Source organism: Pseudomonas sp. RIT409 (assembly GCF_003052515.2).
In the GTDB taxonomy this organism is placed as follows: Bacteria; Pseudomonadota; Gammaproteobacteria; order Pseudomonadales; family Pseudomonadaceae; genus Aquipseudomonas.
The window spans coordinates 341117-431649 of record NZ_QARE02000002.1 but is presented as its reverse complement, the minus strand read 5'-3'; the positions used below and the strand labels follow the sequence as shown (position 1 = coordinate 431649).

General features: G+C 59.6%; 85 protein-coding genes, 1 other RNA gene and 1 pseudogene (1 of these 87 cut by a window edge). 48 read left to right on the top strand and 39 right to left on the bottom strand.

Features of this window, described 5'->3' with window-relative positions; genetic code table 11:
• Positions 1-614: 614 nt before the first annotated feature.
• The 4 genes from DBP26_RS04550 (at position 615) to DBP26_RS04535 (ending at position 3319) form a co-directional block, all read left to right on the top strand.
• Positions 615-896, top strand: coding sequence for a phage antirepressor N-terminal domain-containing protein (locus DBP26_RS04550; protein WP_108576119.1), 282 nt, complete (start codon positions 615-617; stop codon positions 894-896).
• Positions 897-1376: 480 nt separating this feature from the next.
• The gene (locus DBP26_RS04545) at positions 1377-1904 is read left to right on the top strand and encodes an ATP-binding protein (protein WP_108236050.1); all 528 of its coding nucleotides are present in this window, start codon (positions 1377-1379) and stop codon (positions 1902-1904) included.
• 1 nt (position 1905) lies between these two features.
• Positions 1906-2949, top strand: a complete 1044-nt coding sequence (locus tag DBP26_RS04540) for an N-acetyltransferase (protein WP_108236051.1) — start codon at positions 1906-1908, stop codon at positions 2947-2949.
• The gene (locus tag DBP26_RS04535; protein ID WP_108236052.1) at positions 2927-3319 is read left to right on the top strand and encodes an ASCH domain-containing protein; all 393 of its coding nucleotides are present in this window, start codon (positions 2927-2929) and stop codon (positions 3317-3319) included. Before DBP26_RS04540 ends, DBP26_RS04535 begins: the two co-directional genes overlap by 23 nt.
• 255 nt (positions 3320-3574) lie before the next feature.
• On the opposite strand, the pseudogene DBP26_RS04530 reads toward DBP26_RS04535, so the two are convergent.
• Positions 3575-4463: pseudogene (locus tag DBP26_RS04530) on the bottom strand (IS66 family transposase); the annotation flags it as partial.
• A 492-nt stretch (positions 4464-4955) separates the two neighbouring features.
• Here DBP26_RS04530 and DBP26_RS04525 point away from each other — a divergent pair.
• The 4 genes from DBP26_RS04525 (at position 4956) to DBP26_RS04510 (ending at position 8080) form a co-directional block, all read left to right on the top strand.
• Positions 4956-5309: a hypothetical protein gene (locus tag DBP26_RS04525; protein WP_108236053.1), complete on the top strand. Its 354-nt coding sequence runs from the start codon at positions 4956-4958 to the stop codon at positions 5307-5309.
• 120 nt (positions 5310-5429) lie between these two features.
• Positions 5430-6761, top strand: a complete 1332-nt coding sequence (locus tag DBP26_RS04520; protein ID WP_108236054.1) for an SPFH domain-containing protein — start codon at positions 5430-5432, stop codon at positions 6759-6761.
• A 433-nt stretch (positions 6762-7194) separates the two neighbouring features.
• Complete coding sequence (locus DBP26_RS04515; RefSeq protein WP_108236055.1) at positions 7195-7593, top strand: DUF3597 domain-containing protein; 399 nt, start codon at positions 7195-7197, stop codon at positions 7591-7593.
• Between the two features lie 226 nt (positions 7594-7819).
• Positions 7820-8080 (top strand): DUF2790 domain-containing protein, encoded by a 261-nt coding sequence (locus tag DBP26_RS04510; RefSeq protein ID WP_108236056.1) that lies wholly within the window; start codon positions 7820-7822, stop codon positions 8078-8080.
• 189 nt (positions 8081-8269) lie between these two features.
• On the opposite strand, the gene DBP26_RS04505 is transcribed toward DBP26_RS04510, so the two are convergent.
• The 4 genes from DBP26_RS04505 to DBP26_RS04490 all read right to left on the bottom strand — a co-directional run bounded on the left by DBP26_RS04505 (position 8270) and on the right by DBP26_RS04490 (position 12876).
• Positions 8270-9604, bottom strand: a complete 1335-nt coding sequence (locus tag DBP26_RS04505) for an MFS transporter (RefSeq protein WP_108236057.1) — start codon at positions 9602-9604, stop codon at positions 8270-8272.
• A 132-nt stretch (positions 9605-9736) separates the two neighbouring features.
• Positions 9737-10672: a hydroxymethylglutaryl-CoA lyase gene (locus tag DBP26_RS04500; RefSeq protein WP_108236058.1), complete on the bottom strand. Its 936-nt coding sequence runs from the start codon at positions 10670-10672 to the stop codon at positions 9737-9739.
• Positions 10669-11862 carry a CaiB/BaiF CoA-transferase family protein gene (locus DBP26_RS04495; RefSeq protein WP_108236059.1) on the bottom strand — a complete coding sequence of 398 codons (1194 nt, stop codon included), beginning with the start codon at positions 11860-11862 and terminating at the stop codon, positions 10669-10671. The genes DBP26_RS04500 and DBP26_RS04495 overlap by 4 nt, the downstream gene beginning before the upstream one ends.
• Before the next feature lie 105 nt (positions 11863-11967).
• The gene (locus DBP26_RS04490) at positions 11968-12876 is read right to left on the bottom strand and encodes a LysR family transcriptional regulator (RefSeq protein ID WP_108236060.1); all 909 of its coding nucleotides are present in this window, start codon (positions 12874-12876) and stop codon (positions 11968-11970) included.
• Positions 12877-13148: 272 nt separating this feature from the next.
• Here DBP26_RS04490 and DBP26_RS04485 point away from each other — a divergent pair, with 272 nt between their 5' ends.
• Positions 13149-13469: a hypothetical protein gene (locus tag DBP26_RS04485; RefSeq protein WP_108236061.1), complete on the top strand. Its 321-nt coding sequence runs from the start codon at positions 13149-13151 to the stop codon at positions 13467-13469.
• A gap of 136 nt (positions 13470-13605) precedes the next feature.
• Positions 13606-14355 carry a transporter substrate-binding domain-containing protein gene (locus DBP26_RS04480; protein WP_108236062.1) on the top strand — a complete coding sequence of 250 codons (750 nt, stop codon included), beginning with the start codon at positions 13606-13608 and terminating at the stop codon, positions 14353-14355.
• Positions 14356-14408: 53 nt separating this feature from the next.
• Here DBP26_RS04480 and DBP26_RS04475 read toward each other — a convergent pair whose 3' ends face one another.
• The 7 genes from DBP26_RS04475 to DBP26_RS04445 form a co-directional block, all read right to left on the bottom strand.
• Complete coding sequence (locus DBP26_RS04475) at positions 14409-15368, bottom strand: zinc-binding alcohol dehydrogenase family protein (RefSeq protein WP_108236063.1); 960 nt, start codon at positions 15366-15368, stop codon at positions 14409-14411.
• A 38-nt stretch (positions 15369-15406) separates the two neighbouring features.
• Positions 15407-15580, bottom strand: a complete 174-nt coding sequence (locus DBP26_RS04470) for a DUF1427 family protein (RefSeq protein ID WP_108236064.1) — start codon at positions 15578-15580, stop codon at positions 15407-15409.
• 171 nt (positions 15581-15751) lie between these two features.
• Positions 15752-16528, bottom strand: coding sequence for a helix-turn-helix transcriptional regulator (locus DBP26_RS04465; RefSeq protein WP_108236065.1), 777 nt, complete (start codon positions 16526-16528; stop codon positions 15752-15754).
• Positions 16529-16714: 186 nt separating this feature from the next.
• On the bottom strand, positions 16715-17983 hold the full coding sequence (locus DBP26_RS04460) for an OprD family porin (RefSeq protein WP_108236066.1): 1269 nt from the start codon (positions 17981-17983) through the stop codon (positions 16715-16717).
• 254 nt (positions 17984-18237) lie between these two features.
• Positions 18238-18417: a hypothetical protein gene (locus DBP26_RS04455; protein WP_256601057.1), complete on the bottom strand. Its 180-nt coding sequence runs from the start codon at positions 18415-18417 to the stop codon at positions 18238-18240.
• A gap of 200 nt (positions 18418-18617) precedes the next feature.
• On the bottom strand, positions 18618-19724 hold the full coding sequence (gene aguA / locus DBP26_RS04450; RefSeq protein ID WP_108236068.1) for an agmatine deiminase: 1107 nt from the start codon (positions 19722-19724) through the stop codon (positions 18618-18620).
• Between the two features lie 208 nt (positions 19725-19932).
• A complete protein-coding gene (locus tag DBP26_RS04445) occupies positions 19933-22851 on the bottom strand; it encodes an aminotransferase (RefSeq protein WP_108236416.1) in 2919 nt (972 codons plus the stop codon).
• A gap of 278 nt (positions 22852-23129) precedes the next feature.
• On the opposite strand from DBP26_RS04445, the gene rfbB reads away from it, so the two are divergent.
• The 7 genes from rfbB (at position 23130) to DBP26_RS04410 (ending at position 30316) form a co-directional block, all read left to right on the top strand.
• The gene (gene rfbB, locus DBP26_RS04440; RefSeq protein ID WP_108236069.1) at positions 23130-24209 is read left to right on the top strand and encodes a dTDP-glucose 4,6-dehydratase; all 1080 of its coding nucleotides are present in this window, start codon (positions 23130-23132) and stop codon (positions 24207-24209) included.
• A complete protein-coding gene (gene rfbA / locus DBP26_RS04435; protein WP_108236070.1) occupies positions 24206-25081 on the top strand; it encodes a glucose-1-phosphate thymidylyltransferase RfbA in 876 nt (291 codons plus the stop codon). The genes rfbB and rfbA overlap by 4 nt, the downstream gene beginning before the upstream one ends.
• On the top strand, positions 25078-25623 hold the full coding sequence (gene rfbC, locus DBP26_RS04430) for a dTDP-4-dehydrorhamnose 3,5-epimerase (protein ID WP_108236071.1): 546 nt from the start codon (positions 25078-25080) through the stop codon (positions 25621-25623). The genes rfbA and rfbC overlap by 4 nt, the downstream gene beginning before the upstream one ends.
• Entirely contained in the window at positions 25620-26507 is an 888-nt protein-coding gene (rfbD, locus tag DBP26_RS04425; RefSeq protein WP_108236072.1) for a dTDP-4-dehydrorhamnose reductase, read from the top strand. The genes rfbC and rfbD overlap by 4 nt, the downstream gene beginning before the upstream one ends.
• Before the next feature lie 164 nt (positions 26508-26671).
• Complete coding sequence (locus DBP26_RS04420; protein ID WP_108236073.1) at positions 26672-28483, top strand: ATP-binding protein; 1812 nt, start codon at positions 26672-26674, stop codon at positions 28481-28483.
• Complete coding sequence (locus DBP26_RS04415; protein WP_108236074.1) at positions 28480-29859, top strand: sigma-54 dependent transcriptional regulator; 1380 nt, start codon at positions 28480-28482, stop codon at positions 29857-29859. Before DBP26_RS04420 ends, DBP26_RS04415 begins: the two co-directional genes overlap by 4 nt.
• Positions 29846-30316, top strand: a complete 471-nt coding sequence (locus DBP26_RS04410) for a thioesterase domain-containing protein (protein WP_108236075.1) — start codon at positions 29846-29848, stop codon at positions 30314-30316. Before DBP26_RS04415 ends, DBP26_RS04410 begins: the two co-directional genes overlap by 14 nt.
• A 69-nt stretch (positions 30317-30385) precedes the next feature.
• On the opposite strand, the gene cysQ is transcribed toward DBP26_RS04410, so the two are convergent.
• Both cysQ and nudE read right to left on the bottom strand, forming a co-directional pair.
• Entirely contained in the window at positions 30386-31228 is an 843-nt protein-coding gene (cysQ, locus tag DBP26_RS04405; RefSeq protein WP_108236076.1) for a 3'(2'),5'-bisphosphate nucleotidase CysQ, read from the bottom strand.
• Complete coding sequence (gene nudE, locus DBP26_RS04400) at positions 31225-31791, bottom strand: ADP compounds hydrolase NudE (protein ID WP_108236077.1); 567 nt, start codon at positions 31789-31791, stop codon at positions 31225-31227. Before nudE ends, cysQ begins: the two co-directional genes overlap by 4 nt.
• Before the next feature lie 97 nt (positions 31792-31888).
• Here nudE and yrfG point away from each other — a divergent pair, with 97 nt between their 5' ends.
• From yrfG to DBP26_RS04375, 5 genes are all read left to right on the top strand, one after another.
• Positions 31889-32551, top strand: a complete 663-nt coding sequence (yrfG, locus tag DBP26_RS04395; RefSeq protein ID WP_108236078.1) for a GMP/IMP nucleotidase — start codon at positions 31889-31891, stop codon at positions 32549-32551.
• A 151-nt stretch (positions 32552-32702) separates the two neighbouring features.
• Positions 32703-33590, top strand: a complete 888-nt coding sequence (locus DBP26_RS04390; protein WP_108236079.1) for a LysR family transcriptional regulator — start codon at positions 32703-32705, stop codon at positions 33588-33590.
• 95 nt (positions 33591-33685) lie between these two features.
• Positions 33686-34519 carry a formate dehydrogenase accessory sulfurtransferase FdhD gene (gene fdhD / locus DBP26_RS04385; RefSeq protein ID WP_108236080.1) on the top strand — a complete coding sequence of 278 codons (834 nt, stop codon included), beginning with the start codon at positions 33686-33688 and terminating at the stop codon, positions 34517-34519.
• A gap of 8 nt (positions 34520-34527) precedes the next feature.
• Entirely contained in the window at positions 34528-36858 is a 2331-nt protein-coding gene (locus DBP26_RS04380) for an FdhF/YdeP family oxidoreductase (RefSeq protein ID WP_177411005.1), read from the top strand.
• A gap of 257 nt (positions 36859-37115) precedes the next feature.
• Positions 37116-37586: a glycine zipper domain-containing protein gene (locus DBP26_RS04375; RefSeq protein ID WP_108236082.1), complete on the top strand. Its 471-nt coding sequence runs from the start codon at positions 37116-37118 to the stop codon at positions 37584-37586.
• A gap of 49 nt (positions 37587-37635) precedes the next feature.
• On the opposite strand, the gene DBP26_RS04370 is transcribed toward DBP26_RS04375, so the two are convergent.
• Positions 37636-38061 (bottom strand): thioesterase family protein, encoded by a 426-nt coding sequence (locus DBP26_RS04370; protein ID WP_108236083.1) that lies wholly within the window; start codon positions 38059-38061, stop codon positions 37636-37638.
• A 223-nt stretch (positions 38062-38284) separates the two neighbouring features.
• Between DBP26_RS04370 and DBP26_RS04365 the strand changes: the two genes are divergently transcribed.
• The gene (locus DBP26_RS04365; protein WP_108236084.1) at positions 38285-39094 is read left to right on the top strand and encodes a hypothetical protein; all 810 of its coding nucleotides are present in this window, start codon (positions 38285-38287) and stop codon (positions 39092-39094) included.
• Between the two features lie 168 nt (positions 39095-39262).
• On the opposite strand, the gene DBP26_RS04360 is transcribed toward DBP26_RS04365, so the two are convergent.
• Together DBP26_RS04360 and hslO are read right to left on the bottom strand one after the other, a co-directional pair.
• On the bottom strand, positions 39263-40804 hold the full coding sequence (locus tag DBP26_RS04360; protein ID WP_108236085.1) for a phosphoenolpyruvate carboxykinase: 1542 nt from the start codon (positions 40802-40804) through the stop codon (positions 39263-39265).
• Positions 40805-40995: 191 nt separating this feature from the next.
• Complete coding sequence (gene hslO / locus DBP26_RS04355; RefSeq protein ID WP_108236086.1) at positions 40996-41898, bottom strand: Hsp33 family molecular chaperone HslO; 903 nt, start codon at positions 41896-41898, stop codon at positions 40996-40998.
• Positions 41899-41998: 100 nt separating this feature from the next.
• Here hslO and DBP26_RS04350 point away from each other — a divergent pair, with 100 nt between their 5' ends.
• The gene (locus DBP26_RS04350; RefSeq protein WP_108236087.1) at positions 41999-42808 is read left to right on the top strand and encodes a phosphatase PAP2 family protein; all 810 of its coding nucleotides are present in this window, start codon (positions 41999-42001) and stop codon (positions 42806-42808) included.
• 73 nt (positions 42809-42881) lie between these two features.
• On the opposite strand, the gene DBP26_RS04345 is transcribed toward DBP26_RS04350, so the two are convergent.
• Positions 42882-43283 (bottom strand): S4 domain-containing protein, encoded by a 402-nt coding sequence (locus tag DBP26_RS04345; protein ID WP_108236088.1) that lies wholly within the window; start codon positions 43281-43283, stop codon positions 42882-42884.
• A gap of 187 nt (positions 43284-43470) precedes the next feature.
• Between DBP26_RS04345 and DBP26_RS04340 the strand changes: the two genes are divergently transcribed.
• Positions 43471-43926, top strand: a complete 456-nt coding sequence (locus DBP26_RS04340) for an ATP-dependent zinc protease (protein ID WP_177411004.1) — start codon at positions 43471-43473, stop codon at positions 43924-43926.
• Complete coding sequence (gene rimK / locus DBP26_RS04335) at positions 43923-44828, top strand: 30S ribosomal protein S6--L-glutamate ligase (RefSeq protein WP_108236090.1); 906 nt, start codon at positions 43923-43925, stop codon at positions 44826-44828. Before DBP26_RS04340 ends, rimK begins: the two co-directional genes overlap by 4 nt.
• A 69-nt stretch (positions 44829-44897) precedes the next feature.
• Here rimK and DBP26_RS04330 read toward each other — a convergent pair whose 3' ends face one another.
• Together DBP26_RS04330 and ompR are read right to left on the bottom strand one after the other, a co-directional pair.
• Entirely contained in the window at positions 44898-46211 is a 1314-nt protein-coding gene (locus DBP26_RS04330) for an ATP-binding protein (RefSeq protein WP_108236091.1), read from the bottom strand.
• A gap of 163 nt (positions 46212-46374) precedes the next feature.
• Positions 46375-47115: a two-component system response regulator OmpR gene (gene ompR / locus DBP26_RS04325; RefSeq protein ID WP_108236092.1), complete on the bottom strand. Its 741-nt coding sequence runs from the start codon at positions 47113-47115 to the stop codon at positions 46375-46377.
• A gap of 277 nt (positions 47116-47392) precedes the next feature.
• On the opposite strand from ompR, the gene DBP26_RS04320 reads away from it, so the two are divergent.
• The 3 genes from DBP26_RS04320 to gshA all read left to right on the top strand — a co-directional run bounded on the left by DBP26_RS04320 (position 47393) and on the right by gshA (position 51908).
• Positions 47393-49714, top strand: a complete 2322-nt coding sequence (locus DBP26_RS04320; RefSeq protein ID WP_108236093.1) for a Tex family protein — start codon at positions 47393-47395, stop codon at positions 49712-49714.
• Positions 49714-50097, top strand: coding sequence for a PaaI family thioesterase (locus DBP26_RS04315; RefSeq protein WP_108236094.1), 384 nt, complete (start codon positions 49714-49716; stop codon positions 50095-50097). Before DBP26_RS04320 ends, DBP26_RS04315 begins: the two co-directional genes overlap by 1 nt.
• Positions 50098-50321: 224 nt before the next feature.
• Positions 50322-51908 (top strand): glutamate--cysteine ligase, encoded by a 1587-nt coding sequence (gshA, locus tag DBP26_RS04310; protein WP_108236095.1) that lies wholly within the window; start codon positions 50322-50324, stop codon positions 51906-51908.
• 69 nt (positions 51909-51977) lie between these two features.
• Here the strand turns inward: gshA and argA are convergent, their stop codons facing one another.
• Positions 51978-53276, bottom strand: a complete 1299-nt coding sequence (gene argA / locus DBP26_RS04305) for an amino-acid N-acetyltransferase (RefSeq protein WP_108236096.1) — start codon at positions 53274-53276, stop codon at positions 51978-51980.
• A 142-nt stretch (positions 53277-53418) separates the two neighbouring features.
• Complete coding sequence (argE, locus tag DBP26_RS04300; RefSeq protein WP_108236097.1) at positions 53419-54567, bottom strand: acetylornithine deacetylase; 1149 nt, start codon at positions 54565-54567, stop codon at positions 53419-53421.
• Between the two features lie 153 nt (positions 54568-54720).
• Here argE and DBP26_RS04295 point away from each other — a divergent pair, with 153 nt between their 5' ends.
• Entirely contained in the window at positions 54721-56088 is a 1368-nt protein-coding gene (locus DBP26_RS04295) for a CYTH domain-containing protein (RefSeq protein WP_108236098.1), read from the top strand.
• A gap of 113 nt (positions 56089-56201) precedes the next feature.
• Here DBP26_RS04295 and DBP26_RS04290 read toward each other — a convergent pair whose 3' ends face one another.
• Positions 56202-56672 carry an Lrp/AsnC family transcriptional regulator gene (locus tag DBP26_RS04290; protein WP_108236099.1) on the bottom strand — a complete coding sequence of 157 codons (471 nt, stop codon included), beginning with the start codon at positions 56670-56672 and terminating at the stop codon, positions 56202-56204.
• 163 nt (positions 56673-56835) lie between these two features.
• On the opposite strand from DBP26_RS04290, the gene DBP26_RS04285 reads away from it, so the two are divergent.
• The 5 genes from DBP26_RS04285 to DBP26_RS04265 all read left to right on the top strand — a co-directional run bounded on the left by DBP26_RS04285 (position 56836) and on the right by DBP26_RS04265 (position 60968).
• A complete protein-coding gene (locus DBP26_RS04285; RefSeq protein ID WP_108236100.1) occupies positions 56836-57183 on the top strand; it encodes a hypothetical protein in 348 nt (115 codons plus the stop codon).
• 112 nt (positions 57184-57295) lie between these two features.
• The gene (locus DBP26_RS04280; protein ID WP_108236101.1) at positions 57296-59080 is read left to right on the top strand and encodes a GspE/PulE family protein; all 1785 of its coding nucleotides are present in this window, start codon (positions 57296-57298) and stop codon (positions 59078-59080) included.
• Positions 59081-59180: 100 nt separating this feature from the next.
• On the top strand, positions 59181-60119 hold the full coding sequence (locus DBP26_RS04275) for an SPFH domain-containing protein (RefSeq protein WP_108236102.1): 939 nt from the start codon (positions 59181-59183) through the stop codon (positions 60117-60119).
• 3 nt (positions 60120-60122) lie between these two features.
• A complete protein-coding gene (locus DBP26_RS04270; protein WP_108236103.1) occupies positions 60123-60569 on the top strand; it encodes an NfeD family protein in 447 nt (148 codons plus the stop codon).
• Positions 60570-60650: 81 nt separating this feature from the next.
• The gene (locus DBP26_RS04265) at positions 60651-60968 is read left to right on the top strand and encodes a DUF2388 domain-containing protein (protein WP_108236104.1); all 318 of its coding nucleotides are present in this window, start codon (positions 60651-60653) and stop codon (positions 60966-60968) included.
• A 110-nt stretch (positions 60969-61078) separates the two neighbouring features.
• Here the strand turns inward: DBP26_RS04265 and gcvH are convergent, their stop codons facing one another.
• The 5 genes from gcvH to DBP26_RS04240 form a co-directional block, all read right to left on the bottom strand.
• On the bottom strand, positions 61079-61462 hold the full coding sequence (gcvH, locus tag DBP26_RS04260; protein ID WP_108236105.1) for a glycine cleavage system protein GcvH: 384 nt from the start codon (positions 61460-61462) through the stop codon (positions 61079-61081).
• A gap of 66 nt (positions 61463-61528) precedes the next feature.
• Positions 61529-62611: a glycine cleavage system aminomethyltransferase GcvT gene (gene gcvT, locus DBP26_RS04255; protein WP_108236106.1), complete on the bottom strand. Its 1083-nt coding sequence runs from the start codon at positions 62609-62611 to the stop codon at positions 61529-61531.
• 195 nt (positions 62612-62806) lie between these two features.
• Entirely contained in the window at positions 62807-64423 is a 1617-nt protein-coding gene (locus DBP26_RS04250) for an iron ABC transporter permease (protein ID WP_108236417.1), read from the bottom strand.
• Positions 64424-64568: 145 nt separating this feature from the next.
• Positions 64569-65570: an extracellular solute-binding protein gene (locus tag DBP26_RS04245; RefSeq protein ID WP_108236107.1), complete on the bottom strand. Its 1002-nt coding sequence runs from the start codon at positions 65568-65570 to the stop codon at positions 64569-64571.
• Positions 65571-65677: 107 nt separating this feature from the next.
• Positions 65678-66352, bottom strand: coding sequence for a dual specificity protein phosphatase family protein (locus DBP26_RS04240; RefSeq protein WP_256601071.1), 675 nt, complete (start codon positions 66350-66352; stop codon positions 65678-65680).
• A 193-nt stretch (positions 66353-66545) separates the two neighbouring features.
• Between DBP26_RS04240 and DBP26_RS04235 the strand changes: the two genes are divergently transcribed.
• The 3 genes from DBP26_RS04235 (at position 66546) to DBP26_RS04225 (ending at position 70336) form a co-directional block, all read left to right on the top strand.
• Positions 66546-67604, top strand: a complete 1059-nt coding sequence (locus DBP26_RS04235; protein ID WP_108236419.1) for a PA0069 family radical SAM protein — start codon at positions 66546-66548, stop codon at positions 67602-67604.
• A gap of 330 nt (positions 67605-67934) precedes the next feature.
• Entirely contained in the window at positions 67935-68669 is a 735-nt protein-coding gene (locus DBP26_RS04230; protein ID WP_108236108.1) for a carbonic anhydrase, read from the top strand.
• 137 nt (positions 68670-68806) lie between these two features.
• Positions 68807-70336 (top strand): SulP family inorganic anion transporter, encoded by a 1530-nt coding sequence (locus DBP26_RS04225; RefSeq protein ID WP_108236109.1) that lies wholly within the window; start codon positions 68807-68809, stop codon positions 70334-70336.
• Positions 70337-70416: 80 nt separating this feature from the next.
• On the opposite strand, the gene DBP26_RS04220 is transcribed toward DBP26_RS04225, so the two are convergent.
• The 4 genes from DBP26_RS04220 to DBP26_RS04205 form a co-directional block, all read right to left on the bottom strand.
• Entirely contained in the window at positions 70417-71637 is a 1221-nt protein-coding gene (locus tag DBP26_RS04220) for a 2-octaprenyl-3-methyl-6-methoxy-1,4-benzoquinol hydroxylase (protein WP_108236110.1), read from the bottom strand.
• A gap of 49 nt (positions 71638-71686) precedes the next feature.
• Complete coding sequence (gene ubiH, locus DBP26_RS04215) at positions 71687-72874, bottom strand: 2-octaprenyl-6-methoxyphenyl hydroxylase (RefSeq protein ID WP_108236111.1); 1188 nt, start codon at positions 72872-72874, stop codon at positions 71687-71689.
• Positions 72871-74205 (bottom strand): Xaa-Pro aminopeptidase, encoded by a 1335-nt coding sequence (pepP, locus tag DBP26_RS04210; RefSeq protein ID WP_108236112.1) that lies wholly within the window; start codon positions 74203-74205, stop codon positions 72871-72873. Before pepP ends, ubiH begins: the two co-directional genes overlap by 4 nt.
• A 78-nt stretch (positions 74206-74283) precedes the next feature.
• On the bottom strand, positions 74284-74835 hold the full coding sequence (locus tag DBP26_RS04205) for a YecA family protein (RefSeq protein ID WP_108236113.1): 552 nt from the start codon (positions 74833-74835) through the stop codon (positions 74284-74286).
• A 150-nt stretch (positions 74836-74985) separates the two neighbouring features.
• On the opposite strand from DBP26_RS04205, the gene DBP26_RS04200 reads away from it, so the two are divergent.
• The 4 genes from DBP26_RS04200 to DBP26_RS04185 all read left to right on the top strand — a co-directional run bounded on the left by DBP26_RS04200 (position 74986) and on the right by DBP26_RS04185 (position 76435).
• Positions 74986-75195 (top strand): TIGR02449 family protein, encoded by a 210-nt coding sequence (locus DBP26_RS04200; protein ID WP_108236114.1) that lies wholly within the window; start codon positions 74986-74988, stop codon positions 75193-75195.
• Positions 75192-75509 (top strand): cell division protein ZapA, encoded by a 318-nt coding sequence (locus tag DBP26_RS04195; protein ID WP_108236115.1) that lies wholly within the window; start codon positions 75192-75194, stop codon positions 75507-75509. The genes DBP26_RS04200 and DBP26_RS04195 overlap by 4 nt, the downstream gene beginning before the upstream one ends.
• A gap of 31 nt (positions 75510-75540) precedes the next feature.
• A non-coding RNA gene (ssrS, locus tag DBP26_RS04190) (6S RNA) lies at positions 75541-75719 on the top strand.
• Between the two features lie 113 nt (positions 75720-75832).
• Entirely contained in the window at positions 75833-76435 is a 603-nt protein-coding gene (locus DBP26_RS04185; RefSeq protein WP_108236420.1) for a 5-formyltetrahydrofolate cyclo-ligase, read from the top strand.
• 157 nt (positions 76436-76592) lie between these two features.
• On the opposite strand, the gene DBP26_RS04180 is transcribed toward DBP26_RS04185, so the two are convergent.
• On the bottom strand, positions 76593-76742 hold the full coding sequence (locus tag DBP26_RS04180; RefSeq protein ID WP_108236116.1) for a hypothetical protein: 150 nt from the start codon (positions 76740-76742) through the stop codon (positions 76593-76595).
• 196 nt (positions 76743-76938) lie between these two features.
• On the opposite strand from DBP26_RS04180, the gene DBP26_RS04175 reads away from it, so the two are divergent.
• Entirely contained in the window at positions 76939-77388 is a 450-nt protein-coding gene (locus DBP26_RS04175; RefSeq protein WP_108236117.1) for an EVE domain-containing protein, read from the top strand.
• Between the two features lie 78 nt (positions 77389-77466).
• Here the strand turns inward: DBP26_RS04175 and DBP26_RS04170 are convergent, their stop codons facing one another.
• Entirely contained in the window at positions 77467-77880 is a 414-nt protein-coding gene (locus DBP26_RS04170) for a flagellar basal body-associated protein FliL (RefSeq protein ID WP_108236118.1), read from the bottom strand.
• Positions 77881-78014: 134 nt separating this feature from the next.
• On the opposite strand from DBP26_RS04170, the gene DBP26_RS04165 reads away from it, so the two are divergent.
• The 4 genes from DBP26_RS04165 to DBP26_RS04150 all read left to right on the top strand — a co-directional run bounded on the left by DBP26_RS04165 (position 78015) and on the right by DBP26_RS04150 (position 82387).
• Entirely contained in the window at positions 78015-78992 is a 978-nt protein-coding gene (locus tag DBP26_RS04165) for an NADPH:quinone oxidoreductase family protein (protein WP_108236119.1), read from the top strand.
• Positions 78993-79185: 193 nt separating this feature from the next.
• Positions 79186-81198: an S-type pyocin domain-containing protein gene (locus DBP26_RS04160; protein WP_108236120.1), complete on the top strand. Its 2013-nt coding sequence runs from the start codon at positions 79186-79188 to the stop codon at positions 81196-81198.
• Positions 81191-81451, top strand: coding sequence for a bacteriocin immunity protein (locus tag DBP26_RS04155; RefSeq protein ID WP_108236121.1), 261 nt, complete (start codon positions 81191-81193; stop codon positions 81449-81451). Before DBP26_RS04160 ends, DBP26_RS04155 begins: the two co-directional genes overlap by 8 nt.
• A gap of 48 nt (positions 81452-81499) precedes the next feature.
• Positions 81500-82387 carry a hypothetical protein gene (locus DBP26_RS04150; RefSeq protein ID WP_108236122.1) on the top strand — a complete coding sequence of 296 codons (888 nt, stop codon included), beginning with the start codon at positions 81500-81502 and terminating at the stop codon, positions 82385-82387.
• Between the two features lie 311 nt (positions 82388-82698).
• On the opposite strand, the gene DBP26_RS04145 is transcribed toward DBP26_RS04150, so the two are convergent.
• Positions 82699-83235, bottom strand: a complete 537-nt coding sequence (locus tag DBP26_RS04145; protein ID WP_108236123.1) for a CbrC family protein — start codon at positions 83233-83235, stop codon at positions 82699-82701.
• 660 nt (positions 83236-83895) lie between these two features.
• Here DBP26_RS04145 and glpT point away from each other — a divergent pair.
• Positions 83896-85245 (top strand): glycerol-3-phosphate transporter, encoded by a 1350-nt coding sequence (gene glpT / locus DBP26_RS04140; RefSeq protein ID WP_108236124.1) that lies wholly within the window; start codon positions 83896-83898, stop codon positions 85243-85245.
• A gap of 69 nt (positions 85246-85314) precedes the next feature.
• On the opposite strand, the gene DBP26_RS04135 is transcribed toward glpT, so the two are convergent.
• The 4 genes from DBP26_RS04135 to DBP26_RS04120 form a co-directional block, all read right to left on the bottom strand.
• A complete protein-coding gene (locus tag DBP26_RS04135) occupies positions 85315-85989 on the bottom strand; it encodes a gamma-glutamylcyclotransferase (protein ID WP_108236125.1) in 675 nt (224 codons plus the stop codon).
• 184 nt (positions 85990-86173) lie between these two features.
• Positions 86174-87142 carry a CDP-6-deoxy-delta-3,4-glucoseen reductase gene (locus tag DBP26_RS04130; protein WP_108236126.1) on the bottom strand — a complete coding sequence of 323 codons (969 nt, stop codon included), beginning with the start codon at positions 87140-87142 and terminating at the stop codon, positions 86174-86176.
• Positions 87142-88608, bottom strand: coding sequence for a 4-hydroxy-3-polyprenylbenzoate decarboxylase (gene ubiD / locus DBP26_RS04125; protein ID WP_108236127.1), 1467 nt, complete (start codon positions 88606-88608; stop codon positions 87142-87144). Before ubiD ends, DBP26_RS04130 begins: the two co-directional genes overlap by 1 nt.
• 73 nt (positions 88609-88681) lie before the next feature.
• Positions 88682-90533, bottom strand: partial view of an acyltransferase family protein gene (locus DBP26_RS04120; RefSeq protein WP_108236128.1) — the 3' portion only. Its footprint extends 113 nt past the window's final position; the window shows 1852 of its 1965 coding nt (coding positions 114-1965); its start codon lies beyond the right edge, outside the window; it ends in the stop codon at positions 88682-88684.

Here is a 90533-nt window from a genome sequence, read left to right as displayed (position 1 = left end):
GAAGGAGCGATAATGTGTCCACCATGTCTCCGCACATGTGTCCACCATGTCTCCGGTCTATACACCCCCAGACGTGGCAGGGGGGGACGGCGCGCGCCAAGTGAAGCAGTGGCACGTCCCCCCACCCATACTTCGCACCGCTTTGGCGCATTGCCGCCGCCCCGCTCCCGGCTTACTTGCAATGCCACTCAGGCAGCGCAGAAATGCACTCGCTAGGAGGTTGGAGCTCCCGGTTTATATGGGGCACAGCCCACTCAGTCGTTGATGGAGATGCTGGGAAAGGTAGGATTAATTGGGTCTTTTCATGCTGACAGGCGAAAAACTTTCAACCTGTCCAGCGGCAGTTTTGCCGCGTAGTCAGACTGGTTTGATTCGCCCAATTCAGCAAATCAAGCTCTGGATCAGTAAGGAATGTTCAATAAATGCGCAGTTGACGCTCGTGCGGCTTGGTGGCGAAACCGTTGTGCGGGTTTACCGGGACAACGAGCCCTAGGTGGCAATGCGACCGATCGTTGAGATATGGGCTTTGGCTAGTCTGCCCAGCGGATCAAAATAGTTGAACGCTTCGGTTTAGCTGTGTCGGAAATCGACATAACTGGTTCAGATGGAAAGCAATGCAGCATGACCTGCCTCCCGCTTCGCAAGCTTGCGGGCTGGCTTTATTCAGCAATGCGAACAAAGTCGTGCGTGAGCTGCGCGATAAGATCATCCAGTATCAAGAAGAGTGCGACGAGTTTCTGTGGCGCCACCGGACGAAGGACCGGAGCCAGTACATCGCGCATCTGGAAGATGCGCGCCGCAAGGGTTCGACCCCCGTAGGGCGTCAAGCGCAAAGCACGGGAGGGCATCAACTTCAAACAATTGCTCATCCAGCAGGAACAAGCGCACAGCATTGAAAAGCTGCTTGATGCAGCCACCGGCGCCTTTGAATGCCAAGGCCTACACAATCGGCTGCGCCAAGTGAACGACGCGCTGAGCGTACCAATGCCACCACCGGCACCTCGTCTGTAGGTGATTCGACAAACCGAGGCATAAAGATAATGGTTATGCCTCTGCGCTGCTTCAACACCCTCAGAGCCGAGCCAGTTGTTACCATAATAGTGACAACTGCCTTTCTATCCCTGAGATTCGGTCCCATTCTCAGCCAACCCCGCAAGCCCCCCCTTCTTTCAGAGTTAGGCGCACGACTTTCACAATCTGATTTGCGGCATATCGGACGAGTTAGAGCGCGACGACTCATCCTAGGGCATTAGGTAACAGATCAACTATTCTGTAGCTGTATCCCCGCACTCCTCACCAGCCCGCTGTCAAAGCTCTAGCCAATTGAATTCCGGCTGTGGTATTAATCGGATCAAATCAGTGAGCAGGGAGGCTTTATGACGGTGTTCGTAGCTGGAATTCATGGCGTTGGAAAAACATATCTATGCGAATCATTTTCCAAAAGCACAGGGGTGAAGCACCGCAGTGCAAGTTCGCTAATACGCGCAGAGCGAGAACATGCGGACTGGGGTGTCAACAAATTTACCCGCGGGATTGATGAAAACCAGAGCGCGCTAATTGCCGCTGTCCGTAGATGCTTGAGCGACTCCCCATACCTACTACTTGACGGACATTTTGTACTAAAAGACTCGCAAGGCAATCTCGTAAGATTGGCAACCGACATATTCGAATCCCTTTCAATAACTGCGGTGATACTTGTAGAAAACTCCCACGAAACTATCGCCGCGAGATTGGCCGCGCGCGACGGAACTTTGCATCCGGGAGACATAAATGCCTCCATGCTCGCAGAGCGTCAACAGGCCAATATCATTTGTGGGATCCTTGGTATTCCACTTATTCAACTCACCGCACCAACCCTCGAAGAATTCAACCACATTGCTGCACCTTTATTTAGGGAGTATTGAGATGGAACTTGAGCAGAAAAAATTTAAAACCATTAATTTGTCTGATAGCTTTTTCGACTCTTTGAAAGCAGCCTACTCAGAGTTTACCGATTGGTTTGTTAGCAAGTCAGAGCAGTCAGCATATGTGTTCGAAAACGAAGAAGGAATTCAGGGTTTTCTTTACCTGAAAACAGAAGACGGCATAATCGATGATGTAACTCCACCTCTGCCTCCCAAAACCAGAATCAAAGTGGGCACAATGAAAATCAATGCACACGGCACGAAGATGGGCGAGAGGTTCGTGAAGAAAATTCTTGACCACGCCGTACATTCTTCAGCCGCTGAAATCTATGTGACCGTTTTCGAGGAGCACCAAGGGCTTATCCGACTTTTAAATCGATATGGGTTTAATTCTATCGGACACAAGCACACAAAGAACGGAACCGAGCAAGTGATGTTAAAATCTCTAGAGCTGCCTTTTGATAATTTTTATTTGAGCTATCCAAAGGTAAACCTGCGAAACGCAAACTGCTATGTGCTCTCGCTTTGGCCAATGTGGCACACAAGATTACTACCTGACTCGATGCTGAGAAATGAACGAAGTGACATAGTCGAAGATGTTTCAAGCGCGAATAGCATTCATAAAGTCTATCTTTGCGCGATGAAAGGAGTGGAAGTTCTGAAACCAGGTGACGTGATAGTGATTTACCGTACATCGGATGATCAAGGTCCCGCACATTACCGATCAGTCGCCACATCTATTGGGGTTATTGAAGACTATAAAAATATTCATGAATTTTCTACCAAAGAAGAATTCTTTAGATATTGTCGTGCCCATAGCGTATTCAATCACGCCGAGCTTGAAATGTTCTGGAAATCAAAAAAATACTTCCATGTTTTCAAGTTTACGTATAATATCGCCTTCAAAAGGCGTGTTAACCGCGCTACCCTCATTGAAGAGTTGGGCCTATCATCTCCTTACTGGGGATTTTTTAAGATATCCGATAAACAGCTGCAATCCATTGCAGCCAAAGGAGAAGTGAATGAAGGTCTTATTGTCAATTAAACCAGAGTATGCCGAAAAAATTTTGGCAGGGACCAAAAGATTTGAGTTTCGCAAAGCTATTTTTAAAAATCCTAGTGTAAAGACAGTTGTCATCTATGCCACCTTGCCAATCGGCAAGGTGATAGGAGAATTCGATTTCGATGTAGTCTTATCTGATAAGCCAGAAAAAATCTGGCAGGAAACCAAGAAGCACTCGGGCATTAGCAAAAAATTCTTTAGCAACTACTTCGATGGCCGCTCAACCGCACATGCCATTGCAGTCCGTGAAGTGCGTCGATATGACATGCCCCTAGATCTCATTGACATCATACCGAGTGGATGTGCGCCTCAGTCCTTTTGCTATTTGAATGAGTCGACGGGCATTCGGTAAAACGTTGATTCAGCTCACTTCAATGAGAGTGATTCGCCCAAGGCTAAGGCGCCGAGTCCAAACAGTTTGGAAGCCACTACCTGCATAGTCGTGTATCGCTTGCTTCGACGCCCCCGCAAAAAAATATCTGTCGCTGTCGTGCCGCACCAAATCTGCCGCCACTCTCTGTCGAATCCCCGGACATTCGGACCCAATCTCAGCCAGATCCGTGTACGCGATCCATAAACCCCACCTGCCCAACAGCGAGTTAACCGTTTACCGTGGCATCTCTGGCGAGCAGTTCCATAGTAGCAGCGCTTCGTAGTCTGCTACCGACGACGCTTGCGGCAGACGCTCAAGTACGTGGCGCCGCCACGTGTGAGGCTCCTGACCGGTGACCTTCTCGGTCTCGACCAGACTATAGGTCTTCATGCTAGCTCTGGCGCCGTTGACAGTATCGCTGAACAGCCAGGCCTTGTGCCCTATGACAGACGGCTTAATCGCTCTTTAGGCCGCATTGTTGTCGATGGGCAAGTAACCCGCTTCGACATAGCGCTCCAGCCGACTCCGGTTGTTCGCCAGATAATACACCGCTTTGCCCAGCGGACTTTGTGCCGTTACCTGCGACTGGGTTTTATCCAGCCAGCTTTTCAGTTGCGTCAGGGCCAACAGGCTTTTCTCCTACCGACCGATAAACTGCTATTCATCGCTGACGTCCTCGAACTCGCGTTCGATGCCATAAAGCTTGTTGATTATTGCCAGAGCGATATCGGCCCGCCCGGCTTTACCCTTGGGCTGCACCTTTTGCGCGTCCAGTAACTTGGGTCGCGCATGGGCCAGGCATGCAAGTCGCTCGATGCTTAGCCGCAGCGCAAACGCGTCATAGCCGACATAATCATCGGTCATGACATAGCCACGATTACTTTCCAGCAATCGCAACGGCACGTCCTGCGCACGCTGGAAGTGGAGTCAAACAGCACGACTTTCGATCTAGGGGGCCGCTGGCTTGCACCCACATCCAGGATTGACTGGTCGGTCTCGATCCGGCTCTTTCAACAGCTGGACACGAGGCTGCCTCACAGCCACGGCAACCGTAGACCTTACGGCTTTGTTTGATGACACAGATCTGCATCGGCACAATGTCCAGTTGCTCGCTGGTCTCTTCGCCGTCGGAAGTCGACAGGTTTGGGGGGTGGATAGACTTTTTCGACTTTGGCGTCGGGGCGCATCATGGCGGCTAGCTCCAGAGAGAAATTGAGAGCACAGCATTGGCGATCAGCTTCGCGCTTTGAATGTGGGGCTCACGGGGCGTTTACACACAACCGACACATCCCCCCACAAAACAAACCAGATCCTGTAAGACGCTTCTGATTTTTGCCGCTATCCTCCCCGCGCGTTGCGGTTCTTGGGATCACGGCATACCCTCCTCGCGTCGCTGGTTCAGCGGCCGGTTTTGACAGACCGAATCCACCGAGAAGCAACATTCGTTATACGTCCTGCGAGCCGTCGGATCGCGTGGACCGCTATGGCGGCTGTATGTGGGGCACTTTCATGTGCGCCAGGTTCTTTGGTGACTGGTCTGTCAACCCGCGTACAGCTGCCACCCATTCTGTTTGACAGCGGAGGGTGTCGGCTTCACTCACCAAGGAATGTAGCCATGATCCAATCCACCCCCCACCCACCCGAAACGCCGGTCACTCAATCAACCCCGTTCGGCGTCAATCTCGGTAGCCACAGCCTCTTCAACGTCCAATCCGGCATCCGGGTCGATGACGCGTTGGTGCTGGTCTCGGAATTTCTCAGTTGTGCTGCCGCGACCGCCTATGAGTCGGCCGACAATTGCACTGCGGAGTTTCGCCCGTTGGCTCGGTCTGTCGTGCATCAGATCGAGGCGGCCAAGGCGCTGGTTGAGGCGTCGCTGGCGGGGTTGGCGGTCAGGCCGACTGACCCGTTAAGTCGCAACGCCAGTGAGTCGTGGTCGTCGTTGCCATCTGTGCACAGGAACGTTTGACCCGTTGTAGCGCGCCTCTTGTAGCAAAGAGGCATGCCCCACGCGTCGTTCAGATTCTTCCGACAGACTCGCTGAGCCAACGCTGAAAAGATGCGCCCCTCGTTCGCAAGGGGCCTGACGATGCTGAAGCTCGATAAGAATCTGCTGAAATACCTGCTGCCGCCTTTGGCGGCATTGATCGCCATTCCGTTGTTGTTCACCAGCGTCTTTTTTTACAACGAAGCGGGTTACATGACCCATGTGCGAACGATCTTCGGTGACGAGAAGATCGTCGACGACGTGGGTTATTCCACCAAATGGTTCGGGCGCGCCACGCCGTGGAAGAAGGCGGTCAGCGTGCAGTCGGTGCTGGTTATCGACAAGGATGACAGGAACCCGGAGAACGACGCGTTGGGGGCAACGATCGAGGCATTTCCGATCGTGTTTTTGGGCAACGTGGATGCGAAGGTCGAGTCGTCTGCACGGTTTCGGCTGCCCAGCGGCGCTGCGTTCCTGACCATCGCGCAGGAATATCGCAACCCTGACAACTTCATTCGCACGGCCTTGCTGCCTGCCATCAAGGAAACGCTGCAAGCCACGGCCTCGCTAATGACGGCCGATGACTACTACGCCGGTGCACGGAGTGAGTTCGCCGCGGAGTTCGAGAACCAGCTCAATGAAGGCCTTTATCTGATCAAGCGTCGAGAGGTTCGCGGGCCGAGGGGTGATCTGCCCAAGCAGACGGCGATTCTTCAGGCCGGTACCGATCAAGGCAACTACGGCAGCAACACCGCCAGCCAGTACGTCACCGAGAAGGTGGTGGACAGCAAGAACATCCCGATTCGCAAGCAACAGCAATTCCGCAAGTTTGGGGTGGAAGTGGTCGAAGCACGGATTACCAATACCGACCCGAACCCTCAGTACAAGCAGCGTATGGTCAAAGTGCAGCAGGCGCTTGCAGAGCTTGCCGTTGCGCGGCAGAACCGTTTGAAGGAGGAGGAAGAAAAGCGTCTGGTGACCGCACGCGGAGAGAAGGAGGTCGAAGCCAAACGGCAGGAGACCTTGCGCGATCAGATCGAGCGCACTACGCAGGCTGAAACCGAGAAGCAATTGGCGGTCATCAATGCCGAACGCGAGCGCAGTCGGGCGGAGATCGAGAAGCAGACTGCCGAGTTGCTACGGGATAAGGCAACGACGATGGCACAGGCGACCACCATCACCGCGGATGCCGAAGCCCATGCCCGCGAGGCAACCATCAAGGCCGACGGGGCTTTGCAGTCCAAGCTCGATGCCCTCGTAGAGATCAATAAAGCCTGGGCACACGCTGCGGCTCAGGCGCCCGTGCCGAGTGTCACCATGGGTGCCGGGCAAGGGGGCGCAACGGGGCGTCAGGATGAGTTGAATCAGTTCATGAGTGTCTTGGCCACCAAGGCGGCGCGGGATCTGGCGATCGACTTGAAGGTCGTCAAATGACATTTGGATGTGGGCGTTAGAGGTTTCGCGCCGAAGCGACCGCTGTCCTGTTCTTCACGGATGGGACGGCACCACTCATCTGATAGCGCCCACGTCGCTCCGTTAACCGGAACTGATGCCTGCGCCGATGACTCAAGTGAATAGCGGCCGTGCTCGACGTTGACTGCGCTGCCCCGATTATTGAACTGCTGACGCACCTGGCAGTGACGATCCCATTTCCAGCGATGGAAGCCGTTTTGACCGTCCTCTCATTGCATCGCCCATGCGCTGTACCGCGTGGTGCCGAGGCATTTCCAGCGTTTGCAGGCTTCGGTACTCGGTGTCGGTTCAACCACGTCAGTCGTCGCGAACAGGGGATGACGCGCTTGTAATCACTGGCGGTTTGCCTGTGGTCATCACCCGGACTGAACGATCACTCACGAAAGGAATTGTCATGAGCTTTTTCAATAAGATTCTGGATGCCTTGGGAATCAAACATGCCGAAGCCAGCACACCGACCCCATCTGATCCGACCGTCGCGCCGCCCTCTGGAACGGTGCCTCCTGCTCCGGGCACCGTGACCCCAGCCACCGGAGCGCCGGTGGATGTCACCGCCAAGCTCGAGGCGCTTTCCGCGCAGCATCCGGGCTTGAACTGGCGGACCTCCATCGTCGATCTTCTGAAGTTGCTGAACATCGACAGCAGCCTGGCCAATCGAAAAGAGTTGGCCCAAGAGCTCGGGTATACCGGTTCCACGGAAGACTCCGCCGCAATGAATATCTGGCTGCACAAAGCCGTGCTGGCCAAAATCTCGCAAAACGGCGGGGAGGTTCCTGCTGAATTGCTGCACTGATTGAGGAAATACGGCGCACGGATGCTTCGCCATCCGTGCGCCGTATTTTTTTGGGGGGATGACGAGCAGGTTTGTATCGCTGTGTATCTGAGCGCCACATTGATACGCGCGGTTGCGTTCATCCCCGTTCAACGACACATCCGGTATACGTGCGGGGCGTTAAATGAACCCAACGAGACGGCACAGAGCCTCTCGAACACACTCATTCAACGCAAGGAGACACCCCATGAACTGGAAAAACCTGACTCTCGCTTCCCTGTTCGCTGTTTTCAGTCTGGCCGCTGTCGGCGCCAATGCAGCCGACGCCGTGAAACCCCATCAGTACATGTACGGCGATCATCTGGACATTGCCAAGGTGTTGTCGGTGAACGAAGGCAGTGCTTCGTGCGGCGTGGTCAATGCTCAACTGACTTATCTGGACTCGATGGGTCAGAAGCAGGCGGTCGGCTACCGGACCATCGCGCAGAACTGTGCCCAGGACAACTGATGGCAACGTGTGAAGCGATTTCGGCGTGGGTGGCGATCGCCATGACGTCACCGCCGGAATGCGAAGCGTCGCCTGTTTTTGCCCGAGCAGCGTTCAACGCGCACGCCGATCAACGTCTACAAATCCTGCAAACACCGCCTCCTTGATGAATGCGTGGCTTCATCGGGGAGTTGGTGTTTGCAGGAAAACTCAATGCTCGCTCTTATCCAGCGTGCGCAATTTCTCTGGCAGCGCCCACAGCAACAACCCAGCCGCGATCACACTGGTGACACCAATCACGTACAGCGCAGGCGTGGTGCTGCCGGTCATGTCTTTGATGCTGCCGACCATGATGGGGCTGACGATGCCGCCGAACTGCCCCAGCGTGTTGATCAATGCGATGCCGCCCGCCGCGCCCGCGCCAGCCCCTGCCAAGAGTTTGGGCGGAAGGGTCCAGAAGGCCGGGATGGACGCTACGATACCGCCGCCCAGCATGGCCAGCGAGAGGATCAGCAGGCTGGTGTGCTGAGCGAAGATGCCGGCACTGAAGAAGCCGATGGCGCCGAGCACGACGAGGCCACAGACGAATTTGCGTCGCTCGCCACTGGCATCGGACAGGCGACCGACGACGACCATGCTGATGGCCCCGCAAATATAGGGAATCGAAGTCAGCAGGCCGATCACGACCGGGCTGTCGACGCCTGCGCTACGAATCAGCTGCGGTGCCCAGAAGTTAAGGCCGTAGGACGCCACCTGAATCAGGAAATAGATCAGGCCGAGCATCAGGAAGCCGGGCATTTTCAAGGCCGTCAGCAGCGAGCCGTGCTTGTTGGGTTCGTGCTGGGCAATACGGCTGGAGAGGTAGGTTTTTTCCGAGTCGGTCAGCCACGGGGCGTCCTCGACACGGTCCTTGAGGACCTTCAGTACCGCCAGACCGAGCAACACGCAGGGGACACCGCCCAGCAGGAACAGCCAGTGCCAGCCGCGCATGTGCATCACGCCATCCATTTGCCCCAGCACCAGGCCGGAGATCGGCGCGCCGAGCAGGCCTGCGAAAGCAGAGGCCAGGAACAGCGTCGAGGTGATGCGTCCGCGGTAGGTTTGCGGGAACCAGAGCGTCAGATAGAACAACACGCCCGGCGCGAAACCGGCCTCCATGGCGCCGATGATGAAGCGCAGCACATAGAACTGCCAGTCGGCATTGACGAACACCATCAGTGCCGTGGCGACACCCCAGGAAATCATGATGCGGGCGATCCAACGGCGGGCGCCGACCTTGTACAGCATGATGTTGCTCGGCACCTCGAACAGCACGTAGCCAATGACGAACAGGCTCGCACCCAGGCCGTAGGCGGTGTCGCTCAAGCTCAGGTCGGTCTGTAGCTGGAATTTCGCGAAGCTGATGTTGATGCGGTCGAAGAAGGCGAACAGGTAACAGACCATGATCAATGGCATCAAGCGCCATGCCACCTTGCGGATCAGCGCCTTTTCGGCATTCACAACCTCGGCGAGGCTGCTGTTCGGGTTCAGAACAGAGATTGTCATTGCGGTGAACTCCAGTTGGACTGCCCAAGGGGCGCCCTATTGTTTTTGTTGTCTGGACGAGCACGCGGCGAGGCGTGTTCGTTCGGGTAGATCTCATCTCCTGTAGGAGCGCGCTTGCTCTGGGGGGTTGTGTTAACTCAACCCGACCGGTGCAGGATGCAGATCGCAGTTGCGCCCGGCCTTGGCAACCTGGCCCGGCATCTCATGACCGAGCAGTGCAGGGAGACGGCGAGACAGGGTCAGCAGATGAGGCAAGTCAATGCCAGTCTCGATGCCCATTTCGTCACACAGATTCACCAGGTCCTCGGTGCAGATGTTCCCCGACGCACCTGGCGCGAATGGACAGCCGCCCAACCCTCCGAGGGAGGCATCGAAGCGTCGCGCACCGGCTTCATAGGCCGCCAGCACGTTGCTCAAGCCCAGGCCGCGCGTGTTGTGGAAGTGCAGGGTCAGCGCGGAGGCAGGAAGACGGGTCAACACCCGCTGCACCAGACGATGCACCTGCCGCGGGTTGGCCATTCCAGTGGTGTCGGCGAGGGAAACGCCTTGCATCCCCAACTCCAGGTAGGCGTCGACGAACTGCAGCACACGGTCTTCATCGATCTTGCCTTCGAAGGGGCAACCAAAGGTCGTGGCGATGGAGCCGTTGAGCGTGACCTCGCTGCCTGCCGTGAATGAGACGATGTCGCCAAATGCGCTGAGTGACTGCTCGCAACGCATGCGCATGTTCGCCAGGTTGTGAGTCTGGCTGGCGGACATGACCAGGTTCAGCTCATCGGCGCCTGCGGCCATCGCGCGCTCCGCGCCTTTGAGATTGGGGATCAACGCCACATAGATCACGCCGGGCTGGCGCTGAATGCCACGGAACACCTCGTCCCCATCGCGCAGCGCCGGGATGGCTTTCGGCGAAACAAAAGAACCGGCTTCGATGCGGCTGAAGCCGGCCAGAGAAAGTTGGTTGATCAGGTCGATTTTGTCAGCGGTTTCGACCCAGGTCGGCTCGATCTGCAGGCCATCGCGGGGCGAGACCTCCTGGACGATCAGACGCTCTGAAAAGTCGGTAATCATTGCACCACCCCATCGGTCTTGAGTTGCGCGATCTCGGCAGCCGTCAGCCCCAGGGCATCGAGCACGCTGTCGGTGTGTTGGCCCAGCGCCGGGCCCTGCCAGTTCACCGCGCCAGGTGTCTCAGACAGCTTGGGTACGATCCCTGGCATCTTGACGCTCGCGCCGCCCGGCAAATGGGCGTCGAGGATCATTTCACGCGCTTGATAGTGCGGGTCGGCGACGATATCGGCGACGTTGTAAATGCGGCCCGCCGGGACTTCGGCACGCTCAAGCACCTGTAGCACCTCATCGATGGGCAGGCTGGATGACCAGGCGCTGATCGCGTCGTCGAGCAGCTCGCTCTGTGCCGCACGGCCGTCGTTGTGAGCGAATTCGGGCGCTTCAGCCAGGTCCGGGCGACCCATGGCGTGCATCAAGCGCTTGAAGATCGGGTCGCTGTTTCCGGCAATCACCACGAACGCACCTTCGGCGGTCGGGTAGGTGTTGGAAGGCGCAATACCCGGCAAGGCGCCACCGGTACGTTCACGCACGTGGCCCAGCATGTCGTACTCGGGGACCAGGCTTTCCATCACGTTGAACACGCTTTCGACCAGCGACACATCGACGATCTGGCCATCGCCCTGTCCGGTTTTCACGCGCAGCAGAGACATCAGTGCGCCCATGACCGCGTGCATGGAGGCCAGGGAATCCCCCAGGCTGACGCCAACGCGTGCGGGCGGCGAACCCGGTGTGCCAGTGGTGTAGCGAATGCCCCCCATGGCTTCGCCGATGGCACCAAAGCCCGGGCGGTCACGGTAGGGGCCGGACTGGCCATAGCCGGAAATACGCACCAACGTGAGCTTGGGGTTCAGGGCATGCAGGACATCCCAACCCAGGCCGAGCTTTTCCAGCGCGCCAGGGCGCAGGTTTTCGATCAGCACATCAGCGCCCTCGGCCAGGCGCTTGACGATGTCGATGCCTTCGGAGGATTTCAGGTTCAGCGAAAGGGATTTTTTGTTGCGTGATTGGAGGTACCACCACAGCGAAGTGCCTTCGTGCAGCTTTCGCCATTTGCGAAGTGGATCGCCTTGGCCCATGGATTCGATCTTGATGACCTCAGCACCGAATTCGCCCATCAGACGGGCGGCGAAGGGCGCTGCGATAAGTGTGCCGATTTCGATGACGCGCACACCGCTCAGTGGGCCAGACATAACGCATACCTCTGTGTTTCTTGGAATTTGAGCCAAGACTAGAGGACCGGCGTTCGATAAATCCAACCGTTTGTGGGCAAGGGCCGTTCGCGAAACGCGAACGCTTCATCGGTGTTGCTGAAGGTGCTCGAACAGCAACTGGCTGACCGGCGAGAGTGCCGCCGTGTCGCGCACCACCAGAATCAACGTGCGCTGTGCCCAGGCGTCGCTCAATGCCACCGCTGTCAAACCCAGCGGCGTCCCGAGCAATTCGAACGCCTTGCGCGGCAACACGCCGATGCCCATGTTGGCCTGAACCATGCGACACATGGCGTCGAATCCCGGTACATGAATGCGCACCCGCAGCGGCACGCCATGGGAACGTGCCGCCGTGTGGGTGCGCATGTTGATCGAACTGGCCGCGTGCAAGCCGATGTGATCGCTGCCCAGGGTTTCTTCGAATGCCACGCGCTTACGCCGCGCCAGCGCATGGTCCGGGCGCATGACCACCACCAGTTCGTCTTGGCGATAAGGCACGCTGTGCAGCCCTTGAACGTCGGTGTCTTCCGAACAAATGCCGATATCCGCCACGCCGTCGATCAGCCCCTGTACGACACCGTTGCTGGGGCGCTCCTCCAGGTCGATTTTCACCAGCGTGTGATGCGCGGTGAAATCGTGCAGGTCCTCGGGCAGGAACTGAATGATCCCCGAAAGGTTGGCCAGCATGCGTACATAGCCGCGCATGCCTTGCAAGTGCTCGTCGAGCTCCAGCCCCATCTTCTCGAGGTCGGAAAGCATGCGGCGGGCATGGTGCAGCAGCGTTTCGCCCGCGGCCGTCAACAGCATGCCCTTGGCGTTGCGCACGAACAGGCCAATGCCCAGGACCTCTTCCAGCTCCATCAGACGCTTGCTCGCCGCCGACGTGGCAATCGCTTCGCGCGCCGCCGCCCGGGTCAGGGTGCCTTCTTCGTAGACGGCCACGAACAGTTTGAGGGTAATCAGGTCGAGGCGACGGATGAGGTTCTTGTGCAACATGCCGAGGTCCCATTGGCCAGGCGAGGCCCCGAAATATACACATCCGCTGGCCGCTGCGCCGCAAACCGACGAATGAACTCCCAACCACAGGGGTGTCTGAGTCCCGTATTGCCCGCGCTCACGCCAGTGACGGCCCGCACCCAAGGATTGATACACGGCCTCCCCCTCCCCGATCACGCTGCCTTCGAGTAACGTATAGCGATGCCCAGCGGGCCATCGCCTCATTCAATCAGGCCAGGGCCCGTCACCTGAAACACGAGAGAAGACTTACCGTGCACAAAGTCCGATTGATCAAATACGTCTGGACCCATCAGACCCCTGAAATCTCTTCTGAATGGTCCAAGCTGTTGTACGAAGTCGAATTGCCGTTCGTGCCCTTTCATGGTTTGAGCATTCAGTTGCCCGACCAGCGCGCCTGGCGAATCCGGGACGTGGAGTGGAACGTCGAAGAGCAGACCTTTCGTTGCCACATCGAGGACCAGTTCATGAATCTGCTCGATGTCGACGACTCGTACGAGGACTGGATCGACATGTTGCTCGAATGTGGATGGGAACTGAGCGGCCGTTACACCAACGAGCACAACAAGACCTGACCTGGGATGAAAGCAGTTGCGCGACTGAATGCTGCACCTTGACCGGCAAAACTGTTCAACTGCTGCCAGACTGATGCGTGAGCCAGGCAGACCGCCTGCCTAGACGGGTCTGATCATTACCTTGAGCACTGCTGCCATGAAATGGATGTCCAGCATTCCCCGTTTCGCGTTCGCCGTGTTTCTGGGAGGGTCGTCGATTGCCTCTGCTACGCCCGGGGTCGATGTTTACGTTGCCGAAGCGCCGCCCCTGACGATGGCCGATCACGACGGCCAACACGGTATCGTCGGTGACATCGCGCTCAAGGCCATGGCGCTGGCCGGTTATTCGCCGAAACTGCTGTCTCCACCCTGGCCGCGCGCCCAGCGAGAGGTCAGCGCCGGGCGCGACCTGCTGATCGCCCCGTTGACCCGCATCCAGAGCCGTGAAGACCGCTTCACGTGGATCGCGCCGGTCCTGACCATGGACCGCAGTTTTTTCAGCCTCACCCAACGGGTGAACAGCTTCGAAGACGCAAAACGGACGTTCAAGCTGATCGCCGTCGGGCTGGGCAGCGCTCAGGAAACCCGACTGCGCGATGAGGGTTTCCTCCCCTCACAAATCTACCCCCTCAAGATCGGCGAAAACCCGGCGCAGATGCTGCTCAAAGGCCGGGTCGACGCGTGGTTCAACGGTGTGCCGGAAACACGCTACATCTGGAAACAGGTGAGCGATCGGCCGCTGGTCATGAGCCCGGTGATGATGACGGCCGACTTGTACCTGGCCTGTTCGAAAAACTGCGACCCGGTGATGGTGGAAAAGTTGAGGGCAGCCCTCAAAACCCTGCATGCCAACGGCAGCAGTGAGCGGATCGAGGCCGGGTATATGAAGGGTTTGCCGGTGTGGTGAGCAAGGCTGGCGACAATGGCTTCGAGGGCCCCGCGCCAGCACGCTGAGAACGGTCAGGGGATCAGGATGACCTTGTCGGCGCCGCCTTGATTGACTTCGGCGTACCGGGCCAACCCTTCCTCGATAGGCGTTTCCACCAAGCCCTCGGGCAGCGGCAGCTTTCCTTCATCGAATAACCGGCCGAATTGCTCCAGCATCCGCGCACAGGCCTCGACGCCGTACAGCAACGAGTTGATGCCCACCACCGAACCGCCTTTTCGGTACAGCGCCAGCGCGGGCAGTTGGACGTGACCGTCGACCGGTGCCGCAATGATGGCGATCCGGCCGAACGGCGCCAGCGCCTGAACGGCTGCGGGCAACCAGAAGCCGGTGGTGTCGAAGATGACGTCCGCGCCGCCTTCGAACACCTCCGCCACTTGCGCAGCCAATTCTTCAGGCTTGCCTAACGCAATGGCCTTGAAACCTTGCGCGTTGAGTGTCTGCACCTGTTCCGGACGGCGCACGGCCGCCAGTACTTGAGCGCCGCGCACTTTAGCCAGCGCGATGGCTGCGCTGCCAACGGCGCCATTGGCCCCGATCACCAACACGCGAGTCTGGCCGTCTACCCGGCTTCGCTCCAATGCATCCCACGCGGTGGTGTACGGCACGCCGAGGCTGGCGGCCTGAGCGAAACTCAGGGACGAGGGCTTGAGCGCCACGCCGCTCGCAGGCAGCGTGATGTAACCGGCGTGCGAGCCGTCGCGGGAAAAGCCGATCTTGTTGCCGGTGCCCCACACTTCCTTGCCCATCAGGTCATCAGGGCCCTGAATTACCACACCCGCAAAATCGCGCCCTGGCACGCGAGGCAGTGTGGTGTAGGGGAATCGCCCGAGCACGTTCTTTACGTCGCTCGGATTGAGGCCGGCCGCCTTGACCTGCACCAGTACCTCGCCTTCGGCGGGGACCGGTGTCGGCAGTTCCACGACCTCTAGAGCAGCCAGGTCGCCGGTTCGGGAAAATTGCAGTGCTTTCATGGTGTTTACATCCTGAGAAGAGACAGAAATCGTTCGAATCACGAAATCAGAGTGGCGACCCATTGGCGCCCCATGGGCCAGAGCTTTTCGCCCGCCTGCATGCCCAGCAGGCCGACCAGCGCCACCAGCGGTGGCGCGGGCGAGCGGAAGTCGAGGGCGCCGTAAAGCAGGCCGACGGCGATGCCGATTGCGAGAGAAATGATGTAGCTCATGACGAACTCCGGTGCAGTGCGGCGTGCGGCGATGCGTGGCACGACGGCGTTTAGCGATGACCAGAGTGTAAGAAAAGGCCGGATGCGCTACCGGCCAAGTACTTCTGAATTTCGGACAGGCTCAAGCGCAAGGCAGGCCCGGTAGACAGGGCTGACCTCACACGCAAGGCGTCAATCTGATTGTTCACCGAGCGGGTACTGGGAAGGCGATACCCCCAGTTCACGACGGAACATGTCGCTGAAGCTGCTGGGCGAATACCCCATGGCGCGGGCGATGGTGCTGACCGGGACCCCCTGGATGATCTCGGCTACCGCCGTGGCCAGTTGCACTTGCCGGCGCCACTCGGCGAAGCCCATGCCCAGCACGCTCTGGAACAGACGAGACAGCGTCCTGACGCTGGCCCCGGCATTCTCCGCGTGCTGCTCGAAGGGCACATCGATCGAAGGCTCGACCATCACGGCATGGCAGACATTCATCAACCGGCGATCGCTCTCATCCGGCATCGGCACCTTCAACAACGAACGCTTGGCGCGCTTGAGTTCCAGCAAGGCGAGCCGCACTAACGCATCGTAATATTCCGAATCCTTGCCCTGCTCGGCCACCAGGCTGACGATCAGCTCACGCAGCAGCTTTGCGACTTCGAAGACCTGAACCGTGTTCTCCAGGGTCTGCGCCAGCGCCGGGCGCAGGTAGATGTTGCGCATTTCCAGATCGGAAACCACGCGGATGCCATGAGGCACGCCGGGCGGCAGCCAGACGGCACGCTGGGGCGGCACCACCAGCGCCTCGTTTGGCGTTTCGACCCACATCACACCCGACATGGCATACAGCACCTGGCCCCAGTCATGCTCATGGGGTTCGATATAGAGCCCACGCGGATACGTGCGCGACACCCGTTGCACGGGAACGGCGGTGTCAGTGAGGTCAGGCGGTGCGGCGAGGGCCATGGGGTGACCAGTCAGCGGTGGAATGACGCCATGTTAGCGATGTAACGCCTCGGATGACAAAGGCCTCAGGGTAAAGCCTCGATCACCCGCTTCATGGCGTGCAGCTTTCATAGGCGCACAAAACAAAACGCCCTGATCTCTCGATCAGGGCGCTAACTGCAGCTTCAGCTCAACTGCCGTTCAACATCAGAACACGTTGATCGGGTAATCGATGAAGATACGGGTTTCGTTACCGCCAACGTTGTAGTTGGAAGCATTGTCCGAAACGCGCAGCCAGGAGTTGCGCAGGCGCAGCGACAAATCTTTGGCCGGGCCGCTTTGAACGACGTAGCTCAACTGGCTGAACAGCTCGTGCTCGTCGCCATCGCCACGGTTGGTGCCGTCATCGATGTTGTCGCCACGCACGTAAGCGACCTTGTAGCTCAGGCCTGGGGTCACGACGCTCGACAGGTTGACGCCGTAGCCCAGCTGCCAGGAACGCTCGTCCTTGCCGTTGAAGTCCGACCAGTAGGAGTTGCTCAGGTAGATGGTGTTGCCGCCATCGCTGAAGCCGCCCGCGTTACGGTAGCCGCCGTAGTTGTAGCCGGTTTCACCCGTGCTGCGCTGGTGCGCGATGGTGAAGGAGTGGATACCGGTTGCCCACGTGGCTGCCAGGCTCCAGATCTTGTTGTCGCGGGCATCGTCGACAGCGATGTCGCGGTCCAGCTTGGTCTTGTACCCGTTGAAGTCGAAGGTCAGCGACTGATCCTGCGGCAGCACGAAAACGTAGTTCAGGTTCACGTACTGCTTCTTGAGGGTGTCTTCGTCATCGGAGGCGTAGAACGCCGCACTGAAGGCGTCGGTGAATTTGTAGCTGGCGCCGTAGACGTTGATGCTTTTCAGGTCACCGCTGTCGCGGCCTTCGGCACTCTTGCGGGTCTGCGCGGTGAAGCGGCCCGCGACCAGCGTCAGGTCTTTGATCTCCTTGGAGGTGATCATGGTACCGGTGTAGGTTTCCGGCAGCAGGCGGGAGTTGTCGTAACTCAGGACCGGCAGTTCCGGCATCATGTCGCCGTATTTCAGCTCGGTGTTGGAAACTCGGAACTTGACCGCACCGCCGAAGCGCGCCAGGTCGTCGGCCGCGTTACCGCTGTCGCCCTGTTTGAAGAAGTCGATACCGCCCGCGCCGCTTTTGCCTTTACCACCGTCCAGGCGAACAGCGTACAACCCGAACGCGTCGACGCCGACGCCGACAGTGCCCTGCGTGAAGCCGGACGAATAGTTGGCCATGAACGCCTGGCCCCATTCAGCACGGTCTTGAGGGCCGCCTTTGTAATCGCGATTGATGTAGACGTTACGCAGATTGACCTTCAGGCTGCTGTCTTCGACGAACCCTTTGGCGTCTGCCTGGCCGTCCGCCATAGCGTGGCTGGCGGCGAAGATGCTCAGGGCGAGCAAGCCGATGCGCTGTTTCATGTTGTTGTCCTTATGTGCAGATTGATCGCGCGCTGTGGCAAAAACCCGGGCAGGTCATTGCGTCTCCCCAGACTGCTGACAGTCCCGGAAGCCCGCACGAAATCATCGCAGTGGACTACTGATGCACGTACATGGCGCTAGGCCACAGGCGGTGGAGGCGCGAATGCTATCCGCGGCATGCAATGCTGTCAATTTGATGAACGCCGAACCGACAGACGAAAAAGCCTCCCCAGACCTGGGAGAGGCCAATCGCGTCAGTTCTTTAGAATGCCCAGTAATGCTTCCAGCTCGGCTTCATTGAGCAGCCCGGAGGGGTAGCGCTGGGTCAACATGGCCCGGTAGTCCGGTAATTGTGATTTTTGTGCCTGGGTTATCCGTAACCAGTCCGCCATCATCTGCCGTGCTTCATTGCTCGCAGACAAACCTCGAGTCACACGCGACTCCTGACCTGCGTTCATAGGGATAACCTCTTACGTCTAGGACTGCGAAATCTAATCAGCTTTTGTTACAGACGGACGAATGCGGTAACCCTTTGGCGACCCGCTTCGGCGTTCAGGCAGGCAAACGAGAAATCGCTACCCACAAAAAAGCCCGTCGTCCGACAGGCTTTGATGACAGCAAGAAGCGAACCAACTCAACCGTGGCGAGGCGCCGGTTGCTGTTGGGTCAGGCAATGGATATTCCCGCCGCCCAGCAGCAGTTCCCGGCCGGGCACCATCACCACTTCGTGTTCGGGGAACAGGCGCTGCAGGATCTGGCGAGCGGCGTCATCCAGCGGGTCGTCGAAGCTCGGCGCAATAATGCCGCCATTCACGATCAGGAAGTTCACATAGGAGCCGGCGAGGCGCACCGAAGGGTTGCGTTCCTGGCTGCCGTGCACCTGATCAACGCCTGCGCACTCCTCTTCCGTGGCGAACAGCGGGCCGGGAATGGGCATTTTGTGGACGACGAACGGTCGACCCTTGGCGTCGCGGGCATTCTCCAGCACCGCCATCGCGGCCTGACACCGTGGGTAGTTGGGGTCTTTCGGATCATCGGTCCAGGCCAGCAGCACTTCACCTGGGCGCACGTAACAGCAGAAGTTGTCCACATGGCCGTCGGTTTCATCGTTGTACAGGCCATCCGGCAGCCAGATGATCTTCTCGACCGACAGATGATCGCGCAGCACCGTCTCGATCGCTTCGCGAGACAGATGAGGGTTGCGGTTGCGGTTGAGCAGGCACTCTTCGGTGGTGATCAACGTGCCCTCGCCATCGACGTGGATCGAGCCACCTTCGAGCACGAACCCTTCGGTGACGTAACGTGGGCAACGTTCGATTTCGAGGACTTTGCTGGCCAGTGCCGCGTCCAGATTCCAGGGCGAATACAAGCCTCCATCAAAGCCGCCCCAGGCGTTGAAACCCCAGTCCACACCGCGCACTTCACCTTGGTCGTTGATGACGAAGGTCGGTCCGGTATCACGCACCCAAGCGTCATCGTTGCTGATTTCCACAACACGAATGTTCGGCACATCCAGGCGCGCCCGGGCGTTGTCGTATTGCGCTGCGGACACCGCGACGGTTACCGGCTCGAAGCGGGCAATGGCCTTGGCGACGGCGACATGGGCCGTCTGGACCGGTTTCCCACCAAGCCGCCAGTTGTCCGGACGCTCCGGCCAGACCATCCAGGTCTGCGTCTGCGGCGCCCACTCGGCGGGCATGTAGAAGCCATCGGCGCGGGGGGTGCTGTTGAGTGTAGTCATCGGTCAGGACTCCAGTGAACCGTCAGGGTGAGAGGCCGTACGGGTGCGAGATGGCGCTCGCGGAACCGGCCGGGGGCCTTTATAGCCGTTAAATATCGAACTTGAAAGGCCTGGGCGGCCAAAATCTCTCTAAGATCGTCACAAATTTCCGATAATCATCGAACTCAAAGAACATTGGACCGAGAACGATGCTACCGATTCCTGGGTATCAGTCTTCCAGCTCGCTTAGCACTTTCGATACGCTGTCGACAAAGAAATCCACGCTGCGACGCGTGGTGACCATGGGCGGTTTGATCTTCAGGATGTTGAGATAATCGCCGGTCGGCTGCATGAAAATACCCAGCTCGCGGAGGCGATCGCACAAGTAGGCGGTTTCCTCGGTGGCAGGCTCCAGTGTGTCGCGGTTGCGCACCAGTTCCAGGCCGAGGTAGAACCCTGAACCGTGGGCCGCACCGACCAGCCGGTGTTTATCGATCAAGGCTAATAGGCGTTCCTTGAAATAACCGCCGACAACGCGAGCGTTTTCCCACAGTTGCTCATCCTCCATCACATCCAGCACTGCCATGCCGATCTGACAACTGACAGGACTGCCTCCCGACGACGAGAAGAAATACCCCTCAGCCTCCAGCGCCTCGGCGATTTCACGCCGGGTGATGACGGCGCCCAACGGGTGGCCGTTGCCCATGCCTTTGGCCATCGTGATGATGTCCGGCACAACGCCTTGCTCTTCGAACCCCCAGAAATACTGACCCAGTCGGCCATACCCGACCTGGACCTCGTCGGCGATGCACACGCCGCCCTGAGCGCGGACCTTGCGATAAACCTCCTGCAGATACCCCGACGGCAAGGAAATCCCGCCAGCGTTGCCGTATACCGGCTCGCAGATGAACCCTGCCAGTTGGCGGCCCTGTTCGCGCAGCCGGGCCAGGTGCGCGTCGACGCTCTTCAAGTAGAACGGCGTGCTGTCATTGCCACGGGCCTCGCCGCGATAGGTGTTCGGTGCGACCACTGGGTGAACCCAGTCGGGGCGGGTGCTGAGCGCTTGCGGGTTATCGGCAATGGAGGTCGAGATCGCATCCGTCGCCACCGACCACCCGTGATACGCCTCCAATACGCTCAGCACATCTCGCCCACCGCTGTAGGCCCAGGCCAGGCGAATGGCCAAGTCGTTCGCCTCGGTGCCGCTGTTGACCAGAAACACCCGGTCCATGCCTTCGGGCGCAAGCCCCAGCAGGCGCTCGGAGAACTCGGCAATCGCCGCATAATGAAAACGCGAATTGGTGTTGAGCAACGACCATTGCCGCGCCGCAACCTGGGCCATCCGCGGGTGTCCGTGGCCCAACACCGCGACGTTGTTGAGCATGTCCAGATAGGACCGCCCTTGCATGTCGATCAGGTGGTTGCGCCAGCCTCGCTCGATCTGCGGCGGGGCTTCGTAGTAGTGCTTCTGGGAGCGGGCAAAACTGGCGTCCCGACGAGCCAGCAGTTGCGCAGCACTCACCGGCTCCGGCGCGTCACACTCGAACCCCAGCAGCCCCTTCGGCGATGGGCACAAGGCCCGCCACGCGGCGGCGCGCGAAGGGGTCGCGAACAGCGGTGGGCTGACGTCCCGCTCAGTGCACAACTGCACGACGAGCGAACCGCCGCCTTGCCCGATCACATCACCCGCTGCGAATTCCACGCCTGTGTCGAAGTCCGTTCGCACGCCCCACACACGCAGCGTCAGTTCAGCACCCACCAGCGCCAGCGCGCCGTCCGCCGTGTGCCTGAGTGAACCGTGGAAAGGTGCGTGCACCGCGGTGCCGTGAGGAATTTGCACTTCGACATGCAGCGCATAGGTGTCGGGCTCGCGGGGGCTGTCAGGCAGCGTCCGGGACAGCCGGTATTCGCCGTAGCGGCTGGTCGCCAGCCCATGATGCTCCGCAGCCTCCTTGAGCAGACGCTCATCGATGCCGCTTTGCTCCCAGTTGCCCGCAGTGAACAGGGTGCTGAGCACGCCGAGGTCGACGGTCTCGAACGTCCGGCCTTTCAAGTTCGGCAGTAAGGACGAAAAGGTGTGATCGAAAGGCCGTGGTTGAGTCAGGCCCACCGAATCGAGGATCGCGGCTTCCATCAGTGCCATGGGCACCGAGGTCGCGACATCGAAAATATTCCATTCGCTGGCGAGGTTGGCCTGAATGTAGGCGTTATCAGGCTCGATACTCGCCTGCTGTTCACTGCTGAGCACCAGCACCGCTGCGCGCGCGACGATGAGCGGCCACAAGGCCTTCAACTCCTCGGGCAGCAGCGGATTGATTGCGTGGTAAGCCCAAATGGCCTGCAGGATGTAGAACGGGTCGCCGTCGGCGTGATGCAGCAAGGCAGCGCACGTCACGGACAAATCGGCAATGCGCCAAGTGCTGACCAGATCACCGAAATCGATCAATCCTTGAAGTTGCCACATCGAGTGAGCGTCCCGCGCCCAGACCACGTTGTATTCGGTGATGTCCATGTGGATCGCCTGCACGGGAAGTGATGCGATCAATGGCAGCAGTCGGGTGCGGGCTTCTTCTGCCGCGTTGGCAATACAGGCACGCTCGTCCTCGCTATCGATGACCGGCAGCAAGTGCTTGATCAATGCGCTGGCGTGTCGCGGGTCCCACTGCAAGACGCGCTCAAGGCCCGGGTGCGAGAATGTGGCCAGCGCGATATCTACCTGAGCGCAGAGTTGCGCCAGCCCAGCCACCACGGAATGGCTCAAGTGCTCGACGTGCGCGATGGATTGCCCTTCGATGAACTCCAGCAGGCGGGCATGGACGCTCAGGCCATCCACCTGCACGGATAGCAGGTCTTCACCGTTGGTTGCGGGCCGGATCGCCGGCACACGTACCCCTGAATGGGCGGCCAAGTGTCTCAGCGCCGCGTGCTGGGCCTTGAGCTCGACAGCGGAGTAATCGCCATGACAAATCTTCAGCACGAAACGTGGCCGCTCCCCAGTGTCGAGCAGGAAGTTACGGTCTTGATGACTGCCCAGCTCCTTCAACGCACCGCTCAACCCGTAATGCGTCGACAACAGTTCGGCGGCCTGGGCAAGGTTGATTTCCGGGCATGGCAGGCTTGAGCGACGAATCAGGGTGGCAAGCGGCATGGGCAGGGCCTCGACGGTGAAGATGGCCAGCAATATCGCCAGTTGCCGGGGGCAGAAGCAACCCCGCAGGGCCTGACTTAAAGAAAAGCCATGGGTAATCGATAGATAGAACAGGCGTTACGCTGATGAAACAGTTGCGGCGGTTTTATGACGCAGCACCGTTACGGTCATCAATTAATTTCATGGCTTTCGGGCGGTTTGTACCTTGCGCCGGACACCATGCACACACAAGCTATGCTTCGTTATCTAAAAGTCCAGCCAGGGAATAAGGTCTCTCCATGCGAATACTTGTTACCGGTGGCGCCGGTTTTATCGGCTCTGCATTGATCCGCCATCTGATCAACAACACCGATCACGACGTACTGAACCTCGACAAGCTGACGTACGCGGGCAACCTCGAATCGTTGCAGAGCATCGTGACCAATACCCGGTACGAGTTCGTGCAGCAGGACATCGTCGATCAGGCCGCGGTCAGCAAAGTGCTCGCTCGCTTCAGACCCGACGCGATCATGCACCTGGCGGCCGAATCACACGTTGATCGCTCCATCGATGGCCCGTCAGCCTTCATCCAGACGAACATCGTCGGCACGTACAGCCTGCTCGAAGCCACCCGCGGCTACTGGCAAGGGTTACCGGAGGCCGAGCGTGCAGCGTTCCGCTTTCACCACATTTCCACCGACGAGGTGTATGGCGACCTGCACGGCGTTGACGACCTGTTCACGGAAACCACGCCCTACGCGCCCAGCTCCCCGTATTCAGCCAGCAAAGCGGCGTCTGACCACCTGGTTCGCGCCTGGCAGCGCACCTATGGCTTGCCGGTCGTGGTCACCAACTGTTCGAACAACTACGGCCCCTTCCACTTCCCGGAAAAGCTGATTCCCCTGGTGATTCTGAACGCGCTCGCGGGCAAGCCGCTGCCTGTGTATGGCAATGGCTTGCAGGTGCGCGACTGGCTGTACGTCGAGGACCACGCCCGGGCCCTGCTTAAAGTCGTCACCGAAGGCAAGGTCGGTGAAACCTATAACATCGGTGGCCATAACGAGCAGAAGAACATCGATGTGGTGCGGGGCATCTGCGCCTTGCTCGAGGAACTGGCTCCCGAGCAGCGCAAGGGTGTGGCGAATTACGCGGACCTCATCACCTACGTGACCGACCGCCCCGGCCATGACATGCGCTACGCCATCGACGCCAGCAAGATCGAGCGCGAATTGGGCTGGAAGCCGGAAGAAACCTTCGAATCCGGGCTGCGCAAAACCGTGCAGTGGTATTTGGATAACCTGGAATGGTGCCGCAACGTACAGGACGGCAGCTATCAAGGGGAACGTTTGGGCACTCACGTCAAGGATCTGATCGCATGACCAAAGGAATCGTACTGGCCGGTGGCTCCGGCACACGCCTGCACCCCATTACCCTTGGCGTTTCGAAACAGCTGCTCCCCATCTACGACAAACCGATGATCTATTACCCGATTTCGGTACTGATGCTGGCGGGCATCAAGGAAATACTGATCATCTCCACGCCGTTGGATTTGCCTCAGTACCGCGCCCTGTTAGGGGACGGCAGCCAGTTCGGCGTGCGATTCAGTTACGCCGAGCAACCCAAACCCGACGGGCTCGCACAAGCATTCCTGATCGGCGAATCCTTCATCGGCAGTGACTCGGTGTGCCTGATTCTGGGCGACAACATTTTTCACGGCCAGCATTTCAGCGACCAGCTCAAGCGGGCGGCCGCCAACACCTCAGGCGCCACCGTGTTCGGCTATTGGGTCAAGGACCCGGAGCGTTTCGGGGTGGTGGACTTCGACGAGGCGGGCAATGCGCTGTCCATCGAGGAAAAGCCGAGCAAACCGAAGTCCAGTTATGCCGTCACCGGGCTGTACTTTTACGATAACGATGTGATTCAGGTGGCCAAGGACGTCAAGCCGTCCCCGCGCGGCGAGCTGGAAATCACCGACGTCAACAATGCTTATCTGCAGCGCGGCGGCCTGCGCGTCGAACGCTTCGGCCGCGGTTTTGCCTGGCTCGACACCGGAACGCACGACAGCCTGCTGGACGCTTCTCAGTACGTGCAAACCATCGAACATCGCCAAGGCCTTAAAGTGGCCTGCCTGGAGGAGATCGCCTACCAGAATGGCTGGATCGACCGGGCTCACCTGCTGTCCCGGGCCGAGTATTTCGGCAAGACGGGCTACGGCCAGTACCTGTTCAAGGTTGCAGGGGAATACCAGTGAACGTCATCGAAAGCGAGTTGCCTGAAGTCCTCATCATCGAGCCCAAAGTGTTCGGCGACGAGCGTGGCTTCTTCTACGAGAGTTTCAACGCCAGAGCCTTCGCCGAGGCGACGGGCGTTACCGCCCAGTTCGTGCAGGACAACCATTCGCGCTCCCAGAAAGGCGTGCTGCGCGGCCTGCATTATCAGATCGAAAACCCGCAGGGCAAGTTGGTGCGGGTCACCGCAGGCGCCGTGCTGGACATCGCGGTGGACATCCGCCGGAGCTCGCCGCACTTCGGCCGCTGGTTCGGCATCGAGCTGTCGGCCGCGAACGCCCGTCAGCTGTGGATTCCGGCAGGGTTTGCCCATGGCTTCGTGGTACTGAGCGACCACGCCGAGTTCCTCTACAAAACCACGGATTACTACACGCCCTCCGCGGAACGCTGCATTCGCTGGGACGACCCCGACCTGGCCATCGACTGGGGGCTGACCGAAGCGCCGCGGCTTTCGGCCAAGGACCAAGTGGGCAAACTCCTGAAAGAAGCGGACCTGTTCCCGTGAGCTCGCCGCTGCGAATACTCATCAGCGGGCAACACGGCCAAGTCTCGCAGGCACTGCAGCCTAGCCTGAACGGCCTGGGTGAATTGATTGTGTTGGGGCGAGAGCGACTGGACCTGAGCCAGCCGGAAACGATTCGAGCCGTGGTGCGCGACATCCGGCCGGACCTGATCATCAACGCGGCGGCCCATACGGCAGTGGACCAGGCTGAAAGCGAGCCGGCCCTGGCGCAAGCGATCAACGCGACTGCCCCGGGTGTATTTGCCGAAGAGGCGAAAGCGCTGGGTGTGCCCTTCATTCATTACTCCACCGATTATGTATTCGATGGCAGCAAGGAGGGCGCCTGGACGGAATCCGACACCCCCCACCCGCTGGGGGTTTACGGCAGCAGCAAGCTGGCCGGTGAACAGGCCGTCGCCCAGGTGGGAGGGCAGTATCTGATCCTGCGAACGAGCTGGGTGTACTCGCTGACCGGGCGCAATTTCCTGTTGACCATGCAGCGCCTGCTGCAAGAGCGCGAGAAACTCACCGTGGTCGCCGACCAGATCGGCGCGCCGACCTGGGCCGGCACCATCGCCCAAAGCACCCGTCAATTGATCGAACGCTGGCGTGAGGGCAACCCCGGCGCCTGGGGTGTCTATCACCTGACCGCGTCGGGGGAGACATCGTGGTTTGGCTTCGCGCAGGCGATCGGCCAACAATTGATCGCCTCGGGCAAGCGTTGCGCAGAGCTGGCGCCTATTCCGTCGAGCGCCTACCCGACCCCGGCAAAACGCCCGCTCAACTCGCGCCTGGATTGCAGCCGCCTGCAACGGGAATGGGCCGTCAGTCAACCAAACTGGCATGACGCACTGCTGGCGTGTCTGGCGCAGCAACGATCAGCCTAGTGGGGCGCCTGCTGCCCCCGTATCGCGTGTAATCTATTGCGACCGCTGCGCGCTCGTTCGCCGAAGTCGCCGCTCCCTGCCGCCAGACGCATGCCCCCGCAGGAGCGCTTCATCCGCAAGACGTCGATGCAGGCACCACACAAAATCGGCAGCGTACGCATACGATGAACAGCACTACCCTCCCCCGCCGCCCTCGCTGGCGCAGCCTCGCCCTGCTGGCGCTGATCCTCGCGCCGCTGCTCTGGCCGTTGGAACGCCTGGCCGAGCATTACTACCGCAATGAGTTGCTGAGCCAGAATCGCCAGACGCTGGACCTGTATGTCGCCAACCTGCTCGGCACGCTGCACCGCTATGAGGTGCTGCCGCAAATCCTCGGCGATCTGCCGGGCTTGCGCGCTATGCTGGCCAACCCGCAGGACAAACTGGCCCAAAACCAGGCGAATATGCTGTTGATGAACACAGCTCGTCAGACCGGCGCGGAAGTGATCTACCTGATGGCCCCTAACGGAGACACCCTGGCCGCATCCAATTGGGACAAGCGCGACAGTTTCGTCGGCCGCAACTTTGCCTTCCGGCCGTACTTCAGCAACGCGATGGCGGGCCAATTGGGGCGGTTTTTCGGGCTGGGCACTACGTCCGCCAAGCGTGGCTATTTCTTCGCGGCTGCCGTGCGGGATGGCAACACCGTGATCGGCGTGTTGGTGGTGAAGGTCGACCTGGACCTGACCGAAACCCTCTGGGGCAAGACACCCGAGCAATTGCTGGTGACCGATCACAACGGCGTGGTGATTCTCACCTCGAATCCCAGCTGGCGTTTTCGCGCCACTCGCCCGCTCAGTGAAGAAGAAAAGCAGGCCATCGTCGCCATTCAACCGTATCCCACCCGCGACCCGCGGCCTTTGCAGCTCGATGAAAATGGCTGGCTGACGCAGACGCAACAAATCGATGAAACAGGCTGGAGCGTGAACATCCTGGCACCCAAGGTGCTGGTGTCGCGCCCGGTGCGAACGGTCGTCGCCATCGGGGGCGCGGCCTTGTTGGTGTTGATGCTGCTGCTCGGCATCATGATGCAGCGGCGTCGGCATTATCTGGATCGCATCCATTTCGAAGGCAAGGCCAGGCGCGAACTGGAAGCGCGGGTCATCGAGCGCACCAGCGATCTGGAAGGTCTCAACCAGCGCCTGCGCCAGGAAGTGCTCGAACGCGAGCACGCGCAGCAAGAGCTGTTTCGGGCTCAGGATGAGCTGGTCCAGGCAGGTAAATTGTCGGCGCTGGGCACGATGTCGGCGAGTATCAGCCATGAGCTCAATCAGCCATTGGCGGCGATTCGCAGCTACGCGGAAAACGCCGAGATTCTTCTCGACCATCAACGCACCGACGATGCGCGCGGCAACCTCAAGCTGATCAGTGAGCTGACTGGCCGCATGGCGTCGATCATCGCGCATTTGCGGGCCTTCGCCCGCCGCGACCGGCATGCACCGGAAAGCGTGGCCCTGCAGCCCGCACTGGATGATGCCTTGGCGCTGCTCGCCAAGCGCCGCCGCGCCATGGACGTGGAATTGATCCGCGACCTGCCCGCCGCCACGCTCTGGGTACAGGCGGGGGAAACCCGCTTGCGCCAGGTGCTGGGCAACCTGCTGGCGAACGCGCTCGATGCGCTGACCGAAAAAGGCCCGCCACGCAAGTTGTGGATAAGTGCCGAACACAATGCCGAGGGCGTCAATCTGTACATTCGCGACAACGGTCCGGGATTTTCCCGCGAAGCATTGGAGCACGCGCGTGAGCCGTTCTTCACCACCAAGACCCGTACGCAGGGGTTGGGGCTGGGCCTTGCGATCTGCGATACCCTGATGCGCGCACTGGGCGGCGAGCTGCTGTTCGCCAACCACCCTGAAGGCGGCGCGCTGCTCACACTGCGCATGCGCACGGCCGCATCAGGGGTCAGTCTTCAACCGCCGGAGGATTTATCTGCATGACCACGGAGACCGCCATCGACAGCCGCGTGCAGGTGGTGCTGATCGACGACGACCCGCATCTTCGTCAGGCCTTGAGCCAGACCCTGGACCTGGCAGGCCTCAAGGTGCTGTCGCTCAGCGATGCCAAAGGCGTTCCGGCGCGGCTCGAACGTGACTGGCCTGGGGTGATCGTCAGCGACATCCGCATGCCCGGCATCGATGGTCTTGAATTGCTTAACCAGCTGCACGCCCAGGATCCTGAGTTGCCCGTGCTGCTGATCACCGGCCACGGCGACGTGCCTTTGGCGGTGCAGGCGATGCGCGCGGGGGCCTACGACTTTTTGGAAAAGCCTTTCGCCAGCGATGCGTTGCTCGATAGCGTACGCCGCGCATTGGCCTTGCGCCGGCTGGTGCTCGATAACCGCAGCCTGCGGATGGAACTGAGCGACCGCCAGCAATTGAGCGCGCGGTTGGTGGGGCTTTCGGCGCCCATCCAGCGCCTGAGGGATCAGATCGGCGCACTGGCGGCCACCAAGGCCGACGTGTTGATTTTGGGCGAGACCGGCGCAGGCAAAGAGGTGGTTGCGCGCGCGCTGCATGACCTGTCGAGCCGACGCAATGGCCCCTTCGTGGCGATCAACGCCGGAGCGCTGGCCGAATCGGTGGTGGAAAGCGAACTCTTCGGCCACGAACCGGGTGCGTTCACTGGAGCCCAAAAGCGGCGCATCGGTAAGTTCGAGTTTGCCAACGGTGGCACGCTGTTTCTCGATGAGATCGAGAGCATGAGCATGGACGTGCAAGTCAAATTGCTGCGGCTGTTGCAGGAGCGAGTCGTCGAGCGCTTGGGCGCCAACCAGCAGATCCCGCTGGATATCCGCATCGTTGCCGCCACCAAGGAGGATCTGCGCCAGGCCGCCGACCAGGGGCGCTTCCGCGCCGACTTGTATTACCGTTTGAATGTCGCCCCCTTGCGCATTCCGCCCCTGCGCGAGCGGGGCGAAGACGCCTTGGTGCTGTTCCAGCATTTCGCAGACGCCGCCAGCCTGCGCCATGGGCTGAGCCGCCGCGAACTCCAACCGGGACACCGAGCGATGCTGTTACGCCACAGTTGGCCCGGCAACGTGCGTGAATTGCAGAACGCGGCTGAACGCTTCGCGCTGGGCCTTGAGCTGGAACTCGAAGGCGGCGCACCTCAGCCAGTGCACGCGTCGACCGGGGGTTTGAGCGATCAGGTCGAGGCCTTCGAACGGGCGCTCATCGCCGCGGAACTGACCCGCCCTCACAGCTCGGTGCGCAGCCTGGCCGAAGCGCTGGGCGTGCCGCGCAAGACGTTGCATGACAAGCTGCGCAAGCATGGCCTGAATTTCAGTGGGGGGGCTTCGGATGACAGCGAATGAATCGGGCTCTCCCGCCCAACACCTCGAACAGGTGCTGTACCGGGACATTCCCTTGACGCGGCACATGGGCGTCAAAGTCATTCAATGGCAGGACCACCGCCTGCATTTGCATCTGCCGTTGGCTCCGAACGTCAACCACAAGAGCACGCTGTTCGGCGGCAGCCTGTACTGCGGCGCGGTACTGGCGGGCTGGGGCTGGTTGTATCTACGGCTGAAGGAAGCAGGAATAGACGACGGCCACATCGTCATCCAAGACGGCCAGATCAGCTACCCGCTGCCCGTGAAAGCTGACGCAATCGCCATTTGCGATGCGCCGGATCACGCGACGTGGGACAGGTTCCTGAAGCTCTATCAGCGCCGCGGCCGCGCCAGGTTGGCACTGCCTACGCGCATCGTCGTCGAAGGCTCGGATGATTCGGCAGTGGCGTTTGTCGGCCAGTACGTGCTGCATCGATAACTGCGAGGCCGCCAGATGGGAGCCGGTGCAGGTCTCCCGCCCCGGTCGGTACCGGAGCGCGACCAGCGATCAGCCCTTGGCCAACTCAACCAATGCGCCACGCCAGGCTGCGTCTTTGGGCAATGCCAGGAAGAACCCATTCAGCAACGATTCCCGGGCCGGATAATCGAACGCTTCGCCCGCCAGATTCAACACTGCGCCGCCAGCCCCTTCCAGCACCCCCTGGGCGGCCGCCGTATCCCACTGTGAGGTCGGTGCGAGTCTGGGGTAACAATCCGCCGAGCCTTCTGCCAGCAGGCAGAACTTCAATGAGCTGCCGATGTTGGTCAACTGCAGCTCACCCACCACTGACGAAAGGCCTGCGAGCAGTTTCTCCTGTGCCGGGCTGGAATGACGACGGCTAGCGACTACCGTAAACGCCTCGCCCTCGACAGGCTGTTGGCGGACGCTGATCGGCTGAACGTGCTGGGGACTGTCACTGCGCCATGCACCCAAACCGTCGCCGCCGAAGTAACAGCGATCATGCGTCGGCATCGACACGACGCCGAACACGACCCGGCCGCGTTCGATGAGCGCGACATTGACGGTGAATTCGTCACTGCCGGAAATGAACTCCTTGGTGCCGTCCAGCGGGTCCACCAGCCACCAGCGCTCCCACCGAGCGCGCTCATGCAGCGGAATGTCCGCGTCCTCTTCGGACAGAATGTGAATGCTGGGGTCCAGCGCCTTCAGTCCGCTCACCAGCACTTCGTGGGCCGCCAGGTCCGCAGCCGTCACCGGCGAGTTATCCGATTTGGCCGTGACCTCCACACCTGAGCGCCAGAAGGGCAGGATCGCCTCGCCTGCCTGTCGGCATAGGGCAATCACCGGTGACAGCAAGGGATGGGGCAACGCTGAAAAAACGCCGGTCATGCTTGAAACGCTCCGCGTAGGGTCAACAGGTCACGGGCCAGGTACAACGCCGCCAGCGCGCGACCTTCGGAAAATTGAGGATTTTGGGCCAGGCTGGCCAGGTCACGCAGGTTGATTTTGTCCACGCGCATCGGTTCGGGCTCATCGCCCAACAAACGCTCTTCGTACAGGTCGGTGGCCAACACCACTTGAATCTTCTGGCTCATGTAGCCCGGCGACAGCGAAAGCTCGGTGAGGTGCTCAAGGCTGCGCGCACCGAACCCGGCTTCTTCCTTGAGTTCGCGGTTGGCCGCCGCCAGCACATCTTCACCCGGTTCGACGAGGCCTTTGGGCAACGAGAGCTCGTATTCATCGGTACCACCGCAATACTCCTCCACCAGCACAGCGTGCTCGGCATCCAGCATCGCTACGATCATCACCGCGCCGTAACCGTTACCTCGCCCCACCAGGCGCTCATAAACGCGCTCGACACCGTTGGAAAAGCGCAACTGCACCTCCTCGACACGGAAGAGACGGCTACTGGCGACAATTTCCCGGGCGAGGACGGTAGGTTTCTGGCGCATGACAAGCTCCTTGGCATAGACGGGTTACTATACCGTGGCTTTTCTGAATGTCTGTGCCCGATGGCCACAGCGATTTATTCAACGCCGAGAGACCACGATGCCTTCTTTGCCCTGGCACGATATCGACACCGTTCTGCTGGATATGGACGGGACGCTGCTCGACCTCCACTTCGACAACCATTTCTGGCTGGAGCACCTTCCGCAACGTTATGCCCAATTGCACGGTGTCAGCCTGGCGATGGCGCACATGGAGTTGATGCCACTGTTCGAGAAGAACGCTGGGACCTTGAACTGGTATTGCACTGACTTCTGGAGCGCAGAGCTGAACCTGTCGGTGAAGGATCTGAAGGTCGAAATCGCCCACTTGATCGCCCTCAGGCCGGACGCGGAGACCTTCCTGGCCGCCGTCCAGCGAGCAGGCAAACGGGTGATCATGATCACCAACGCTCACCGCGACTCGCTGTCGTTGAAAATGGAGCGGCTGGAGCTGGCGCCTTATTTCGAACGCCTGATCAGCTCCCACGATTACGGTTATCCAAAAGAAAACCCGCAGTTCTGGGATGCGTTGCACGACGATATCCAATTCGACCCGGCCCGCAGCCTGTTCATCGATGACACCCTGCCCATTTTGCGCAGCGCGCAGCGCTATGGCGTGAAGCATTTGCTGGCGGTGCGTGAACCCGACAGCCGCAAGGGGCCGAAGGACACCGAGGAGTTCGCTGCGGTTGAGGATTATCGGGCGTTGATTCAAGGCCTTTGACCCCCGTTGCGATGAACACGGGGGGCGTCGAAGTTGGAGGGTACGCGCTTGCAAGTCTGAACCTGGCTGCACATCTGCGCCTCACCCATCCCCATGCGACAGGTCGCCGCGCTAGAATCCCCGAGCCAGACCGGCGCAAATCGGAGTGACAATGGACATCAAACAGCTGAAATTCCTGATTGCCCTCGACGAAACCCGACATTTCGGACAGGCCGCTGCCCGGTGCCACATCACCCAGCCCACGTTGTCCATGCGCTTGCGCAGCCTGGAAGAGGAGCTTGATCTCCCTTTGGTCAATCGGGGTCAGCGTTTCGAAGGTTTCACCGCACCCGGCGAGCGGGTTCTGGCCTGGGCACGGACGGTGCTGGCCGCTTACGACGGTTTGCAGGCGGAAGCCGCCGCCTGTCGTGGGCATCTGGTCGGGACGCTGAGGCTCGGCGTGGTGCCGCTGTCGAACTTCGACCCCTTGCCGCTGCTGCAACGCCTGCACGAGGCTCACCCGAACATGCGTTTCGAGTTGTCTTCGCTCAGCTCCGAGCAGATTCTCGACCACTTGGCGAGCAACCGTCTGGACCTGGGCGTGTCGTACCTGGAGCGTCTGGACACCGAGCGCTTCGATTCGCTGGAACTGGCCGAAACCCGCATGGGGCTGATTTACGACCAGCGGCATTTCAGTTTCGGCGACGCACCGTTGAGTTGGGAAAGCCTGATCGAACTGCCCTTGGGAATGCTGACGAGCGGCATGCACTTCCGTCAATCCATCGATCACAACTTCCACAGCCGTGGCCTTGAACCGCAGCCACTGATCCAGACCGATGCCGTCCACCAATTGCTGCAAGCCGTTCACGGTGGCTTCTGTTGCGCAATCATGCCGCTGGATGGAGGCCTGGAATCCCTAACCACGCACTTGCGTCTGCAACCCATCGAACAGGCCCAGACGCTGGCGAGACTGGGGCTGATCATGCGTCGCTCCGCCCCCCGCTCGGCGTTGGCAGAAGCCTGTTTCGGCCTCTACCAGAAAATGATCGAGACACCTTGATCGACGTCATCTATCAGTGCATCAGTACTAGCGATTAGACGTTATCTCATCGACGGCCTAGGCTTAGAACCTGTTAAATCTGCCGGTACGTCCCGATGCATCCCAAGCACACGGAAAGCACGGCGCCCGCAAAACCACTGCCCGCGCCCGCCGCAAGCCAGTCTTACCGCTACTCGAACCTGGAACACGACACGTCCGAGCCCACCGCGCTCGCCGAAGAAGTCGCGTTGGCGATTGCCTATAACGGCATCAGCCAAGCGGTGATGCTGGTAACTCCCAGCGATCTGGAAGACTTCATCGTCGGTTTCAGTATTGGCAGCGGCATCATCGAATCGCCGGATGAAATCTACGACATCAAGCTGGGTGGCTGCGGCTCTGCGCAAACCGCAGAAGTGGAAATCGCCAGTCGCGCGTTCTGGAATCTCAAGACTCAGCGCCGCCAACTGGCAGGCACCAGTGGCTGCGGGCTGTGCGGGGTAGAGGCCGTGGAACAGGCGCTGCCCGACCTGAACGTATTGCCGGGCGCACCGTTGCCGCCGGCGCAATGGCTCAAGGGGCTGAGGGAGCGTCTGGATGACTTCCAGCCGCTGGGCCAACACTGTGGCGCGGTCCATGCGGCCATGTTCATGAACGATCGAGGCGAATTGATGCTCGGTCGTGAAGACATCGGGCGGCACAACGCTCTCGATAAATTGATCGGCGCGCTGATCCGACAGAACGTTCCGACCCAGGGTGGCCTGGCCATCGTCACCAGCCGCTGCAGCCTCGAATTGATCCAAAAAGTTTTGCGCGCCGGGATACAGACCCTTGTCAGCCTGTCTTCGCCCACGGGCCTGGCGCTGCAATGGGCCCGTCGCCATAACCTCAATCTCATCCATCTGCCGAAACACAGCGCGCCGCGGGTCTATAGTCCCGCCTTGGAGAATTAAGCGTGAGCATGCACAAACAAGCCGATAAGACACCCGTTCCGCGCTACAAGCCCTACAAAGGCCCGGCCGGTGGATGGGGCGCCCTGATCAGCGTGACCCAAGCCTGGCTGACCAGCGACAACGCCCTGAAAAACCTGCGCGCGATGCTCAAGACCAACCAGAATGGGGGCTTCGACTGCCCAGGCTGTGCATGGGGCGACTCGCCTGAAAGCGGCATGGTCAAGTTCTGCGAAAACGGCGCCAAGGCCGTGAACTGGGAGGCCACCAAGCGCCGCGTCGACCCGTCCTTCTTCGCCCGCTACAGCGTCAGCTCCTTGCTGGAGCAGAGCGACTACTGGCTTGAGTATCAGGGCCGTATCACCGAGCCCATGGTCTACGACGCCCAGACGGATCGTTACAAACCGATTGCCTGGGACGATGCGTTTGCCCTCATCGCCAAGCACCTGAATAGCCTGCCCAGCCCGAACATGGCCGAGTTCTACACCTCGGGTCGGGCCAGCAACGAAGCGGCGTACCTTTACCAGTTGTTCGTTCGTGCCTACGGCACCAACAACTTCCCCGACTGCTCGAACATGTGCCACGAGGCAAGCGGCGTCGCCCTGTCGCAAAGCGTGGGCGTGGGCAAAGGCACCGTCACGTTCGACGACTTCGAACATGCGGACGCTATTTTCGTCCTGGGGCAGAACCCCGGCACCAACCACCCACGAATGCTCGAACCGCTGCGAGAGGCGGTCAAGCGTGGCGCTCAGGTGGTCTGCGTCAACCCACTCAAAGAACGGGGTCTGGAGCGCTTCCAGCATCCTCAGCACCCGATCGAAATGCTCAGCAACGGCTCCGAGCCGACCAACACCGCCTATTTCCGCCCAGCGCTGGGAGGCGACATGGCCCTGCTGCGCGGGATGGCCAAATTCCTGTTGCAGTGGGAGCGCGATGCGCAGGCCAAAGGTGAGCCTGCGGTGTTCGATCACGACTTCATCAACGAACACACAAACGGTGTGTTGGATTACCTGGCCAAGGTCGACGAGACCCCATGGGACTTCATCGTCGAACAGTCCGGCCTTCCCCTGACGGATATCGAGCGCGCTGCGCGGATGTACGCCAAGGGCAAGAACGTGATCATGTGCTGGGCGATGGGGATCACCCAGCACCGCCATTCGGTACCGACCATTCAAGAGGTCGCGAACCTGATGCTGCTGCGTGGCAACATCGGCAAACCCGGCGCGGGCCTGTGTCCGGTCCGTGGGCACAGTAACGTGCAGGGCGACCGCACCATGGGCATCAACGAGCGCCCGCCAGCGTTCTTCCTCGATGCGCTGGAAAAACGCTTCCAGTTCAAAGTCCCACGCGAGAACGGCCACAACGTTGTCGAAGCCATCCATGCCATGCTCGAAGGGCGTGCGAAAGTGTTCATCGGTCTGGGCGGCAATTTCGCTCAAGCGACCCCGGACAGCCCGCGCACTTTCCAGGCGCTGTGCAATTGCGACCTGACCGTGCAGATCAGCACCAAGCTCAATCGCAGCCACCTGACCCACGGCAAGGAAGCGCTGATCCTGCCATGCTTTGGTCGGACCGACATCGACATGCAGGCTCAAGGCCCTCAAGCCGTCACCGTGGAAGACTCCTTCAGCATGGTTCACGCCTCCAACGGTCAACTCAAGCCGCTGTCGAATCAGATGCGCTCCGAGCCGGCGATTCTGGCGGGTATCGCCAACGCGACGGTCGGTAAAAACCCCGTGGACTGGCTGTGGCTGGTGGAAGATTACAGCCGTATTCGCGACCTGATTGCCGACACCATTCCGGCGTTCAAGGACTTCAACGAGAAGATCAAGCATCCGGGTGGGTTTTACCTAGGCAATACCGCGGGTTCGCGCAAGTGGAACACGCCAAGTGCCCGCGCCAACTTCAAGTCCAATCGGTTGCCGCAAGACCTGCTTCATGAGGGCATTCGCGGAGCCGGCGTCGTGCCGGACCTGATCATGCAGTCGATGCGCTCGCACGACCAGTACAACACCACGATCTACGGCCTGGACGATCGTTACCGCGGGGTGAAAGGCCAGCGCGACGTGCTGTTCCTGAATGAGGCCGATATCATGCGGCTGGGCTTCGTCCCAGGCCAGAAAGCCGATATCGTGTCGATCTGGGGCGATGACATCGTGCGTCGCGTCAAAGGGTTCACGCTGTTGCCGTTCGATATTCCCGCTGGCCAGGCGGCCGCCTACTATCCAGAAGTGAACCCTCTGGTCCCGCTGGAAAGCGTCGGTGAGGGCAGCCATACGCCGACGTCCAAGTTCGTCGCGATCAAACTGGAACGGCACAGCGAAGTCGCACGGATCGTCTGATTCGCTGGCGGGCATCGATAGACAGCAGTCTTCAGGTGCCCCCTAACGCGACAGGATTAAATGCCCACAAAAAAGGCCCGAATCGTCTGATTCGGGCCTGTTTGAAGTAGTCTAAGACTGGTCTAAAAGCCTTAAGTTCCAAAGCAAAAACAATAACTTATCGATTTGTATACAGATCGTGTTATTCGTCGGATTTCGATTGTGACAAATTCTTCATGATTGCAGGATCGCCTCGTCATCCCTACGAGCATCCTGACATGAAGTATTCCTCGATTCTGTTGTTGTCTCTCTCCCTGGCCACCGGGTTCGCCTCTGCAGGCGACAACCTGAACGCTGGTGTGGGCGGCGCATTGGGTGGGGTACTGGGTTCGGTCGTTGGCCAACAGATTGGTGGCAGCACCGGATCGGCGATCGGCGCAGGCCTTGGCGGCGCCGCAGGTGGCGCAGTGGGCGCCAACCGTCATAACCGCACTGAAGCTGCCATTGGCGGTGGCCTTGGCGCAGCGGGCGGCAACGTCATTGGCCGCAGCGTCGGCGGCAGCACCGGTAGCCTCATTGGCGCAGCAGCGGGCGGTGGCGCCGGCGGCGCGCTGGGCAACTACATGGGCGAAGAGAGTCGTCGTGACGATGACCGTCGTGGCTATCGTGGCGACCGCCGTCACTACGATCATGGACCTCGCCACCGCCACCATGACCGCGGGCACCACCGTGGCTGGCGCCATCGTTGATCCGTAATGTCATCCCTGAACCGGCCGCCTAAAAGCGGCCGGTCTCGTTTCAGACCAACAGCTTTTCCATGGCTACACGTAAAGGCACGGGAATCGGCACGGGTTGGTTTGATGCGCGGTCCACGAACACATGGACAAAACGCCCCGCTGCACACGCTTCCTGCTCCCCTGACTTGAATACAGCAAGCTCGTACTGCACCGAACTGTTACCCAACTTGCCGACCCTTAGGCCCACTTCGATCAGGTCCGGGAAGGCAATCGACGCAAAATAGTCGCATGACGAACTCACCACGAACCCCACCACCTCGCCACTGTGAATATCCAGCCCACCACACTCGATCAGATAGCTGTTCACTGCGCTGTCGAAATAGCTGTAATAGGTCACGTTGTTGACGTGACCATACAGGTCATTGTCGTGCCAGCGAGTGGTGATAGGTTGGAAATGGCGGTAGTCGCCGCGAAGTGAGGGCGTCATTCAGAAGTCCTTCCAGTGGTCGATCAATCGATCATACGGGGAAGCGCTCTCAATGAGGCATTCCATTAATGACCGGCGCCAAGCGCGAGCTAAGGCGCAAAGTGATTAGGCCCTACTAGCAAAACAACATCGCGCCGTTTAACCTCGCGGCATCGTCACCCGCGCTTCGCAAAACCATTCAGGGTTTCGACGCGCAGAAACCGAGACGCGCCAAGGAGAGGCAATGCCGTTCAAACAGCCGCCCGAAGATGACGGGCAGATCGTCATGCAACGTCTGGCATCCGACCAGTTCGACGTGGTATTGGGTTCACATCCCGGCAAGCGAAAGGTCGCCCCGGCCAAAACGACATGGCCGCTCAGCAGTATCGCCATTTGCTTGGCATTGGTTGGGACGATCATCTACCTCGTTACCCAGATGTTTCATCCCGCAAAGCCTCCAACGGCGGTTGTCGTTGTCACTGCCCCGCCCATCGAGGCCAGTGATGAGGCTACCTCGACCACCCCGCCGCCGGAAATCCGCACCAACGAGCAAGTTGTCTACATCGCCCCTAGGCCCGCCACCCAACCCGCAACGTCCAAGCGGCTGGATGACTGCCTTAAGGAAGGAAATGTCATCGACCGCGACGTCATCAACTGCCGGTTCGGAGATCCGCAACCTACCGACTACAACGCACCCCGCCCGCAAGGAATGGTGTCCGATCGATACATGGCGCAATACCGCTCATCAGCTACCCGGCCCAAATCCGAACCGACTGCCCATTACGATGTGGCTGGGGTATTCATCCGTGAAGTCGACGGCCGTAACCGCTATGAAGCGCGTTATCGCATCTATAACAACCACATCGAAAACAGCAGCGTTTGCATGAATTTCAAAAGTGACAGCGTTGAGTATCGCGAATGCAGACGCGCTGCCGAGCCGTATTTCAAAGACATGTGCAGTGACTGGAGCAAGCGTGTTGCCAGAGACAAGGAAGAGAAGAACAAGCTGGCGCAGGAACAGTATTGCGAAGCGGCGCGAAGTTATCGGCCTTGATCACCCCGCTTTGGCACTCCTTTTGACCCTGTCGATGAGGACAGGAAAAAGTGAGTGGTTCTTTTCTCACCCCGTATCGGTGAGGTCTATGAAGTGATGCTGCGATCGGAAAGACATCAATAAAAAAACCGCCCCGAAGGGCGGTTTCTCGTTCAGCAGAACCCGATCTTACAACTTCGGACCCGCTGCCTTGATGGCGTCGCTCACTTCGAACTTTTTGAAGTTCTCGATAAACAGGCCGGCCAGTGCTTTGGCAGCCTCATCGTATGCAGCCTTGTCAGCCCAGGTGTTGCGTGGGTTGAGCAGCGCGGTGTCGACGCCTGGAACGGACTTCGGCACGTCCAGATTGATCGTGTCCAGATGCTCGGTTTCAGCACCGACCAGCGAGCCGCTCTGAATGGCTGCGATGACGCCACGAGTGGTCGGAATGTTGAAGCGCTTGCCAACGCCGTAGCCACCGCCGGTCCAGCCGGTGTTGACCAGGTAGACCTTGGAGCCGAAGCCGCGGATGCGCTTGATCAGCAGCTCTGCGTACTCGCCCGCCGGACGCGGGAAAAACGGCGCGCCGAAGCAGGTGGAGAAGGTCGACTTGATGCCAGCGCCCGAGCCCATTTCGGTCGAACCGACCAGCGCGGTGTAGCCCGACAGGAAGTGGTAGGCCGCTTGTTCTTCGCTGAGGATCGACACAGGCGGCAGAACGCCGGTCAGGTCACAGGTCAGGAAGATCACAGCGTTTGGCTCGCCACCCAGGTTCTTCTCGGAGCGTTTTTCAACGTGCTCCAGCGGGTACGCGGCGCGGCTGTTCTGGGTCAGGCTGCTGTCGGCGTAGTCGGCGTGCTTGTTGGCATCCAGAACCACGTTTTCCAGCACGGCGCCGTGTTTGATGGCTTTCCAGATGACCGGCTCGTTCTTCTCGGAGAGGTCGATGCACTTGGCGTAGCAACCGCCCTCGATGTTGAACACCACGCCCTCGCCCCAGCCGTGCTCGTCGTCACCGATCAGGTAACGGCTTTCGTCGGCGGACAGGGTGGTCTTGCCGGTGCCCGACAGGCCGAAGAACAGGGTGACATCGCCTTCCTCACCAATGTTGGCGGCACAGTGCATTGGCAGCACATCCGCGGCTGGGAGCAGGAAGTTCTGCACCGAGAACATGGCTTTTTTCATCTCGCCGGCGTACCGCATACCCGCGATCAAGACCTTCTTCTGAGCGAAGTTGAGGATGACGCAACCATCGGAGTTGGTGCCGTCACGCTCGGGCACGCACTCGAAATTGGCAACGTTCAGCACTTGCCACTCTTCACGACCGGCCGGGTTGTATTGGGCCGGATTGATGAACAGGCAACGACCGAAAAGGTTCTGCCAGGCCGTTTGGGTGGTCATCTTGACGGCCAGGTAGTGGTCGGCCGCCGCGCCTACGTGAACGTGAGAAACGAAGTGTTCCTGAGCGTTGTTGAACGCTTCCACACGCGCCCATAGCGCATCGAATTTGTCAGCTGGGAATTTGCGGTTGATCGGACCCCACGCAATGGCATCCGTGGTGGTCGGTTCATCGACGATGAAACGGTCGACTGGCGAACGGCCCGTACGATGGCCGGTTTCGACCACCAGAGCGCCGGTATCGGACAGTACGCCTTCGCCGCGATTGAGGGCTTCTTTAACCAGATCGTCGACACTGAGATCGGTGTGAACGGCGTTATTGGCTTGCGTCATGAGATTCCCCGTCGGCCCGCTGGCCGAGTGCTCCAAACGTTTTGTAGTAGAAAAACCCAAACTACTACAGCTAAAAAGTGGCCGGATTATGCCAGAACCGCCCAAAAAAGGTAGGGCCCTCTTGTCAGAACTACATAATGAAAAGCCCGGCCCGCCGGGCAGAAACCATTCAGCCCGGCGCCCGCACTACATCAATGACGAGTGTCGGAGGGGATGTCGACCCCGCCACCGGCAAACAGTTGCGCGACATCGGTAGCGTCGAACAGATAGCGCTGGTTGCAGAACTGGCAATCGATCTCGACGATCCCGTTGTGCTCGGCGACCAGCTGTTGTGCATCTTCCGCGCCAAGGCTGACGAGGGCATTGGCGGAACGCTCGCGAGAGCAGCTGCAACGGAAAATCAGCGGCTGTACATCGAACATTCGCACCGCGTCTTCATGGAACAGACGATGAAGAACGGTCTCGTTATCGAGGCTCAACAGCTCTTCGCCGGTCAGCGTGTTGGCCAACGCCCGAACGTGTTGCCAGCTTGCCTGGCGTTCGTCCTCGTCTTTCAGGCGCTCAGGGGGTAGCTGCTGAAGCAGGAAACCACGCGCTCGCTTTCCATCGGCATACAGCCAGAACTCCGTGGGCAATTGCTCGGACTGAACGAAGTAATCCGACAGGCAACGGGCAAGGTTCTCCCCTTGCAGATCGACGATGCTTTGATAGCGCTTGCCCTGCCGTGGGTCGATGTTGATGACCAGCGTGCCTTCGGGCATCAACTCTTGCAGGGTGGCGCCGGGCTGGATCAGGCTCTCGTCGTACCGGGCGATACCGCGCAACTCGCGATCGCTCGAGCATTCGACCATCAGCAGCGAGACAGGGCCTTGAGAACGCGCCTGCAGCACCAGCAGACCGTCGAACTTGAGCGTGCCGACCAGCAAGGCCGCGGCAGAGAGCATTTCGCCCAACAACTGCGCCACCGGTTCAGGGTACGGGTGTTTGGCCAGCACTTCGGCGTAGCTGCGTTCCAGCGAGGCCAGTTCGCCTCGAACGTCGCTGTCATCGAACATGAAGCGCTGGGTGTTATCGGTATCCGGGAAATCGTGCATGGGAAATTGGTATCTGAAGTGATGACAAAGTGATGACGACCGCTTATAAAACGCGATTTAGCACCGACCAGGTGCACTGTCATGCCGATGGGGGCATTTTATGGACTATCCAGCGCTGTTCCAACCCAAGTGGAACGCCAAAAAATTCCTGCTGTGTAATCTAGTAGCGCTTGCACTGCTGCTGGTGTGGATCTGGCCGACGGGCCATGCGGCCTTTACCCAATTCGACGAGTGGTTTTTCCATCTTCTGAATCAGCCGCTCACGCAAAACAAAGCCTGGCTGTGGACTTGGACCATCGCCAGCATGCGCCCCTTCGACATCATCGTCGGGCTGATTCTGTTGATGTTGCTGATCAAGGGCGACTGGGTCTTCAAAGCAGCACAGACCCGCGCGGCACTGATCGGGTTCGTTCTGACCCTGATTCTGCTGCTCATCATCCGTACCGTCTTCTCCAAGATCATAGATCACACTTCACTTCAGCACGACAGCGCTTCAATGGTGATTCCGGACGCGGTCAAACTCAGCGAAATTTTCCCCACACTCGAAGACAAGTGGCAGCTCAAGGATCGATCGAGCCAAAGCTTCCCGGGCGATCACGCCTCCGTATTGCTGATCTGGGCCATGTTCATGACGGTCTATAGCCGCACGGTTGGCCAACGTGTAGTGATTTGGGTGCTGGCCTTCCTGTTCATGATGCCCCGGCTGGTCGCGGGTGCACACTGGGGGCAGGACGATTACATCGGGGGCGTGATGATTGCCCTGCTCGCGCTCGCCTGGAGTTGCTATACACCGTTCGCAGCCCACGCTACACGATTCCTGATGCGAGTGACGGCACCGCTTTTCAACCTGTTCGGCAAGCTTCCCTTGCTCGGATGCCTGAGCATCATGAAGCCAGGCGCGCGTGCCTGACGTCCTCATTCAGCATGATTTGTCGGCGGCATCCGTCGTTGCCGCCGGTAAGGTCTGCTGCTCTGTAAAGCGCTCAGTCATCCCCTGAGCGAAACTGAAAGAGTTGCCGCCGTTGCTTCTTGGTCGGCTTGCCATCCGTGGTAAGCCCCAGGCTTCCGGCCTTGCGCATATCGGCAGCCTTTTCACGCCTGGCGACGCTTTCAGGCGTTTCGCTGTAAAGCAACTGCGCTTCGGGCGCGCCGCGCCGGACGACGGACAGCGCCTTGACCACGACCGTGCGATCATCAAAACCGGTTCGGATCTCGAACGTATCGCCGATCCGCGGCTCTTTACCCGGCTTGCAGCGCTCGCCGCGGCAATGCACCTTGCCGCTTTCGATCGCCGCTTTGGCCAATGCACGCGTTTTGAAAAAGCGTGCTGCCCACAGCCATTTGTCCAGACGAACCTTATCGTCTTCCTCTGGCTTTTGTGTCATCTGAATTCCTCAATTACGTGATAGTCAGAACTGTACTACGCAACGCCGGGCGTACAGTAACCCTCGGGCTTGGTTAGAATCTTCCACACATAAGTAAGGGCATGCACACGCATGCGCCTCAGGCTATCGTGGGCAGAACGCGCAAACGTACGGGATCGCTTTGAAAACATTCGACCATCTCACAGTCATCGGCCTTCGCGAGTGGGTGGCGCTGCCCAATCTGGGAGTCGCAGGCCTTCGCGCCAAGATCGACACCGGCGCCAGCACCTCAAGCCTGCACGCCACGGAAATAGAACCCTTCGAGCGCGATGGTGAACAGTGGGTGCGCTTCAACGCTCACCTGGGGACCGTCGTGCAGTTACGCCATCGTCGCTGCGAAGCGCAACTGGTGGCGATGAAGACCATCAAAAGCTCCAACGGCCAGGCCCAGGTGCGATACGTCATTCGCACCGCGATGGCTCTGGGCGACCGGGTCTGGCCAGTGGAATTCACCCTGGCCTGCCGAAAAGCCATGCGTTACCGATTGCTTCTGGGTTCCAAAGCCTTGATTGACGGCCAACTGGTGGTCAACCCAGGCGTCACTTACGTTCAGGACAAGCCGACCTTTCCGGCTTCCAATTCCTCTGCCACAGGTGTTGCATGAAGATCGCTGTGCTGTCGCGAAATCCGCGTCTGTATTCAACTCGTCGTCTGGTCGAAGCCGGTACCCAGCGTGGCCATGAGGTCGTAGTGATCGATACTTTGCGCGCCTACATGAACATCGCGAGCCACAAGCCGCAGATCCACTACCGCGGTAAGCCGCTGGAAGGCTTCGATGCGGTAATTCCCCGGATCGGCGCGTCCGTCACTTTCTACGGCTGCGCGGTGCTGCGCCAGTTCGAAATGATGGGCGTTTTCCCGCTCAACGAATCCGTTGCCATCGCCCGCTCGCGAGACAAACTACGCTCCCTGCAACTGCTTTCGCGCCGGGGCATTGGCCTGCCCGTGACAGGCTTCGCTCACTCGCCCGACGACATTCCCGATCTGATTCAGATGGTCAATGGCGCGCCGCTGGTCATCAAAGTGCTGGAGGGCACCCAGGGCATCGGCGTCGTACTGTGCGAAACCGCAACGGCGGCAGAGTCGGTGATCGAGGCGTTCATGGGGCTCAAGCAGGACATCATGGTTCAGGAATACATCAAGGAAGCGGGCGGAGCGGACATCCGATGCTTCGTGGTCGGCGACAAGGTCATCGCCTCGATGATGCGCCAGGCCAAGCCCGGAGAGTTTCGCTCCAACCTGCACCGCGGCGGCACTGCCAGCTTGATCAAGATCACCCCCGAGGAGCGCATGACCGCCATTCGCGCCGCCAAAGTGATGGGGCTGAGCGTCGCCGGTGTCGACATCCTGCGATCCAACCACGGGCCCCTAGTGATGGAAGTGAATTCCTCGCCCGGGCTTGAAGGCATCGAAACCACAACGGGCAAGGATGTGGCGGGGATGATCATTCAGTACATCGAGAAAAACGGCGGGCCGCACATGACCCGGACGAAAGGCAAAGGCTAGGAGAGCGACGGCACGCACTGCAGGAACGATTCGTCGGCGCCTGCAGTGACCAGGATCATGGCCAGATTATCAAACGGCATCCCTGGGCAACATCAGCCCCAAAGGCAATCGCACTCGCGCCTCCAGCCCGCCACCGGACCGATTGCGAAGCTCGACATTGCCGCCGTGCATGGCAGCGATGCGTTTGACGATCGCGAGCCCGAGGCCGGTTCCTTTGCCCCCCCGCGCCCGGTCGCCCCGAGTGAAGGGGTTGAAGATGCCTTCCAGCTCGGAAGGGTCGATCCCCATACCCCGATCGAGCACGCTCAGCACCACATACGGCGCGCCACTGTCACCCGACACGTACGCCGCCACTTCGACATTGTCGCCAGCGTGGTGCATGGCATTGCCGATCAGGTTATTCAACAAGCGCTTCATCGAGACTCGGCGCAGCGGAAAGGGCGGAATCGATTCCAGCCGCGTGCGAACCTGCTCCACCGGGCTGTTATAGGGCGCAACCACCTCGCGAATCAATTCGACAAGGTTGACCTCTTCGACCTCTTCGTCGCGGCCATCCCGAATAAACGCCAGAAACTGATCGAGAATCGCGTCCATGTCTTCGATATCGCGGACCATGCCTTCCATGAACTCATTGTCACGGGGCATCAACTCCAGCGACAGGCGCAGCCTCGTCAACGGCGTGCGTAGATCATGGGAGACCCCAGCCAGCATCAATTCCCGCTCTTGCCCAGCCTGTTCCACATCCTCGGCCATCTGGTTGAACGCGCGATACACCTCCGTCATTTCGCTCGGCGTATCCCCTACGGGCAGGCGCACGCTACGCCCCTGACCCAATTGACGAGCCGCGAATACCAGCCGTTTGAGAGGCCGATTCAACTGGCTGACGAAGATCCATGCCGACGCGGTGGACAATAAGCCAATGGCCAGGAACCAACCCAGCACGCTCCAGATTTTCTGACCCCGAAGCGGATGCGGGTACAGAGGCACCTTGAGCCATCCGTCACCAAGACTTGGAGCACGCACCCACAAAGCGGGAGGCGCATGCACACGCAGACGCACTTCGGTGTCGGCGCCCAGCTCCGCCTGCATCTGACGCTGATAGATTTCCGAATAGGGCCAGTGCTGTTCACCTTCCGGCACCCCGCCGCCCACTACCCGAATCAGGCCTGCTGCGTCGGCGATCGTTTGCCGATCATTCTCATCGGCCGCCCAGTAAGCACGCAAAGTCAACGCGACGCCATGGCTGTATTGCCGGTCCACCAGCACGTCTTCGTTCATCAACAGATAGACCAGTGTCAGCGCTTTGGAGAAGAGCACGACGATGAGCACCAGCCACAGGGTGCGAGAGAAAAAGCTTTGCGGGAACCAGAGCGGTGTTTTCATGACAACAGCTACTTTGCAAAAGCGAGCCAGGCTCGCGAACGTTCGCGGGAGGCATCAGACAGCAAAACCAGCCACATCGAAGCCGCCCTTTGGACGATTCGACGTGGCTGGCCAGCCAATGAGCGCGAGCAAGTTGCCCGGTGATCAGTCTGCCGACTGCGCGTTACTGTTTGCCGGTGCCATCCGGCACGAATACATAACCCACGCCCCAGACCGTCTGGATGTAGCGGGGTTTGGCGGCATCCACCTCGATCAAGCGGCGCAGTCGGGAAATCTGCACGTCAATGGAGCGCTCGAGAGCGTCCCACTCACGACCTCGGGCCAGGTTCATGAGCTTGTCGCGTGTCAGCGGCTCCCGGGCGTGCATGACCAGCGCCTTAAGGACGGCGAACTCGCCTGTGGTCAGCATGTGGACCTCGTCGCCCTTCTTGAGCTCGCGCGTTGCCAGAGACAACTCGTATTCGCCGAAGGTAACGGTTTCATCTTCGCTGGCCGGCGCACCGGGCACCGGTGTGGATTGACGACGCAGGACGGCCTTGACGCGTGCCATCAGTTCGTCCGGGTTGAAGGGTTTGGCCAGGTAATCGTCGGCCCCCAATTCCAGGCCCTTGATCCGGCTCAGCTCGTCGCCTTTGGCCGTGAGCATGATGATCGGCACCTGGTTATTCGCCGCGCGGAGTCGGCGGCAGGCGGAAAGGCCATCTTCACCGGGCAGCATCAAGTCGAGCACCACGAGGTGAAAGACTTCGCGAGCCAGCAGGCGATCCATCTGCTCCACATTACCGACGGCGCGGGCGCGGTAGCCTTTGCTGGTGAAAAAACGTTCTAACAGGCTGCTCAGGCCCGGGTCATCGTCAACGATGAGGATTTTTTCGCCTTCAGCCGTTTGTGCAGTGCTGCTCATTGAATGCTCCTTTAGTCTCGGCGCGCATTATGGCGTAGCGGCGCCCATGTGCACCGTGTGCATTGTTAGCAGATTTTTCCTGTATCGCTACTGCCACCGTGCCTCGCCGGTTAGGGGGCGTAGCGGGCGCGGTCGCTGGCTGTACCGGGAATCGACAGGGCGATCCCCTAATCGGACCTCACTGGGTATAATGCGCCGCCCTCAACGTCAGGCAACGCTCGCTCAAGGCGGTTCGCCGGCCGCTGGATTTTTGTACACATATTTGCCAGGTGGTTTTATGGACAGTATCAACAGCCGCATCGCCGAAGAACTGGGCGTGCGCCCGCAGCAGGTCGAAGCGGCCGTCGCGCTGCTGGATGAAGGCTCGACCGTGCCTTTCATCGCTCGCTACCGTAAAGAAGTGACTGGCAGCCTCGATGACACCCAATTGCGTCATCTGGAAGAGCGCCTGCGCTATCTGCGCGAACTCGAAGAACGCCGCGTGGCGATCCTTGCCAGCATTGAAGAGCAAGGGAAGCTGACTCCGGAGCTGGCGCGCGATATCAAACTCGCCGACACCAAGACCCGCCTTGAAGATCTCTATCTTCCGTACAAGCAGAAACGGCGCACCAAGGGCCAGATCGCCCTGGAAGCAGGCCTCGGCGAATTGGCCGATGGCCTGTTCAATGATCCGACGCTGACGCCGGATGTCGAAGCCGCACGCTTCGTCGATGCCGAGAAGGGCTTCGCCGACGTCAAGGCGGTGCTCGAGGGCGCCAAGTACATCCTGATGGAACGTTTCGCGGAAGACGCTTCGCTGCTCGAAAAGCTGCGCGGTTTCCTCAAGCAGGAAGCCGTGATCAGCGCCCGCGTGGTGGCAGGCAAGGAGGAAGAAGGCGCGAAGTTCCGCGATTACTTCGAGCACGACGAACCCCTTAAAACCATGCCATCGCACCGGGCGCTGGCAATCTTCCGAGGGCGCAACGAGGGCGTGCTCAGTTCGGCGCTCAAAGTCGGCGAAGAGCTGCCCGGCTCGCTGCATCCGTGCGAAATAATGATCAGCGAGCGCTTTGGCCTGCAAAATCAGAACCGTCCAGCCGACAAATGGCTGGCCGAAGTCGTGCGGTGGACCTGGAAGGTCAAGCTGTATTCGCACTTGGAAACCGATCTGCTGGGTGAATTGCGCGACAGCGCCGAGACCGAGGCGATCAACGTCTTCGCCCACAACCTGCACGACCTGTTGCTGGCGGCGCCAGCCGGCCCGCGGGCGACACTGGGCCTTGACCCTGGCCTGCGCACTGGCTGCAAGGTGGCGGTGGTCGATTCCACCGGCAAACTGCTGGATCACGCCACGGTTTACCCGCACGTCCCGAAGAACCAATGGGACCAGACCATCGCGGTCTTGGCGGCGCTCTGCGCCAAGCATTCGGTCGATCTCATCGCCATTGGTAACGGCACCGCCAGCCGCGAAACCGACAAGCTGGCTGGGGAGCTGATCAAAAAATATCCAGGCCTGAAGATGACCAAGGTCATGGTCTCCGAAGCGGGCGCATCGGTTTATTCGGCGTCGGAACTGGCCGCCAAGGAGTTTCCGGATCTGGACGTGTCGATCCGAGGCGCTGTCTCCATCGCCCGCCGCTTGCAGGATCCGCTGGCCGAGCTGGTAAAGATCGATCCGAAATCCATTGGCGTCGGTCAGTACCAGCACGACGTTTCTCAGCTCAAGCTGGCGCGTGGCCTGGATGCGGTGGTGGAGGATTGCGTGAACGCCGTCGGCGTCGACGTGAACACCGCGTCGGTCGCCCTGCTCGCCCGCATCTCGGGGCTGAACACCACCCTGGCGCAGAATATCGTCGCCCATCGCGATGAAAACGGTGCGTTCAAAACGCGCGCCGCGTTGAAAAAAGTGCCGCGCCTGGGCGAAAAAACCTTCGAGCAGGCCGCTGGCTTCCTGCGGGTCATGAACGGCGACAACCCATTGGACTCGTCCGCCGTGCACCCTGAAGCGTACCCGCTGGTACAGCGCATCGCTGCCCAGACCGACCGCGACATCCGCTCGCTGATCGGCGACGCGGGTTTTCTCAAGCGTCTTGATCCGAAGAAGTTCACCGACGAGACATTCGGCCTGCCCACGGTGACCGACATCCTGCAAGAGCTGGAGAAACCTGGCCGTGACCCGCGCCCCGAATTCAAAACCGCTGAATTCCAGGACGGCGTGGAGGATTTGAAGGACCTTCAACCGGGCATGATCCTGGAAGGTGTCGTGACCAACGTGACCAACTTCGGTGCCTTCGTGGACATCGGTGTGCATCAGGACGGTCTTGTGCACATCTCTGCGCTGTCCGAGAAGTTCATCAAGGACCCGCGTGAAGCCGTCAAAGCGGGCGATGTGGTCAAGGTGAAAGTCATGGAAGTCGACATTCCGCGCAAACGCGTGGGCTTGTCGATGCGCATGAGCGACACGCCAGGCGAGAAGGTCGATGGTGCCCGTGGCGCCCGCCCCGGTGCAGCGCAACGCCAGCCAAGCAGCGCCCCTCGCAAGGAGTCCGCGACGCAAGCCCCGGCCAACAACGCCATGGCTTCGCTGTTCGCCAACGCCAAACAATTGAAGAAACGTTGATGGATATCCCAGCAGAACTGACTGAAAGTGCGTACTTCAAGACGCTTGGGTGCAGGTTGGTCCGGCTCGGCGAGGGGACGGCCGAGGTCACCCTCGCGCTCGAACCGCACCTTCGCAATCGCGGCAATGTCATGCATGGGGGTGCCCTGTTCAGCCTGGTCGACATCGCGATGGGGTTGGCCTGTTCCAGCTCCCACGGGTTCGACAAACAAAGCGTGACGGTGGAGTGCAAGATCAACTACATGCGCGGCGTCCCGGAGGGTGAAGTGACCTGCATCGGCACGGTGATCCACGCCGGTCGCCGCACGCTGGTGGTCGAAGCCGAGGTTCGCCAGGCCGACAAGCTCGTCGCTAAAGCACAAGGCACGTTCGCGATCGTCTAGCTGTCCGATACGGATATGGGTTAATTTCGGCGCTGAATCTCTGCATCGGGACAGCAGGGTCGAAATTTCCCGGTCATGCCTGCCCCCTCACGGGCGAGCATGACCAGTGACGGGCATCGGCGTTAAGACCCAAAACGAGGCGAAAACGCCAGTTCCTTTCTTCACCCTTGTAGACCGCCATATCGTCCCCATATAGGGCCGACTGACGCGTGAAGGAAACCAACTTGAGCGAACTTCTCAATCGCCGCCTGGCCCTGCTTGGCGAGCACTCGCACCTCTCCCTCCTGGAGAAGTGCCTGCACGGTATCGAGCGTGAATGCCTGCGCGTTACAGGCGATGCCCGCCTGGCACAGACCCCGCATCCCGAAGCGCTGGGCTCTGCCCTCACCAACGAACAGATCACCACTGACTATTCCGAGTCGCTGCTGGAGTTCATCACTCCGGCATTGACCCACCCCGCCGACACCCTGGACAGCCTGGACAAGATCCACCGTTTCGCCTACAGCAAACTGGGCAGCGAATACATCTGGAGCCCTTCGATGCCGTGCCCGCTGCCGGCCGAAGAAGACATCCCGATTGCCTACTACGGCACATCCAATATCGGGAAGCTCAAGTATGTGTACCGTCAGGGCCTGGCGCTGCGCTACGGCAAAACAATGCAGTGCATTGCCGGTATTCACTACAACTTCTCGCTGCCTGAAGACATCTGGCCCGTGCTCAAGTCGACCGTGGCGTTCGAAGGCAGCGACCGGGACTTCCAGTCCGAGAGCTACATCGGCCTGATCCGCAACTTCCGGCGCTACAGCTGGCTGTTGATGTACCTGTTTGGCGCATCGCCGGCACTGGATGCCAGTTTCATGCGCGGCCGCTCCCACCAGCTGGAGCAATTCGACGCCGACACCCTGTATCTGCCGTATGCCACCAGCCTGCGCATGAGCGACCTGGGCTACCAGAGCAGCGCGCAGGCGGATCTGACGCCGTGTTACAACGACTTGCTGACCTACACCGACAGCCTGCGCAAGGCCGTGGCCACGCCCTACGCGCCCTATGTCGAGATCGGTACACACAAGGATGGCGAGTGGATTCAGCTCAATACCAACGTGTTGCAGATCGAGAACGAGTACTACTCGACGATCCGCCCCAAACGCGTGACCTATTCGGGCGAACGTCCGATCCAGGCCTTGATGGCTCGCGGCGTACAGTACGTCGAGGTGCGTTGCCTGGACATCAATCCCTTCCTGCCGGTCGGGATCGATCTGCAGCAGGCGCGGTTCATCGATGCGTTCATTCTCTTTTGTGCCTTGCAGGAAAGCCCGCAGTTGGCCGATTGCGAGTGTGGTAATGCCAGCGGCAATTTCCTGACCGTGGTCAAGGAAGGTCGCCGACCTGGCTTGCAGTTGAGTCGCGACAATTCGACCGTAGATTTGAAAACCTGGGCGAATGATTTGCTAAACCAGATCGAGCCGATCAGCGCCCTGCTGGACAAGAGTCAAGGCATCGACGAACACGTCAAATCGCTGGCTGCCCAACGGGCGAAGGTCGCGGACGTCTCGCTCACGCCCTCTGCTCAGGTGTTGGCAGCCATGACAGAGCACAAGGAAAGCTTCACGGCATTCTCGCTGCGTCAGGCACAGGAGCACGCCGAGCACTTCCGCAGCCGCCCATTGAGTGCCGAGGACCAGGCAAACTTCGAAAGCAAGGCGCGGGAGTCACTGGCTCAGCAATCCGAGCTGGAGCAGACCGAAGAGCCGGTAGATTTCGACACCTTCGTGGGCGCGTATCAGGCGAGTATTCTGGCGATCAGTAACTGATTCGACAGAGCAACACGATGCGGAAGTCCACTCGGCACTTCCGCATGTACTGCCTCCGGGCGAGCCGGCCTAAATCGCCTTCTCGAAGATCTTCGAGTTGCGCTGGTAGTTGTACAGCGACGCCCGGGCGCTAGGCAGCCGATCAACGCTGCTCGGTTCGAAACCACGCTCTCGAAACCAATGGGCGGTGCGGGTGGTCAGGACGAAAAGCGTCTTCAAACCTTGCGCCTTTGCCCGCTCCTCGATGCGCTCCAGCAATTCGTCGCCACGCCCGCCGTGACGGTACTCGGGGTTCACCGCCAGGCACGCCAGCTCTCCGGCTTGGGAATCGGCAATCGGGTACAAGGCCGCACACGCGATGATCAGTCCCTCGCGCTCGACCACGCTGAACTGTTCGATTTCCCGCTCCAGGACCTCGCGAGAGCGGCGCACCAGAATACCCTGCTCCTCCAGTGGCGTAATCAGATCGATCAAGCCCCCTACGTCGCCAATCGACGCTTCACGCACCAGCTCAAACTGCTCCTGCGCCACCAGCGTGCCGCCGCCAGCGCGGGTGAACAGTTCGGACAGCAAGGCACCGTCCTCGGCATAACTGACGATATGGCTGCGGGCAACCCCGCCACGACACGCCTGGGCCGCCGCATCCAACAGCTCGGCCTGGTAGTTGTTACCCAGACGCTGCAAATGAGCGGGAATCTGCTGAGGTCGCAGTTCACGGACCAGATTCCCCTGTTCGTCCATCAACCCCGATTCGGCGCCGAACAGCAGCAGCTTCTCTGCCCCCAGATCGACCGCGGCACGGGTGGCGACGTCTTCGCAAGCCAGGTTGAAGATTTCCCCGGTCGGCGAATAGCCCAGCGGCGACAGGAGTACGATCGAGCGCTCGTCGAGGAGACGGTTGATACCCTTGCGGTCGATCCGACGCACTTCGCCGGTGTGCTGATAGTCGACACCTTCGAGCACGCCAATCGGACGCGCGGTCACAAAATTGCCACCCGTGACCCGCAAGCGCGAGCCCTGCATGGGCGAGGCGGCCATGTCCATCGACAGACGCGCCTCAATTGCGATCCGCAATGCACCTACGGCGTCGATCACGCATTCAAGGGTCGCCGAGTCCGTGACGCGCATGTCGCGATGGAAGTGCGGTGTGATGCCGCGCGCAGCCAGACGGCTTTCGATTTGCGGGCGAGATCCGTGCACCAGCACCAGGCGCACGCCCAGGCTGTGAAGCAGCACCAAGTCGTGCACGATGTTGCCGAAGTTAGGATGCTCGACACCGTCGCCCGGAAGCATGACGATGAAGGTGCAATCCCGGTGGGCATTGATGTAGGGAGACGCGTGGCGAAGCCAATTGACGTAATCGGGCATATCCAGACCGGCCTGTAGCAAAAAGGGACGAGGGGTAGACGCTCACAACGGCATGAGCTTTATCGTCGGAACAGGCATCGCAACACGCGGATCTCCTTCTGGATTGGATGGCGGCCGTAGCCCCCCGGCTCAAACCCCGCACTCAAGGCTGAGTCAGGCAGTAATATTCGATCAATTGACGTAGCAGACGCACTGTAGGCTGCAAACGTGACATTTCCAGATACTCGCCAGGCTGGTGCGCGCAGGCGATATCGCCAGGGCCCAGAACGATGGTCTCGCAACCGAGGCGCTGAAGATAAGGCGCTTCGGTGCCAAATGCCACCGCTTCGGCCGTGTGCCCGGTCAGACGCTCGGCGACCCGCACCAGTTCCGCATCGGCACTCTGCTCGAACGGCGCGACCTCCGAGAACAACGGTGCGTAGTCGATTTTCACTTGATGGTGCTCGGCCAACGGTTGCAGTTTCTGCCGGATGGCGGACCGCAGCATCTCCGGGTCCATGCCTGGCAGAGGGCGCAGATCGAACTCCAGCGAGCATTGACCGCAAATGCGGTTGGGGTTGTCCCCCCCATGGATACAGCCGAGATTCAGGGTCGGCTGAGGGACGCTGAACTGCGGGTTGTTGAACGCCGTCTGCCACTCCTGCCGCAGCCCTTTGAGTGCGCCGATGGCGTCATACATGGCCTCGAGGGCACTGTTTCCGAGGCTCGGATCCGACGAATGGCCGCTGCGGCCGAGAATCTCGATGCGCTCCATCATGACGCCCTTATGCAGTCGGATCGGCTTCAGCCCCGTGGGCTCGCCGATCACTGCTGCCCGCCCAAGGACGCCTCCCGCGGCTGCAAGCGCCTTTGCGCCAGACATCGAGCTTTCCTCGTCGCAGGTGGCCAGAATAATCAACGGCTGCTTGAACGGCTTGTCGAGCAACGGCTGCAGGGCTTCGATCGCCAGTGCGAAGAAGCCTTTCATGTCGCAGCTGCCAAGGCCGACCCACCGGTTGTCGACTTCCGTCAGCTTCAGCGGATCGCTCTTCCAGAGCGCGTCGTCGTAGGGAACGGTATCGCTGTGCCCGGACAATACCAGCCCGCCAGGGCCCGAGCCGTAGGTGGCCAGCAAGTTGAATTTGCCGGGGCTCACCTGCCGTATGTCGCATTTGAACCCCAGATCGCCCAGCCAACTGGCCAACAGATCGATGACGGTGCGGTTGGACTGATCCAGCGCGGGTTGCGTGCAGCTCACGGAAGGCGCGGCGATCAAGGCGGCAAACTGGTCTTTCATGGACGGCAACGGCATAGACGACTCCTCTCGTGCTGCGGACCATCATAGGGTGATTGGGCAGCAGGAATAAACTGTCGAGGTGATGTCCTGTACACTGCACGACCCACGCGGCCGTGTCGATTCCGCCGCGTCCCCGATATCAGCACAAGAGCGTCTGGATTCCCGGCCATGCAGAAAGAAACCGAAATCAAACTCCGCGTCAGCCGCGAAACCCTGAGCGCCTTGCGCGAACACCCGTTGTTGAAGAAACGCAACAAAAGCGGCTGGGAAAAGCTGGAACTGTTCAATCAGTACTTCGACACCCCTGACCGCGAACTGGCCCAAGCCAAGGTTGCGCTGCGGCTGCGCAAGGACGGCGACGCCATCATCCAGACCCTCAAGACTCGGGGCCAGAGCGTTGCCGGGCTATCCGAGCGCAACGAATACAATTGGAACCTGCCCAAAGCCAAACTCGACCTGAAAAAACTCGAGGGCGAATGTTGGCCCGCGCAATTGGCGGACTTGGACAAGAAGACCATCAAGCCTTTGTTCACCACCGATTTCGTTCGCGAGAAAGCCGAAATCGCGTGGGGTCGCGGCAAATCCAAGGTGGTGATCGAGGCCGCCCTGGACCTCGGCCATGTGATCGTCGGTAAGCAGAAGGAAGAAATCTGCGAGCTCGAGCTGGAACTGCGCGAAGGCGAACCTGCGGCTCTGCTGGAACTGGCCTCGGAGTTGGCCGAGAAACTCCCGCTGATGCCTTGCGACATCAGCAAGGCTGAGCGCGGGTATCGTCTGTTCGACGCCAGTACATACACCATCAAGCTGCCTGTCCCGGCATTGCACGCTGAAACGTCGGTGGACGACGCCTACAGCGCACTTGCCTGGTACCTGCTGGGCAGCAGCCAGCGGCTGGCCGAGCAATATCGATTCAATGGCCACTGGAGCCTGCTGCAGGATTGGGTCGAGGTGCTCGCGGAATTGCGCGCACTGACCGCCAGTCTCGGCCAGGCCGCGCCGCGCGCCTCGACCCACGACCTGCGTGCGGCTCTGGACGCGCTGCTGGAAGACTGGCGCACCTTGGTGCAGGCCGGCAAGGAAGACGGCGATGTGCGGGCCGCCGCCCATGAGCAGTTCATCGAAGAGCTCGACGACCCGCGATGGGGCCAGTTCTCGCTGACCACATCGCGCTGGTTGATGGAGCGCCGTTGGACCCTCGAGCGCAATAACCGTGGCAACCGTCTGGGCAATGCCATGCTCAGCAGCTGGTTGCCCCGCTTCTTGAGCGACGAAGCCACCGCGTTGAACCTGGCACGCTACCAACAACAGCCGGAGGACTTGGCCGAACAGCTGCAGCGCATCGAGCGCATCCAGGTCTGGCTGCACTTCGCTCGTCAAACCCTGGAATTGCCGGATCTGGATCGCCTGTATGGCGAGTTGAACAAACTGGCGGAGTTGGCGCAACTGGACATCACCGACCCGATCCTCGAAGCGCGCGTGCAACAAACCGTCACCGTCCTGCAAAGCCGGGTGTGGAAGGCGTTGCTCAAAATCTAATACGCAACTCCAACCCTGTAGGAGCGCGCTTGCCCGCGATTGCTGTCTGTCTGATACGAATATATCTACTGACACACTGCAATCGCGGGCAAGCGCGCTCCTACAGCCCTTCTTCACCGGATGATCGGCAAACTCGTCGTCGATTTGATCTCCGACAAGGCCACCGTCGAGTTCACCTCCTGAATGCCCGGTACCAGCGACAGCTTCTCAAAGAAGAAGCGCTCGTAGGCTTCGATGTCCGGCGTCACGATGCGCAGCAGAAAGTCCACGGCCCCCATCAGCACATAACACTCCAACACTTCGGGGAACCCTCGAATCGCCTCGGTGAACTCCGTGAAGTTGGAGCGCCCGTGGGCATTGAGTTTCACCTCAGCGAAAATCTGCGTGTTCAGGCCGATTTTCTTGCGATCCAGCAGCGTCACCTGACGGCGGATGACCCCTTCATCCTTTAACCGCTGAATTCTGCGCCAGCATGGCGACTGAGACAGGCCGACCTGTTCAGCCACCTGCGCACTGGAGAGCGACGCATCGTCTTGCAGAAGGGCGAGTATCTTGCGATCAAAGGCATCCAACTCGATTTGCATAAATTATTTTCCATGCTCGAACATTGCGCATAAACGAGTTAAAAGCAGCGCATTTCAATCGATTATGGATCAGAAATTTCCCGCTTCCCATGTAAAAATTCTTCCATCGCACCTATCCATTGCCACGTCCGATCGATTCAGTGGCCCACCATGAGGGTTTCCCATGCCACACCTCGAAGCCGTCGTATCTTCTACACTGCGCCCCGATGCGTGGTCGGCCAACAACGCCCAGTGCCGGTCGCGCTATCAGATCCTTGCCGAAGCAGAGCCGGACCTCATCTGCCGTGTGCTCAACCTCTTCGCCATGCAATACCTCATCCCGCAGCAGGTGAGCGTCTTGCAGCAAGAGGGCGTATTGACGATCGACGTGGAAGTGGACGGCATGAGCTGGCATCGCGCGCAAGTGATTGGGGAAAAGATGCGCAATTTGATCAATGTCTGCTCGGTTGCGCTGGAACCGATCGAGGAATCCCACGTCCTATCCGGGCCCGTCTCACTCGCTGTCGGTTGAGTGTGCCGAAAATATTGGCAACGCTTCACTACCTGCAGGGCGCAACAACTGGCACGCTTGGGACTACTCTTGCTTACTCGCGAAGTGAGTTGTCTCGTCCAAAGGAGCCCGCATGTCTGTCCTTGCCCCCTCTTCCCAGGACCGCTGGCTGGATCTGAATGAACTACTGCGTGACCTCGTCGCGCAGGGATACCTCGATCAGGACAATGCCGAATTAGCGCTGACGTTGCGTCGCAGCGCGCAGAATCTGCAGACCCACCCACTGGAATTCCTTGCCAGCCAGCAATTCGACAATCTCAAGCGCCCTGGCAAGAAACTCGATCTGGAAACCCTCACCGCGTGGCTGGCCGAGCAAGCGGGCCAGCCATACATGCGCATCGACCCCCTGAAGATCAATGTCGCCGCAGTGACGCCCCTGATGTCTTACGCGTTTGCCCAGCGCCACAAGATCCTCGCAGTGGCCGTGGATCGCGAGTGCGTGACCATCGCCAGCGCCCAGCCTTACGTCAAGGCGTGGGAAGCGGACTTGATGCACGTCCTGAAAATGCCGATAAAGCGGGTGGTAGCCAATCCCGTGGATGTGCAGAAGCTCGCCGTCGAGTTCTACCGGCTGGCGAAATCCGTGAGTGGCGCCAGCGCAACCGATCAGAAAGTCAGCGGCGTAGGCAATTTCGAGCAGTTGCTCAAGCTCGGCGCCAGCGACCAGGAGCCGGACGCCAACGATGCGCACATCGTCAACATTGTCGACTGGCTATTTCAGTACGCCTACCAGCAGCGTGCCAGCGACATTCACATCGAGCCACGTCGCGAAGCCGGGACCGTGCGCTTCCGCATCGACGGCGTGTTGCACAATGTCTATCAATTCCCGCCGCAGGTGACGATGGCCGTTACCAGTCGATTGAAAAGCCTGGGCCGGATGAATGTCGCTGAAAAGCGCAAGCCACAGGACGGCCGGGTCAAGACCAAGACGCCCGATGGCGGCGAGGTGGAACTTCGCTTGTCGACATTGCCGACCGCCTTCGGTGAGAAAATGGTGATGCGGATCTTCGACCCGGAAGTGCTGCTCAAGGACTTCGACCAACTGGGTTTTTCCGGCGACGACCTGCGACGCTGGGAAGGCATGACGCATCAGCCCAATGGCATCATCCTGGTCACCGGGCCGACCGGTTCCGGCAAGACCACCACGCTCTACACGACCCTCAAAAAGCTGGCGACCTCCGAAGTGAACCTTTGCACCATCGAGGACCCCATCGAGATGGTCGAGCCAGCCTTCAACCAAATGCAGGTCCAGCACAACATTGACCTGACCTTCGCCAGCGGCGTGCGGGCCCTGATGCGGCAGGACCCCGACATCATCATGATTGGCGAGATCCGCGACCTGGAAACAGCAGAAATGGCCATTCAGGCGGCCTTGACCGGTCACCTTGTGCTCTCGACGCTTCACACCAACGACGCGCCGAGTGCCATCAGCCGCCTGCTGGAGTTGGGTGTGCCCCACTATCTACTCAAGGCGACAATCCTTGGCGTGATGGCACAGCGACTGGTCCGTACGCTGTGCCCGCACTGCAAGGCACCGGTGGAGCTCGACGAGGTGGACTGGCAGACCCTGACCCGCCCTTGGCAAGCGCCCGTTCCCAGCGGCGCGCATCGGGCGGTAGGCTGTGCCGAATGCCGCGACACGGGCTACAGGGGCCGCGCGGGGGTGTACGAAATCATGTTGATGTCTGATGCGGTAAAGACCTTGATCACTGCCGACCTGGACCTTACAGCCCTCCGCAGACAAGGCTTCAAGGACGGCATGCGCAGCTTGAGGCTGTCAGGGGCACAGAAAGTCGCCGCGGGGCTGACTACCGTCGAAGAAGTGTTGCGAGTCACACCGCAGAGTGAGCAGCGATAAGCTGCTTCTCCGTTACAACAATCAGTCGCAGAGAGCGCTCCGATCACCGTATCCTCTGTTCATTCGGATTCTTTTCAGCAACCGTCAACAGGGACATGTTATGCAAATCGGCAGTGTGGTTTTACTCTTCGTCGCCTTGGCCATTGCCATCGTTTTCATGGGTTTCAAGGTGGTGCCACAGGGCTACCAGTGGACTGTGGAGCGCTTCGGTCGTTACACCAACACCCTCAAGCCGGGCCTGAACATCATCGTTCCGGTCATGGACCGGATCGGTCACAAGATCAACATGATGGAAACCGTGCTGGACATCCCGCCCCAGGAAGTCATCACCTCCGACAACGCCACGGTTCAGATCGACGCCGTGTGCTTCTATCAGGTGGTCAACTGCGCCCAGGCGGCGTATGAGGTCAACAACCTGCAGCATGCCATTCGCAATTTGCTGCAAACCAACATCCGCACCGTGCTCGGCTCAATGGAACTGGACGCCATGCTGAGCCAGCGCGACGGTATCAACGAGCGCCTCCTGCGGATCGTCGATGAGGCCACGGCACCGTGGGGCATCAAGATCACCCGGATCGAAATCAAGGACATCAGCCCGCCCGCGGATCTGATGGCGGCCATGTCCGGGCAGATGAAAGCCGAGCGGATCAAGCGCGCGCAGATTCTCGAAGCCGAGGGCTTGCGCGCCTCCGCCATTCTGACGGCCGAGGGCAAGAAGCAGGCGCAGATCCTGGAAGCGGAAGGCGAGCGTCAGGCTGCATTTCTGGAATCCGAGGCACGCGAACGTCAGGCCGAAGCCGAGGCTCGGGCGACTCAGGTCGTGTCGGAGGCCATCGCCGCCGGTGATGTGCAGGCCATCAATTATTTCGTTGCGCAGAAATACATCGATGCGCTGGGCAAGCTGTCCTCGGCCAATAACAGCAAGGTGATCCTGATGCCGTTGGAAGCCAGCCAGATGATCGGCGCGGTGGGCGGAATCGGCGAGATTGTCAAAGCGACCTTTGACAAGCCCAAGACCGATACCGGGAAGCGAGTCTGAGCCATGTGGGACTACCTGCAAAATCTATCGTTCTGGGACTGGCTGGGGTTCGGCACGGTATTGCTGATTTTGGAAGTATTCGGCGCGGGAGGCTATTTGCTGTGGATCGGTGTCGCAGCCGCAGCCGTGGGCATCCTCACGTACATCGCGCCGACCCTGAGCTGGGAGCTGCAGTTTCTGCTGTTCGCGGTCTTTGCGGTGTGCACAGCGCTGTATTGGTGGCGGCGTCAGCGCAGCGTATGGCGCAAGTCCGATCAGCCGGGTCTGAATATGCGGGGCTCGGAACTGATCGGCCAGACCTTCGTCGTGCACGACGCGATTGTCGATGGGCGAGGCAAGATCAAGGTCGGCGATGGCGTGTGGATGGTGGTCGGCCCCGATACGCCTGCAGGTGACCGAGTCAGAGTGATCGCTCAAGACGGGGCGATTCTGAAAGTCCAGGCGCTCTGACCTGTTCCGTGCTTGCGGAACTAGATGGAGGCTGGGCGTATCAAATCGTTTCAGAACAACCCCAAGTCGGAGTAACCCGTCATGCGTCTAAAACTCGCTGTAGCCACATTAGCCCTGCTGTCCCTGCCAGTCGGTTCCGCCATGGCTGACGGCTTCCTTCGTGATGTCATCTCGTCCGGAGCCACCACCGGTTCGACCTACCTGACCTTTCGGCATCACAAGCTGATTGTGGCAGCACAGGACGATGCGGGCAGCTTCGTCGCCAGCAACGGCGCCATTCGCGGCCCTTATCTGGAAGCGGCGCTGGATCAGGTGCGCAAGGATAATCCGAGTCTGAACGCATCGGATATGGACTTGGCCAATGCGATTCTGGCCAAAAACCTGGTTGCCGAACAGTAACATCCATTCAAGCCTGTTGGCTTGCCGCCAAGTACCGAGTCAATCTCTGCCGAGGCTGACTCTTTCTGGTCGGCGGCAAGCTCGCGTGCCCAACCAAGCACGCGCAAGAATCATTCGCCGATAGCAGCCTTGTACCCTGCAGCATCCAGCAATTTTGCCAAATCCCCAGTGGCGTCGCTCGGCTTGACCTTGAAGATCCACGACTGATAAGGCGAGTTGTTGAGCTCTTCCGGGGTATCGCCCAGCGCCTCGTTCACCTCAACCACCTCACCGGCCACCGGCGAATAGATGTCGGAAGCCGCCTTGACCGATTCAACGACACCCGCTGCGTCGCCCGCCGCGAAGACCTTGCCGATTTCCGGCAATTCGACGAACACCACATCGCCCAGTGCTTCTTGCGCGTGGTCGGAAATACCGACGACGATCAGATCGCCCTCCTGCTTCGCCCACTCGTGGCTCTCGGCAAAACGCAGTTCGGCGGGAATAGTGCTCATAATCTTTATCCTCTCTACTTCATCAGGTCAGCGGAAAACCCGCCAAGGGTGGCTGTTCAAAACAGGTTAAATCAGGGCTCTGCCGTGACGCACGAACGTCGGCTGAACCACGCGGACCGGGTACCACTTGCCCCGAATCTCCACTTCGGCTCGGTCGGCAGTCGCCGTCGGCACGCGCGCCAGCGCAATGGACTTGCTCAGCGTAGGAGAGAAACTACCACTGGTGATCTCCCCTTCGCCAATTTCCGCTATGCGGACGACCTGATGGGCGCGCAGGACGCCTCGCTCTTCGAGCACCAGCCCTACCAGCTTCGAGCCAACGCCTTTTGCACGCTCGACCTCCAAGGCAGCCCGACCGATGAAGTCGCGCTCCGGTGGCGACCATGCGACGGTCCACGCCATGTTGGAGACCAAAGGAGTTACCTGCTCGTCGATTTCCTGGCCATACAGGTTCATGCCGGCTTCCAGGCGCAATGTGTCCCGCGCCCCCAGGCCAATCGGCGAAATACCCGCACCCACCATGTCGTTGAAGAAGCGGCAGGCCTGCTCGCTCGGCAGGATGATCTCCAGGCCGTCCTCACCGGTGTAGCCTGTGCGAGCGATGAACCAGTCGCCTTCCTGCTGCCCCTCGAACGGTTGGAGCGTATGGATCAGTTCGGTGCGAGCCTGAGTGACGAGCTCGGCGATCTTCTGCCGGGCATGCGGCCCCTGAATGGCCAGCATGGCGAGTTCGGAACGATGAGCGAGGTGGACGTCGAAACCGGCCCGATGAGCATTCATCCAGGCCAGATCCTTGGCACCGGTGGCCGCATTGACCACCAGACGATAACCCGCTTCGGTCAGGTAGACGATCATGTCGTCGACAATCCCGCCGTGGTTGTCGAGCATCGCGGTATAGAGTGCACGCCCGGTACGCTGCAACCTGCCGACATCGTTGGCCAGCAGGTGCTGTAACCACGCCTTGGCCTGGCTGCCAGTGATGTCGATGACGTGCATGTGCGACACGTCGAAAATACCGCAATCGCGACGCACCTGATGGTGCTCCTCGACTTGTGAGCCGTAGTGCAACGGCATGTCCCAACCGCCAAAATCGACCAGCTTGGCGCCAAGGGCCAGATGCAGGTCGAACAGAGGGGTGCGCAATCCCATGGGTTTCTCCTTCCGGGCCAGGACGTTGCAAAGCCAGTGCGGTCTCACATCGCCCTGTAGCGAAGACGCGATCCATCACACCACCCACCGCAATTCCCCCGGATCTGGGGGCTGACACCTTTGCGTACTTGCGGAATTGTCTGACAGACCTTGTCGATTGCGGCGCATTGTAGCCGCATGGGGGGGACCCCGCACCTAGCCGATAGGTCTGGCCGAACGTCTGATCAGGCCAATCACGGGGAGTAAACCGACAATCACCAGCGTCAGTGCCGGCAAGGCGGCACGCGCCCATTCACCTTCGCTGGTCATTTCGAAGATGCGCACGGCCAGCGTATCCCAGCCAAACGGCCGCATCAGCAGCGTCGCGGGCATCTCCTTGAGCACATCGACGAACACCAGGAGGGCCGCACTCAGCGTCCCGGGAATCAGCAGCGGGAGATAAACTCTGAAAAACAATCGTGGACCACTGACACCCAGACTGCGCGCCGCTTCCGGTAGCGACGGCCGGATGCGTGACAGGCTGTTTTCCAAAGGGCCGTACGCCACCGCGATAAACCGCACCAGGTACGCCAGCACCAGCGCGGCCAGGCTCCCTAGCAGCAAAGGTTTGCCCGCTCCGCCGAGCCAAGCGGACAGAGGCACCACCCAGACCCGGTCCAGGTAACTGAAGGCGAGCATTATGGATACCGCGAGTACAGAGCCTGGCAGCGCGTAACCCATGTTGGCCAGGCTGACGCCTGCGCGGATCCCACGGGTTGGGGCGAGGCGACGAGCGAACACCAGCAGCATCGCTACGCTGACGGTCACCAGTGCGGCGATGCTTCCCAGATAAAGGGTATGCAGGATCAGCCCCGTGTACCGCTCGTCCAAGTCGAAACGCCCCCTTTGCCAGACCCAGACCACCAGTTGCAGCAGCGGTACGACGAATGCGCAGCAGAACACCAGCCCACACCAGCCAGCGGCGGCCACTGCCTTGATGCCATGGAGGTGATACAGCGCCTGGATGCGCGGCCGCTCATTGCTCGCCCGGCTGGCTCTTCGAGCGCGGCGCTCGCCGTATAGCACCAGCATCACAGCCAACAAGAGCAGACTGGCGAGCTGCGCGGCACTCGATAGGCTGAAAAAGCCATACCAGGTTTTGTAGATTGCGGTCGTGAACGTGTCGAAGTTAAACACCGAGACGGCGCCAAAATCGGCAAGGGTTTCCATCAATGCCAGTGCCACGCCTGCCCCGATCGCAGGGCGGGCCACCGGCAATGCGACGCGCCAGAAGGCCTGCCAAGGCGTCTGCCCGAGCACACGGGCCGCCTCCATGAGGCCTTTGCCCTGAGCAAGAAACGCGGTGCGCGCCAGCAGGTAGACGTAAGGGTAGAAAACCAGCACCAGCACGACGATGACCCCGCCGGTGGAACGCACGCGAGGAAACCGGACCCCCGCGCCGAACCATTCACGCATCAGGCTCTGCAGCGGGCCGGAGAAGTCCAGCAGGCCTACGAATACGAAGGCCAGGACATAGGCGGGAATGGCAAAGGGGAGCATCAGCGCCCAGTCGAGCCAGCGTCGTCCGGGAAACTCACACAGTGCCGTTAGCCAGGCAAGGCTGACACCCAGCAACGTCACGCCGACACCCACGCCCCCGACGAGTGTCAGCGTGTTACCCAACAGCCGAGGCATCTGGGTTTCCCATAGATGGGACCAGATCTCGTAATCGATGGTCTGCCAGGATAGAAACAATACGCTCAGGGGCAGCAGCACCAGTGCTGCGATGGCGTAAACCAGAGGGTACCAGCGGCGCTGGGCAGGATGAGCCAAGGGGGAACCCACACGTTTCAGGATTTACATCGCATTGCTGGGGATGAGCTAGCGCGTCTGACCCAGCGGTCTCATCGCGCGCAGATTCATCCCCACCACTTCGTCATTCGGACATCAGAGTGATCGTACGGGCGGGGAGCAAGGGTCAATTCCAGCCGGCCCGGTCCATCATGCGAATCGCCTCGGCCTGACGCCGACCTGCAATTTCCACGGGGATGGTGTCGGCCTTGAACGCCCCCCAACTTGCCACCTCTTCGGAGGGCGGCACGTTCGGGTTGGCCGGAAATTCCTGATTGGTGCCCGCGAAAATGGCCTGCGCTTCAGGCCCGGTCATCCACTCCACCAATGCCTTGGCCGCCTCGGCGTGGGGTGCATATCGGGTCAGCCCGATCCCCGAGAGATTCACATGAACCCCACGATCATTCTGGTTAGGCCAGAACAGGCGGACGGCCAGTTCAGGGTTCTGTTTGTGCAGTCGGCCGTAATAATAGGTATTGACGATACCCACATCGCACTGCCCGGCGTTGATCGCTTCGAGCACCGCAATGTCATCGGAAAACACGTCAGTGGACAGGTTATTGACCCAACCCTTGAGAATTTTTTCCGAAGCCTCTGCGCCGTGAGTTTCGATCAAGGTGGCAGTCAGCGACTGGTTATACACCTTCTTGGCGGTGCGTAGGCAGAGACGCCCTTCCCACTGTTTGTCAGCCAGCGCCTCGTAGGTCGTCAGATCCTCGCGCTTTACCCGGTCGGTCGAGTAGGCAATGGTGCGCGCGCGCAGGCTCAGGCCCGTCCAGGCGTGAGTCGAAGAGCGATACTGTGAGGGAATGTTCTGATCGATCACCGGCGATGTGAACGGCTGCAAAATCCCCATTTGCTCGGCTTGCCAGAGGTTCCCAGCGTCTACCGTAAGCAGCAGGTCAGCTGTCGCGTTCTGCCCTTCGGCTTTGATGCGCTGCATCAGCGGCGCTTCCTTATCGGTGATGAACTTAACCTTCACGCCAGTCTTTGCGGTATACGCATCGAAAACCGGCTTGATCAGCTCATCGATGCGGGATGAGTACACCACCACTTCATCGGCGGCCTGTGCAGCACTGCCGAACACGGCCAATGCCAAGGCAGCCAGAAGACGCTTGCTCGCCTGCATGCGGAGGATCTCTTGCGTTTGAAATGAGGCGAAATGGTAGTGAATCTCATCCGCGAAGTCCGTCTGGAGCCGTTACCAGATGTTGCAGCGCGGGTGCGCCTTGACACTCACAAGCGCCATAGGAGCGTAGGCACGCCGGCCAGATCAGTCTTCTGAAACCAACCCTTGATCGCGCAGCCGGCAAACCCACTGGTGCTACAGGCGCCGCTGTCGAATGCTTTCTTCAACGCCACAACATCCACGTTATTGATGTAGGCGATGCCGTGCCTGAGGCTATCTTCGCTGCCATAGCCACCATGCTCCATTTCATCGAGCGCAGCCTGCTTGCTCCATCCTTGAATGACGATGCGGTACATGGCCGACACCAGGCCGGTCCGATCCAGCCCATGCTTGCAATGGATCAACACCGGGCCTTTCTGCTGGGCCGTCTGGATGGCGCGCAAGCTTTGAAGGATGTCGGCGTCATCGATATGCGCGGCTTGCAGCGGGATCTGCACCTGCGTCACTGATGGATCGGTCAGCCATGTGTCATCGCTCTCTTTGAGAAAGTCGACCACGGTAACCACGCCCAGCGTCTTCAGAAGAGGAAGCGACGCAGCGTCAGGCAAGCGGCTGCGATAGAGGCTCGGGGTGATTTGGTAAAGGTTGTAATGCTTGTCGATGGGTTGCGCCCATTCGCCCGGACGCATGGCAGGCGTCTGGAGATCTTCAGCCTGAACGAGCCCGCCCATGCACAACCCAAACAGTGCGGCCGCAAAACAAGCAAACAGTCGAATGCGCATCGTGGCATACCGTCCAACAGAGTGGTGGTTAAGGTGCGGTCAGTGTGAGTAGCTGTGGGTCAAGATGATGTGAGACGGATGTCAAAGAATCGTTGAGCCACTGATCGGCGGGCTCACTCAAAGCGGAGAAAAGGCATGGAGCCAAAGAATGATTCGCGATACTGTATATAAAAACAGTACTCGTGAGGTGAGCATGTCCGTTCAGTTGCCCCCGCGTGGCCGCGGCACGGCCACCAATCCCCACAATCGTTTTGCACCCAACCGCTCGGTCGCCGAGGACGATGGCTGGTACCAGGAAGCACCCTTGACGCAAGGCACGACGGTGACCCTGGAAACCGCCAAGAGCATCATTGCGCGCAACACCTCGCCGGACATTCCGTTCGATCGCTCGATCAACCCCTACCGGGGCTGCGAACACGGCTGCATCTATTGCTATGCGCGTCCTTCCCATGCCTATTGGGACATGTCTCCCGGCCTGGATTTCGAAACGAAGCTGATCGCCAAGACCAACGCCGCCGCGCTGCTCGAACAACAGTTGTCCAAACCCGGCTACCAAGTGGCCCCCATCACCCTGGGCGCGAATACCGATCCGTACCAACCCATCGAGCGGGACTACAACCTCACTCGGGCCACACTCGAAGTGCTGCTTCGCTATCGTCATCCGGTCACGATCATCACGAAAGGGTCACTCATCCTTCGCGACCTGGATCTTCTCGCTGAACTGGCAAAACTCAATCTGGTGTCGGTATTCATCAGCCTCACGTCGCTGGACGATGAACTCAAGCGTATCCTCGAACCTCGGGCTGCCGCGCCCAAGGCCAGGCTGCGCGCGATCCGCGTCTTGCGCGACGCAGGCGTACCCGTGGGTGTCCTGCTGGCTCCGATGATTCCGATGATCAACGACATGGAGCTGGAAAAACTCATGGCCGAGGCCAAGGCGGCCGGGGCGTTGAGTGCCAGCTACGTCATGCTGCGTTTGCCATTGGAGGTGGCCCCGCTGTTCGAGGAATGGCTGCAGGCACATTATCCACAGCGAGCCGAGCACGTCATGAGCCTGGTGCGCCAGAGTCGAGGCGGCCAGGTGTACGACAGCCGTTTCGGATCGCGCATGCGGGGTGAAGGGGTGTTCGCCGAACTGCTGGCGCAGCGCTACAGTATGGCGGTGAAGAAATTGGGCCTGAACCGGCGCGACAGTTTCAGATTGGACTGTGAAGCCTTCTGTCCGCCGGGCGGCCAGATGTCTTTGTTGTGACTCCGATGTCGTCTTGACTGTCAGTTGCTCACGACCCGTGCGACGCTCTCTGGCGCAGCCCGGTGCGCAGGTGGTACCGGTCTCGAGGGCGCTGCATCCTGCAAAATGGACTGCTACAGGCGTGGGTACAGCCGCAGGTTAAGATTTTCTTAAGCCAAACCCGCGAGCTAGAGCGATGCATTCAGTTTCAATTAAGTTTCTATCGCTAAGGTGTTTCGCAAGTGACCGACTGGTCGCGCACAGATGGAATTGTCCGTCATGCCAGAAAAAAGTGGGTCGTCCACAGGAATCACTGGAAACTCCACTTCAATCCGACAGAGAGGATGAGACATGAGCAACAGGGATAAACAGCCTCAGGCCGCCGCACCCCAGGCCTCGGGCAAAGCCGAATCCGCCAACGAGGCGCTGCAGCACATCGTCGATGGCTTCAAGCATTTTCGCCATGACGTTTTCCCGCAACAGGAAGAACTGTTCAAAAAGCTCGCGACTGCCCAGCATCCGCGCGCGATGTTCATCACCTGTGCCGACTCACGCATCGTCCCGGAACTGATCACCCAGAGCTCGCCAGGCGACCTGTTCGTGACCCGTAACGTCGGCAACGTGGTTCCACCTTACGGCCCGATGAACGGTGGCGTGTCCACCGCCATTGAGTACGCCGTCATGGCGCTGGGTGTTCAGCACATCATCATCTGCGGCCACTCCGACTGCGGTGCCATGCGTGCGGTGCTCAACCCGGATACCCTGGAAAAGATGCCAACGGTCAAAGCCTGGCTACGTCACGCCGAAGTGGCCAGGACCGTGGTCGAGCACAACTGCAGCTGCACCGGCGAGCACGAAACCATGCACGTCCTCACCGAAGAGAACGTCATCGCCCAGCTGCAGCACTTGCGCACTCACCCGTCCGTGGCCTCGAAGCTCGCCAGCGGCCAGCTGTTCATTCATGGCTGGGTCTACGACATCGAGACCAGCGAAATCCGCGCCTACGACGCCGAGCAAGACCGCTTCCTGCCGCTGGACAGCGAAGATGCCATTCCGACGGCGACGCCGCCGCGCGCGCGATATTGATCGCCGGCTGATCGCAGGCTCACCCCCGTGAGCCTGCATCGGCACTGACCGCTTCACCCCCACTCAAGCCTGTAACGGCCGCGCTTCGCACGCGCCGTCGGGATTTGTCACGCCTGAAGTTTTTCCGGAGAGTCGTCATGGCTACTGCAGATCTGAAGTCGTTGTTGCCACGGGAGCTACTGGCGTCCGTGGTGGTTTTTCTGGTGGCCCTGCCGTTGTGCATGGGAATCGCCATCGCGTCGGGCCTGCCACCGGCAAAGGGCCTGATCACCGGGATCATCGGTGGCATCGTGGTCGGCTGGCTAGCGGGCTCGCCTTTGCAGGTCAGCGGGCCGGCCGCTGGGCTGGCGGTCCTGGTGTTCGAGTTGGTGCGTGAACACGGCATGGCCATGCTCGGGCCGATACTGGTGCTGGCTGGCCTGCTGCAGTTGGTCGCTGGACGACTCAAACTCGGTTGCTGGTTCCGGGTGACCGCCCCGGCTGTGGTCTATGGGATGCTGGCCGGTATCGGCGTGCTGATCGTACTTTCCCAGGTGCATGTCATGTTCGACAGTGGCCCGAAACCCTCTGGGCTGGACAACCTGATTGCCTTTCCCGAGACCTTGTTCGGTGCCATCGGGCCGGGCAGCGGTATGCAGGCGGGCCTGCTGGGGCTGGGCACCATTGCCGTGATGTGGTTGTGGGAAAAGGCTCGCCCTTCGTCGCTGCGCTTCGTTCCCGGCGCGCTGCTGGGCGTGGGTATCGCGACAGCGATCAGCTTGCTCATGAATTTAGACGTCAATCGTGTGGAAGTCCCGGCCAACCTCGCTGAAGCCATCGATTGGCTGAGCCCGGGGGATCTGCTCAACCTCGCCAACCCCGCCGTACTGATTGCCGCGACTGCCGTGGCGTTCATCGCCAGTGCGGAAACACTGCTGTCGGCAGCTGCCGTGGACCGAATGCATAACGGGCCGCGCTCGGATTTCGACAAAGAGCTCAGCGCTCAGGGCATTGGCAACATGCTCTGCGGTCTGGTCGGCGCATTGCCCATGACCGGGGTGATCGTCCGCAGCTCGGCCAACGTCCAGGCAGGGGCCAGAACGCGCATGTCCACGATCTTTCACGGCCTTTGGTTGCTGGCATTCGTGATGTTGCTTTCGAGCGTGCTGCAAAGCATCCCGGTGGCAAGCCTGGCCGGCGTGCTGGTGTTCACGGGCTTCAAGCTGGTCGATCTCAAGGCGCTACGCGGACTGGGTCGTTATGGCCGGATGCCGATGTTTATCTACGCCGCCACGGCCAGTTCGATCATCCTCACTGACCTACTGACCGGCGTGCTGATTGGATTCGGTCTGACCCTGGTCAAGCTGGCACTGAACGCATCGCGCCTGAAGATCAACTTTGTCGACCTGGAGGCCGAGGGAGAAATGGAACTGCGCCTGAATGGCGCTGCGACTTTCCTCAAGGTGCCCGCACTGACGCAGGCTCTGGGCAGCGTCCCACCGGGCACCACATTGCATGTTCCGCTGGGCAACCTTCGCTACATCGACCACTCTTGCCTCGAACTGCTGGAAGAGTGGGGACGGGCCAATGCGGCTCAAGGCTCGCGCCTGCTGCTGGAACAACGTCTGTTGAAGCGCCGTGTCGAAGGACGCATCCGTACCTCGATCGGCGGCGCAGCGATGCATTGAAGCGTGGCTGCCCGAGAGGTGTGGGGTGAGGCGTCCGTCCTGGACGCCTCACCCCACCGCCGATCAGGCCGGACGGAGGATCAGAGCCTTGCCAGCTCCGGCAGATCTCCGGCCAGCCCGAGCGCCTGCCTGACGAACAATGCCTTGGCTTCGGTCGACCGGTTGACCATTTTCAAACCGGTGTTTCGCAACCAGCGAAGCGGCAGTGGATCGGCCTGGAATAAACGCTCGAACCCCTCCATGGCCGCCATCAGCGCCAGGTTATGGGGCATGCGACGACGCTCGTAACGGCTCAGTACTTTAACGTCGGCCAATCGTTCGCCCCGCTCCGCTGCCGACTGCAGCACTTCGGCCAGCACTGCAGCGTCGAGAAATCCGAGGTTCACGCCCTGCCCCGCCAGCGGATGAATGGTGTGGGCGGCGTCACCGATCAGCGCCAGCCCCTCGGCTACATAGCGTTTGGCGTGTCGCTGACGCAGCGGTACGCACAGGCGCGGATCCACTGCGAGGACCTTGCCGAGGCGGCCTTCGAAAGCGTTCTGAAGCTCATGACAGAAGGCTTGCTCTCCTAGCTTCATGAGGCGCTCTGACTCATCCGGCGTCACGGACCAGACAATGGAGCACCAGTGCTCTGCGCCGCGGGCAAGGGGCAGGAAGGCGAGCGGGCCTTCGTCCGTGAACCGTTGCCACGCCGTCTGGTGATGGGTCTCGGCCGTCTGCACGCTGGTCACAATGGCATGGTGCATGTAGTCCCATTCCCGCGTGGCGGTGCCGGTCATGCGGCGTACCGTCGAGTTCGCTCCATCAGCGGCCACCACCAGTGGGGCACGCAGTTTGCGACCATCGGAGAGCGTCAGCAGCCAGTCATCTGCGGAGTGGCGCATCTGCTCCAGCCGCGCATTGGCCAGCAACCCGATATCGGTGTCGTGCAAGCGCTCTATCAAAGCATCTTGGACGACCCGGTTTTCCACGATGTGGCCCAGCACCTCGGCGTGCACGCTGGCGGCTGAAAAATGCACGTTGCCGGTGCCGCTGCCGTCCCAAACGTGCATCTCGCCATAAGGACTGACCCGCCGCGAGGCGATGCCTTCCCAGACGTTCAGGCGCGTAAGAATTCGCTGACTGGCCGCCGACAAGGCACTGACGCGCGGCTCGAAGGGTGCTGAGTGATCGAACGGTTTGACGCTTAACGGGCTGCCGTCAACCACCAAAATATTCAGACCACTGTTTTGCAACGCCAGCGCCAACGCGCTACCGACCATTCCGGCCCCGACAATCAGCAGATCTGCGCGCGTTTCCATGCTTTATATCGTTCTCGCCTGTGGCATCGGCCACGAATGAATGGAGGGGTTAAACATCGGTTCGCGTTCCCAGCCCCATGGCTTGACGCGCAAACCAGCTCTTGGCCGAAGGCAGAAGGTCCAGCCCCAACAGGCCAAGGTTACGCCCGGCGGCGATCATGGGTTCGCGGCTGCCGAACAAGCGCGTGACCTGATCGGAGAACCCGACCGTGACCTTCTGGTCCCGGTACTGGCGATCGCGGTAGGTCTGCAGGGTTGCCAGGTCTCCGGGGGAGGCATGGCTGGTCAGCAATGCGTGCGCCAGCGCCGCGGCATCCCGCAGCGAGAGGTTAAAGCCTTGCCCCGCGATCGGATGCAGGCTGTGGGCAGCGTTGCCCAGCACCACCAGGTTCGAGCGTACCTGCTCTTCGGCCTCAATCAGTGCCAGCGGATAACTATGGCGTGCACCGACCTGCTGCAATGCGCCCAGGCGGTAACCGAATACGCTCTGCAATTCGGCAAGAAAGCTGCGGTCATCCAGGGCCATCAAACGTTTTACGTCTTCGCCTGTGCGCGTCCAGACCAGCGCACAGCGGTTTTCCGGCAGCGGCAACAGGGCCATCGGGCCGTTGTCGGTAAAACGCTCGAAGGCTTGGCCCCCATGGGCCTCGCCGGGCGTAATGTTGGCGATCAGCGCGCACTGGTCATACGGCACGGTGCGAACACCAATGCCCAATTGTTCGCGCAGGGACGAGCGGCCGCCATCGGCGAGGACCGCCAGATTGCAATCGATTTCGCTCTCGTCGCTCAGGGTCAGGCGATAGCCGTTCGACAGCGCTTCCATGGCCTTGACTTCGGCGGGCACGCGCCAGCTGATGACGTCCCTGTCCAGCCCCTGCCACAGGCATTGCCCAAGCCAGGCGTTCTCGACCACGTAGCCTAGGGCAGGCACCCCTTCCTGCATGGAGGACAGGCGCGTCGCACCGAAACGGCCCTTGTCCGACACATGAATCTGCAGAATCGGTTCGGCACGACGGGCGACCTGCTGCCAGAGGCCCAGGCGCTCGTAGATCTGACGCGCACCGAACGACAGCGCGGACGACCGCGCGTCGTAGCTTGGCTGCCAGGCATCGCCGGGGGCGAAGGGTTCGATCAGGACGATCTTCCAGCCGCGCGCCTTGGCCCCGGACTGGAGGGCCATGGCGAGGCTGGCACCCACCAGCCCTCCACCGACGATGGCCAGGTCAAAACGGCTCATGCAACCTCGCTTCGCGCAGCGGCCATCAATGCCTCGATGTCGGCCACAGACTTGGGTACGTCGCCGGTCAGAATTTCACACCCTTTTTTGGTTACCACGACATCGTCCTCGATTCGCACACCGATCCCGCGCCATTTCTTCGCCACGTTCTGGTTGTCCGGCGCCACGTAAATGCCCGGTTCGACGGTCAGAGCCATGCCGGCCTCCAACACTCGCCACTCACCGCCGACCTTGTATTCGCCGACGTCATGGACATCCATGCCCAGCCAATGCCCGGCGCGGTGCATGTAGAAAGCTTTGTACGCTTCACCGGCAATCAGTTCATCGACATCGCCTTGAAGCAGACCCAACTCGACCAGCCCCGCCGTGATCACCCGCACGGTGGCCTCGTGGGCCTGGTTCCAGTGATTGCCCGGCTTGATCTCGGCAAACGCGGCCTCCTGAGACTTGAGCACCAACTCGTAGATCGCCTTCTGCTCCGGCGAGAACCGGCCGTTGACCGGGAAGGTGCGAGTGATGTCGCTGGCGTAGCAGTCGATCTCACAACCGGCATCGATCAGCACCAAGTCGCCCTCCTTCAACGCGGCGTCATTCTCCTGGTAATGAAGGATGCAGGCATTGCGGCCGGAGGCGACGATGGAACCATAGGCTGGCATCTTCGCCCCGCCTTTGCGGAACTCGTAATCCAGCTCGGCCTCCAGGCTGTATTCATGAAGACCTGCCCGGCTCGCCTGCATCGCCCGGACATGAGCACGGGCGGAAATACGCGCCGCTTCTCGCATCACTTTCACTTCCGCCGCCGATTTATACAGGCGCATGTCGTGCAGAAGGTGATCCAACGCAACGAATTCCTTCGGTGGCTGCGCGCCCAGATGGGCCTTGGAGCGAATCACGTTGATCCACTCCATGACATGGCGATCGAACTCGGGATTGTTGCCCATAGACGAATACACCCGATCCCGACCTTCGATCAGGCCCGGCAGGATGTCGTCGATGTCGGTGATCGGAAACGCATCGTCCGCGCCGTAATCCTGCACCGCCCCGTCTTGCCCGGCGCGCAAGCCATCCCACAACTCGCGCTCGGCATTGCGCTCACGGCAAAACAGCACGTACTCGCCATACTCCCGACCAGGAATCAGTACGATCACCGCTTCTGGCTCGGGGAAACCACTCAGGTAATAAAAGTCACTGTCCTGGCGGTAAACATGTTCGACATCACGATTGCGGATGGCCACGGCCGCCGCAGGCAAGATGGCAATGCTGTTGGGCTCCATCTGCTCCATCAAGGCTTTGCGGCGACGGCTGTATTCGGCTTTCGGGATACGGATCATGGGCAAATACGGTCCTCCTGAAGGCGTACGGTCGGCGGTTATCGCACCGTTGACGACCGGATAGCCGGGGGTGGGGAATCAGTGCAGCGAAGGCTTCGCTTGCGGCTCGACTTTCTTGTTGAATTCGGTGAACAGCAGCAGAGGCGCAACGCGCATGTATTCCATGACTTCCATGTAGTCGTTCTCGGCATCTTCGGACTCTTCCAAGGCGTCCTGAATCTGCGCGATGGCCGCCAAATCCTGCAACACGCCCTGGGCGTCTTCGCTCATGCTCTGACCGCCGATCCTCGCGAAACCATGAAGAAAACCCTGGCACCACTGGCCAAGGGCTGCGGCGCGAGTGGCCAGCGGTTCGTCGTCATCCGGAAGCAGCAGCACGACGGCCATTTCGTCGCTGGTCAGTTCGCCTTTGACCATCTCCTGCAAGCCAATCAGCGCTTGACGGACATTGGCCTGTGGCTCGGTTTGCAACAGCTCTTGCGCGTCGTCGAACCAGCCATCGGCGTCGAAGCCGGCGCCTGCGCAACTGCGGCCCAGCAACAGGCCGTGCAATTCGGCGGGAGAAACGGGATGACCTGCGCCGCTGAGCAGGGCGGCGAAGGCGTTGTAAGGGGAATTCGGATTAGGCATGGGCAACTAGGCGCCAAGCGGCGCAATGTCTAGAATGAAGGGCTTGTATCGTAGCACCGGCAGACGCGCGCAAGCTATCCAGGCGACAGTGAAGGCAGTTCCTGAGGCCAGCTCCTGCACCACTCATCAGAAAACTATCAGTGGAAAACGATGGAAGACAACGACCTGCAAGCGCTGATGGCCCGACTGGAGTTATTGATCGACCGTGTCGAGCAACTAAAAAGCCAAAACGGACTCCTATTAGCTCAGGAAAAAAGCTGGCGCGAGGAACGCGCTCACCTCATTGAAAAGAACGAAATCGCCCGGCAGAAGGTCGAGTCGATGATTTCGCGCCTCAAGGCCCTGGAGCAAGACTCATGAGTAACGGCAACAGCATCACTGTGCAGATCCTCGACAAAGAGTATTCGATCATCTGCCCTCAGGAAGAGCGCACCAACCTCGTCAGCGCCGCACGCTACCTCGATGGCAAGATGCGGGAGATCCGCAGCAGCGGCAAAGTCATCGGTGCCGACCGCATCGCCGTAATGGCAGCCTTGAACATCACTCACGACCTGCTGCACAAACAGGAACGTCCCGAATCGTCGACCAGCGGCGCAACCCGCGAGCAGGTACGCGACCTGCTGGACCGCGTAGATCTGGCTCTTGCCACGGATTCGGATAAAGCACATGGCTGATTGTTCGGACATCATTCGGTATACTGACGCCCGCTCCCTGGAGTGCTTGCCAGTCGGTCATGTCCCTGAGCCGATACGCACAACCACGGGGGTTGCACGTTGGGGCTGGTGTGCATGTCCGCTCGACGGAAAGCCTTAAAGCCTCCTGCAATCTCCACCTTGAACTTTCGGGTTCAAGGGCTACACCGACAGCGGTTCGTCGGGGAGCCCCGAATTCCAAACCCGCGCCAGGCCACCTGCCTGGCAGTGGGATCGTGAGTCTCTGACGCGCGGTCCTCACGCTCTCACGGACCCGCCGCATGACCTCCTCTGGCGCCGCTTCCCTGACCGACCCCGCCCTGCTTTCCCGCCCCCAGTTACGTCGCCTCCTGCGCAAAACTCGTCGCTCGCTCAGCCGCGCTGCGCAGCGAAAGGCAGCCGAGGGTTTGTATCGGCAACTGGCGCAGAATCCGCTTTTCCGTCGTGCCCGACATGTTTCTCTGTACCTTCCGATGGACGGTGAAATCGATCCGCGCCTCTTGATGCGGGAGGCGCAACGGCGTGGCAAGAAAACGTACCTGCCCGTTCTGAGCCCTTGGCCGCGCACGCGTATGGTCTTTCAGCGAATTCGGCCGGGCGACCGTCTCAAACCCAACCGTTTCCGCATTCCTGAACCCCACATCAACCTGCGTCAACAGCGCAGAATCTGGGCGCTGGACTTGATCCTGATGCCGCTGGTGGGCTTCGACGATCAGGGCGGGCGCCTTGGGATGGGCGGCGGCTTCTATGACCGGAGCCTTGCCTACCGTGCACGAAGGGGCGCCTGGCAGAAGCCCGTCTTGCTGGGCCTGGCTCATGAGTGTCAGAGAGTGGAAAAACTGGCTATAGCCAGTTGGGATGTGCCGTTGCAAGGAACGGTGTCGGACAAGCGCTGGTATATCGCGTAATCGGGATCAACGCCCGATTCTGTTCCACCGGCTCAGCACGGTGGTGCGCTTGCGTCAGAGCGGCGTAGGCGAATTGTCCATCCCTGCGTTGCTGCAGTGACCCGCTCTATTGCCGAGCGGGCTCACTTCCATAGCCCAATGCGCAGTCTGCGTTCGGTTAACGATGAACGGGTTGCTGTTGCTGCTGAGTGACCTCAACCGGTGCATCGGTTTTAGACGCCCACAAACTTTGCGCGTAACCGGTAGTGACGATACCCAAGCCGAACAAAATGACCAAAATCCATAGTAAATCCGGCTTGCGTTGCATTGATCGCCCCCCTTTGGCAAATCAAAATCCTGACGTCCACGGCATGTTTTGTGAGGCCGCGTAACGGTGTAGCGCTGAAAATGGCGGCATTCTGCGGTAACGTGATCCAACACGCAAATGCTGGCGTCAACCGACTGTCGGTTTGTCATAAAAGCGTCGGACAACCTGTCCAGACCACCCTCCGGAGCCCTAGAAAATGGCCTATTGGCTGATGAAATCCGAGCCCGACGAGTTGTCGATCACTGACTTGCAAACTCTCGGCCAAGCTCGCTGGGACGGTGTTCGTAATTATCAGGCGCGCAACTTTTTAAGAGCGATGGCGCCGGGTGACGCGTTCTTTTTCTATCACTCCAGTTGCCCGGAGCCAGGCATCGCGGGCATTGGTGAAATCATCCGGGCTGCGTACCCGGACCCCACTGCCCTGGACAAGGGCAGTCACTACTTCGATAGCAAAGCCAGCGCGGAAAAGAACCCATGGAGCGCCATCGATGTTGGCTTCATGGAAGCCTTTCCCAAGGTGCTTGGCTTGGGCTATCTCAAACAGCAGGCTGCACTGGAGCAACTGCCTCTCGTACAAAAAGGCAGCCGCCTCTCGGTCATGCCGGTAACGCCCGATCAATGGGCAGCGGTGCTGGCACTGCGCTAATTCCGCCCTGTAGGCGCGGCAGCGATTTCAAATACGCCACCGTCGGCAAGCCGTAATGCTACAGAGAGGCAATGCCACTCACTGCGCAATAAAGTTGTTGAACAGCAAATCATCTACCACAGGCTTGCCGGTCTCTTGGCTCAGCACCTGCTGAGTCTGCTTCAACGCCTCCTGACGCAGTTTCTCTTTGGCGTCCACGTTGCTCATGCTGTCGACGGTTTGCTGGGTGAACAAGGCGACCAACTGGTTGCGAATCAGCGGCTCATTGGCCTTGACCAGCTTCTGCGCTTCAGCGCCCGTGACACGCAGGGCCACGTCGGCCTTGTAGACGTGCAGTTTCGGCCCACCGTCAAGCGCGTAGTTACCTACGAATGGCGGGGTCAGGGCCACGTACGAAACCTTGTTCGGGTCGTCCTTCTCGCCCCCGCCCTCTTCGGCCATGGCCACCACGGGCATCGACAACGCCAGCACCATCAGAATCCACGCTTTCACAGTCCACTCCTCATTCGGTTCGCGCCATAGCTTACTTCAGCTTATGCACGCCTATCAGGCCGGGGCATGCTCGTTGACCCCTAAACCTCTCTACCTACACTTATCGGCCATCACTGGAAAAGGAATAGCCCTCGATGAAAGCCGTGCTCTGTAAAGCCTTTGGCCCTCCGCAAACGCTGGTGCTCGACGACGTTCCGCCGCCCGAGCCGAAGAAAAACGAAATCCTGCTGACGGTGCACGCCGCCGGGGTCAATTTTCCTGACACGCTGATCATCGAGGGCAAATACCAATTCAAACCACCCTTTCCCTTTTCGCCTGGCGGAGAAGCCTCGGGGGTGGTCGCGGCGGTGGGGGAGAAAGTCAGCCACCTGAAGGTTGGCGACCGCGTCATGGCGTTAACCGGCTGGGGCAGCTTTGCGGAGCAGATTGCCGTTGCCGGTTACAACGTCCTACCCATTCCAGAGGCGATGGACTTCACCACCGCCGCCGCATTCAGCATGACCTACGGCACCTCCATGCACGCCCTCAAACAGCGCGCCCACCTGCAACCGGGTGAAACCCTGCTCGTCCTCGGCGCCTCAGGCGGCGTAGGCCTGGCGGCGGTCGAAATCGGCAAAGCCATGGGCGCCCGCGTCATCGCCGCCGCCAGCAGCGCCGATAAACTTGACGTGGCCAAAAACGCAGGTGCCGACGAACTCATCAACTACAGCGAAACCAGCCTCAAGGACGAACTCAAACGCCTCACCAACGGCAACGGCGTTGACGTCATCTACGATCCCGTCGGCGGCGACCTTTTCGACCAAGCCGTCCGTGCCCTCGCGTGGAACGGCCGTCTCCTCGTCGTCGGCTTCGCCAGCGGCCGCATTCCAGAATTGCCCGTGAACATCACCCTGCTGAAAGGCGCTTCAGTGGTCGGCGTGTTCTGGGGATCGTTCGCTCAGCGGCAACCGCAGGACAATGCGGCGAACTTTCAGCAGTTGTTCAAGTGGTTTGGCGAGGGGAAGTTGAAGCCTCTGGTGTCGAAGGTTTATCCGCTGGAGAAAGCGGGGGAAGCGATTGATTCGTTGGGGCAGAGGAAGGCGGTTGGGAAGGTGGTGATTCAAGTCGCGTGACAAAAAACGTATTACGAGCCCGCTGCAATGGCGGGCTTTTTTCAGCCTGTTACATCTAATCAAAGCGTATCGAAAGGTAATTAATAGCGTTGCATTTACACCAAATAAAAACAAATACGACATACATATCTATTACCTAATCCGGAGGTAATAAAGATTACGTGCTTACCCATACAGAAAAAAGGAGAACTGTATGGGCAACACAGATGAAAAAAACATTGTAGTCAATCGAGGGCAACCACCAGCCAATCCATATGGATCTGGAGGTGGCCTGCCCGCATCACGCGACGGTTGGACATTTGGATTCGGCGGCAAAGGTGGTGGGGAAGGCGGCAGGCCAGGAACGCTGTCCAGCTCCAAGAGGCGCCGTTTGCGCCTTCAAGACAAACGTCGTCGAGAATGGGAAGCTCAGCAACGGGCAGAGATTGCAAGACTCGAAGCCGAGGCGGCCGTTCGCGCACAGGCGGAAGCACAGGCTAAAGCCATTGCAGATGCAGCAGAGCAGGCGCGCATTCAAGCCGAAGCGGCGGCTCACCGAAACGCACAGATTGTAGAACAGGCCAGAGCCGCACAGGCAGAGGCCGCCGCCCGCGCGGAACGAGCACGCATCGTCGCGGCTCACCAGCAAGCGCTGGAAACCCTTCCTCATTCATACGCATCCTTGAAAGCAGAGCTGGATAAAAAGTACAGCGACGCAGTCATCTCACTGTCCGCAACATTAGCAGCGGAAACTCAATCGACATCCGATTTGGCTGAACTAACCGGGCAACCTCTACTAGAGGCAATTCTCCTTCAAAAAACTCAAATCAATTATCTGATCTCTCAGAAAACGGAATTTTCAAAAAACAAGGAGACCTCAGCTCACTTGTTCGTGGGCAGTGACCCACTGGCGATTACCAGCGAGCAATACAAAGCGATTCTCGGCGCTAGAAGCACAAGTGCGGAACAAGCATATCAGGTGCACCAGGCATGGGCCCAAGCCTATAAAGATGCACTGGACGCGCGACTGCACAAGCGAGCTATTCAACAACTCATGCAGTCTTCAAGCGAACTGTCCGCGCAGTACGCAGAGCATGCTGTTCTAAACCAACAAAAAAACAATGAACTTTTAGTAGCCAAACATATTGCTGATGCACATCGGCTCTGGACAGTTGTTGCTGGCCATACAGCCCCCGCGACAAACGTTCCTACAGTGGCTGATAAAGCAAAAGTCGTTGCTGAAAGGCTCTTTACTCGCCAAGCAGCAAGAGCTCTAGGACGAGCCTTGCCTCAGTTGGCGTTGTTGTACCCAACGGAACTGGCCAACAGTGACCTCGGCCCGTCAATTTTGGCGACGGCTGCATCCCAAGTAGGGGTAAGCCGAGATGTGGATCTGCATTTCATCGCCAGCAAGAAAGGAACGGTAGATGTTACGCATCGCATGGCGTTCGAAGAAGTGGAGGGCGAGCTCGCCCATGCGTGGATCAAGGCTGATGGTGTAACCGTCGGCGCCCAAGTTCGCGTTCGATCTTTCACATACAACTCCGCCACCAAGAGATATGAGTTCACCCGAGACGGCGATACAAAACCGAGTTTGATCTGGACTCCGGCAGTAAGTCCAGAGAACAAATCTACAGTTTTACCGGTCGAGGCACCGGACACCTATCCCTATGCCGGAGCACCGTTGTCTCCGGTATCAGGTTCGTTTGAGGAATACCCGACCTACGATATTGAAGACATCGACGATCTCATTCTGGTATTCCCGGATGAGTCGGGACTGGATCCTGTCTATGTGATGTTCAAAAGCCCTAGGTATTTGCCTGGGGTTGTGGCTGGCGTCGGAGGAGAAGCAGATCCTAATTGGCAAGGGCGCGCGATGACCGGCTTGGGTGCACCAGTGCCTGCAGTGATTGCTGATGCTCTGCGGGATAGAAATTACGCTGAGTTCGGGAGTCTGAGACGAGCAATATGGCGAGAGTTTTCGAAACATCCTGAATTGACCAGAAATATGGATGACACAAACGTGCAACTGATATCCAAAGGTTTGGCACCTTTTGCTCCAAAGACGGAGCGAAAAGGTGGAAGGGTAAAATTTGAAATTCATCACATCCATCCTATCTCTCAAGGCGGCGATGTGTACAATATTGACAACTTGATGTTTAATACCCCCCTTAATCACGACAAAATTCATCAACATACACACCAAAACGAAGCCAACTATGAATAATGAATTAATACAAGATATCACTGAATCCGAGTTTTTAGATTTGGTCATAAAAATTTGCGTTGTAGATTACAAAACAGAGTACCAACATACCCAAGCTGTTATGCGTTTTGAGCGACTCAGCGAACACCCTGATGGCTCGGACTTAATCTATTACCCAAAACCATCATCCGACAACTCACCCGAAGGCATCGTTAAAGAAGTTAAGGAATGGCGCGCCGCTAACGGTAAGCCGAGTTTCAAATCAGAAAATTAACAGCACCCAAATAGAATTGGGTACTGACAAAAAAAAAGGATTTTTAGAATGTCTAGCTATATCGCTTTACTACAACAGCAGCCTCGACGCATTCAGGAAGAAATTGCTGGGCACATTGGTTCAACAGCAGGCATGTCAGAAGTACAGGCTGCTACACGCTATAGGGATGTTGCCGTGTGGCTTAGGTCTGTAAAACTTGCGGCCTTGCCTCCGGGGTTTTCCCCGCCAGCAGGGCATTTGACGGCGCAAGAATTTAATGGCACAGGCACTCCCGTCGGGATAGCACCAGAGCTTGCAGAAATCATGAACCAATTCATCGCCTATGAAAGTGCCTGGCATCTCGAGAACTTTATTCACCAACTCTCGGTACTCATCGGCCAGCTACACGAGACTGCTCGCCGGGAAGCCCAGCGCCAGGCTGAACAAGCGGCTCGCCAACTGGCACAACGCCAAGCTGAAGAGGCTGCGCGGCAGCTTGCTCAACGGCAGGCGGAAGAGGCTGCGCGCGCATATGCTCAACAGCAGGCAGAACAGGCGGCACGAGAATTGGCACAGCGGCAGGCGGAGGAAGCCGCGCAACTCGCGGCCCAACTGCTAGCGGAGCAACAAGCTCGTGAAGCCGCACAAGCGTTAGCCGAACAGAAGGCGCAAGAAGCGACAATACAGGAAGCGCGCATTGCATTGGAGTTGTCCACTCCCGTAGCGGCGCAACCCGCTGCGGTACCTGCGAATGGTGAGCAGGGCTGGAATGAAAGCGTTCCGACAGATAGCGCGGCGAACAGAATCGTATTCATCCCCGGCCCAGCAGCCATGGCAGAAATCGACCGAGCCACTCTGGCGCTCAAGCACAGCGTTGATGCGGCGGTGACTCAATACGCGTCCGTTATCGCGCCGTATTTGAACGCGCCACAAACTTTCGACGCTACCGCACACTGACCTTAAGCTAAAGTGACGAAATCAGGGGGGACGCAGGTCCAGAATCTGCGTCCCCCTGAATCGCTTCCCGCCGAGACTCACATTCGAGCCCGAATCACCTTCGGTAACACATCCAGATATTTGAGCGCTGGATTCTCCAGGCACTGGCTCAATAGCCCCGGCATCGCATTTACGAACTGATCGGAGATTTCCTGCTCAGCCGAAAACGGCAATTTCTCGTTGTGCGCCTTGTGCACCAGCAGTTGCCGGGCGTGCGAAACGTAGGAATCGGGACCGCGAGCTCCTCGGACACAATCGGTCCAAGCAGCTGTTCAGCTGTATTCGTACATCAGCCTTACCACTCGGCAATGCCTGCACACGTACTTGTAAAAGACAAGATCCTCGTTCGGTACGTAACTACGGAATTCCGCAATCCAGTGTTCTCTGTGATCCTCCTGGCCCTCTAGAAATGCCTCGAACGTATCAGCGGTTGCTCCCTGAATATCCTGTGCAGAAGCATCGCCATGAAACTCGCATGCGTCACCACAGTGATGCAGCCACACTTTCTCCTGCCAGGAGCTATAGCTTGGCGTTCGCTCATTCACCTCCTTAACTACGGATTTAGGGATGCCCACTTCGATCAATGAATCAACATCATTGAACGTCCCCTCAAACTTGGTGGCCGCCGAACCATCCGCGATGCACCACGGGCAGAACATGAGCTCGGCATCGCACTTGGCGTAAATACCACCCCGGTATATGTAGCCTCGAGCACGCTTACAGCAATCGCACACCTCATCGCCAACGTCTATCGCCCCAGTCGCAATCGGATCCGGGTGGTAGCAAAACACTGGAAATACTTCTTTCATGACCCTCCTCTCCTTTCCCACGAAATCACCATTCGCAACCTTTTCTCCAGCCGCTCCTGATCGAATAGGAATTGCACCGACTCACCGATTACCGCTGGCATGTCCCCGGTCACCTCCCAAGGCTTGAGGCGCCAGCGTTTGACGGCCGCGACCACGGCGTTTGCGGTTTTCGGGTCCGTACGTTCGATGACCCGGATATCACTCACCGAACCATGTGATGGACGTCGTAATGCACCAAAGCACTGGAAAACAGCTTGCCGCCGCGCAAGGCGGAGGGATAAACGGGAGATACGTACTGATCGAATTGAGGTCGTTCCGTTGTGCCGCTCGACGTCTCGATGAGCAACAGCGCACAGCACCCCAGAATGGCTGACAGCCTCCATCGCGGTTTCACCTTCACCTCGTCTCTGAGCGCCATGCGGCGAATGACGGCGATGTTAGAGCGTGAACGGTGTGCCAGTAAGGTTATCGATTCTGATTCTCAAGTAGGACGCTGCTGAACGCCGCAAGCCGCCGCATACCATCTCGTCATGTTCGCAATCCAACACGCCAATCTGCCGAAATTTCGGAACTTTTGCCGATGGGAAGCCTTCCTATTTTCTGTAATGAAAATGTAATATTCGATTTCGCATAACAATACGAACAATCTGGAGTGTGTCGATGTTTGCCTTTTTCCGACCAGCCGCGCATCAGGCTCGCATGCCTGCCGAGCGTGTCGACCCTACGTATCGCCGTCTGCGCTGGCAGATTTTTGCAGGCATCTTCTTCGGTTACGCGGGCTACTACCTGCTGCGCAAGAACTTTTCCCTAGCCATGCCGTACCTGATCGACGAAGGCTACACCCGAGGTGAGCTCGGGGTGGCGATCTCGGCCATCGCGATTGCCTATGGTTTGTCGAAGTTCTTGATGGGGCTGGTGTCTGATCGCTCCAACCCCCGTTACTTCTTGCCGTTTGGCCTGCTGATTTCGGCGCTGGTAATGTTCGTGTTCGGCTTTGCGCCTTGGGCAACGTCGAGCGTGACGATCATGTTCATTCTGCTGTTCATCAACGGCTGGGCACAGGGCATGGGCTGGCCACCGAGCGGGCGGACCATGGTGCACTGGTGGTCACAGAAAGAGCGCGGCGGCGTGGTGTCGGTATGGAACGTGGCCCACAACGTGGGTGGCGGCTTGATCGGTCCGCTGTTCTTGCTGGGTCTGGGCTGGACGAATGACTGGCACGCGGCGTTCTACGTACCGGCGGCAGTGGCGCTGTTCGTGGCATTGTTCGCGTTTGCCACGATGCGCGACACCCCACAGTCGGTGGGTCTGCCACCGGTCGAGGAGTACAAGAACGATTACCCGGAAGGCTATAACGCCAGCCATGAAGAGGAATTCAGCGCCAAGGAAATCTTCGTCAAATACGTGCTGCGCAACAAAATGCTGTGGTACATCGCCCTCGCCAACGTATTTGTCTACCTGCTGCGCTACGGCGTACTGGACTGGGCGCCGACCTACCTCAAGGAAGCCAAACACTTCGATGTCGATAAGACGTCCTGGGCATACTTCTTTTACGAGTGGGCAGGTATTCCGGGCACCCTGCTGTGCGGCTGGATGTCGGACAAAATTTTCCGTGGCAACCGTGGGTTGACCGGTATTGTGTTCATGCTGCTGGTGACTGTAGCGACGCTGGTGTACTGGCTCAATCCGCCGGGTAACCCGACAATCGACATGATTGCACTGGTTTCCATCGGCTTCCTGATCTACGGCCCGGTCATGCTGGTTGGCTTGCAAGCGCTGGAACTGGCACCGAAAAAGGCAGCGGGCACTGCGGCAGGTTTTACGGGGCTGTTCGGCTACTTGGGCGGCTCAGTCGCGGCGAGTGCGCTCATGGGCTATACCGTCGATCATTTCGGCTGGAATGGCGGGTTCATCATGCTGGTCGGCGCTTGCGTGCTGTCGATCGTTTTCCTGGCACCTACGCTGCGGCATACGCGGGTGGCGAGCCAGTCGCGAGAAGCAAACGCGTAACGTGAGGGAGAACACGCGTAGCCGTCTAGGCAGACCGCTACGCGTTACGTTTTCGGCCATGTGGCCGGATCAAACCGCCAACAACACCGGCCTGCAACGTTTGAAGCGCTTCTCCAGGCTGACATCCGGCATGGCGTGATTACGCAGTGCATGGATGGTCTGTTCGACGTACTCCCACGTCGTGCCGTATCTCCCGCTGGCGCTGGCCAGGACTTGAGTCAGCACACTGTCCGGCAGATTACCGGCGTAGCTGGGCAAATGCCTTTCCAACACAAAGCCCAGCGCCTGAACCTTGGTGCCATCCTCCAGTCGGCAACTCAGCCAATGAGGGCGGTAAGACGGATATGGCATTTCTCGCTGCCACAGCGCCAGCAGCGATTCTTCGATGTTCTCTTCCGGCAGGCGATAGGCAAAGCCACTGCAAGAGCCCCCGCGATCAAGGCCAAAAACCAGTCCCGGCTGCTCGGGCGTGCCGCGATGCTCGTGCGACCAAAGGTAAAGACCGCGATGATAGCCGTGCACTCGCCCCCGCTGACGCTCCACCGCGGAGCACTCGGGGCGCCAGATCAATGATCCGTAGGCGAATAGCCAGACCGGCCCTCCCTCGTGCCTGGACAGCGTGGCGTGCATTGAAGCGAGGAGCTGTTCGTGGGTGAGTTTGGGCCCGAGGTCGATAACAGGCGGGTAGGACAATCCGAGGCCATCATGGACGGCCTCTACCAGGCTATTGATTCGATTCACCATCTGGCTCCCCCGCTGGCCTGCTGATGGCCAGCGTCAGCGCTGAACTCTGTAAAGCAGCTCTGCCAACAGCGGATCAACAACTACCGCGATCAGCGAGCAACAGGCAGGTCGATGCGTCGTAAAGCCGACCTGCCGTTATTTTGATGCAATTAACTTTCCACTGCCGCTGCCATCGGGCGGACGGTCATGTGCGCGGGGCGTAGGCAAACACATCTGCGCGCATCTGCCGTGCGTCCATACCCGCCATCACCAACGCATCGAGCGTCGAGTACACCATCGTCGGCGACCCGCTGGCGTAGACCTGAATCGATTTCAAATCAGCGAAGTCTTCACATACGGCTTCATGCAACAACCCGCAACGCCCTTCCCACCCGCACAGGTCGCTGACGATTTTGTGCAGGTGCAGGTTAGGCAGCGTTTTCCACTCGTCCCAATGCTTGAGCTCGTAGAAGTCCTCGGGGCGGCGCACCCCCCAATAGACATGCACCGGATGCGGGAATCCCTTGGAGCGGCAATGTTCGATCAGGCTGTGCATCTGCCCCATCCCGGTACCCGCTGCAATCAGTACCAGCGGGCCGTCGGGCAGCTCACCCAAATGGGTATCGCCAAACGGCAGTTCAACGCGCGCGGTACCGTCGCGCTGGAGCTGTTTGATCAAGTTTTGCGCGCTGGCCTCACGGGCCAGGACATGGATCTCGAGGTCTCGACCGCTTTCGGGGGCCGACGCCATGGAAAACGCCGATTTCTCACCGTCATCACGCGCGATCATCAGGTATTGCCCGGCGTGGTAGCGAGGTGGCTTGCCTGCGGGCGCGCGGAGCATGACACGCCACACGTCTCCGCCGACTTCCACGCATTCGGTGACCTGGCAGCCAAACGTACGCACCGGCAATTCGCCCAGCGGCAAGACGCTGTCCCACACGACGACGCAGTCTTGCTGCGGCACCGCGATGCAGGTGTAGATCTCGCCGTGCCCTCGCAGCTCACCCCCCTGCTGGACAGTACCTTCGACCAGCAGTGCCGAACAGATGTGGCAGTTGCCATTACGGCAGCTCTGCGGACATTCATAGCCCAGGCGCTGAGCGGCGTCGAGGATCGGCTCGCCGGGCAATGTCTCGAGCACTGCGCCCGACGGCTGCAAGGTTACACGCATCAATCTATTCCCAGCTGATTCCAGATATCGTCGATCCGACGAGTGACGGCGTCATCCTTGACGATTGCACGCCCCCACTCACGCGTCGTTTCGCCCGGCCATTTGTGCGTGGCATCCAGCCCCATCTTCGAACCCAGCCCGGAGACGGGGGACGCAAAGTCGAGGTAGTCGATCGGCGTGTTGTCGATCATCACCGTATCGCGCTTGGGGTCCATGCGCGTGGTGATTGCCCAGATGACGTCGTTCCAGTCCCGCGCGTTGATGTCATCGTCGGTGACGATAACGAACTTGGTGTACATGAACTGTCGCAAAAACGACCAGACGCCCAACATCACGCGCTTGGCGTGCCCCGGGTACTGCTTCTTCATGGTCACGACGGCCATGCGGTAGGAGCAGCCTTCCGGGGGGAGGTAGAAATCGGTTATTTCCGGAAACTGCTTCTGCAGAATCGGCACGAACACTTCGTTCAACGCCACACCCAGAATGGCCGGCTCATCCGGTGGACGCCCCGTGTAGGTGCTGTGATAGATCGGCTTGATGCGGTGAGTGATGCGTTCGACGGTGAACACCGGGAAGCGATCGACTTCGTTGTAGTAACCGGTGTGATCGCCGTAAGGGCCTTCGTCAGCCATTTCACCAGGATGAATCACACCTTCAAGCACGATTTCCGCACTGGCTGGGACTTGCAGGTCATTGCCCCGGCATTTGATCAGTTCGGTACGGTTGCCACGCAGCAGTCCCGCGAATGCGTATTCGGACAAGCTATCCGGGACAGGCGTGACCGCACCCAGGATGGTCGCCGGATCAGCACCCAATGCCACGGATACAGGAAAAGGCTGGCCAGGATGCTTGTCACACCACTCCTTGAAATCCAGCGCGCCGCCACGATGGCTCAGCCAGCGCATGATGACCTTGTTGCGACCAATCACTTGCTGGCGGTAAATACCGAGGTTCTGACGTTCTTTGTTAGGGCCCTTGGTGACCGTCAGCCCCCAGGTGATCAGCGGGCCGACATCGCCAGGCCAGCAGGTCTGCACTGGAAGCATGCCCAGATCGACATCATCGCCCTCGACGACCGTTTCCTGGCAGGGTGCTTCCTTGACGACTTTAGGCGCCATGGCGATGACTTTCTTGAAAATCGGCAGCTTCGACCAGGCGTCCTTCAGCCCTTTGGGCGGCTCGGGTTCTTTGAGAAAGGCCAGCAGCTTGCCAATCTCCCGCAACTCGCCGATGGATTCAGCCCCCATGCCCATGGCCACGCGCTCAGGCGTTCCGAACAGGTTGCCCAGCACCGGAATATCGAAGCCGGTGGGGTTCTCGAACAGCAAGGCCGGGCCCTTGTTGCGCAAGGTCCGATCACAGACTTCGGTCATTTCCAGCACAGGGGAAATGGGTACGTGGATGCGTTTCAATTCTCCGCGCTGCTCAAGCTGCTGCACGAAATCCCGGAGGTCGTTGAATTTCATTAACCCGGCCACTTAACAAATAGATGCACATCCTACCTGCTCTGGAGGCCTACGGCAGCAGCCTGACACGTAATCATCCGCCTTGACGGGCGTTTTCATGCATGAATATCGGCGCGAGCAGGGGCTGCATGCGTTCGCCGCCGGCATCGGAGAGGTGATTCTCGTCCATGTATTGCGAGTGGCCGTCGAATTCCGCCCGGCAGATCCCGCCCGGACACATCAGCGGCGTCGGGTCGAGGGTACGAACGTTCGGGTCTTCGGCACTCAGTCGTCCGAAAAGCCCGTTCAAGAACTGCTGCCGCGCCAGATGCTCGGCCATTGGCCGCCCCAGCTTTTCAGCCGACCGGCCGACCATGGCCAGGCTGGCCAACCGCGCCACGGTACCCTGTCGTTGCAACGGGACTTCCTTGAGGATCCACACCGTCGCCCCTGCCGCGCGCAAGCTGTGCACCATGGCGCTCAGGTCCCTGGCCATCTCCTGTTGGGCCACCGAGCGGCTTTCATCGCGATAAAACGCATTGCGCATGTCGCCGTCCTCTTCGCCGTAGAGGTACAGGCTCCAGCGCGCCGCGAGCACCACGTTGCGAATGCCGTGGTCGCGCACGGTTTGCAGCGTGGCTTGATTGAAAGCCTGGCATTGCTGACGGGGCTCGTGCCCTAGAATCGGTGGACAGCCAGACAGGCTGGCCAGCCAGACCGGGCTGCCGTAGCGCTCGGCGTCCGCTTCAATGGCCGGCTTGAGCGCAGCGGCGTGACTATCACCCCAGACCAGTTGCCTCGGCGCCGCTCGCTCGTCACCTCCAAAGCGGCATATCTTGCGCAGGTCTTCGCTGTCCCGTTGCAGCAGACACTCCATCTGACCTCGCTGCCAGTCTCGCGCCTGCGCATATTGCAGCGCCTGCCCCGAGAGCCGCTCTGGAACCCCGTCACGGTACCGCACCGCTTGACCGGCGATACCGATCACCACCAGCGCCGTCAGCCCGGCCAGCAATACCGGCCGACGCCCAGGCAGCAAGCGTTTTTCGCGGAACGGCAGCTCAACCAGCCGCCAACTCAGCCAGGCCAGCACCAACGTCAGCACGACCCAAGCCCCCGCCTCACGAGCCTGCATCCCATCGACCGAAACCGCATTGGCGTAAACGAATACCGGCCAGTGCCAGAGGTACCAGGAGTAGGAAACCAACCCGACCGCCACCATCACGCGCCCGCTTAACAGCCGCCCGACCAGCGTGGGCCCCTGCCCGTTGGCCCAGATCATCGCAGTGGCGCCCAGAACCGGCAGCAGGGCAGCCCAGCCGGGAAACGGCGTGTATTTATCGAGTGCAAGGATGGCGTAAAGCACCGCCAACAGGCCGGCCAGGCTGACGCCCTGATACGCCCATGGCGACAGTTTGCGTGGGGAAGCAGGAAGGACAGCCAGCATTGCACCGCACAGCAATTCCCACGCGCGCATCGGCAAGAGGAAAAACGCCGCGTCGGGCTGACGCTTGACCATCCCGACATTCAAGGCGAACGAGACCACCAGCACGCCCAGCAGTATCCAGCGCCAATGACGAAAATAACGGGTCAGCGCCACCATCAGCAGCGGAAAAAGAATGTAGTACTGCTCTTCGACAGACAGCGACCAGGTGTGCAGCAGCGGTTTGAAATCCGAGGCGGGATTGAAATATCCGTCCTGACGCATGAACAGGATATTGGACGCGAACATCGCCTGATAGCGCACCGCTCGCCCTAACTGCGAATAGTCGTTGGCGGGCATCAATACCCAGCCGACCACCAAAGCGGCGAGCATCATCACGGTAAGGGCAGGAATGATCCGCCTGGCGCGCCGCGCCCAGAAATCGACAAAGCTGAAGCGTCCCGCGCCGATCTCTCGAACGATGATCGAGGTGATCAGGAAGCCGGAGATGACGAAAAACACATCG

Bases quoted from the DNA above. Each gene is read 5' to 3' on its own strand.
- DBP26_RS04550 (WP_108576119.1), top strand. From the start codon at position 615: ATGCAGCATGACCTGCCTCCCGCTTCGCAAGCTTGCGGGCTGGCTTTA.
- DBP26_RS04545 (WP_108236050.1), top strand. From the start codon at position 1,377: ATGACGGTGTTCGTAGCTGGAATTCATGGCGTTGGAAAAACATATCTA.
- DBP26_RS04540 (WP_108236051.1), top strand. From the start codon at position 1,906: ATGGAACTTGAGCAGAAAAAATTTAAAACCATTAATTTGTCTGATAGC.
- DBP26_RS04535 (WP_108236052.1), top strand. From the start codon at position 2,927: ATGAAGGTCTTATTGTCAATTAAACCAGAGTATGCCGAAAAAATTTTG.
- DBP26_RS04525 (WP_108236053.1), top strand. From the start codon at position 4,956: ATGATCCAATCCACCCCCCACCCACCCGAAACGCCGGTCACTCAATCA.
- DBP26_RS04520 (WP_108236054.1), top strand. From the start codon at position 5,430: ATGCTGAAGCTCGATAAGAATCTGCTGAAATACCTGCTGCCGCCTTTG.
- DBP26_RS04515 (WP_108236055.1), top strand. From the start codon at position 7,195: ATGAGCTTTTTCAATAAGATTCTGGATGCCTTGGGAATCAAACATGCC.
- DBP26_RS04510 (WP_108236056.1), top strand. From the start codon at position 7,820: ATGAACTGGAAAAACCTGACTCTCGCTTCCCTGTTCGCTGTTTTCAGT.
- DBP26_RS04505 (WP_108236057.1), bottom strand. From the start codon at position 9,604: ATGACAATCTCTGTTCTGAACCCGAACAGCAGCCTCGCCGAGGTTGTG.
- DBP26_RS04500 (WP_108236058.1), bottom strand. From the start codon at position 10,672: ATGATTACCGACTTTTCAGAGCGTCTGATCGTCCAGGAGGTCTCGCCC.
- DBP26_RS04495 (WP_108236059.1), bottom strand. From the start codon at position 11,862: ATGTCTGGCCCACTGAGCGGTGTGCGCGTCATCGAAATCGGCACACTT.
- DBP26_RS04490 (WP_108236060.1), bottom strand. From the start codon at position 12,876: ATGTTGCACAAGAACCTCATCCGTCGCCTCGACCTGATTACCCTCAAA.
- DBP26_RS04480 (WP_108236062.1), top strand. From the start codon at position 13,606: ATGAAATGGATGTCCAGCATTCCCCGTTTCGCGTTCGCCGTGTTTCTG.
- DBP26_RS04475 (WP_108236063.1), bottom strand. From the start codon at position 15,368: ATGAAAGCACTGCAATTTTCCCGAACCGGCGACCTGGCTGCTCTAGAG.
- DBP26_RS04470 (WP_108236064.1), bottom strand. From the start codon at position 15,580: ATGAGCTACATCATTTCTCTCGCAATCGGCATCGCCGTCGGCCTGCTT.
- DBP26_RS04465 (WP_108236065.1), bottom strand. From the start codon at position 16,528: ATGGCCCTCGCCGCACCGCCTGACCTCACTGACACCGCCGTTCCCGTG.
- DBP26_RS04460 (WP_108236066.1), bottom strand. From the start codon at position 17,983: ATGAAACAGCGCATCGGCTTGCTCGCCCTGAGCATCTTCGCCGCCAGC.
- aguA (WP_108236068.1), bottom strand. From the start codon at position 19,724: ATGACTACACTCAACAGCACCCCCCGCGCCGATGGCTTCTACATGCCC.
- DBP26_RS04445 (WP_108236416.1), bottom strand. From the start codon at position 22,851: ATGCCGCTTGCCACCCTGATTCGTCGCTCAAGCCTGCCATGCCCGGAA.
- rfbB (WP_108236069.1), top strand. From the start codon at position 23,130: ATGCGAATACTTGTTACCGGTGGCGCCGGTTTTATCGGCTCTGCATTG.
- rfbA (WP_108236070.1), top strand. From the start codon at position 24,206: ATGACCAAAGGAATCGTACTGGCCGGTGGCTCCGGCACACGCCTGCAC.
- DBP26_RS04420 (WP_108236073.1), top strand. From the start codon at position 26,672: ATGAACAGCACTACCCTCCCCCGCCGCCCTCGCTGGCGCAGCCTCGCC.
- DBP26_RS04415 (WP_108236074.1), top strand. From the start codon at position 28,480: ATGACCACGGAGACCGCCATCGACAGCCGCGTGCAGGTGGTGCTGATC.
- DBP26_RS04410 (WP_108236075.1), top strand. From the start codon at position 29,846: ATGACAGCGAATGAATCGGGCTCTCCCGCCCAACACCTCGAACAGGTG.
- cysQ (WP_108236076.1), bottom strand. From the start codon at position 31,228: ATGACCGGCGTTTTTTCAGCGTTGCCCCATCCCTTGCTGTCACCGGTG.
- nudE (WP_108236077.1), bottom strand. From the start codon at position 31,791: ATGCGCCAGAAACCTACCGTCCTCGCCCGGGAAATTGTCGCCAGTAGC.
- yrfG (WP_108236078.1), top strand. From the start codon at position 31,889: ATGCCTTCTTTGCCCTGGCACGATATCGACACCGTTCTGCTGGATATG.
- DBP26_RS04390 (WP_108236079.1), top strand. From the start codon at position 32,703: ATGGACATCAAACAGCTGAAATTCCTGATTGCCCTCGACGAAACCCGA.
- fdhD (WP_108236080.1), top strand. From the start codon at position 33,686: ATGCATCCCAAGCACACGGAAAGCACGGCGCCCGCAAAACCACTGCCC.
- DBP26_RS04380 (WP_177411005.1), top strand. From the start codon at position 34,528: ATGCACAAACAAGCCGATAAGACACCCGTTCCGCGCTACAAGCCCTAC.
- DBP26_RS04375 (WP_108236082.1), top strand. From the start codon at position 37,116: ATGAAGTATTCCTCGATTCTGTTGTTGTCTCTCTCCCTGGCCACCGGG.
- DBP26_RS04370 (WP_108236083.1), bottom strand. From the start codon at position 38,061: ATGACGCCCTCACTTCGCGGCGACTACCGCCATTTCCAACCTATCACC.
- DBP26_RS04365 (WP_108236084.1), top strand. From the start codon at position 38,285: ATGCCGTTCAAACAGCCGCCCGAAGATGACGGGCAGATCGTCATGCAA.
- DBP26_RS04360 (WP_108236085.1), bottom strand. From the start codon at position 40,804: ATGACGCAAGCCAATAACGCCGTTCACACCGATCTCAGTGTCGACGAT.
- hslO (WP_108236086.1), bottom strand. From the start codon at position 41,898: ATGCACGATTTCCCGGATACCGATAACACCCAGCGCTTCATGTTCGAT.
- DBP26_RS04350 (WP_108236087.1), top strand. From the start codon at position 41,999: ATGGACTATCCAGCGCTGTTCCAACCCAAGTGGAACGCCAAAAAATTC.
- DBP26_RS04345 (WP_108236088.1), bottom strand. From the start codon at position 43,283: ATGACACAAAAGCCAGAGGAAGACGATAAGGTTCGTCTGGACAAATGG.
- rimK (WP_108236090.1), top strand. From the start codon at position 43,923: ATGAAGATCGCTGTGCTGTCGCGAAATCCGCGTCTGTATTCAACTCGT.
- DBP26_RS04330 (WP_108236091.1), bottom strand. From the start codon at position 46,211: ATGAAAACACCGCTCTGGTTCCCGCAAAGCTTTTTCTCTCGCACCCTG.
- ompR (WP_108236092.1), bottom strand. From the start codon at position 47,115: ATGAGCAGCACTGCACAAACGGCTGAAGGCGAAAAAATCCTCATCGTT.
- DBP26_RS04320 (WP_108236093.1), top strand. From the start codon at position 47,393: ATGGACAGTATCAACAGCCGCATCGCCGAAGAACTGGGCGTGCGCCCG.
- DBP26_RS04315 (WP_108236094.1), top strand. From the start codon at position 49,714: ATGGATATCCCAGCAGAACTGACTGAAAGTGCGTACTTCAAGACGCTT.
- argA (WP_108236096.1), bottom strand. From the start codon at position 53,276: ATGCCCGATTACGTCAATTGGCTTCGCCACGCGTCTCCCTACATCAAT.
- argE (WP_108236097.1), bottom strand. From the start codon at position 54,567: ATGCCGTTGCCGTCCATGAAAGACCAGTTTGCCGCCTTGATCGCCGCG.
- DBP26_RS04295 (WP_108236098.1), top strand. From the start codon at position 54,721: ATGCAGAAAGAAACCGAAATCAAACTCCGCGTCAGCCGCGAAACCCTG.
- DBP26_RS04290 (WP_108236099.1), bottom strand. From the start codon at position 56,672: ATGCAAATCGAGTTGGATGCCTTTGATCGCAAGATACTCGCCCTTCTG.
- DBP26_RS04285 (WP_108236100.1), top strand. From the start codon at position 56,836: ATGCCACACCTCGAAGCCGTCGTATCTTCTACACTGCGCCCCGATGCG.
- DBP26_RS04280 (WP_108236101.1), top strand. From the start codon at position 57,296: ATGTCTGTCCTTGCCCCCTCTTCCCAGGACCGCTGGCTGGATCTGAAT.
- DBP26_RS04275 (WP_108236102.1), top strand. From the start codon at position 59,181: ATGCAAATCGGCAGTGTGGTTTTACTCTTCGTCGCCTTGGCCATTGCC.
- DBP26_RS04270 (WP_108236103.1), top strand. From the start codon at position 60,123: ATGTGGGACTACCTGCAAAATCTATCGTTCTGGGACTGGCTGGGGTTC.
- DBP26_RS04265 (WP_108236104.1), top strand. From the start codon at position 60,651: ATGCGTCTAAAACTCGCTGTAGCCACATTAGCCCTGCTGTCCCTGCCA.
- gcvH (WP_108236105.1), bottom strand. From the start codon at position 61,462: ATGAGCACTATTCCCGCCGAACTGCGTTTTGCCGAGAGCCACGAGTGG.
- gcvT (WP_108236106.1), bottom strand. From the start codon at position 62,611: ATGGGATTGCGCACCCCTCTGTTCGACCTGCATCTGGCCCTTGGCGCC.
- DBP26_RS04245 (WP_108236107.1), bottom strand. From the start codon at position 65,570: ATGCAGGCGAGCAAGCGTCTTCTGGCTGCCTTGGCATTGGCCGTGTTC.
- DBP26_RS04240 (WP_256601071.1), bottom strand. From the start codon at position 66,352: ATGCGCATTCGACTGTTTGCTTGTTTTGCGGCCGCACTGTTTGGGTTG.
- DBP26_RS04235 (WP_108236419.1), top strand. From the start codon at position 66,546: ATGTCCGTTCAGTTGCCCCCGCGTGGCCGCGGCACGGCCACCAATCCC.
- DBP26_RS04230 (WP_108236108.1), top strand. From the start codon at position 67,935: ATGAGCAACAGGGATAAACAGCCTCAGGCCGCCGCACCCCAGGCCTCG.
- DBP26_RS04225 (WP_108236109.1), top strand. From the start codon at position 68,807: ATGGCTACTGCAGATCTGAAGTCGTTGTTGCCACGGGAGCTACTGGCG.
- DBP26_RS04220 (WP_108236110.1), bottom strand. From the start codon at position 71,637: ATGGAAACGCGCGCAGATCTGCTGATTGTCGGGGCCGGAATGGTCGGT.
- ubiH (WP_108236111.1), bottom strand. From the start codon at position 72,874: ATGAGCCGTTTTGACCTGGCCATCGTCGGTGGAGGGCTGGTGGGTGCC.
- pepP (WP_108236112.1), bottom strand. From the start codon at position 74,205: ATGATCCGTATCCCGAAAGCCGAATACAGCCGTCGCCGCAAAGCCTTG.
- DBP26_RS04205 (WP_108236113.1), bottom strand. From the start codon at position 74,835: ATGCCTAATCCGAATTCCCCTTACAACGCCTTCGCCGCCCTGCTCAGC.
- DBP26_RS04200 (WP_108236114.1), top strand. From the start codon at position 74,986: ATGGAAGACAACGACCTGCAAGCGCTGATGGCCCGACTGGAGTTATTG.
- DBP26_RS04195 (WP_108236115.1), top strand. From the start codon at position 75,192: ATGAGTAACGGCAACAGCATCACTGTGCAGATCCTCGACAAAGAGTAT.
- DBP26_RS04180 (WP_108236116.1), bottom strand. From the start codon at position 76,742: ATGCAACGCAAGCCGGATTTACTATGGATTTTGGTCATTTTGTTCGGC.
- DBP26_RS04175 (WP_108236117.1), top strand. From the start codon at position 76,939: ATGGCCTATTGGCTGATGAAATCCGAGCCCGACGAGTTGTCGATCACT.
- DBP26_RS04165 (WP_108236119.1), top strand. From the start codon at position 78,015: ATGAAAGCCGTGCTCTGTAAAGCCTTTGGCCCTCCGCAAACGCTGGTG.
- DBP26_RS04160 (WP_108236120.1), top strand. From the start codon at position 79,186: ATGGGCAACACAGATGAAAAAAACATTGTAGTCAATCGAGGGCAACCA.
- DBP26_RS04155 (WP_108236121.1), top strand. From the start codon at position 81,191: ATGAATAATGAATTAATACAAGATATCACTGAATCCGAGTTTTTAGAT.
- DBP26_RS04150 (WP_108236122.1), top strand. From the start codon at position 81,500: ATGTCTAGCTATATCGCTTTACTACAACAGCAGCCTCGACGCATTCAG.
- DBP26_RS04145 (WP_108236123.1), bottom strand. From the start codon at position 83,235: ATGAAAGAAGTATTTCCAGTGTTTTGCTACCACCCGGATCCGATTGCG.
- glpT (WP_108236124.1), top strand. From the start codon at position 83,896: ATGTTTGCCTTTTTCCGACCAGCCGCGCATCAGGCTCGCATGCCTGCC.
- DBP26_RS04135 (WP_108236125.1), bottom strand. From the start codon at position 85,989: ATGGTGAATCGAATCAATAGCCTGGTAGAGGCCGTCCATGATGGCCTC.
- DBP26_RS04130 (WP_108236126.1), bottom strand. From the start codon at position 87,142: ATGCGTGTAACCTTGCAGCCGTCGGGCGCAGTGCTCGAGACATTGCCC.
- ubiD (WP_108236127.1), bottom strand. From the start codon at position 88,608: ATGAAATTCAACGACCTCCGGGATTTCGTGCAGCAGCTTGAGCAGCGC.